93 protein-coding genes and 1 pseudogene (1 of these 94 running past the window's edge) are annotated in these 115343 nt (G+C 34.3%); 64 read left to right on the top strand and 30 right to left on the bottom strand.

Annotation, left to right across the window (positions count from 1 at the left end; all coding sequences use genetic code 11):
- The 16 genes from DMB65_RS13440 to DMB65_RS13365 form a co-directional block, all read left to right on the top strand.
- A protein-coding gene (locus DMB65_RS13440; RefSeq protein ID WP_110307147.1) for a SusC/RagA family TonB-linked outer membrane protein crosses the window boundary here: on the top strand, nucleotides 1–1625 show its 3' portion. The gene continues 1462 nt to the left of window position 1, outside the view; only the last 1625 of its 3087 coding nucleotides appear in the window; its start codon lies off the left edge, out of view; its stop codon occupies nucleotides 1623–1625.
- Nucleotides 1626–1637: 12 nt separating this feature from the next.
- Nucleotides 1638–3233, top strand: a complete 1596-nt coding sequence (locus tag DMB65_RS13435) for a RagB/SusD family nutrient uptake outer membrane protein (RefSeq protein WP_110307191.1) — start codon at nucleotides 1638–1640, stop codon at nucleotides 3231–3233.
- Nucleotides 3234–3251: 18 nt separating this feature from the next.
- Nucleotides 3252–4121, top strand: coding sequence for a hypothetical protein (locus DMB65_RS13430; RefSeq protein ID WP_230470677.1), 870 nt, complete (start codon nucleotides 3252–3254; stop codon nucleotides 4119–4121).
- 133 nt (nucleotides 4122–4254) lie between these two features.
- Complete coding sequence (locus DMB65_RS13425) at nucleotides 4255–6741, top strand: glycoside hydrolase family 2 TIM barrel-domain containing protein (protein WP_110307145.1); 2487 nt, start codon at nucleotides 4255–4257, stop codon at nucleotides 6739–6741.
- Nucleotides 6742–6864: 123 nt separating this feature from the next.
- On the top strand, nucleotides 6865–9264 hold the full coding sequence (locus DMB65_RS13420) for a glycoside hydrolase family 31 protein (protein ID WP_110307144.1): 2400 nt from the start codon (nucleotides 6865–6867) through the stop codon (nucleotides 9262–9264).
- A gap of 77 nt (nucleotides 9265–9341) precedes the next feature.
- A complete protein-coding gene (locus tag DMB65_RS13415) occupies nucleotides 9342–11348 on the top strand; it encodes a glycoside hydrolase family 97 protein (protein ID WP_110307143.1) in 2007 nt (668 codons plus the stop codon).
- A gap of 103 nt (nucleotides 11349–11451) precedes the next feature.
- The gene (locus tag DMB65_RS13410) at nucleotides 11452–13008 is read left to right on the top strand and encodes a GH39 family glycosyl hydrolase (RefSeq protein WP_110307142.1); all 1557 of its coding nucleotides are present in this window, start codon (nucleotides 11452–11454) and stop codon (nucleotides 13006–13008) included.
- A gap of 100 nt (nucleotides 13009–13108) precedes the next feature.
- Nucleotides 13109–15337, top strand: a complete 2229-nt coding sequence (locus DMB65_RS13405) for a glycoside hydrolase family 3 C-terminal domain-containing protein (protein WP_110307141.1) — start codon at nucleotides 13109–13111, stop codon at nucleotides 15335–15337.
- Between the two features lie 87 nt (nucleotides 15338–15424).
- Nucleotides 15425–16927, top strand: a complete 1503-nt coding sequence (locus tag DMB65_RS13400) for a cellulase family glycosylhydrolase (RefSeq protein WP_110307140.1) — start codon at nucleotides 15425–15427, stop codon at nucleotides 16925–16927.
- A gap of 578 nt (nucleotides 16928–17505) precedes the next feature.
- Entirely contained in the window at nucleotides 17506–18765 is a 1260-nt protein-coding gene (locus DMB65_RS13395; RefSeq protein WP_230470676.1) for a glycoside hydrolase family 5 protein, read from the top strand.
- A gap of 33 nt (nucleotides 18766–18798) precedes the next feature.
- Nucleotides 18799–20616, top strand: coding sequence for a glycoside hydrolase family 2 protein (locus tag DMB65_RS13390; RefSeq protein ID WP_230470675.1), 1818 nt, complete (start codon nucleotides 18799–18801; stop codon nucleotides 20614–20616).
- An 11-nt stretch (nucleotides 20617–20627) separates the two neighbouring features.
- Nucleotides 20628–22574: a sialate O-acetylesterase gene (locus DMB65_RS13385; protein WP_110307139.1), complete on the top strand. Its 1947-nt coding sequence runs from the start codon at nucleotides 20628–20630 to the stop codon at nucleotides 22572–22574.
- 7 nt (nucleotides 22575–22581) lie between these two features.
- On the top strand, nucleotides 22582–24084 hold the full coding sequence (locus DMB65_RS13380) for a family 43 glycosylhydrolase (RefSeq protein ID WP_230470674.1): 1503 nt from the start codon (nucleotides 22582–22584) through the stop codon (nucleotides 24082–24084).
- A gap of 366 nt (nucleotides 24085–24450) precedes the next feature.
- Complete coding sequence (locus tag DMB65_RS13375; protein WP_110307138.1) at nucleotides 24451–26847, top strand: glycoside hydrolase family 95 protein; 2397 nt, start codon at nucleotides 24451–24453, stop codon at nucleotides 26845–26847.
- Nucleotides 26848–26976: 129 nt separating this feature from the next.
- A complete protein-coding gene (locus tag DMB65_RS13370) occupies nucleotides 26977–27438 on the top strand; it encodes a Panacea domain-containing protein (RefSeq protein WP_110307137.1) in 462 nt (153 codons plus the stop codon).
- Nucleotide 27439: 1 nt separating this feature from the next.
- Nucleotides 27440–27799: a hypothetical protein gene (locus tag DMB65_RS13365; RefSeq protein ID WP_110307136.1), complete on the top strand. Its 360-nt coding sequence runs from the start codon at nucleotides 27440–27442 to the stop codon at nucleotides 27797–27799.
- A 101-nt stretch (nucleotides 27800–27900) separates the two neighbouring features.
- Here the strand turns inward: DMB65_RS13365 and DMB65_RS13360 are convergent, their stop codons facing one another.
- The gene (locus DMB65_RS13360) at nucleotides 27901–28431 is read right to left on the bottom strand and encodes a CvpA family protein (RefSeq protein WP_110307135.1); all 531 of its coding nucleotides are present in this window, start codon (nucleotides 28429–28431) and stop codon (nucleotides 27901–27903) included.
- 227 nt (nucleotides 28432–28658) lie between these two features.
- Here DMB65_RS13360 and DMB65_RS13355 point away from each other — a divergent pair, with 227 nt between their 5' ends.
- From DMB65_RS13355 to DMB65_RS13340, 4 genes are all read left to right on the top strand, one after another.
- Nucleotides 28659–30281 carry a leucine-rich repeat domain-containing protein gene (locus tag DMB65_RS13355; RefSeq protein WP_110307134.1) on the top strand — a complete coding sequence of 541 codons (1623 nt, stop codon included), beginning with the start codon at nucleotides 28659–28661 and terminating at the stop codon, nucleotides 30279–30281.
- 344 nt (nucleotides 30282–30625) lie between these two features.
- Complete coding sequence (locus DMB65_RS13350) at nucleotides 30626–30982, top strand: hypothetical protein (RefSeq protein WP_110307133.1); 357 nt, start codon at nucleotides 30626–30628, stop codon at nucleotides 30980–30982.
- Nucleotides 30983–31113: 131 nt separating this feature from the next.
- The gene (gene pheS, locus DMB65_RS13345) at nucleotides 31114–32133 is read left to right on the top strand and encodes a phenylalanine--tRNA ligase subunit alpha (protein ID WP_110307187.1); all 1020 of its coding nucleotides are present in this window, start codon (nucleotides 31114–31116) and stop codon (nucleotides 32131–32133) included.
- A gap of 79 nt (nucleotides 32134–32212) precedes the next feature.
- The gene (locus tag DMB65_RS13340) at nucleotides 32213–32620 is read left to right on the top strand and encodes a hypothetical protein (RefSeq protein WP_110307132.1); all 408 of its coding nucleotides are present in this window, start codon (nucleotides 32213–32215) and stop codon (nucleotides 32618–32620) included.
- 156 nt (nucleotides 32621–32776) lie between these two features.
- Here DMB65_RS13340 and DMB65_RS13330 read toward each other — a convergent pair whose 3' ends face one another.
- The 3 genes from DMB65_RS13330 to DMB65_RS13320 are packed head-to-tail and all read right to left on the bottom strand — an operon-like array spanning nucleotide 32777 to nucleotide 35611.
- Nucleotides 32777–34042: a hypothetical protein gene (locus tag DMB65_RS13330; RefSeq protein ID WP_110307131.1), complete on the bottom strand. Its 1266-nt coding sequence runs from the start codon at nucleotides 34040–34042 to the stop codon at nucleotides 32777–32779.
- A gap of 29 nt (nucleotides 34043–34071) precedes the next feature.
- Nucleotides 34072–34644: a 5-formyltetrahydrofolate cyclo-ligase gene (locus DMB65_RS13325; protein ID WP_110307130.1), complete on the bottom strand. Its 573-nt coding sequence runs from the start codon at nucleotides 34642–34644 to the stop codon at nucleotides 34072–34074.
- Nucleotides 34631–35611, bottom strand: coding sequence for a succinylglutamate desuccinylase/aspartoacylase family protein (locus DMB65_RS13320; protein WP_110307186.1), 981 nt, complete (start codon nucleotides 35609–35611; stop codon nucleotides 34631–34633). The genes DMB65_RS13325 and DMB65_RS13320 overlap by 14 nt, the downstream gene beginning before the upstream one ends.
- Nucleotides 35612–35753: 142 nt before the next feature.
- Here DMB65_RS13320 and uvrC point away from each other — a divergent pair, with 142 nt between their 5' ends.
- From uvrC to DMB65_RS13255, 13 genes are all read left to right on the top strand, one after another.
- Nucleotides 35754–37547 carry an excinuclease ABC subunit UvrC gene (uvrC, locus tag DMB65_RS13315; RefSeq protein WP_110307129.1) on the top strand — a complete coding sequence of 598 codons (1794 nt, stop codon included), beginning with the start codon at nucleotides 35754–35756 and terminating at the stop codon, nucleotides 37545–37547.
- An 85-nt stretch (nucleotides 37548–37632) separates the two neighbouring features.
- Nucleotides 37633–39909, top strand: coding sequence for a patatin-like phospholipase family protein (locus DMB65_RS13310; protein WP_230470673.1), 2277 nt, complete (start codon nucleotides 37633–37635; stop codon nucleotides 39907–39909).
- Nucleotides 39910–40122: 213 nt separating this feature from the next.
- The gene (locus DMB65_RS13305) at nucleotides 40123–41280 is read left to right on the top strand and encodes a homogentisate 1,2-dioxygenase (protein WP_110307128.1); all 1158 of its coding nucleotides are present in this window, start codon (nucleotides 40123–40125) and stop codon (nucleotides 41278–41280) included.
- A gap of 195 nt (nucleotides 41281–41475) precedes the next feature.
- Nucleotides 41476–42636: a 4-hydroxyphenylpyruvate dioxygenase gene (gene hppD / locus DMB65_RS13300; RefSeq protein ID WP_110307127.1), complete on the top strand. Its 1161-nt coding sequence runs from the start codon at nucleotides 41476–41478 to the stop codon at nucleotides 42634–42636.
- Between the two features lie 294 nt (nucleotides 42637–42930).
- On the top strand, nucleotides 42931–43701 hold the full coding sequence (locus DMB65_RS13295; protein ID WP_110307126.1) for a DUF3108 domain-containing protein: 771 nt from the start codon (nucleotides 42931–42933) through the stop codon (nucleotides 43699–43701).
- Nucleotides 43701–44642 (top strand): tryptophan 2,3-dioxygenase family protein, encoded by a 942-nt coding sequence (locus DMB65_RS13290; RefSeq protein ID WP_110307125.1) that lies wholly within the window; start codon nucleotides 43701–43703, stop codon nucleotides 44640–44642. Before DMB65_RS13295 ends, DMB65_RS13290 begins: the two co-directional genes overlap by 1 nt.
- Before the next feature lie 22 nt (nucleotides 44643–44664).
- On the top strand, nucleotides 44665–45885 hold the full coding sequence (locus DMB65_RS13285; protein ID WP_110307124.1) for a M23 family metallopeptidase: 1221 nt from the start codon (nucleotides 44665–44667) through the stop codon (nucleotides 45883–45885).
- A gap of 17 nt (nucleotides 45886–45902) precedes the next feature.
- Nucleotides 45903–46523, top strand: a complete 621-nt coding sequence (locus tag DMB65_RS13280) for a hypothetical protein (RefSeq protein WP_110307123.1) — start codon at nucleotides 45903–45905, stop codon at nucleotides 46521–46523.
- Nucleotides 46508–47314: a hypothetical protein gene (locus tag DMB65_RS13275; protein ID WP_123955343.1), complete on the top strand. Its 807-nt coding sequence runs from the start codon at nucleotides 46508–46510 to the stop codon at nucleotides 47312–47314. Before DMB65_RS13280 ends, DMB65_RS13275 begins: the two co-directional genes overlap by 16 nt.
- 110 nt (nucleotides 47315–47424) lie before the next feature.
- On the top strand, nucleotides 47425–49068 hold the full coding sequence (pgi, locus tag DMB65_RS13270; protein ID WP_110307121.1) for a glucose-6-phosphate isomerase: 1644 nt from the start codon (nucleotides 47425–47427) through the stop codon (nucleotides 49066–49068).
- A 310-nt stretch (nucleotides 49069–49378) separates the two neighbouring features.
- Nucleotides 49379–52621, top strand: a complete 3243-nt coding sequence (locus DMB65_RS13265) for a TonB-dependent receptor (protein ID WP_110307120.1) — start codon at nucleotides 49379–49381, stop codon at nucleotides 52619–52621.
- Nucleotides 52622–52716: 95 nt separating this feature from the next.
- Nucleotides 52717–53139, top strand: coding sequence for a hypothetical protein (locus tag DMB65_RS13260; RefSeq protein ID WP_110307119.1), 423 nt, complete (start codon nucleotides 52717–52719; stop codon nucleotides 53137–53139).
- An 87-nt stretch (nucleotides 53140–53226) separates the two neighbouring features.
- Nucleotides 53227–53721, top strand: a complete 495-nt coding sequence (locus DMB65_RS13255; protein ID WP_110307118.1) for a septal ring lytic transglycosylase RlpA family protein — start codon at nucleotides 53227–53229, stop codon at nucleotides 53719–53721.
- A gap of 14 nt (nucleotides 53722–53735) precedes the next feature.
- Here the strand turns inward: DMB65_RS13255 and DMB65_RS13250 are convergent, their stop codons facing one another.
- Nucleotides 53736–54191: a DinB family protein gene (locus tag DMB65_RS13250; RefSeq protein WP_110307117.1), complete on the bottom strand. Its 456-nt coding sequence runs from the start codon at nucleotides 54189–54191 to the stop codon at nucleotides 53736–53738.
- Between the two features lie 75 nt (nucleotides 54192–54266).
- On the opposite strand from DMB65_RS13250, the gene DMB65_RS13245 reads away from it, so the two are divergent.
- The 5 genes from DMB65_RS13245 to nadD all read left to right on the top strand — a co-directional run bounded on the left by DMB65_RS13245 (nucleotide 54267) and on the right by nadD (nucleotide 57406).
- Nucleotides 54267–54623 (top strand): arsenate reductase family protein, encoded by a 357-nt coding sequence (locus DMB65_RS13245; RefSeq protein ID WP_110307116.1) that lies wholly within the window; start codon nucleotides 54267–54269, stop codon nucleotides 54621–54623.
- Between the two features lie 200 nt (nucleotides 54624–54823).
- Nucleotides 54824–55684: a YicC/YloC family endoribonuclease gene (locus DMB65_RS13240; RefSeq protein WP_110307115.1), complete on the top strand. Its 861-nt coding sequence runs from the start codon at nucleotides 54824–54826 to the stop codon at nucleotides 55682–55684.
- A gap of 66 nt (nucleotides 55685–55750) precedes the next feature.
- Nucleotides 55751–56323 carry a guanylate kinase gene (gmk, locus tag DMB65_RS13235; protein ID WP_078229075.1) on the top strand — a complete coding sequence of 191 codons (573 nt, stop codon included), beginning with the start codon at nucleotides 55751–55753 and terminating at the stop codon, nucleotides 56321–56323.
- Nucleotides 56324–56382: 59 nt separating this feature from the next.
- Entirely contained in the window at nucleotides 56383–56748 is a 366-nt protein-coding gene (locus tag DMB65_RS13230; protein WP_110307114.1) for a four helix bundle protein, read from the top strand.
- A gap of 76 nt (nucleotides 56749–56824) precedes the next feature.
- The gene (gene nadD / locus DMB65_RS13225; RefSeq protein ID WP_110307113.1) at nucleotides 56825–57406 is read left to right on the top strand and encodes a nicotinate (nicotinamide) nucleotide adenylyltransferase; all 582 of its coding nucleotides are present in this window, start codon (nucleotides 56825–56827) and stop codon (nucleotides 57404–57406) included.
- 38 nt (nucleotides 57407–57444) lie between these two features.
- Here nadD and DMB65_RS13220 read toward each other — a convergent pair whose 3' ends face one another.
- From DMB65_RS13220 to DMB65_RS13160, 13 genes are all read right to left on the bottom strand, one after another.
- Entirely contained in the window at nucleotides 57445–58914 is a 1470-nt protein-coding gene (locus DMB65_RS13220) for a nicotinate phosphoribosyltransferase (RefSeq protein ID WP_110307112.1), read from the bottom strand.
- A 7-nt stretch (nucleotides 58915–58921) separates the two neighbouring features.
- Nucleotides 58922–59374, bottom strand: a complete 453-nt coding sequence (locus tag DMB65_RS13215; protein WP_110307111.1) for a nucleoside 2-deoxyribosyltransferase domain-containing protein — start codon at nucleotides 59372–59374, stop codon at nucleotides 58922–58924.
- The gene (locus DMB65_RS13210) at nucleotides 59328–59924 is read right to left on the bottom strand and encodes an RNA 2'-phosphotransferase (protein ID WP_110307110.1); all 597 of its coding nucleotides are present in this window, start codon (nucleotides 59922–59924) and stop codon (nucleotides 59328–59330) included. The genes DMB65_RS13215 and DMB65_RS13210 overlap by 47 nt, the downstream gene beginning before the upstream one ends.
- 5 nt (nucleotides 59925–59929) lie before the next feature.
- Nucleotides 59930–60565, bottom strand: a complete 636-nt coding sequence (locus DMB65_RS13205; RefSeq protein WP_110307109.1) for a DUF4291 domain-containing protein — start codon at nucleotides 60563–60565, stop codon at nucleotides 59930–59932.
- A gap of 50 nt (nucleotides 60566–60615) precedes the next feature.
- Nucleotides 60616–61125, bottom strand: coding sequence for an O-acetyl-ADP-ribose deacetylase (locus tag DMB65_RS13200; RefSeq protein ID WP_110307108.1), 510 nt, complete (start codon nucleotides 61123–61125; stop codon nucleotides 60616–60618).
- Entirely contained in the window at nucleotides 61122–61535 is a 414-nt protein-coding gene (locus DMB65_RS13195; protein WP_110307184.1) for an ADP-ribosylation/crystallin J1, read from the bottom strand. The genes DMB65_RS13200 and DMB65_RS13195 overlap by 4 nt, the downstream gene beginning before the upstream one ends.
- Nucleotides 61536–61543: 8 nt before the next feature.
- On the bottom strand, nucleotides 61544–62071 hold the full coding sequence (locus DMB65_RS13190) for an NADAR family protein (RefSeq protein WP_110307107.1): 528 nt from the start codon (nucleotides 62069–62071) through the stop codon (nucleotides 61544–61546).
- A gap of 12 nt (nucleotides 62072–62083) precedes the next feature.
- Nucleotides 62084–63166: an adenylosuccinate synthetase gene (locus DMB65_RS13185; RefSeq protein WP_110307106.1), complete on the bottom strand. Its 1083-nt coding sequence runs from the start codon at nucleotides 63164–63166 to the stop codon at nucleotides 62084–62086.
- Nucleotides 63167–63322: 156 nt separating this feature from the next.
- Nucleotides 63323–64192, bottom strand: a complete 870-nt coding sequence (locus DMB65_RS13180; protein ID WP_110307105.1) for a hypothetical protein — start codon at nucleotides 64190–64192, stop codon at nucleotides 63323–63325.
- A 2-nt stretch (nucleotides 64193–64194) separates the two neighbouring features.
- A complete protein-coding gene (locus tag DMB65_RS13175) occupies nucleotides 64195–64530 on the bottom strand; it encodes a hypothetical protein (RefSeq protein ID WP_031455095.1) in 336 nt (111 codons plus the stop codon).
- Between the two features lie 152 nt (nucleotides 64531–64682).
- Nucleotides 64683–65516 (bottom strand): ribose-phosphate diphosphokinase, encoded by an 834-nt coding sequence (gene prs, locus DMB65_RS13170; RefSeq protein WP_110307104.1) that lies wholly within the window; start codon nucleotides 65514–65516, stop codon nucleotides 64683–64685.
- A gap of 74 nt (nucleotides 65517–65590) precedes the next feature.
- Complete coding sequence (locus DMB65_RS13165) at nucleotides 65591–66283, bottom strand: NUDIX hydrolase (protein ID WP_110307103.1); 693 nt, start codon at nucleotides 66281–66283, stop codon at nucleotides 65591–65593.
- 163 nt (nucleotides 66284–66446) lie between these two features.
- Nucleotides 66447–67346: a LysR family transcriptional regulator gene (locus DMB65_RS13160; RefSeq protein ID WP_110307183.1), complete on the bottom strand. Its 900-nt coding sequence runs from the start codon at nucleotides 67344–67346 to the stop codon at nucleotides 66447–66449.
- An 87-nt stretch (nucleotides 67347–67433) separates the two neighbouring features.
- Here DMB65_RS13160 and DMB65_RS13155 point away from each other — a divergent pair, with 87 nt between their 5' ends.
- The 3 genes from DMB65_RS13155 to DMB65_RS13145 all read left to right on the top strand — a co-directional run bounded on the left by DMB65_RS13155 (nucleotide 67434) and on the right by DMB65_RS13145 (nucleotide 70697).
- Nucleotides 67434–68204: a type 1 glutamine amidotransferase domain-containing protein gene (locus DMB65_RS13155; protein ID WP_165834937.1), complete on the top strand. Its 771-nt coding sequence runs from the start codon at nucleotides 67434–67436 to the stop codon at nucleotides 68202–68204.
- 4 nt (nucleotides 68205–68208) lie between these two features.
- Complete coding sequence (locus tag DMB65_RS13150) at nucleotides 68209–69366, top strand: iron-containing alcohol dehydrogenase (RefSeq protein WP_110307102.1); 1158 nt, start codon at nucleotides 68209–68211, stop codon at nucleotides 69364–69366.
- A 335-nt stretch (nucleotides 69367–69701) separates the two neighbouring features.
- On the top strand, nucleotides 69702–70697 hold the full coding sequence (locus DMB65_RS13145) for an NAD(P)H-dependent glycerol-3-phosphate dehydrogenase (RefSeq protein ID WP_110307101.1): 996 nt from the start codon (nucleotides 69702–69704) through the stop codon (nucleotides 70695–70697).
- Between the two features lie 72 nt (nucleotides 70698–70769).
- Here the strand turns inward: DMB65_RS13145 and DMB65_RS13140 are convergent, their stop codons facing one another.
- From DMB65_RS13140 to DMB65_RS13100, 8 genes are all read right to left on the bottom strand, one after another.
- Nucleotides 70770–71516 carry a tetratricopeptide repeat protein gene (locus DMB65_RS13140; protein ID WP_110307100.1) on the bottom strand — a complete coding sequence of 249 codons (747 nt, stop codon included), beginning with the start codon at nucleotides 71514–71516 and terminating at the stop codon, nucleotides 70770–70772.
- Nucleotides 71517–71613: 97 nt separating this feature from the next.
- Nucleotides 71614–73368, bottom strand: coding sequence for a BatD family protein (locus tag DMB65_RS13135; RefSeq protein WP_110307099.1), 1755 nt, complete (start codon nucleotides 73366–73368; stop codon nucleotides 71614–71616).
- Nucleotides 73368–74141 (bottom strand): tetratricopeptide repeat protein, encoded by a 774-nt coding sequence (locus tag DMB65_RS13130; protein ID WP_110307181.1) that lies wholly within the window; start codon nucleotides 74139–74141, stop codon nucleotides 73368–73370. The genes DMB65_RS13135 and DMB65_RS13130 overlap by 1 nt, the downstream gene beginning before the upstream one ends.
- Before the next feature lie 113 nt (nucleotides 74142–74254).
- Nucleotides 74255–75289: a vWA domain-containing protein gene (locus tag DMB65_RS13125; RefSeq protein WP_110307098.1), complete on the bottom strand. Its 1035-nt coding sequence runs from the start codon at nucleotides 75287–75289 to the stop codon at nucleotides 74255–74257.
- Between the two features lie 74 nt (nucleotides 75290–75363).
- Entirely contained in the window at nucleotides 75364–76365 is a 1002-nt protein-coding gene (locus tag DMB65_RS13120; protein ID WP_110307097.1) for a vWA domain-containing protein, read from the bottom strand.
- On the bottom strand, nucleotides 76365–77999 hold the full coding sequence (locus tag DMB65_RS13115; RefSeq protein ID WP_110307096.1) for a BatD family protein: 1635 nt from the start codon (nucleotides 77997–77999) through the stop codon (nucleotides 76365–76367). Before DMB65_RS13115 ends, DMB65_RS13120 begins: the two co-directional genes overlap by 1 nt.
- A 477-nt stretch (nucleotides 78000–78476) precedes the next feature.
- Nucleotides 78477–79340, bottom strand: a complete 864-nt coding sequence (locus tag DMB65_RS13105; protein WP_110307095.1) for a DUF58 domain-containing protein — start codon at nucleotides 79338–79340, stop codon at nucleotides 78477–78479.
- Between the two features lie 78 nt (nucleotides 79341–79418).
- Nucleotides 79419–80423 carry an AAA family ATPase gene (locus DMB65_RS13100; protein WP_110307094.1) on the bottom strand — a complete coding sequence of 335 codons (1005 nt, stop codon included), beginning with the start codon at nucleotides 80421–80423 and terminating at the stop codon, nucleotides 79419–79421.
- A gap of 221 nt (nucleotides 80424–80644) precedes the next feature.
- On the opposite strand from DMB65_RS13100, the gene DMB65_RS13095 reads away from it, so the two are divergent.
- From DMB65_RS13095 to DMB65_RS13080, 4 genes are all read left to right on the top strand, one after another.
- Nucleotides 80645–81517: an aldo/keto reductase gene (locus tag DMB65_RS13095; protein WP_110307093.1), complete on the top strand. Its 873-nt coding sequence runs from the start codon at nucleotides 80645–80647 to the stop codon at nucleotides 81515–81517.
- Between the two features lie 119 nt (nucleotides 81518–81636).
- Complete coding sequence (locus tag DMB65_RS13090) at nucleotides 81637–82392, top strand: SDR family NAD(P)-dependent oxidoreductase (protein ID WP_110307092.1); 756 nt, start codon at nucleotides 81637–81639, stop codon at nucleotides 82390–82392.
- Nucleotides 82393–82482: 90 nt separating this feature from the next.
- On the top strand, nucleotides 82483–83622 hold the full coding sequence (locus DMB65_RS13085; RefSeq protein WP_110307091.1) for an ATP-binding protein: 1140 nt from the start codon (nucleotides 82483–82485) through the stop codon (nucleotides 83620–83622).
- A gap of 662 nt (nucleotides 83623–84284) precedes the next feature.
- Complete coding sequence (locus DMB65_RS13080) at nucleotides 84285–85427, top strand: cystathionine gamma-synthase (RefSeq protein WP_110307090.1); 1143 nt, start codon at nucleotides 84285–84287, stop codon at nucleotides 85425–85427.
- A gap of 55 nt (nucleotides 85428–85482) precedes the next feature.
- On the opposite strand, the gene DMB65_RS13075 is transcribed toward DMB65_RS13080, so the two are convergent.
- The gene (locus tag DMB65_RS13075) at nucleotides 85483–86268 is read right to left on the bottom strand and encodes a THC0290_0291 family protein (protein ID WP_110307180.1); all 786 of its coding nucleotides are present in this window, start codon (nucleotides 86266–86268) and stop codon (nucleotides 85483–85485) included.
- Nucleotides 86269–86592: 324 nt separating this feature from the next.
- Between DMB65_RS13075 and gdhA the strand changes: the two genes are divergently transcribed.
- The 12 genes and pseudogenes from gdhA to DMB65_RS13005 all read left to right on the top strand — a co-directional run bounded on the left by gdhA (nucleotide 86593) and on the right by DMB65_RS13005 (nucleotide 106608).
- Complete coding sequence (gene gdhA, locus DMB65_RS13070) at nucleotides 86593–87936, top strand: NADP-specific glutamate dehydrogenase (RefSeq protein ID WP_110307089.1); 1344 nt, start codon at nucleotides 86593–86595, stop codon at nucleotides 87934–87936.
- Between the two features lie 162 nt (nucleotides 87937–88098).
- Nucleotides 88099–90369, top strand: a complete 2271-nt coding sequence (porZ, locus tag DMB65_RS13065) for a type IX secretion system anionic LPS delivery protein PorZ (RefSeq protein WP_110307088.1) — start codon at nucleotides 88099–88101, stop codon at nucleotides 90367–90369.
- Nucleotides 90370–90387: 18 nt separating this feature from the next.
- Entirely contained in the window at nucleotides 90388–91422 is a 1035-nt protein-coding gene (locus DMB65_RS13060) for an acyltransferase family protein (protein ID WP_110307087.1), read from the top strand.
- Nucleotides 91412–92125: a DNA repair protein RecO gene (recO, locus tag DMB65_RS13055; RefSeq protein ID WP_110307086.1), complete on the top strand. Its 714-nt coding sequence runs from the start codon at nucleotides 91412–91414 to the stop codon at nucleotides 92123–92125. Before DMB65_RS13060 ends, recO begins: the two co-directional genes overlap by 11 nt.
- Nucleotides 92126–92202: 77 nt before the next feature.
- Nucleotides 92203–95604 (top strand): isoleucine--tRNA ligase, encoded by a 3402-nt coding sequence (ileS, locus tag DMB65_RS13050; RefSeq protein ID WP_110307085.1) that lies wholly within the window; start codon nucleotides 92203–92205, stop codon nucleotides 95602–95604.
- Nucleotides 95605–95614: 10 nt separating this feature from the next.
- Complete coding sequence (locus DMB65_RS13045) at nucleotides 95615–95995, top strand: TraR/DksA family transcriptional regulator (protein WP_110307084.1); 381 nt, start codon at nucleotides 95615–95617, stop codon at nucleotides 95993–95995.
- A gap of 88 nt (nucleotides 95996–96083) precedes the next feature.
- Entirely contained in the window at nucleotides 96084–96683 is a 600-nt protein-coding gene (locus tag DMB65_RS13040) for a lipoprotein signal peptidase (protein WP_110307083.1), read from the top strand.
- 140 nt (nucleotides 96684–96823) lie between these two features.
- Complete coding sequence (locus DMB65_RS13035; protein ID WP_110307082.1) at nucleotides 96824–99982, top strand: UvrD-helicase domain-containing protein; 3159 nt, start codon at nucleotides 96824–96826, stop codon at nucleotides 99980–99982.
- Nucleotides 99983–100050: 68 nt separating this feature from the next.
- The gene (gene kbl / locus DMB65_RS13030) at nucleotides 100051–101244 is read left to right on the top strand and encodes a glycine C-acetyltransferase (protein WP_110307081.1); all 1194 of its coding nucleotides are present in this window, start codon (nucleotides 100051–100053) and stop codon (nucleotides 101242–101244) included.
- 111 nt (nucleotides 101245–101355) lie between these two features.
- On the top strand, nucleotides 101356–102807 hold the full coding sequence (locus DMB65_RS13025; RefSeq protein WP_110307080.1) for an OmpA family protein: 1452 nt from the start codon (nucleotides 101356–101358) through the stop codon (nucleotides 102805–102807).
- A gap of 83 nt (nucleotides 102808–102890) precedes the next feature.
- On the top strand, nucleotides 102891–105656 hold the full coding sequence (locus DMB65_RS13020; protein ID WP_110307079.1) for a PD-(D/E)XK nuclease family protein: 2766 nt from the start codon (nucleotides 102891–102893) through the stop codon (nucleotides 105654–105656).
- Between the two features lie 366 nt (nucleotides 105657–106022).
- Nucleotides 106023–106608: pseudogene (locus DMB65_RS13005) on the top strand (ATP-binding cassette domain-containing protein).
- A 530-nt stretch (nucleotides 106609–107138) separates the two neighbouring features.
- Here DMB65_RS13005 and DMB65_RS13000 read toward each other — a convergent pair.
- The gene (locus DMB65_RS13000; protein WP_110307075.1) at nucleotides 107139–107918 is read right to left on the bottom strand and encodes an alpha/beta fold hydrolase; all 780 of its coding nucleotides are present in this window, start codon (nucleotides 107916–107918) and stop codon (nucleotides 107139–107141) included.
- 181 nt (nucleotides 107919–108099) lie between these two features.
- Complete coding sequence (locus tag DMB65_RS12995) at nucleotides 108100–108903, bottom strand: TIGR00266 family protein (protein ID WP_110307074.1); 804 nt, start codon at nucleotides 108901–108903, stop codon at nucleotides 108100–108102.
- A 207-nt stretch (nucleotides 108904–109110) separates the two neighbouring features.
- On the opposite strand from DMB65_RS12995, the gene DMB65_RS12990 reads away from it, so the two are divergent.
- Both DMB65_RS12990 and DMB65_RS12985 read left to right on the top strand, forming a co-directional pair.
- Complete coding sequence (locus tag DMB65_RS12990) at nucleotides 109111–109467, top strand: hypothetical protein (protein ID WP_110307073.1); 357 nt, start codon at nucleotides 109111–109113, stop codon at nucleotides 109465–109467.
- A gap of 88 nt (nucleotides 109468–109555) precedes the next feature.
- Nucleotides 109556–110077, top strand: a complete 522-nt coding sequence (locus DMB65_RS12985; protein WP_110307072.1) for a ferritin — start codon at nucleotides 109556–109558, stop codon at nucleotides 110075–110077.
- 56 nt (nucleotides 110078–110133) lie between these two features.
- On the opposite strand, the gene DMB65_RS12980 is transcribed toward DMB65_RS12985, so the two are convergent.
- Nucleotides 110134–111426 (bottom strand): aminopeptidase P family protein, encoded by a 1293-nt coding sequence (locus DMB65_RS12980; protein WP_110307071.1) that lies wholly within the window; start codon nucleotides 111424–111426, stop codon nucleotides 110134–110136.
- A 483-nt stretch (nucleotides 111427–111909) separates the two neighbouring features.
- Here DMB65_RS12980 and DMB65_RS12975 point away from each other — a divergent pair, with 483 nt between their 5' ends.
- From DMB65_RS12975 to DMB65_RS22155, 5 genes are all read left to right on the top strand, one after another.
- On the top strand, nucleotides 111910–112515 hold the full coding sequence (locus DMB65_RS12975; protein ID WP_110307070.1) for a hypothetical protein: 606 nt from the start codon (nucleotides 111910–111912) through the stop codon (nucleotides 112513–112515).
- 396 nt (nucleotides 112516–112911) lie between these two features.
- Nucleotides 112912–113472: a hypothetical protein gene (locus DMB65_RS12970; RefSeq protein WP_110307069.1), complete on the top strand. Its 561-nt coding sequence runs from the start codon at nucleotides 112912–112914 to the stop codon at nucleotides 113470–113472.
- Between the two features lie 57 nt (nucleotides 113473–113529).
- Nucleotides 113530–114078 (top strand): hypothetical protein, encoded by a 549-nt coding sequence (locus tag DMB65_RS12965; protein ID WP_110307068.1) that lies wholly within the window; start codon nucleotides 113530–113532, stop codon nucleotides 114076–114078.
- A 103-nt stretch (nucleotides 114079–114181) separates the two neighbouring features.
- Nucleotides 114182–115027, top strand: coding sequence for a tetratricopeptide repeat protein (locus DMB65_RS12960; protein ID WP_110307067.1), 846 nt, complete (start codon nucleotides 114182–114184; stop codon nucleotides 115025–115027).
- A gap of 68 nt (nucleotides 115028–115095) precedes the next feature.
- The gene (locus tag DMB65_RS22155; RefSeq protein WP_165834935.1) at nucleotides 115096–115236 is read left to right on the top strand and encodes a hypothetical protein; all 141 of its coding nucleotides are present in this window, start codon (nucleotides 115096–115098) and stop codon (nucleotides 115234–115236) included.
- The last annotated feature ends 107 nt before the right edge of the window (nucleotides 115237–115343 follow it).

Genomic DNA, 115343 nt, shown 5'->3' with positions numbered 1-115343 from the left:
CAAGTGTTACACAAAATGCGACAAAATCATTAGGCTGGATATTTGAAAATACATTACAATATAAAGCGACATTGAATAATCTGCATAATTTTGATGTATTAGTAGGGACTTCTGCTAAAAAGAATACTTCAGATTATATGGAAGGAACAGGGAAAAATTTGATTTTTGACGATTTTTCACATGCTTACTTAAGCAATGCTACAGATCAGACATCAAATACAGTCAAAGGAAATCGTGCAGATTATGTAATTCAATCTTATTTTGGACGTTTGTTGTATGACTTTAACAACAAGTATTTATTTACGGCAACTTTAAGAAGAGACGGTTCATCAAATTTTGCATCTTCAAACAGATATGGTTATTTCCCAGCTGTTTCTGCAGGTTGGAATGTTGATCGTGACTTTTTTCCGGAGAGTAAAGTGGTAAATAATTTAAAACTAAGAGTAAGCTGGGGCCAAAATGGTAATGATCAGATTCCTGCTTTTTCTTACATGTCAACAATTAGCTCATACAATAAAACTTATCATTTCGGAACAGGAACAGAAACTCTGCAAACAGGTTCAAGCCCTAATCAACTTTCAAATCCTGATTTAAAATGGGAAACATCAGAACAAACAGATTTTGGTTTTGATGCTACAATATTCAATAATTTTACTGTTACGTTTGATTATTACGATAAAAAGACAAAAGACTGGTTGGTTTTGGCTTCAATACCAGTTTATGCAGGAGCTACAGCACCTTATATTAATGGAGGTGATATTAGAAACAGAGGAGTCGAACTTGCTTTAGGATATCATACAAAATTTGGAAAAGACTGGAATTTTTCTATAAATGGCAATATTTCTCATAACGAAAATGAAGTAATAAGAGTAGCAAACAGTGAAGGAATCATTCATGGAGATCCTAACTTATTATTTCAAGGGACAGACGAGTTAAATCGTGTTGAGGTAGGGCAGCCGATTGGTTATTTCTACGGATTAAAAACAGCCGGAATTTTTCAAAACGCTGCTGAAGTTGCTGCAGGGGCACAACCAGCGGCACAGCCTGGAGATGTTCGTTTTGTGGATTTTAATGGTGATGGAAAAATTGATGCAAATGATAAAACCAAAATCGGAGATCCAAACCCTGATTTTACTTATGGTTTAAATTTTGATCTTTCATACAAAGCATTTGACCTGACTGTCAATACTTATGGAGTAGCGGGAAGTCAGAATGTTTTTGGAATTCATGATCCTACACGTGGGTATACTAACTATACTACAGATGTTTTAAACAGATGGACAACAGAAGGCAGCTCTAACAGAGTTCCAAGAGTTACTTACGGAACAGACAGCAATGGAAATTATACTAAATTTTCAGATTTATATGTTCAAAATGCAGATTTCTTCAGAATCAAAAGTGCTACTTTAGGTTGTGATTTAACAAAACTGACATCAAAACTGACTTTCTTTAGCAAATTCAGATTGTATGTTGCGGCTAATAACTTATTCACTTTTACAAAATATAAGGGAATGGATCCTGAGATTGGATTTGGAAACAGCAATCAGACTTGGGCTAAGGGAATCGACGTAGGATATTATCCACAGCCTAGAACATACATGATGGGTCTTAATGTTAATTTTTAAATTATGAAAACGATGAAAAAATATATAAAATTATTTGCTGTGTCAAGCTTATTTGTTTTAGGAGCTTGTTCAGATAATTTTCTGGATACAGAGCCTTCTACAACTATAGTGGAAGAGAATTTTTACAAAACACCGGCTGATGCTTTCGAAGGATTAGTTGCTGTTTACGATGTATTGCAACGCGAAGCTTATGGAGGGCCTTTATTAATTAGCGAACAGGCTTCTGATGATTGTTTTGGAGGATATGGTATTGCTGATGCTCAGTCAGATATCGAATGGGACCGTTTTTTATTTGTTAGTAATAAAGAGATGAACATGGATGTCTGGAAAAACTCGTATTTAGGAATTTACAGAGCTAACATTTTATTAGAAAACCTAAATAAAGTAGATTGGGGAACTGATACAGCACTTAAAACCAGATACGAAGCTGAGGCACGTTTTTTAAGAGCACACTTTCATTTTCAGGCCGCTAAAATGTTCGGGGATATCATTCCTTTAGACCATACTACTTCAGCCAGCGAATTTTTATTACCAAGACAAGGTGCTGAGGTAACTTACGCTTTAATTGCTAATGATTTAAAATTTGCTGCGGATAATTTAAATAATGACAATTATTCTCAATCCGGAAATGCTAATTATGGACGTATTACAAAATGGGCTGCCGAAGCGTATCTAGCAAGAACCTTTTTATTCTATACCGATTATTATAAAAAAGCTGATTTGGCAGGTGTAGTAACCAAATCACAGGCAATTACTTATATAAATGATGTGGTAACTAATAGTGGACACGGTTTGGTTTCTGATTTTGCTAATCTTTGGCTGGCTGCTTCATTCGCAAATTTTGCAGGAGAAGATAATACCGAAATGGTTTGGGCTGTTCGTTTTAATGGTTCAGGAAAAGGAGATTGGAATTTAAATGAAGGAAACCGTTTTCAGGTAAATATTGCACCTCGTGGAGGAGCTATCGGACCTTATGCTTCAGGATGGGGAGGAGCAACTGTTAATCCAAAATTAGTTGGTGAGTATATTACAGGGGATACCCGTAAAAGTGCATCATTTATTGATTATCAGAATGAAACCTATAAAGGGAATCCATTAAATTTTGATCCTATAGCAAGAGAACAACGTCAATATACCGGATATTCATGGAAAAAATATTGCCCGATCACCAATGATGCAGGTGTAAGTATTGTAGAAGCAAATGGAGGAAATTTCCAAATTGATAACTATCAGGATTATGCTATTATTCGTTTTGCAGATGTATTACTGATGGCTGCCGAATTAAATTTAGGAACAAATCAGACATTAGCGCAAGCTGATTTAGACAGAGTTCGTGATCGTGCTTTCAAAAATACGACCAACAGAGTTACTGCTACTATGGATAATATTATGAAAGAACGCAGATTAGAATTAGCTCTTGAAGGATTACGTTATTTTGATTTAATCAGAAAAGGGACTGATGTAGCTAAAGCTGCAATTGATAACACAGCTACTGATTCTCAATTTAATGTAACATTTAGAACAGAAACCTTAGGCTGGTTCCCATTACCACAATCTCAAATTGTTCTTTCGAATGGTACTATCTCACAAAATCCAGGTTGGAACTAACTAAAAAACAAAATGATTATGAAACGTATACTATATATTTTAATAGCTGCCGTAACCATCGGTTCATTAATGTTTTCATGTGAACCTGTTGAAGATCGCGAGAGTTTGCCTGCAATAGGGCTTACACCTGAAACAATTAAGTTTTCTGTAACACAGAATACTTCAAAAACTAATGAAGTAATTTTAAAAAACGAAGACCCTGCTGTAATTCCATATTGGAAATATGTAGACGGAAATGGAAATGAATTAGGGCATTCTAACAAAAACGAGGATAAAATTACTTTTCCTTTTGCAGGTAAATACACTGTTTATTATACTGCTTATACAAGAGGAGGAGCTATAGATGCTGCTCCTGTAACTGTTAATATCGCTCAAAATGACGATACTTATTTTAGTGACGAGAGATGGAATTTACTAACCAACGGAGTTAATGGTAAAACATGGGTTTTATACATGACGGCACCTCTTGAGTTTATTGGAAAACCGGCATCTTACCAAAATATTGCAGTAAGTGGACATGGATGGTGGCCAAATCTTTCTGATATTTCATGGGCAGGTTTAGAGAATAAAGATTGGGGAGAAATTACTTTTGATCTTAATGGAGGTTATAATGTTACAGTAAAACAAACTGATCCAACAGCAGGAAGTACTGTGCAAACAACTAAAATAGGAACTTTTAATTTTAACCTTACAACTGGTTCAACAAACGATAGAATTGCTTTTAACGGAGGGGCAGAAATGCTGCATCCAAGCGGATCAAGCTATTTTAGTTCTTCATTTAGTTTTACTAATGTGCAAATTGTAGAACTTACCGAGACAACTTTGGCTTTTATAGCTATTAGATCAGACGGTGATTATTTGATTTACCATTTAGTAGTAAAACAATAATAGTTTAATTTGAAAAGTCTCAGTTTCAAAACATTTCTAATGTTTTAAAACTGAGACTTTCAATATTTCAGGTTAGAGAAGAAATTGTAAACTTTATCTTTAACTTAGTATTTACAAAAGAAATACAGTACCAATGAATAAAAGAAAATATTTTAGCAGCGGGTTATCATTATTAATGTTAGTCGTAGTCATTTTATTTGATTCCTGCAACAATAAAGAAGAGGCTTTTAGCAATCGAAAAGTTTCTTTTAATTCAGACTGGAAATTTCATTTAAATGATAGCATAATTGACAAAGATACCATTGGAGTTTCAACTAAATGGAAAACATTAAATGTTCCCCATGACTGGAGCATCGAAACAAAATTCAATGAAAAAAGTCCCGCCGGATATGGTGGAGGATCGCTTAATGGAGGCTTAGGCTGGTACAAAAAAACATTTAAAGTAGCTGTGGCAGACAGCGCAAAAACAACTTCGATCACTTTTGACGGTGTTTACAAAAACAGTGAAGTCTGGATAAACGGACACTATTTAGGAAAACGTCCAAACGGATATATTGGTTTTCAATATGATATGTCACCTTACTTAAATTACGGAGACAAAAACAACGAAATAATTGTTAAGGTTGACAATACAAAACAACCTAATTCACGCTGGTATTCTGGTTCAGGAATTTTTAGAAATGTCTGGATCGAAACCACAGACAAATTACATGTTGAACATTGGGGAACTTATGTTATAACCCCAAAAGTTACAGCCGAAAAAGCTTCGGTAGAAGTTGAGACTACGATTCAAAATCAAAATTCAACTTCAAAAAATGCAACAGTAACCACTACTATTTTTAAAGAAGACAATAAAGTAACATCGGTTACCCAAGACATAACGATTGGCGCAAATACCAATCAAACAATTAAACAAAAAGCACAAGTTGAAACGCCAGTTTTATGGTCTGTTGAAAAACCTGAATTGTACACAGCAGTTACAGAAATTTTGGTAGACGATAAAATTGTAGATCAATACAAAACCAATTTCGGAATCAGAGATTTTAAATTCGATTTGAACAAAGGTTTTATTTTAAACGGAAAAAAAGTCAAAATAAAAGGCGTTTGTATGCACCACGATTTGGGGCCATTGGGTTCTGCAATCAACACACGCGCAATCGAACGTCAGTTAGAAATCCTGAAAGAAATGGGTGTAAACGGAATCAGGACTTCTCACAATCCGCCCGCTCCGGAACTTTTGGATCTTTGTGACAAAATGGGTTTCATTGTCATGGATGAAGCATTTGATATGTGGAAACAAAACAAAACCAAATACGATTATGCAAATGACTGGCACGAATGGCACAGACAAGATTTAGCAGATCAATTACGCCGTGACCGCAATCATCCAAGTATTTTTATATGGAGTATCGGAAACGAAATTCCGGAACAATGGAACGAAACAGGTATTGAAATTGCCAAAGAATTAGTCGCAATAGTACGCATCAATGATAAAACACGACCCATTACTGCAGGAATGAATCCGCCTGTAAATATGAATATCGATGCTGTAACTTTACAATTTGAAAAAAAGAATGTTTCGGTTAATCCGCTTGCAGGATCTGGTGTTTTAGATTTAATCGGATACAATTATGCGCATCAGACTTTCGAACATCATTTGAAAAACTTCCCAAATACACCTTTCATCGCAACTGAAACGACTTCAGGTTTACAGACAAGAGGGTATTATGACGCCGTTTCAGATACGATCAAAAAATGGCCGGTACAATGGGATCTTAAATTTAAAGGAGGAAACCCGAACAACACCGTTTCAGCTTACGATCAGGTGCAAACGCCTTGGGGATCTACGCATGAAGCAACCTGGAAAATTATAAAAAAACATGATTTCTTAGCCGGAATGTATGTTTGGACAGGTTTCGATTACATTGGAGAGCCAACTCCGTACGAATGGCCATCGGTAAGTTCGTATTTCGGGATTGTCGATTTAGCCGGTTTCCCAAAAGACGTGTATTATATGTACCAAAGCGAATGGACAAATAAAACGGTTCTTCATGTTTTTCCGCATTGGAACTGGAAATCCGGGCAAACCGTAGATGTTTGGGCATATTACAATAATGCCGATGAGGCAGAACTTTTTTTAAACGGAAAATCAGTTGGAAAGAGAAGCAAAAAAGGAGACGATCTGCACGTTATGTGGAGAATTCCTTTTGAAGCAGGAACTCTGAAAGCAGTTTCCCGCAAAAACGGAAAAGTGGTTTTAGAAAAAGAAATCAAAACTGCAGGAAACCCTTCAAAATTAAAACTGACTGCTGACAGAAGTACGATCAAAGCAGATAAAAATGATCTCTCTTTTGTAACCGTTGATATTTTGGATGCCAACGGAACTCTGGCTCCAAATGCCAATAATGAAATTCATTTTTCATTAAAAGGAAGCGGAAAAATAGTAGGCGTTTGCAGCGGTGATCCGGTAAGTCACGAATCATACAAAGCAACAAAACATACTGCTTTAGCCGGAAAATGTCTGGTCATCGTTCAGTCTGGAGATAAATCAGACAGATTGGAATTAACCGCTAAAGCGAATGGACTAAAACAAGCCACAATTGTAATTACAACTGAATAACGAGTCACCATTCCTGCAAGGTTTTCAAAATTTTGTAGGTATAAATTATAAGTTTCAAATAAATAAAAACCTACGAGGTTTTCAAAACCTCGCAGGAAAACTAACATCTAGAATTATTAACCAATGAAAAACTCACAACTAACCGCATTGTTTTCGGCTTTTATGCTTGGATTTGTTCTGACGCCAAAAGCATCAGCTCAAATTCAGAACGCAGATGTGCTGAATGCACCAATAGATATCAGCAAAGATTTTCAGAATTATCTGAACACTTTTTATTTCGCTGATGAATTGGCTTCTTTTGATCCTGTAACAGGAAAAGGAACTATAAAATATTTGAGATACAATTACAAAACGCGTCAGGCTTTTAACAACATGATGATGAAACCTGATGCGGAAAAACCAAATGAATTCCCGACAACAGAATATGAGGTTTCTCCAGTGTTGCCGTTCGAAATTCAGTTTGTATCAGACAGAACCATCCGTATCAAAACTACTTCAGGGCCGCAATTTAACCCACAAAAAGAATCTCTGATGCTGATTAACGGAGTTGCGCCAAATCACCCGGAGTTATGGAAATATTCTAAAATTGAAGGAGGTCATAAATACACCAGCAGACACGGAGTTGTTGAAATTTTGACAAAACCATGGCATGTAAAAATTTACGATGAAAAAGGAAAATTGCTCACTAGTACGCTTCACGATACCGACTTTAAAAATACGTACACACCAACACTTCCGTTTTCTTATGTTCGCAGAAACAGCGATTATTCCAGAAGTATGGGCGCAGCGTTCAGTTTAGAACCTGATGAAAAAATATTTGGTTGTGGAGAATCTTTCACGCAGTTCAACAAACGCGGTCAAAAAGTAGTTTTATGGACAGATGATGCGAATGGAATCCAAAATGAAACGATGTACAAACCGGTTCCTTTTTATATGAGCAGCCGCGGTTACGGAGTTTTCATGCATCATTCAACACCCATTACAGTTGATTTTGGAAAATACTTTGGAAGTGCCAACGAAATGTACATTGGCGATGATGAAGCCGATTTGTTTTTCTTCATCGGCGAACCAAAAGATATCTTAGACCAATACACTGATTTGACTGGAAAAGCAGCCATGCCTCCACTTTGGTCATTTGGTTTCTGGATGAGCAGGATTACTTATTTCTCAGAAAAAGAAGGCCGAGAAGTAGCAAAAGATCTTCGTAAATATAAAATTCCAACCGATGTTATTCACTTTGATACCGGCTGGTTTGATGTAGACTGGAGAAACAATTACGAGTTTGCAAAATCCCGTTTTCCGGATGCAACCAAAATGATGTCTGATTTAAAAGACGATGGTTTTCATGTATGTCTTTGGCAATTGCCTTATTTCACTCCAAAAAATACATTGTTCAATGAAATCATGGACAAAAATCTGGCAGTAAGGGACAGAAAAGGAAATCTGCCTTATGAAGATGCTGTTTTAGATTTCTCAAATCCTGAAACGATTTCGTGGTACCAGGGAAAATTGAAAAAATTATTTGATGAAGGCGTTTCAGTTTTTAAAGTAGATTTTGGAGAAGCTGCTCCGCCGGACGGAATTTACCATTCAGGAAGAACAGGATTTTATGAACACAATTTATATCCATTAAGATATAATAAGGCTGTTGCCGAAATTACCCAAAAAGAAAAAGGATATACTTTAATCTGGGCAAGAAGTACATGGGCAGGATCACAGCGCTATCCGTTACATTGGGGCGGTGATGCCGAAACGACTAACGGAGCCATGTCAGCTGAATTACGTGGAGGACTTTCATTAGGACTTTCCGGTTTTAGTTTCTGGAGTCATGATGTGGGTGGCTTTGCTACAAAATCTCCTGAAAATTTATACAGAAGATGGGCACCCTTCGGAATGTTTACTTCACACGTAAGAAGCCACGGAGAACCACCCCGCGAACCTTGGTTGTACAGCAAAGATTTCCTTGAAGGATTTAGAAAAGCAGATAATATGCGTTACGAATTAATGCCATACATCTACGCTCAGGCAAAAGAAAGTTCTCAAAAAGGATTGCCAATGATGCGCGCTTTGTTTGTAGAATATCCAAATGATCCGGGAGCATGGTTAGTCGATAATGAATATTTATTTGGATCCAGTATGCTGGTTGCACCGCTTTTTGAAGAAGTTGAAGAGAGAGACGTTTACCTTCCGGCAGGGACATGGATTGATTATCAGACTAAAAAAGTATACGAGGGAGGATGGCATAAAATTAAAGCCGGCGAAGTACCAATTGTAGTTTTGGTCAGAGATGGTTCTGCTATCCCACATATTGCATTGGCACAATCTACCAAAGATATGGACTGGAGCAAATTAACCCTAAAAGTATTTGCAAGTGACAAAACCACTTCGGCGAAAGCCAAAATATTTTTACCGGATGGAGATACTGTTCAGGAAATTACAGTTACTAAAAAAGGAAATACTTTGGATGTAACACCAAATACCTTAAACGGAAAAACCACTTTTAAAACCGAGTGGCTAAAATAGGTTTTGTTAGAGTTAGTTTTATAAATCGGGTGAAATCTGTGTCATCCGATTTATTTATAAAGAATAAATGAAATACCATGAAAAATTACTTTGTACTTCCTGCTGTACTGTTCTCAATTACCTTTGGATACAGCCAGAAAAATAAAAATGCCTACGAACTTGCTTCGCCAAACGGACAAAATAAAATCAAATTTGAACTGGTAAAAAATGCTCCAAAGTATACCGTTTCTCACGGAAAAACAGAAGTGATTACGCCGTCTGATATGGGTTTTTTATTGAAAGGGAATGAAGATCTAAGCACGAATTTTGAAATCAAAGGAGCTAAAACTTCCACTTTCGATGAAACGTGGGAACAGGTTTGGGGAGAAAAGAAAAACATCAGAAATCACTACAATCAGTTAATTGTTGATTTACAGCAAAAAACAGGAAACAAAAGAAAGTTGCAAATTCAGTTTCGTGCTTTTGATGACGGGGTTGCTTTTAGATATGTTTATCCAAAACAAAATGTAAAAGACAGTATTTTCATTACGGATGAAAAAACGACTTTCAACTTAAAAGAAGATGGAAAAGCCTGGTGGATTCCTGCAAACAGAGAAAACCGTGACGAATATTTGTTTGAAGCGGCACCGGTCAGTAAATTAGATACGGTTCTGACACCGCTTACAATCGAAAGTAAAAGCGGATTGTCCTTAAGTTTTCATGAAGCAAACCTGATCGATTTTGCCAGTATGACTTTGGTAAATAATAAAGGAACAGAACTAAAATCAGATTTAGTGCCTTGGCCTGATGGCGTAAAAGTTCGTGTAAAAGATACTTTTACTTCATCCTGGAGAACGATCCAGATTGGAGAAAATCCGGGAGAATTAATTACTTCTTATTTGGTTTTAAATCTGAATGAACCAAACAAATTAAAAAATACAAACAGCTATTTCAAGCCGTATAAATATTTAGGAATCTGGTGGGGAATGCACATCGGAAAATATACGTTCTGGGAAAGCGATAAACAAGGCGCAACTACCAAACACGCTGAAGAATATATTGATTTTACTGCCAAAGAAGGTTTTAATCATTTACTAATCGAAGGATGGAATAAAGGTTGGACACCGGGCTGGTATGAAAACCGTATGCACATGTTTAGCTTCACGAAAAATGCCGACAATTTCGACCTTGAAAAAGTAGTTGAATACGGAAAGAAAAAGAACATCGAATTAATCGGATATCACGAAACGGGTTCGAACTTAATTAACTACTTAAAAGAAGTCGACGAAGGTTTTGCTTTGTACAAAAAATTGGGAATCCATACGGTGAAAATTGGTCACGTAGGTTCTAAATTAAACATGAAACAAATGCACTTCGGACAATTTGGAGTGAACTATTTCAGATATATTTTAGAAAAAGCAGCACAATATGATCTAGCAGTTTTATACCACGAATCAATTAAAGATACAGGAGAACGCAGAACTTTTCCAAACATGGTTTCAAGAGAAGCGGCAAGAGGTCAGGAATACAATGCCTGGAGTGAAGGAAATCCGCCAAATCACTTAAGCATTATTCCGTTTACAAGATTACTTTCCGGACCAATGGATTTTACACCTGGAATTTTCGATGTTGAGGTAAAACAAGGATACCCGGGAAAAAGAATTCAGGGAACGGTGGGGCAGCAATTGGCATTGTATGTAGTACTTTATTCTCCTATTCAAATGCTAGCCGATCTTCCTGAAAATTACGAAGGAAAACCAGCTTTACAATTCCTAAAAGACGTTCCGACAGATTGGGAAGATACCAAAATCATAGAAGGTAAAATTGGTGAATACATCACAACGGCAAGAAAAGACAGAAACAGTGCCGACTGGTATTTAGGAACTTTAACAAATGAAAATCCAAGAAACGTAAATGTTTCATTATCATTTTTAGATCCAAATGCAACTTACGAAGCACAGATTTATGCTGATGCTGAAGGAACAGATCAAAAACACAATCCGGAAGCAGTAGCAATTTCGAAGAAAACAGTAAAATCTACAGACTCGCTGAAATTAAATTTAGGAGGAGCTGGAGGAGGTGTGGTGAGATTTAAGAAATTGTAATTGAGTTAGAAGTTAAATGTTAGATGTAAAAAGTCAAACCTGTATAGATACGGTAGAGACGCACAGCAGTGCGTCTAACATTTAGAATTAAAACCATTTCAAGATGAAAAAACTTTTAATAATAATAGTTTTAATTAGTTCAATCCATTTGTTTGGACAAGACCGAACCATAAAAGTAGATTTCAATAAATCTTCCGGAAAATTAAACACCATGTTCAAAGAATGCATTGGTGCCGGAAGAGCAAATGAAGGTTTACGTGCAGATTGGCAGCAGCAATTGGCAATGGTAAAAAAAGAATGTGATTTTAAATACATCAGAATGCATGGTTTACTGACTGATGATATGGCGGTTTACAGAGAAGATTCTAAAGGAAATCCGGAATACAATTACCAATACGTGGATGTTTTGTTTGATTTTATTGTGAGTCTGAAAATGAAACCATTTGTAGAATTAGGTTTTATGCCCAATGCACTGGCAAGCGGAAGTGAAACGATTTTCTGGTGGAAAGGAAATGTGACACCTCCAAAAGATTATAAAAAATGGGAAGATTTGATTCGGAATCTAACAGCGCATTTTACAGAAAGATACGGAGTAGAAGAAGTCAAAACATGGTATTTTGAAGTCTGGAACGAACCGAATCTAACGCCCGGTTTCTGGACAGGTACACAGGCGGAATATTTTAAATTATATGATTATGCAGCCAGGGGTATCAAAGCTGTAAATAAAGATTATAAAGTAGGCGGTCCGGCAACAGCCGGTGCTGGGTGGGTTCCGGAGACAATTGGATTTGCGGCTAAAAATAATGTTCCGCTGGATTTTATTTCGACACATACTTATGGAGTAAATCAGGGTTATCTGGACGAATTTGGAACCTCCGGAACTGTTTTGAGTCCAGACGTAAACAGCATTAGCGGGGATGTCATCAATTCGCGTAAGCAGATCACCAATTCGGTTAAACCAAATCTGGAATTACATTACACAGAATGGAGTTCATCTTATACACCGTCAGACCCTATTCACGACAGCTACCATTCGGCAGCGTATATTTTACAGAAATTAAAACAGGTTGGCAATGCGGCGAACTCAATGTCGTACTGGGTTTTTACGGATATTTTTGAAGAAGCAGGCCCTAGATTTACGCCTTTTCACGGAGGTTTTGGTTTGCTAAATACACAGGGGATTAAAAAACCGGCCTACTTCTCTTATTTATTATTAAACAAATTAGGAGAAACAGAACTTCAAAATACGGATAAAGCTTCATGGGCAGCTAAAAATGCAAAAGGAGAATTTCAGCTTTTATTTTGGGATTTTACCAATACACATCCGGGTGACAAAGTCTGGAATCAGACTTATTACGTCAAAGATTTGCCTTCAAAAGAAAAAGGAAAAGTAAAAATTGAAATTGAAGGACTGCAAAAAGGGAAATACATTCTGGAAATCTACAAAGTAGGCTATAAATCAAATGATGCTTATGCAGATTATTTGGCTATGAATAAACCAAATCAGCTGACACGTGATCAGGTAAATTCAATCAAAGAAAAAAATAACGGCAGCCCTGTTGCCTCAGAAAAAATAAACATCGATTCCAAAGGAACTTTTAGTAAAGAAATTAAAATCAATGAGAATGATGTCTTCATGATGAATTTTGTAAAACAATAATTTTAAAATAAACATACAGCAAAACATAAAATAAATTTAAACACCACGATTTTAAAATTTTAGTGAGGATGAGATTTTAAATCTAATAATGAAATGATCTATGAAAAACAAAATTTTACAACTGTCGGCATTCATGATATTTCTGGTTTTTACTTCCGGTAAAAACTATGGACAGAATTCAGTCCCTGCTCAAAAAGCATATATTGGTAAGGGAATAGGGACAGGCTTTGATGCAAAAATTGACAAGTTAATTTCTCAAATGACACTCGAGGAAAAAATAGGAATGCTGCACGGCAATAGTATGTTTAGTAACGGAGGTGTAAAACGTCTGGCTATTCCTGAACTCAAAATGGCTGATGGACCGTTAGGGGTTCGTGAAGAAATTTCCCGTGATAATTGGTCTCCGGCAGGGTTAACCAATGATTTTGCAACCTATTATCCGGCCGGAGGCGGTTTGGCTGCAACGTGGAATGTAGAGATGGCGCACAAATTCGGAGCCAGTTTAGGTGAAGAATTGCGTGCCAGGGATAAAGACATGCTGCTTTCTCCAGCCATTAATATTGTAAGAACACCACTTGGCGGAAGGACTTATGAATACATGTCTGAAGATCCATTTTTAAATAAAAAAATTGCTGTGCCTTTAATCGTAGGTTTACAGGAAAAAGATGTTATGGCGTGTGTCAAACACTATGCAGCTAATAATCAGGAAACCAACCGTGATTTTGTAGATGTACAAATCGATGAACGAACACTTCGTGAAATTTATCTTCCGGCTTTTGAAGCTTCTGTAAAAGAAGGAAAAGCCTATAGTATAATGGGGGCTTACAACAAATTCAGAGGAGAATATTTGTGCGAGAATGATTATATGCTCAATAAAATCCTTCGCGATGAATGGGGATTCAAAGGTGTTGTAGTTTCAGATTGGGCTGCGGTACATTCTACCGCAAAAACTTTAAAAAATGGTTTAGATATTGAAATGGGAACACCAAAACCATTCAACGAATTTTTTCTTGCTGATAAATTAATTGCAGCAGTAAAGTCCGGAGAAGTTTCGGAAACAGAAATTAACCTGCATGTAAAACGTATTTTAAGAACCTTATTTCAGGTAAAAGCGATAGATGGGGGAAATCGTGCTAAAGGAAGTATTGCCACTGAGGCACATTATCAGGATGCATACAAAATTGCGGCTGAAGCAATAGTTTTACTTAAAAACGAAAACAATGCACTGCCTTTAAAATTAGACGGACTTAAATCTGTTGCCGTAATTGGAAACAATGCAACCAAGAAAAATGCACTGGGCGGATTTGGCGCAGGTGTAAAAACCAAAAGAGAAGTTACTCCTCTTGAGGGATTGCAAAACCGTCTGCCTTCATCAGTTAAAATTAATTATGCTGAAGGATACTTAGAACGTTACGAAGAAAAAAATAAAGGAAATTTAGGAAATATTACATCTAGTGGTCCGGTAACAATAGATCAATTAGATGAAGCTAAATTACAGGAAGCGGTAGAAGCTGCTAAAAATTCTGATGTGGCTATCATTTTTGCAGGTTCAAATCGTGATTATGAAACCGAAGCTTCAGACCGAAGCGATTTACACTTACCATTCGGACAAGAAGAATTAATCAAAAAAGTATTAGCCGTTAATCCTAAAACCATTGTGGTTATGATTGCCGGAGCTCCCTTTGATATTAATGAAGTAAGCAAAAAAACTTCGGCTTTAGTCTGGAGCTGGTTTAATGGTTCTGAAGGTGGAAATGCTTTGGCTGATGTACTGTTGGGGAAAGTAAATCCATCAGGAAAATTACCATGGACAATGCCCAAAAATCTTATGGACTCTCCTGCGCATGCAACAAACAGTTTTCCGGGTGACAAAGCAGTAAATTACGCTGAAGGAATTCTAGTAGGATATCGTTGGTTTGATACTAAAAATATCACTCCATTATACCCTTTTGGGTTCGGATTGTCCTACACCACATTTGCTTTCGATAATGCAAAAACAGACAAAACCTCCTATGCTGTAACGGAAACAATTACTGTTTCTGTGGACGTTAAAAACACCGGAAAAGTTGACGGAAAAGAAGTGGTACAATTGTATACATCTAAATCTGACTCAAAAATTACACGTGCTGTACAAGAATTAAAAGGGTTCCAAAAAACAGATGTAAAAGCAGGATATTCAAATACAATAAAAATTAAAGTTCCGGTTAAAGAGTTGGCGTATTACGACGTAGCTTCAAAAAAATGGACAGTTGAGCCAGGAAAATATATTTTGAAACTTGGAAATTCTTCAAGAGACATCAAAAAAGAAATTGTTGTAACAATTAAGTAATAAAGTTGTTGCGCTTTATAATGAATTAAAAAAATGAGACTAACTGAAAACCACTAGGTTATTATAAATAATTAAAACTATATAAAAATGAAAAAAAAAATAGAAATTTATCTGATTAATGTGGCTCTTTGTGTCGCTTTTATAGGATTTTTTGCCTGTAGTGCAGACAAAGAGACACCACAAAACCTAACAATAAAAGAATTATCTGTAAATACAAATAAAATTGATTTTCAGAGTGTTGAAAGTAATGTTGACGTTACCATTACAACAGGAGTGACAGCTTGGCTAATGAATAGCTCTGATGCAAGTTGGGTAAAAATTAGTCAGGCAGCAGGAACTTCGGGGACAACAGTTGTTAAAGTAACTGCTTTAGCAAATACAACTACTCAATCCAGAACAGCAATTATAACTTTAAGCTCAAATGAAGCTAAATCTGTTCAAATCACAGTTTCTCAGGTTGGAATTGCAGGATCTACTGGTTTTCCTGATTATAATACAAACCCTATTGCCGCTGATGCTTCTGGTATGAGCAGTACTGCAGCACAATTGACAGCAAAAATGAAAATGGGCTGGAATATTGGAAATACAATGGAAGCAACTGGTGGTGAAACAGCCTGGGGAAATCCAAAGATTACAAAAGCATTGATTGATATGGTCAAAGCAAATGGTTTTAATGCAATTAGAATTCCATGTTCATGGAACCAGTATTTAGAGAATTCTGCAACTGCAAAAATCAAAACCGAATGGTTAGACAGAGTAAAAGAAGTTGTGCAGTACTGCGTGGATAATGATATGTATGTAATCGTAAACATTCACTGGGATGGCGGATGGCTGGAAAATAATGTTACCGAAGCCAAAAAAGATCAAAATAATGCAAAACAAAAAGCATTTTGGCAACAAATAGCGACACATTTACGCGGATTTGATGAGCATTTACTTTTTGCGAGTGCCAACGAACCAAATGTAGATGATGCTGCTCAAATGGCAGTTTTAACTTCATATCACCAAACTTTTATTGACGCTGTTCGTTCTACAGGTGGTAAAAATGCATATCGTAATTTAATCGTACAGGGACCATCTACAGATATCGCTAAAACGAATACACTGATGACTACGCTTCCTACAGATAATATCGCAAACCGCATGATGGTTGAGGTTCACTTTTATCCTTATCAATTTACCTTGATGACTGAAGACGCTAGCTGGGGTAAAATGTTTTATTATTGGGGTGCAGGTAATCATTCAACTACCGATACTGAACACAATGCAACTTCGGGAGAGGAGGCTGATTTAAGCAAACTTTTTCTATCAATGAAAACACAATTTGTAGACAAAGGAATTCCTGTAATTTTAGGAGAATTTGGCGCAATCAGACGTTCGAATTTAACCGGTGATGCATTGGCATTGCATTTAAAATCAAGAGCAGATTTTTACACATTTGTCGTAAAACAATCAAAAGCAAATGGTTTAGTTCCTTTTTATTGGGATGCAGGAGGTTTGGGAGTAAATACGATGTCTTTATTTGACAGAAGCAATAATACTGTTTTTGATTTACAGGCATTAACAGCCTTACAGGATGGTTTGAAATAAAAAGAATTTATGTGACCTGCAATTAGTTCTAACATTGAAATTTCGATACAAAGAGTAATCAATAAACTAATTGCAGATCGCATTTTTGATATCAATTTAGGGAGACTTTTTTTAAATACCAGAAATTTATGAGTAATTAATTTCTTTTTCTTTTAGATTTGAAATAATGACTTTTACTTATTTTGGTATGACCTTTTGTTATTTTAATATAGAATATAGTCTACCGTATTGAGTTAGAATTAAGTTTTTTTCTGATTCTAAAAAGATTAATTAAGGTTTGCTTAAAAATATACTTTGTTGATTTTTATAGATTTAAACGGTTTTTTTAAGATATTTGATGCAAGCTTTTTTTATTTTTAATCAAAATTCTTGCATCACTTTTTTTGAAGACAAATATGCTTTGTTTTTTACTCTTTCAATAATAATTTCAAAGTCAATTACGATACAATTTCTTGGTAATTATAAAAATATTGCCGATAATCAATAAATTCATGTATTAAAAAAAATATTGAGTTTTTCAGCAGACCCTAATTATCAAGATTATACTTTACTAACATTTAACCACAAAAACTAAAATTATGAAAAAAAGGCTTATGATTTACCAAATTGCAGCTTTGCTGTCTTTGGTGTTATTAGGAAACTTATCTTGCAGCAATGATACATTGACTGAAGAAAAAAATGTAGCAGAAAGTAATTCAGAGGTTTATTCAGCATCTACTTCAAAATTACCAAATTATAATACAAACCCATTACCGGCTGACGCTTCAGGCATGGGGAGCGATGCCAAAACAATTGCATCAAAAATTAAAATAGGCTGGAATATAGGTAACACGATGGAAGCTACCGGTGGTGAAACGGCTTGGGGAAACCCGAAAGTGACCAAGGCATTAATAGATTTAGTAAAAGCGAAAGGTTTTAATGCTGTAAGGATTCCATGTTCCTGGAACCAATATTTAGCCAATTCAACTACGGCTCAAATAAAAGCAGATTGGATGAACAGGGTTAAGGAAGTGGTAAAATATTGTAATGATAACGCAATGTATTGTATTGTAAACGTTCACTGGGACGGCGGATGGCTGGAGAACAATATTACAGTAGCAAAACAAGCAGAAAACAATGAAAAGCAAAAAGCATTCTGGGAGCAAATTGCTACCAGTCTTAGAGATTTCAACGGATTATTGCTTTTTGCAAGTGCCAATGAGCCAAATGTAGAAAACGCTGAACAAATGGCAGTACTTAAATCCTATCATCAGACATTTATTGATGCTGTTCGTTCTACTGGCGGAAAAAATGCTTACAGAACTTTGATAATTCAGGGACCGGGAACCGATATTACAAAAACAAATCAATTAATGACCTCTTTGCCTACAGATAAAGTAGCAGGGCGTATGATGGTAGAAGTACATTATTATGCACCATGGCAATTTGCGGGGCTTACTCAGGACGAAAGTTGGGGCAAAATGTTTTATTATTGGGGAAATGGATTTAAATCTACAACCGATACCGGCAGAAATGCAACTTGGGGAGAGGAATCTGCAGTAACAGCCGATTTTAAACTGATGAAAACTCAGTTTGTAGACAAAGGAATTCCGGTAATTTTAGGAGAATTTGGTGCTATCAGACGTTCTTCATTAACAGGTGATAATCTTACAAAACATTTGGCATCACGTGCTTATTATTTAAAATATGTAGTGCAACAGGCAAAAGCAAATGGTTTGGTGCCTTTTTACTGGGATGAGGGAAGTATGACAAATAATGGTTTTGGAATTATTAACAGAACTAATAATACCGTTTTTGATACGCAGGCATTGACCGCTTTGATGAATGGATTGAAGTAAATCCTTTGTAGAAAAAGGATTAATACCAGCAAAATGAAAGGAAGAATTATGAAAATGAAGAAACTTAAAAAAGCACTTTTTTATCCTTTATTTATTTTAGTTCTTTTTTTATTAGGGAATACCATGTTTGCTCAAAGTGCAATGATAAACCTATCTGCCAGAAAATTGACAAGTTTAAATGGTAAGTGGAATACTATAATTGATCCAAACGGAGTGGGGGATTTTCATAAATTTTGGGAAGATAGAAAACCAGAAAAGAAAACTGATTTTGTAGAATATTCTTTTGAAAATGGGGACGTGTTAAATGTTCCGTCAGATTTCAATACACAAATGACGGAACTAACTTACTATGAAGGAATTGTCTGGTATAAAAAAACATTTAAATATGATTTAAAAACCAATAAACGATTGTTCCTTCATTTTGGAGCTGTAAATTATTTGACCGATGTTTATTTTAATGGTAAATTATTAGGGACTCATGAGGGTGGTTTTACTCCTTTTCAATTTGAAATCACCAATCTTATTAGTAATTCCGAAAATTCAATAGTAGTTAAGGTAAATAATAAAAAAGTAAAAGAAGGTATTCCAAGTGAAGGATATGATTGGTTTAATTATGGAGGAATTACCAGAGATGTAAATTTGATTGAAACGCCACAATCCTTCATAGAAGATTACTCTATTCAATTAAAAAAGAACTCAAACAATGAAGTATTAGGCTGGGTAAAAATTGATGGTACTACAATTTCTCAAAAAATTAAATTGAGCATCCCAGAATTAAAATTAAATGTTAAAGTTAAAACAAATGATTCTGGTTATGCACCAATACAATTTAAAGCAAAATTTAACCTTTGGAGTCCAGGTAATCCAAAATTATACAGGATAGAAATCCAAAGTGGATTAGATACAATTAGTGATGAAATTGGCTTTAGGAATATAGAAACCAATGGTACTAAAATTGTACTTAACGGGAAACCAGTTTTTTTGAAAGCAATCAATATTCACGAAGAAATGCCCACTCGTGTAGCAAAAGCATACTCCGAAAAAGATGCCGAAGTTCTTTTAAATTGGGCTAAAGAGTTAGGGTGTAATATGGTACGTTTAGCACATTATCCACATAATGAATATATGGTTAAGTTAGCTGAAAAAAAGGGGTTGATGATTTGGGAAGAACTTCCGGTTTACCAACATATCGAGTTTTCGAATGAAAAAGTCCAACAAAAAATGGATTTGATGCTTAAAGAAATGATCAAAAGAGATAAAAACCGTAGTGCAATAATCATCTGGAGTTTGTCAAATGAAACCTATCATTTTACAAAAAGCAGAGATGAAGCATTAATTAAATTAGTTAAGCAATGTAAAATTTTAGATTCAACCCGGTTAACAACGACCGTTATTTCTACACAAGGTTATACTAATAATACGTTTGATTTGTCAGATCCTCTTTATAATTATTTTGATATAATATCTGTAAACGAGTATATTGGATGGTATACGCCATGGCAAGGTTTACCAAAAGACACAAAATGGAAATTTGTAAATGATACAAAACCAGTAATTATATCTGAATTTGGAGGTGAAGCATTTTATGGTAGTACTAAACAACCAAAAGACGAAGCATCAGGCTGGTCAGAAGAATACCAAGAACAAATTTATAAAGATCAAATTGAAATGTTTGATACTAATCCTAATTTAGCAGGAGTATGTCCTTGGATATTATGTGATTTCCGTTCTCAATCAAGATTGCATCCAATTTATCAACGAGGCTGGAATAGGAAAGGATTACTTTCTGATAAAGGAGAAAAAAAGAAAGCATGGTATGTTATGAAAGAATTTTATAAGAGTAAAAATTAAATATAGTAAAGATGAAAAAATGCATTGCTTTCCTTCTTTTTAGTTGCAGTATAATAGCAAACGCTAATGTCAGAATGCCTTTAGTTTTTTCTGACGGAATGGTTTTGCAGCGTAACAAACCAATTCCGGTTTGGGGTTGGTCTGATCCTGGCGAAAAAGTAGAAATTCAATTTAATAAACAAACCAAAACAATTCAAGCCGACAAAAACGGTAAATGGATGGTGAGTTTAAATGCCGAAAAAGCCGGAGGTCCTTTTGAATTGTTCATTACAGGAAAAAATAAAATTGTCATAAAAGATGTTCTGGTGGGCGAAGTCTGGATTTGCAGCGGACAATCCAACATGGAATTCCAAATGTACAAACTGCCGGATTTTGAAACCCAAAAACAATTGGCTAATAATCCCACGATTCGTCATTTTGGAGTAGCCCAGGATTTAAGCGGTACTCCAAAAGATGATTTGAAAGCAGGAAAGTGGACCACTTGCAACCCCCAAGACATAAAAGATTTTACAGCAGTAGGCTACTTTTTTGCTCAAAAATTATTTGCCGAATTAAAAATCCCAATCGGAATTATCAATACATCATGGGGCGGAACCAATGTAGAAACCTGGACAAGCCACGAAGCATTTCAAAATAGTGATGAATTCAAATCGATAATTGCCGAAGTTCCAACTGTTGATATGGATGCTATTTTCGAAAGTTATAAGAAATCCATTTTGCAAAATCTCAAAAAAGTTCAGGGTTTTGATGTTTCCATGGAAAATGAAAACCAGTTTAAGGAATTCGGTTTTGATGATAAAAATTGGCCCGAAATAAAAGTCCCTTCCCTTTGGGAAAATCAGCAAATAGGCAATATCGACGGAATTGTCTGGATGCGAAAAACGATTGTTTTAACTGCTGAACAAGCCAAAAATGAAGCCGTTTTACATCTGGCAAAAGTCGATGATGAAGATCAGACTTTTGTAAACGGAATCGAGATTGGTACTAACAAGATTTGGGACAAGCAAAGAATTTACAAAATTCCGGCAAATGTCTTAAAAGCAGGAACAAACGTAATCGCAGTCAGAATTACAGATTACAGCGGTGGTGGAGGGATTTACGGAGAACCAATCGATTTGAAAATTCAATTTAAAGAGGGTAATTTACCTTTAGAAGGATTTTGGAAATTCAATGTTGTTCAGGTAAAAATATCCGTTTCGCCAAACAGCTACCCTTCATTATTGTACAATGCTATGGTAAATCCGCTGATTCCTTATGCGATTCAGGGCGTTTTGTGGTATCAGGGAGAGGCGAATGTATGGAGAGCAAATCAATATAAAAAAGCATTTCCGTTAATGATTCAGGATTGGCGAACAAAATGGAATCAGGGTAACTTTCCTTTTTACTTTGTACAATTATCCACTTTCGATGAATTTGGCGGAAACAGTACAAAAGGCAGCCGTTGGGCTGAACTTCGTGAGGCACAATCTGAAACCTTAAAACTTTCCAATACCGGAATGGCCGTTACTACAGATATCGGAAACGCAAAAGACATTCACCCAACCAACAAACAAGATGTGGGATTTCGATTGGCAGCAATTGCACTGAATAATGTTTACGGTAAAAAGCAAGTTTTTAGCGGTCCTACTTATAAATCTCAGGAAATAAAAGAGAATCAGATTATTGTGACTTTCGAAAACATAGGAGGCGGATTATCAAAACCAAATAATTCCGAATTAAAAGGTTTCGAAATCGCCGGTGCCGACAAAGTTTTTTATTCTGCGAAAGCAATAATCAAAGACAACAAAATTATCGTTTCAAGTACTGAGGTTTCAAATCCCCTAGCAGTTCGTTATGGATGGGCGGATGATGATACGAATATCAATCTTTACAATAAAGAAAAATTTCCGGCTTCGCCCTTTAGAACCGACAATTGGGAAATGATTACGGCCAATGAAATTTATAAAGTCAACAAATAATACGACTATGAAAAAAGCAATTTTCTTAATTATAAGTTTCATTTCGCTTACAATTAATGCACAGGAGCAAAAACAAAATGTAAAAGATGGATTTTATCAAAATCCAATATTTGCAGGCGATTATCCTGATCCTTCTATAATTCGTGATGGTGAAGATTATTATATTGTACATTCTTCATTCAATTATTACCCCGGATTGTTAATCTGGACCTCTAAAGATCTAATCAACTGGAAACCCGTTACGCATGCGCTCAAAAAAAGTGTAGGTTCAGTCTGGGCTCCGGATTTGGTAAAACTTAATAACAAATTCTACATCTATTTTCCGGCAAACGAAACCAATTATGTAGTTTGGGCAGATTCGATAAACGGTCCATGGAGTGATCCGATTGATTTAAAAATCGGTAATATCGATCCCGGACATTTTACAGACGAAAAAGGAAACCGTTACCTGTATTTCAGCAACGGAAGTTATGTCCCGCTTTCAAAAGACGGATTGGTAATTTCGGGAGAAAGCAAACATGTTTACGACGGATGGAAAATTCCTTCAGAATGGTCCATTGAATGTTTCTGTATGGAAGGACCAAAAGTTTTTAAAAGAGGCGATTACTATTATTTAACCACTGCCGAAGGAGGAACCGCTGGTCCAGCAACAAGCCACATGGTAATTTCGGCAAGGTCAAAATCGCCTTTAGGACCTTGGGAAAATTCGCCTAACAATCCAATTATAAGAACAAACAGCGCTTCCGAAAAATGGTGGTCAAAAGGACACGCCACATTAATTGACGATGTAAAAGGAAATTGGTGGATGGTTTTTCACGGCTACGAAAACGGTTATTACAATATGGGACGCCAGACATTGCTGCAGCCTGTAGAATGGACAAAAGACGGCTGGTACAAAATGAAAGACGGTATTAAAACCGAAGATAAAATTAAAAAACCTACAGGACAAAATATAAACAGTAATGTCATACTTTCTGATGCTTTTACAGGAGCAAAGCTCAATCCGCAATGGCAATTTTTTGACGAGTACGATACACAACGAGTTACATTTTCTCCAAACGGAATAAAAATCAAAGGAAAAGGAACAGGCATTGGTCAAAGTTCACCATTGTTATGTACTCCTTCGGACCATTCATACACCGCTGGTGTAGAAGTTGAAATAGAAGGAAATGCATCGGCTGGATTGGTTCTTTTTTATGATCCTAAAATATTTACCGGAATCGCTTTCGATAAAGAAAATATCATGGCAATTCTTAGAGTTTGGCAGTTTCCTACTATAAAAGGAGTTAATAAAACACATTTGTTTTTACGTCTGGAAAAAAAAGAACAGACAGTAAATATGTTTTACAGCATTGACGGAAAGAATTGGTTAAAAATTGAAAACTCTGCCGAGGTAAGCTCTTTCAACCATAATGCGTTAAGTGGTTTTATGAGCCTTCGTTTAGGACTTGCATCCATTGGAGAAGGTTCAGTGACGTTCAGGAATTTTGTTTATAGCGTTGTAAAATAAAATGACTAAATTTCAAGGAAAATACCGAATAGAATCTACCAGAGCCAAATGGTGGAATTATAGTAATCCTGGAGATTATTTTATTAACATTTGCACCAAAAAAAAGATCATTTATTTGGACATATAAAGTATGGATAAATGATATTGAATGAATATGGCAAAATTGTATTAGATTGTTGACTGGATTTACCCAATCATTATGGCAATATTGTTTTGAGGGAATTTCAGATAATGCCCAATCGTATTCATTGTATCGTTGGAGTAAATGATTCAAAAATAATGATTCCCGATTCGGATGACGTAGAGACAGGTTTCAAACCCGTCTGTACTGCCTCCGTCTGTACTGAAGATTAAAATCATATTTTTATGAAAAAGTTATATTTAGTTTTTGTCATTGCCATTTTTTGTGGAAAAATTAAGGCCCAGTCGAGCCATGTTTTATGGTACAATCAGCCAGCCGAATTTTTTGAAGAAACACTGGTTTTAGGAAACGGAAAGATGGGGGCTACCGTTTTCGGCGGAGTCAGTTCAGACAAAATTTATCTAAATGACATTTCGCTTTGGTCGGGAGAACCAGTAAATAGGAATATGAATCCCGAGGCCTATAAAAATGTACCGGCTATTAGGACAGCATTGAAGAATGAAGACTATAAGTTGGCGGATGAATTAAATAAAAAATTAGAAGGCTCTTATTCTCAGTCTTTTTCGCCACTTGGCACATTGCATATTTCGCATTTTAAAGAAGATACTAAAGCCACTAATTATTACAGGGAATTAGATATAAATAATGCGGTTTCCAAAATTAGTTATGAAATTGACAATGTAAAATATACTCGTGAGTATTTTGTTTCAGCCCCTGATCAAATCATGGTTATTAAGATAACATCTGGTAAAAAGAACAACCTGAATTTTTTAATAGATTTTGAAAGTTTATTGAAATTTAAAACGGATGCGAGTAAAAATCAATTAAAAATTAATGGTTATGCGCCATATCATGCAGAACCAAGTTATGTTAAAAGTGATAATCCAGTCCTTTTTGATGAAAATAGAGGAACTCGCTTTACAAGTTTGGTTCAGATTAAAAATACGGGTGGCATCATTATTATTACTGATAATAAAATTGGCGTAAAAAATGCAACGGAAGCTTTGATTTTTGTCTCTATAGCTACCAGTTTTAATGGTTTTGACAAAAATCCTAGCACTGAAGGATTAGATGACAAGGCAATTGCAGCGGAAAATATGGCGAAAGCTATTTCTAAATCGTATACGTCATTAAAAGAAGCTCATATTTCAGATTACCAAAAATTATTCAAGCGCGTGAGTTTAGACTTAGGAAAAACATCGGCTCCTAATTTGCCAACAGACGAGCGTTTATTGCGTTATTCAAATGGTGAAGAAGATAAAAATTTAGAGACTCTTTATTTTCAATACGGACGATATTTACTTATAAGTAGTTCAAGGACATTAGGTGTTCCTGCTAATCTGCAAGGTATTTGGAATCCTTACATGCGACCGCCCTGGAGCAGTAATTATACCACAAACATCAATGTTCAGGAGAATTACTGGCTGGTAGAAAATACCAATCTTTCTGAGCTACACCAGCCTCTTTTGAGTTTTATAAAAAACATTTCTGAAACCGGTAAAATAACAGCAAAAACATTTTATGGGGTGAATGGATGGGCGGTGGCTCATAATTCTGATATCTGGGCGATGAGTAATCCTGTTGGAAATTTTGGTGGCGGAGATCCTAACTGGGCTTGCTGGAATATGGGAGGTGCCTGGTTGAGTACACATATTTGGGAACATTATATGTTTTCTCAGGATTTAAATTATCTTAAAAATCAAGGTTATGATTTAATGCGTGGAGCAGCACAATTTTGTTTAGAATGGTTAGTTGAAGATAAAAATGGTTATTTAGTTACTTCTCCGTCTACTTCTCCCGAAAACCTGTACATTACCCCGAGCGGTTATGTGGGTGCTACTTTGTATGGCGGTGCTGCTGATTTAGCCATGATTAGACAGTGTTTCTCTAATGCAATTGAAGCTTCTAAAGTTTTAAAAACAGATGCAGAATTTAGAATAAAACTTGAAAAGGCACTTTCAAAATTATATCCTTACCAAATTGGTAAAGCCGGAAATTTACAAGAATGGTATTTTGACTGGAAAGATCAGGAACCGAAACACCGTCATCAATCTCATTTATTTGGATTGTTTCCGGGGAATCATATTTCGCCTTTAACAACACCTGAGTTAGCCAATGCTGCCAGAACAACTTTAGAAATAAAAGGTGATGAAACCACAGGTTGGTCAAAAGGATGGCGTATTAACCTATGGGCCAGGCTTCTTGACGGAAACAGAGCTTATAAAATGTATCGTGAATTACTTCGTTACGTTGATCCTGATGGGAAGAAAACAGAAAATCCGAGGAGAGGTGGAGGAACATATCCTAATTTGTTTGATGCCCATCCGCCATTTCAGATTGATGGGAATTTTGGAGGTGCCGCAGCAGTAGCCGAAATGCTGGTTCAGTCTGATGAAAACGAAATCCGATTACTTCCTGCTCTTCCAGATGTCTGGGAAACCGGTTCTGTAAAAGGGCTTTGCGCGCGGGGAGGATTCGAAATTGAAATGGAATGGAGTAATAAAACAATAAGTAAAATTTCAGTTTCTTCTAAAAATGGAGGAAAAACAACTTTAATCAGTGGAGATAAAAAACAAAATATCACGTTAAAAAAAGGACAGAAAGTAGAGATAAACTGGTAAGAAAAATAGAGGTAGCTAATTAACTGCCTCTATTTTTTTTAATCACTATTCTGATTAGCAAAACAATAGAACCCATAATTGTAAAGCAATCTAATTTTAGCTAACTTTGATAAATAATATTTTATAATTATGTCTTACAATCCAACAACAGTCGCTAATTATTTTATAGATAAATATTCCAAAACAGGGAATCTTACTCCTATGAAAATAATCAAACTAACGTATATTGCTTATGGCTGGTATTTGGCCCTGACAGATAAAAAAGAAAGACTGATCGATGAAAACCCGATTGCCTGGGATTTTGGACCTGTTTTTCCTTCTTTGTATTACAGTATAAAGCAATATAAGAAAGAAAAAATTACTGAAAAAATTCCAAATGCCACCAAAGACGAAAGAATCACAAGTGAAGATGAAAAGTTTTTAGATAAAATATGGGATGTTTATGGAAGGTTTGACGGAATATATTTAAGTGCCCTAACCCATATTGAAGGCACTCCCTGGCAAAAAGTATATCAAAAGGATTCTAACGCTGTTATTTCTGATGATGATATTTTTGAGCATTACAATAATTTAAAACCAATTGCGAACTAAGATGTCTTTACTCAATTTAAGCAATATTTCTATTGAAAATACTGCCGCAGTCAGGCCAGTTGATATTGATAATGCCCGTATTCAAAACCAAATTCTGGAAGACAGATTAGGGAATGCAAAATTAGGGAGGTTTGTAGAAGATACAATCCTAAGAAGGTATCTTACTTATATTTTTTCGTTCATTATTTTTCTGTGGCTGGCAGCTGTTATCTCCATTTTGTATTTTAACCACAATCTGTTGGAACTGAATCTTTCAGAAAATGTACTGATCACTTTACTTACTACTTCATCAGTGAATGTCATTGGAATGATGCTGATTATTCTGAAAAATTTATTTCCTCAGGTGCCTAATCAGGGTTAATAAAAGTAAGGATTAATGATGTGTCAGGCTGAGCGGAGTCGAAGCTCATTAATATTTAAAAAGCCTTGACTCCGTTCAGGATGATAATGGTATTTATAGCACTATTCTTTTTCTGCAGACTTTTCAGCATTCGCTTTTTTCAATTTTTCATATCCTTTTTCAATCGAAGGATATACAAAAGCCGCTACTTTTTTAATCGGGTTATAAAAAATATAATGATCTAAGGTTTCTTTTTTAGCGAAAGTATGATTGAAGTTTATTTTCTCAAAAAGAGTAATAAAAATACTAACAATCAAAACTGTTTTCAAAATCCTGAAAACACCTCCGCCCAATTTGTTGATCCATCCCAAATAAGCAAAATCAGCAATTCCGGTTAAAATTTTTGCTAAAAAATAAACTCCGATTACCACCAAAATAAAAGTCAGGATAAAAGCGGTTACCTGTACTGTATTTGGATTCCAGGAAACATATTTAATGATAACGTTTTTAACCAGTGAAGAAAATTTTATGGCTAAATAAATTCCCAGTAACAAGGAAACAAAAGATGCTACTTCTACAAAAAGACCATTTTTAATCCCTTTGTATAAACTGAAGGCCAGAAGTGCCCCTAAAATTATATCGAAAAAACTCATGTTTCTGTTTTAGTTTAATGTAAGGTACAAATATAATGGAATTATAAAATTATCAGAAAGAATAAAATCTCAAGGCATTCGCTTTTAAAATTTGCCATTAATAATACACGTTTAAAAGTAAATATTTTGTTAAATGAATTTAAAAACTAAAGATTATCTTTGAATCAAATTTAAGTCAACCCAGCAGTTACAAAGTTTTGTAAATTAACTATATAATAGAATTTATAATGAAAACAAAATTACGTTTTTTGTTGTTATCGCTATTTTTAACAACCCTCAATTACGGACAAAATTTTACCTACAACGGTATAAATTACACCATAACTAATACTCCTAATCATAAAGTAGCAGTTGCTGCTAATTCGGGTTATGCAGGTGTTGCAAATATACCAGCGGTGGTTGTTTTTAACTCTCAAAATTATGATGTTACTTCTATTAGTCTTAGTGCTTTCTATGGATGTTCCGGATTAACTACGTTAACTATTCCAAATTCGATTATTTCTATTGGTCCTGGTGCTTTTTATGGATGTTCCGGATTAACTTCGATAACTATTCCAAATTCGGTTATTTCTATTGGTCCTGGTGCTTTTTCTGAATGTTCCGGATTAGCCTCGATAAGTATTCCAAATTCTGTTACTTCTATTGATTATCAGGCTTTTTATAATTGTTCCAGATTAACTTCGATAACTATTCCAAATTCAGTAACGTCTATTAGTCCTAGTACTTTTTATGGGTGTTCCGGATTAACTTCTGTAACTATTCCAAATTCGGTTACTTCTATAGGTAATTATGCTTTTTATAATTGTTCTGGATTAACTTCGATAAGTATTCCAAATTCGGTTACTTCTATAGGTGATTATGCTTTTTATGATTGTTCAGGATTAACTTCGTTAACTATTCCAAATTCGATTACTTCTATTGGTAGTTATGCTTTTTATGATTGTTCGGGATTAATTTCATTAATTATTCCAAATTCTGTTACTTCTATCGGAGTTGAGGCTTTTAGAAAATGTTCCGGATTAACTTCTGTAACTATTCCAAATTCGGTTACTTCTATTGGTGTTGGAGCTTTTAGAGAATGTTCCGGATTAACTTCTGTAACTATTCCAAATTCAGTTACTTCTATTAGCGTTGAGGCTTTTAGAGAATGTTCAGGATTAACTTCGTTAACTATTCCAAATTCGGTTACTTCTATTGGTGATGGTGCTTTTGGAGAATGTTTAGGATTAATTTCGATAACTATTCCAAATTCGGTTACTTTTATTGGTCGCAGTGCTTTTATTGAATGTTCAGGATTAACTTCGTTAACTATTCCAAATTCGGTAACTTTTATTGGTGTGGGTGCTTTTTATGGATGTAAAGGATTAACTTCGATGACTATTCCAAATTCGGTAACTTTTATTGATGTTGGTGCTTTTTATCTTTGTTCTGGATTAAAAACGGTAAATTGCTATATTACTTCGCCACTTATTATAGACCCACTTGTTTTTGCTGGTGATCATTACCAAAATTCTTGTACTTTAAATGTTCCTGCTGGCACAGAGGCTGCTTATAAAGATGCAGATGTATGGAAAAATTTTAGTTCAATTACAGGTTCTTTACTTTCTACTAATTCTTATGAATTAGATACAAAATTAAGTTTTTATCCAAATCCAACCAAAGACAAAATTTACTTTAATGACCTAAAAGATATTTCAAAAGTAAATGTGTATGATGTACAAGGAAAGCTAGTAAAAACGTCTTTGCATAAAGATAATTTTACAGATTTATCTTCATTCAATAATGGGGTTTATTTTGTAGAGGTTTTTGCAAATGGCAAATTATATAAAATTAAAATTATAAAAGAATAATTTTAATAAAAAAACAAGATATTTTGGCATTAGCTTTTTGGTCAAGTATAGTTGTTGCTAATTTGAAATTGGGTTAGCATTTTCGATGATAGCTTGATTTCATTGGTTTGATATATCGTTTCTTATTATAAAAGGTATTTCATTTTACAGCTATTAATAGTTGTGAGAAGAGAATGAAAATTAACTTTTGAAGTATGACATATTTTCTTGTATTTTGATGTGTTTAATTTTTTAACGTGTTTGTAGTTACTATCTTTGCAAACTAATTAATAGTTAAGAGCATGGATTTTAGGTTCGCACAATCTAAAATCTAAAGCCTGAAATTCTATAGTCATATTATAAAAATGTCAAGAGATACACAACTTAAAGAGCGCTGGGAAAAGCTCGTCGATATACTCTCCAATCAGTTTTCACAAGGAGAAGATCTGGATTTGGATGCCATAATTTACCTGATTGGAGTTCAGGAACTCGGAAAAGTACACCGTGAATTCAAAAAAGATGAAAAACTGAACTTAATGCATATTGCTATTTGCCGATTATTAGAACCTTACGGCTTTTACGAATTCGAATATTTTGATGATGAAGGCTGGCCACATTATAAAGTAAAAGAACAATTACCTGCATTAAAAGCAGGAGAACAGTCCGTTTTAATGAAAGAAGCAATCGTAAATTACTTTTTAGAAAGAGAACTTATTGATTAAAAATTAAATTCGCGAAGAAGATTTTAGATTTTAGTCCGAAAATATAACAGAACTTTTAGAATACTTCTGATTTCTCACATCTAATATCTCACTTTTTTCCTTAAATTTGTACGCTCAATTGAAGAATGGAAATGATAGACAAGATAAAACAACATATAGAGGAAGCAAAAGCCTTTAATGATAAAAATAAAGAATCTTTAGAACAGTTTCGCATTAAATATTTAGGAAGTAAAGGGTTGTTAAAAGAACTTTTTACCGAATTCAGAAATATCCCAAACGACCAGAAAAAAGACTTCGGTCAGGTAATAAATACTTTAAAAGCGGTTGCTGAAGAAAAAGTAAGGGTCATTCAGGAAGAACTAGAAAGCAAAGAAGAAGTAAAAGGCTTTTTTGGAGACTTAACGCGTTCACCTGAGCCTGTAATTATTGGTTCACGACATCCTATTTCGATTGTTAAAAATCAAATTATAGATATTTTTGCCAACATTGGTTTCAACGTTTCTGAAGGTCCGGAAATCGAAGACGACTGGCATAATTTTACTGCACTGAACTTACCTGAATACCATCCGGCACGTGATATGCAGGATACTTTTTTCATTCAGACCAATCCTGATGTGCTGTTGCGTACGCATACATCATCTGTTCAGGTACGTTATATGGAAAATCATAAACCGCCAATCCGTACCATTTCTCCGGGACGTGTTTTTCGTAACGAAGCCATTTCGTCCCGCTCACACTGTATTTTCCATCAGGTAGAAGGATTATATATTGACAAAGATGTATCGTTTGCCGATTTGAAGCAGACACTACTTTATTTTACCAAAGAAATGTTTGGAAAATCTAAGATTCGTCTGCGCCCGTCTTACTTTCCATTTACAGAACCAAGTGCCGAAATTGATATTTACTGGGGTTTAAAAACCGAAACCGATTACCGTATCACAAAAGGAACCGGCTGGCTGGAAATTGGAGGCTGTGGAATGGTTGATCCAAACGTTCTTAAAAATTGCGATATCAATCCGGACGAATTCAACGGTTTTGCTTTCGGAATGGGGGTAGAGCGTATTGCGATGCTTTTATACCAAATTGGAGATATCCGTATGTTTTACGAAAATGATGTTCGTTTCTTAGAGCAATTTAAAGCAAATATTTAAAAAATAAGTTACTAGTAAATAGTGATTAGTGAAGAGCTTTCTTTCTAATCACTATTTACTTTTTACTATTTACTAAACGATGAAAAAAGACATAACAATCCCCGAAGTAGAAAACGTATTCTTAGCCGCTGTTCAGGAATGGAGCGACGATTTTATGGAAAAAGTATGGTATGCTTATCTGGTAAACGACAGCGATTTTAATCTGGAGAGCGTCATGGTCGTTTCAAAAGCATTTGGAACAATCGACGGTGAGATGAAAAAAACATCTGTTTTACGTCATGCCTTTGTTGAGGTTCCGGCTGTTTCGGTTGTAAAAATCGAAATGATCGAAAAGAGTCTTTTGGTTTTGAACAATGAATTTATGGTAACATTCTTTATTGGAAATACTTTATACGATAAAAAGTTTATCTTCAAATCCAACTCAATCAACGAAAGTAATACTGAAGAAGTGCCGATTCTTTTTGTTGAAGGGATTATGGTGAAATAGCATTAAAACCTATAAACCTCCTCCGACGTCACACAATAATCCAGTTTTATATCCGATTCAAAAACATCATCAATCTGGGCTACGGTTTCAAAAAAGGAATGTCTAATTTTGATAGTTTCGGGTTTGTATTCAGATAAGAATTTATTAATGAAATAGTTAGAGTTTGTTTTTATTTGTTTTTAAATAATTTTCTCTATAATTGGAATTAATCAATCTATGTATATTAAAATCATTCCATCTTTCAATAAATGGTAAAGAATTAGGTAATCCCAATCTGCCAGAAGGTTCTTCAAATTCTAAAATTAATTCAGAGATAAAATTGCAAGATTCATTCGGATACATTAATATTTGTTCTTCAGAAAATCTAATAATAATCCAGTTTAACTCTAAAAAGAAAGAGTTTCTATCGTTGTCGTTTAAATGTATTGGTTCTTTATTCTGTATTGTATATGGTTCATCAATTTCAATCAACAATACTAGACCAATTTCATCATTTACATATGCAAAATCAGATACATAAGGTCTGGATGTAGGTTTGTGAGTAAAATATTTATTTAAATATGTTAAGCTTTCTAAAATGCCTTTTGAGTTATTATGCTTACTTCCTAAATGGTGAATTAAATGATTTAAGAAAAATTGATGACTTAATCCTTTAATATAATCCGTGCCAATTGAGTATTTAGTCTTTCGTAATATTGAACTGATTTTTTCTTTATTTTTTAATTTGAGGAAATCTTCTTCATTTAACGTTATTTCATGATAGTATTTTTTTAGTTGAGATTCATAACTCTTTTTATAATTTTCAAAATCATTCTTTTCTTTAAGGTACTTTTTCTTTTCAGGATTAGTAAATATTAGATACATTCCCAAAAAAATAAATAGTAACCCTATAAAAGTTTTTAAGTAATTAAAAATTAAAAAACCAATAATTACAAATAAAATGTAAAATAAAAAACCATTAGTTTTTTCTGGTTCTTTTTCTGTAAACTTTGGCTTTTCTGGTTTTTCAAAATAATCAAAAAATAAGGAATCTTTTATTTCCTCATTCATTAATAGGATTGGATAATATTGCTCATTAAATGCTGAAAGGATTAATAAACTGGTTTTACCTAGTGCATTAATTTTTTTTAGGCTGTAATTGTCAGCTATTTTTTTTAAATTATAATTTTTAACTTTTTTATCTAATAAATATTTTAATTGAAGTTGATTTGAATCAATATATTCAATATTACTTTTCCAAACATGACTATAATCAACGTAAGTAAATTCGACTACTTTTTCTTTGATAGAATAATAGCCATTAATTAATTTTTCATTATTTGGGTATGCAATTTGAAATGTATTATTTTGAGAAAAAACATATTCGATTTCATCGTTAATCCATCGTCCTAGAATTTGTTTATTTAGATTTACGTTAATCATATGTTACAGGTATATGTTTTTAGATAGTTTTATTTAAACTCATAAATATTATTTGGCGTCACACAATAATCCAGTTTTATATCCGATTCAAACACATCATCAATCTGACTTACAGCTTCAAAAAAGGAAAGCCCGATTTTGATGGTTTCCGATTTACATTCGGCTAAAAACTTATCATAAAATCCTTTCCCGTAGCCAATACGGTTGCCAAAAATATCAAAAGCCAAGAGTGGTACAAAAACTACCTCAATAGTTTGAGAAGGAACAGTCAGCCCATTTACAGGTTCCGGAATATTATATTCGTTTTTTTTGATTTTGGTATTGTCGGTCAATAAAAAATGAGTCATAATCCGGGTTTCAAAATCACTTTTAGAAACCACAATTTCTTTATCTTTTCCTGAAAGCAAGTGTAAAATAAACTCAGTATTTACCTCTTTTTGTTCTTCGATAGGAAGAAAAACATGATAATACGTTTTATCCCAAATGGGTAAATGGATTAATTGATTGGTAATATCCAGACTTTTTTGCTCAAGATCTTCTTCAGAAAGTTTTTTTCTCAGTTTTTTATAATGTAGGCGCAGCTCTTTTTTACTCGTTGGCATTTTCGTCAATATTTTTAGAGATGTGGTAAATGGCATCGCCTTCATAAACAATTGGCGAATGATTGGCATTGATAACAAAACCATCATGGGGTGCTTTTACTTTTTGTTCAAATTTTCCAAAGGGATCCGTAATAGTTGCTAAAATAGTTCCTTTGGTTACAAATTTGGTAATCATATTGTAATCGTGTAACAAACCGGATTGCTTTGCCCGTAACCAAACCGAATTTTTTATATAAATGGAAGGAAAGTCGGCTTTTTCAACAATGTGTTTTGGGTCCAGCATATTGAGATAATGAAGCAAACGTTTCACTCCTTTTATACCTTCATTAGCAACAGGATCATTGATGTCTAATGACTTTCCGCCTTCAAAGAGTAACATTTTAACGCTGGCTTTTTCAGAAGTATTTCTAAAAGAACCATTAATGTTCTTCGAATACAGGGTAAATGGGGCATCAAAAACATCAGCCAGAACCTTCAATTCAGGATTGTTTTCGGTAATACGAATTTGCGGAGCATTAAACCGACTGGCACCACCGGCATGAAAATCTACCGCATAGTCAATAAGCGGCAATACCTGATTGGTTATATGAAAAGCAAACCGACTGGCAAGAGAGCCTTTTTTGCTTCCCGGAAAAACACGGTTCAGGTCACGTCCGTCAGGAAATTCCCTTGATTTATTGACAAATCCGTAAATATTAATAATCGGAATACAAATGATAGTTCCCCGTGTAGGACGGTTGATTTTTTTACTGATGATCTGGCGTACGATTTCAACACCATTTATTTCGTCGCCGTGAATTCCGGCAGAAAATAAAACTACAGGCCCGTCAATTTTGGAACGCCGAACAATAATCGGAATATTAAGTTTAGTTGTAGTGTGTAATCTGGCGATTTCTACATTGATCGTTTTGTTTTCTCCGGGCAAAATCGATTCGCCAAAAAGAACCATAGGGGCATTGTTTTTCATGTCGAATTTTAAACAGGCTCTAATATAGAAATTATTCTTTTGATTTCGTAAATTTGAAAAGATTTCAGCGTTAAGCTTTCTAGTACACACCAGAATGTTATTTTGACAATGATATTTTAATATTCTCCAGAAATAAAACAGCATGCCAATACCGTCTTTAGAACTTCAAATTCAAACCCTGCCGGACAATCCCGGAGTCTATCAATATTATGATAAGGAGGGAAAGATATTGTATGTTGGAAAAGCCAAAAATTTAAAAAAAAGAGTTTCTTCTTATTTCAATAAAATTCACGACACCAGAAAAACAAATGTATTGGTTCGAAAAATCGTAACCATCAAACATATTGTTGTTCCTACGGAAACCGATGCACTTTTATTAGAAAATAATTTAATCAAAAGCCTGCAGCCTCGTTATAATGTGCTGCTTCGTGATGATAAAAGTTATCCCTGGATCTGCATCAAAAAAGAACCTTTCTCCAGAATATTCCTGACCAGAAGAATGATAAAAGACGGCTCTGAATATTTTGGCCCATATACTAATTTCAAAATGGTAAATACGATTTTGGATTTAATCAAGGAATTGTACCCGTTGAGGACTTGCAATTATGATTTAAGTCAATCCAATATTAATTCAGGTAAGTTTAAAGTCTGTCTGGAATATCACATCGGTAATTGCAAAGGGCCATGCGAAGGAATAGAGTCATTAGAAGATTACCAGCGACAAGTTGATGCAATCCGCGAAATCCTAAAGGGAAATTTCAAGGAAAGCATGAAAGATTTTAAACGTTTAATGAGTCAATATGCACAGGATTTACGTTTTGAAGAAGCACAAAAAATCAAAGAAAAAATAGAAGTTCTCGAAAATTATCAATCAAGATCAACCATTGTGAATCCTAAGATTACCAATATTGATGTCTTTTCGATTGTGTCTGACGAAAGTGCCGCCTATGTCAATTTTCTCCAAATATCGCACGGATCCATTATTCGTTCACATACTTTAGAGATTAAGAAAAAGCTAGATGAAAGTGATGAAGAATTATTAGAATTAGCTATAATTGAGCTTCGGGAACGTTTTCAGTTATTATCAAAAGAAATTATTGTTCCATTTGAATTGGATTTAGGTGAAAACATTAAAATAACCATTCCACAGCTTGGAGACAAAAAGCAAATTCTGGATTTGTCGATTCGAAATGCTAAATTTTACCGAATAGAACAGCTCAAACAATTACAGATTGTAGATCCCGACAGGCACGTAAACCGGATCATGGCGCAAATGCAAAAAGACCTGCGTTTGCCAACTGAGCCAAGACATATCGAATGTTTTGATAACTCCAATATTCAGGGAACAAATCCAGTAGCAGCCTGTGTAGTTTTTAAAGACGGCAAACCAAGCAAGAAAGATTACCGCCATTTTAACGTAAAAACCGTTGTGGGACCTGATGATTTTGCGTCAATGACTGAAATTGTATATCGTCGTTATAAACGATTGCTCGATGAAAACGAACCCCTTCCGCAGCTGATTATTATTGATGGTGGGAAAGGGCAATTATCCGCCGCCCTAAAAAGTATTGATGAATTGGGATTGCGGGGTAAAATTGCCATAATCGGAATTGCGAAACGCCTTGAAGAACTGTTTTATCCCGGAGATTCGATTCCGTTATATCTGGATAAAAAGTCCGAAACATTAAAGGTTATTCAGCAATTACGAAACGAAGCACACCGTTTCGGAATCACTTTTCACCGCGACAAGCGCAGCAAAGCAGCCCTCAATTCGTCTGTAGAGAATATTCCGGGCATTGGCGAAAAAACAATGCTTACGTTAATACAACATTTTAAGAGTGTTAAAAGATTGAAACTAGCTACAGAAAAAGAAATTTCTGATGTTGTGGGGGCATCAAAAGCCAAAAAAATTGTCGACTTTTACAAAATCAATTAGTACTTTTCTTATGCGCCTAATCCAGCTGTACATTTCAAATACTCGGTCAAAAAGCTTTTTTTCTTCTGCAAAAAAAGGAGCTTCTTTGGTCGCTCTTTTTTTACAGGAAAAAATACCTTTTCGTCTCTCGCAGTTTTCCATTTCCATCTGGGGCGAGGCATTAGTGTTTTTCATTCTTTTAGTCCTTGCTCCGCAAAACCTGTTTTCACAAGAAAATAAAAACGATAGTATCAAAAGACCCAAAATTGGTTTGGTCCTAAGTGGAGGAGGTGCCAAAGGATTTGCCCATATTGGTGTTTTAAAAGTTTTAGAAGAAGCAGGAGTCAAAGTAGATTATATAGGTGGTACGAGCATGGGTGCCATAATCGGAGGGCTTTATGCAACAGGATATAATGCAGCACAAATTGATTCTATATTCAAAAAAACCAATTTTGATGAATTAATTAATGACTACATCCCAAGAGGTTCCAAAAATTTCTATGGGAAGCGAAACGATGAATTATATGCTATTGTGCTTCCTTTTAGCAATATGAAAGTCGGAATCCCCGAAGCACTTTCAAAAGGGATGTACAATTACAATTTATTAAGCAGCCTGACCAGAAATGTACGTCATGTTCGCGATTTCAATCAGCTGCCAATCCCCTTTTTATGTATTGGAACTAATATCGAAACGGGTGAAGAGGTTTTGCTCAATAAAGGCAATCTGGCTCAGGCAATGATTGCGAGTGCTTCTTTTCCGTCATTATTTTCTCCAGTTGAAGTAGACGGCAAATTATTGGTTGACGGAGGTGTTGTGAACAACTACCCTATTAAGGAGGTTCGAAATTTAGGAGCTGATCTTATTATAGGAGTCGATGTTCAGGATGATTTGCAGAACAGAAAAGGACTTAAGGATGCTACAAGGATCCTGGTGCAGATTACAAATCTTCAGTCTATCGAAAAGATGAGGGCCAAAAGACAGAATACGGATATTTACATAAAACCGGACATTCGTGATTTTGGCGTTATTTCATTTGATAGAGGAGGAGAAATTATCAAAAGAGGAGAAGATGCCACATTTGAAGTTTACGAAAAAATTAAAGCTTTGGCAGATCAGCAAAATCTTTATAAAAAACCTAAATTAAAAATAGCCTCCGATACACTTAAAATAAAAAAGATAAACAGTAGTAAACTGAAAGACTATACGAGAGAATATATTACAAGCAAGCTTCGTTTTAAGTCCGGCAGTACCATAACCTATGAAGATCTTCGCGTAGGAATAAACAACATAGATGCCACACATAATTTTAGTGCGATCTCTTATTCACTAGAACCAAACGGCAATCAAGATGATTTGAATCTTGTCCTGAAAGAAAATCCAACGCACACTTATTTGAAATTAGGACTGCATTATGACGGACTTTACAAAAGTGCTGTCTTGTTAAACATAACCCACAGAAGAACATTTCTCAAAAATGATAATACTTCCCTGGATATTATTCTTGGAGATAATTTCAGATATGATTTTAACTATTATGTAGAAAACGGGTTTAATATTAGCTTTGGGTTTAATTCCAGGCTCAATCAGTTTAACCGAAATGTCACAGAGAGTATCAGTAGCCAGATTATAGGGAATCAGGAAAACTTGATTAATGTTGATTTTCTTGACATTTCAAATCAAGCCTATTTTCAAACTATTTTTGTCCAAAAATTCCTAATGGGCGGTGGTCTGGAATATAAATTTTTAAAAATAAAATCCCCAACACTCGAACAGAATGCAACAATTGATCAAAGTAATTATTTCAGTCTTTTCGGATATTTAAAATACGATTCTTTTGATAAAAAAAGTTTTCCAAAAACAGGCTGGTATTTCTCTGGAGATGTTCAGACTTATCTGGCATCTTCTAATTATACAGGACAGTTTAATCCTTTTTCTACTGCAAAGGCTGAAATTGGAATTGCCAGAACAGTTTTTAATAAAGCAACCATAAAATTTGAATCAGATGCGGGATTTACTTTTGGTAATGATAGTGTATCCTTTTTTAATTATATTTTGGGAGGATATGGTTATAATAAAGTAAATAACTTCAAATATTTTTATGGTTATGATTTTCTGAGCATTGCAGGCGATAGTTATATAAAGGCCGCCATAACTTTAGATTATGAGATATTTGGAAAAAACCACCTTAATTTTTCTGCCAATTATGCGAATCTTGGTGATGATCTTTTTAGCACTGTAGACTGGGTCGATATGCCCAAATATTCCGGTTATGCAGTAGGATATGGTTTAGAGACTATCATTGGTCCCATTGAAGTAAAATATTCATGGTCTCCTGAAAACCCTAAAGGATATACTTGGTTTAATATAGGATTTTCATTTTAATTTGTAATTTAACTCGATAAAAAGTACGATATTTGTTGTAATGAAAACAAAATGGACAGGTTTATTAGAGTATCTTCAATTCCTTATCAAGAGAAATCCTGAGTAAACGGCTGAATTGAGATGGTTAGTCATTCTTAGAAATGAGCTGATTATCTGTTCACACAATTCACATTTTCGAATTATCTAATTTACAAATTATCTAATTGAAAAGCCATGCCATTATATCACAAACTCGGAAACTTTCCGCAAAAACGACACACCCAGTTCGAAAAACCTGAGGGAGGTTTTTATTACGAACAATTGTTTGGTACCGAAGGTTTTCACGGACATTCATCATTGTCATATCATGTTCACAGACCCACTCAGGTCAAAGAAATTTTAAAGTCATATTCCGTTGAACCCAAAATTGCAATCGGAAAAAATATAAAATCATTACTTTTTAAAGGTTTTGAATTAAAACCTGAAACAGACTTTTTAGATAGCCGTAAACCCATGCTGGTCAATAAAGACTGTATTATTGGATTGGCAGCTCCAAAAGAATCGCTTCGTAATTATTTTTACAAAAATGCAGATGCTGACGAAATGCTGTTCATCCACAAAGGAAAAGGAAAATTAAGAACCATGTTAGGAAATATTCCTTTCGAATATGGCGATTATCTTATCATTCCAAGAGGCATAATTTACCAAATTGAATTTGAGACTACAGAAAACAGACTATTTTACGTAGAATCGTATTCTCCTTTTTATACACCAAAACGCTATAAAAACCAATCGGGCCAGCATTTAGAACATTCGCCATTTTGCGAACGTGATTTTATTCTGCCAAACGAATTGGAAACGCATGATGAAAAAGGCGATTTTTTAATTAAAATCAAAAAAGAAGGAATGATACACGAAGTCGTTTACGCCACACATCCTTTTGATGTTGTGGGTTGGGACGGCTACAATTTTCCGTACGGATTCTCCATTCATAATTTTGAACCTATAACCGGGCGCGTACATCAACCGCCTCCGGTACATCAAACTTTCGAAACGGCAACTTTTGTTGTTTGTTCATTCTGCCCAAGACTTTACGATTATCACCCAAAAGCAATTCCGGCACCCTACAATCACAGTAATATAGACAGCGATGAAGTTCTGTACTATGTTGATGGTGATTTTATGAGCCGAAACAATATCAAGCAGGGACATATCACTTTACACCCAAAAGGAATTCCGCATGGTCCTGCACCTGGTGCTATGGAGCGTAGTATTGGTCACAAAGAAACTCAGGAATTAGCCGTTATGGTTGATACCTTCAGGCCGCTTATGGTAACAGAAGAAGCAATGGGGCTGGATGATGGACAGTATTATAAGTCCTGGACCGAGTAGTCACTGCGAGGAGCGAAGCAATCTCATTTGCAAAATAACATAAAGTTTTAGGAGCTATTTCCTGCTATTCGCTGCAATCTTTTTTATTGCAGAAAAAGCAATAAAAAAGGATTTCCACTTCTATCAGGGCTAAAAAATCAAAAACTCAAAACAACATTTCGGTTCATCACATAACCGATTAAACAAATAAACATTATGTCAAAAGAAGTAAAATCAGTAGAATACGGATTAGAAAAAATATTTGAAGGAGCACAGGATTTTCTTCCGTTATTAGGAACAGATTATGTAGAATTCTACGTAGGAAACGCAAAACAATCAGCACATTATTACAAAACAGCTTTCGGATATCAGTCATTGGCCTATGCCGGGTTAGAAACCGGAGTAAAAGACAAGGCATCTTATGTTTTAAAGCAGGACAAAATCAGGATTGTTCTGACAACGCCATTAACACAGGATTCTCCAATAAATGAACACCTGAAAAAACATGGAGATGGTGTAAAAGTTGCAGCACTTTGGGTTGAAGATTCCAGAAGCGCTTATGAAGAAACCATGAAACGTGGTGCCCGTTCGTTTATGGAACCAACGGTAGAAAGCGATGAGTTTGGAGAAGTAGTCCGTTCCGGAATTTACACTTATGGAGAAACGGTTCATATTTTTGTAGAAAGAAAAAACTATAATGGAGTCTTTCTGCCTGGTTATAAAGAATGGAAATCAGATTACAATCCGGAAACGACCGGATTAAAATATATTGATCATATGGTTGGAAATGTGGGTTGGAACGAAATGAATACCTGGGTGAAATTTTACGAAGATGTTATGGGATTCGTAAATTTTTTATCATTTGATGACAAACAAATCAATACCGAATATTCAGCTTTGATGAGTAAAGTAATGTCCAACGGAAACGGTAGGATTAAATTCCCGATTAATGAACCGGCTGAAGGAAAGAAAAAATCTCAGATTGAAGAATATTTGGACTTTTATGGCGGACCCGGAATTCAGCATATCGCCATTGCGACAGATGATATAATTAAAACGGTATCACAGTTGAAAGCCCGCGGTGTAGAATTTTTATCTGCTCCTCCGCATACTTATTACGAAGCGATTCCGGAAAGACTGGGTGTTCATATGGAAATGATGAAAGAAGATTTAAGCGAAATTGAAAAATTAGCCATTATGGTCGATGCAGACGAAGACGGGTATTTATTACAGATATTTACAAAGCCTGTTCAGGACAGACCAACACTTTTCTTCGAAATTATACAACGAATGGGGGCAAAAGGATTTGGTGCAGGTAACTTTAAAGCCCTTTTTGAATCAATAGAAAGAGAGCAGGAATTGAGAGGGACATTGTAAAACTCAAAATTTTTAGATATTGTAAAAAAAACCACTATAAATTAATCGTTTTTATGCAAATGTTTTGTTAAACTAGTATTTTGCTGTTTATTATCTAATCTTTGTGTCTATCTTTGCACTCGCAAATCAGGAAGGGGTGGTTTCCTTCCTGATTGATATAAATTTTCATAATTTATAGTTTTTTGGTTAGTTAATAGCATAAAAACTCAGTCATTCGTTGACTGAGTTTTTTTGTTTTGGTATATTTGGAATAAAATTTGCCTTTGTTACTGCTAAACGGTCAAATATCTTATTATGAAAAAACTAGCTCTATTCATCTTAATGCTCTCCACATTAAGTTTTGATACCTATAAAGAAGATGCTTTTGATGTGGGGGAATATTTCAAATTCAGGATTCATTACGGAATTGTAAATGCAGGTTATGCTACTTTAGAAGTTAAGGAGGCTGTTATAAATAATAAAAAAGTATTTCATGCAGTAGGTAAAGGTTACACAACCGGCATGTCTAAATTTTTCTTTAAGGTAGAAGACTTATACGAAAGCTATTTTGATAAAGTTAGCGGTGATCCTTATCGCTACATCCGAAAAATAAATGAAGGTGGCTATACAAAAAATCAGGAGGGTTTTTTTATTCAGTCACAAAATCGGGTTTTGGTAAAGGATTATAAACGTAAAACTGAAAAAACAATTATTGTTACTGATCAGGCACAGGACATTATTTCGGCTTTTTATTATTTGCGTAATCATCCGGACATCGATAAATTAAAATCGGGTGAATCCATTACAATCGATATGTTTTTTGATGAGGAGATCACAAAATTTAAGTTAAAATATATAGGTCGTCAGGATATTACAACTAAATTTGGCACCGTTTCCTGTATGGTTTTTAAGCCTTTGGTACAAACAGGCCGTGTTTTTAAAGAAAAAGAGAGTGTAACGCTTTGGATAACAGATGATAATAATAAAGTTCCTGTTAGAATTAAAGCCGATTTGGCAGTAGGTTCACTTAAAGCCGATATAGACGAATACAAAGGATTAAAATATCCATTTAAAGTAAAAAAATAATGAATACCACAGATAATTCTGAATCAATCCTCAATGAAATTGATCTTAAATTTAAAGCTATAAATCAAAAAACAGATGTTCAGCTCGAAGGATTGCTTTGGTCTAAACCAATAACATATTGGGACTACATACAAACAGATGCACTTTTAAACCTTCAGATACAACGTACTACGCTTCCCGATGAAATGGTTTTTATTATGTATCATCAGGTTAACGAATTGATTTTTAAAATGATCCTGTGGGAAATTGATCAAATTGCAGATACTGAAAATATTCAGGCAGTTTTTTTTAGCGAAAGACTTTCCAGAATTACCCGTTATTTTGATATGCTGGCCAATTCTTTCAGCATTATGGAAAACGGAATGGAGGTGGATCAATACATGAAATTTAGAAATACTTTGACACCTGCAAGCGGTTTTCAGAGTGCCCAATACAGAATGATCGAATTTGGTTCAACAGATGTTCTCAATTTAACCGATCGAAGATATAGGGCAGGCTTTGATGATAATACCGATGTAGAAACTTCTTTCGAACATTTATATTGGCAGGCAGCAGGGAAAGATTATCATACAGGTGAAAAATCTTATTTACTACAGGAATTCGAAAAGAAATACAAAGGTCAGTTCCTGCGCCAAATGTCAGCATTTAAGACTAAGAATATCTGGCAGAAATTTATCCAGTTACCAATCGAAGACCAGCAAAATAGTCAATTGATAAAAGCGATGCGCCATTATGATTATACAGTAAATGTTACATGGGTAATGCAGCATTTAAATACAGCTGTAAAGTATATTCTGGAAAGCGGAAAAGGTAATGGAGAAGCTACTGGAGGAAGCGACTGGCAAAAATATATGCATCCAAAATTTCAAAGACGCATCTTTTTTCCTAAATTGTGGACCGAAGAAGAATTGTCTAATTGGGGAAACGAGACATCAGTTTAATTTCCTGAAAAAAAATAAAAGTTTGAAAAAAGTATTCGTAATTATAATCATCTTATTTTCAATAATTTCATGTGATAAAAAAGCGGAGATAGTTGAAATTAAAATTACTAAACCAAAATCTAAAAAAGTTGAATTTGGATTTAATTACGGAGATTTCAATGTTATTCATGATACAATAAAAAAAGGTGATTCTTTTGGAACCATAATTCAAGGTCAGAATATCGGCAATAAAAGAGTTTATGATATTGTTAGTCAGGTAAAGGATTCATTTAATGTTCGGGCCATTCGATACAATAAACCTTATACACTTCTTAGATCAAAGAATAAAACCAATAAGCTGCAGGTTTTTATATATCAGCCTGACGCACTTACTTATTATGTGATCGATTTCAGGGATAGTCTTGCAAAAGCTTATAAAAAAGTAAAACCGGTTACGTTCAAACGTAAAATAATTGGCGGAGTTTTAAAAAGCTCTTTATCTGAAACCTTAGGAAATAACAGTGTAGAAGCCGCGCTTGCCAGCCGAATTACCAAAGTGTTTTCTTGGTCTATTGATTTTTTTAAGCTTAAAAAAGGAGACCGTTACGGTTTAATTTTCACAGAACGTTTCATCAATGGTAAAACCTACGACGGTGTAGAAGATTTGCAGGCAGCATTTTTTGAATATAAAGGTAAAATTATTTATGCTTTTCCGTTTGAAAAAGACACTCTTTCCGGAAAAATTGAATACTATGATGATGAAGGAAAAACACTTAAAAATTTCTTCTTAAAAACCCCAATTAAATTTAGCCGGATTACCTCAAGATTTACCATGAACAGGTTTCATCCTGTACAGCACAGGTGGAAAGCCCATAAAGGTACTGATTATGCAGCTCCAAGAGGAACTCCGATTTCTACAACAGCTTCGGGAGTAGTTGAGCAAACAGGCTATACGGCGGGGAACGGAAATTTTGTAAAAGTGAAGCATAACGGGACTTATTCGACCCAGTATTTACACATGTCTAAAATTTTAGTTCGTCGTGGGCAGCGTGTGACACAAGGCCAAACGATAGGACTTGTTGGTAGTACAGGATTAGCTTCTGGACCTCATGTTTGTTACCGCTTCTGGAAAAATGGCGTTCAGGTAGATGCACTCCGACTTAATTTGCCGACCGGGGAATCATTAACCGGAAATGATAAACAGCGTTTTGCTAAACAGATTGAACCTCTAAAAAGAGAATTGGATAGTATTGGAAACCTGTAATTTTACAGAAGTGAAACATGAAAAATAAGCGCATTAGAGAACTTCTTGATGAAACTTTTTCAGATTTAAAGCTATTTTACAGAGATGCTAATTTGTCTGACAGCTTAATTGAAAAATACAAAGTTGGACAAATTATAAAGGAAAAAGGTTTTACTGATATGACTTCTATTGGTGCAGGACTTTCAGGAAATTTCAGGTATTTAATAGCAAGTGCCAACGCAAAAGATTTGGCGAAATTTAATCCTGAATCGGCAAAAACAGGACATTTTCTTTTGGATGAAATATCCTTTTTCAAGATTTTGGATATTCAGAAAATCGAAAACAAAACTCAGGTTTTTCTACTTCACATTCCGGATAATTCTATTTCACTCTTTAAAAATTCAACTTCTAATATTGAAGAGGAGATAACTGAAAAAGCCAGACAAAAATTTATTTCAAAAGTCAATTCGCCTTCAATTCCCGGATTACAAACAGAAAGTTGGAAAGAAAGAACCAAATCACCAATTGGAATGAGTGAAAACGGTGAACTATTTTTTGATGATTCAACTATAAAAACTGAAGAACTAAAAAGGATTGAAATCAACAAGGATAAAAAAACAATTGAAATTAATAAAAAGCCGTGGTGGAAGATTTGGTAGTTATAATGATGAACTTTATTAAAAGACTTTTCGTTTTTATTATTTGTCTCGTAATAGTGTCTTGTGAAAGAAAAATAGAAGAAAAACACATAGAAGAAAGAACCGGATCAAAAAAGTTATTTTTAGAACCTATAAATCAACTTTCTTATGAGTGGCAATTAGTTTTCATAAAAAATGGCACGTCTAAAGATTCTGTCTTATCAAATGATATTCAGTTCATCAATGATTCAATTCTTAAAGGAAAATTTAAACTGGATATTTCAAAGTATGAAATTGAAAGTAGAAAGAAAGAATGTTATCCTATTTGGCTTCGAAAGAAATTGTTCGATGAATTTTACAATGAAGGTTATAATAATTTAGGAGATTTAAATGGAGATAATAAAGCTGATTCAGTATTCGTTTTACATGCACTGAATTATTGTGAAGAAGGTGATTCGTATTATTTTACAGATAACTCAATTCCACGTATATTAACTGATTCAAATTGTTGTCATCCCTCTAGCATTATAAATATTGGAGATATTGATGAAGACGGAAAAAGTGAAATAGCGGAGTATTATTCTTCATGCGCTAGCAGATATAAAGCCATTACCATATATAGTTTAAAAAAATCCAAATGGAAAGAAATCAAATCATTCTCCTTTGTTTTGAATGATAAATATTTTATTGACAAGGACTTCAAAAAACTATTTAGAAAAACATCTAAAAATCACCTTGAATATTATGAGATATCAGATATAAATATGGAAGGAGATTTAGTTGCCGCCTGGGAAAAAATAAAAATAGAATAGTTTAAACTTTTATCACTCTTATAAATCGTTTTCGTAACTAATTGTCATGTTAAGAAGTATTAAATAGGAATTTCAGTATTTTTGTGTTTCTAAAAAAAACTTTAAAACAAATGGCTTTAAACACAACAAATCCAACCGGAACTGATGCGTGGAAAAATCTTCAAAACCACTTCAACGCAATTCAGGCGACTACGATACAGGAATTATTTCAGCAAGATGCTAATCGTGTAGAAAAATTCAACTTGCAATGGAATGACTTTTTGGTTGATTATTCTAAAAACAATATTAGTAAAGAAACTGTTTCACTTTTGTTAGAACTGGCGAATTCAATTGGTTTGAAAAATGCTATTGCGGATTATTTTGGGGGAGAAATCATCAATCAGACAGAAAACAGAGCGGTTTTGCATACAGCTTTGCGTGCATCAGAATCAGCAGTAATAAAAGTTGACGGAGATAATGTAATTCCGGAAGTTTATGAAGTAAAGAACAAAATCAAAAGCTTTACAAATGAAGTTATTTCAGGTAACAGAAAAGGTTTTACAGGAAAAGCTTTTACGGATATAGTAAACATAGGCATCGGAGGTTCAGATCTTGGTCCGGTAATGGCTGTTGAAGCTTTGCAATTTTACAAAAATCACTTAAATGTTCATTTCGTTTCAAATGTAGATGGTGACCACGTTAATGAAGTAATCAAAAAATTAAATCCAGAAACCACATTGTTTTTGATTGTTTCTAAAACTTTTACAACTCAGGAAACCTTATCAAACTCAGAAACTATTAAAGAATGGTTTTTGAAATCGGCTTCTCAGGATGATATTGCCAAACATTTTGTGGCAGTTTCAACCAATATCCAAAAAGTAACCGAATTTGGAATTAATCCAGACAACGTTTTCCCTATGTGGGACTGGGTTGGTGGAAGGTTCTCTTTGTGGAGTGCAGTTGGTTTGAGCATTGCTTTAGCGATTGGTTTTGATCATTATAATGATTTATTGAAAGGCGCCAACGAAATGGACGAACATTTCAAATCGGCAGAATTTGATCAAAACATTCCGGTAATTTTGGCTTTATTAAGTGTTTGGTACAATAATTTTTACGGTGCCGAAAGTGAGGCTTTGATTCCATACACACAATATCTGCAAAAATTGGCTCCTTATTTACAGCAGGCAACCATGGAAAGCAATGGAAAAAGTGTTGGTCGTGACGGAAAACCGGTGAACTATCAAACCGGAACCATCATTTGGGGAGAACCGGGAACCAATTCACAGCATGCTTTTTTTCAATTAATTCATCAGGGAACAAAATTAATTCCAACTGATTTTATCGGTTTCATAAAACCATTATACGGAAATGAAGATCATCACAATAAACTGATGTCTAACTTTTTTGCACAAACAGAAGCCTTGATGAACGGAAAAACAGTTGCGCAGGTTCAGACAGAGTTTGACAAACAAGGTCTTTCTGCAGAGAAAGCAGCTTATTTATTACCGTTTAAAGTTTTTACAGGAAACAAACCAACGAATACGATCCTGATTGATAAGCTCACTCCAAAAAGTTTGGGTTCTTTGATTGCTTTATACGAGCATAAGATTTTTGTGCAGGGAGTTATCTGGAACATCTTTAGTTTTGACCAATGGGGAGTTGAATTAGGAAAACAATTGGCGAATTCTATTTTAGAGGAAATTGATTCTAAAATGGTAAAAGCGCATGATAGTTCGACTTCATTTTTGCTTAATCATTTCTTAGGCAAGAAATAATACAGTCAAATTTATTTGAAAGTGTAAACGCCATAATTTAAAAAATTACGGCGTTTTTTCTTATATAATTTTAAAAATCCCTACAAAATAGAATGATTATGACATTTGTGCGGGCTTAGTTCGGAGTTATTATTATGATTTTAATAAAAAAAATAAACATTAAATTGAAAAATTAAATTTTACTTATCATTTAAAGATAAAATCGTTTTAATGTTTAGTAGAATGCATAAAACTTGTTTTTCTTAACATTTTGATAACACTATCTGGTTAATTTGTTATAATTTTGCCAAAAACAAATAACGAAAAACAGATGAAAAAATTGTCAAAGTTTCTCTTAATGCTTTTAGCATTTATTTATGCAGGAGATATTTATGCGCAAGGTAACACTACTTCTTCTATTGGAGGTAATGTTTACGATAAAGGTTCTCAATCTTTACCAGGAGCATCTATCCTTGCAGTGCATACCCCATCGGGTACTCGCTACACTGCATCAACAGATTATACAGGTAACTTCAGAATCTCAAACATGAGAGTTGGTGGGCCTTACAAGATTGTTATTACTTTTATAGGATTCAAACCTTTTGAAGATAATGATGTATATCTTCAATTAGGAGATTCAAAAGATTTTAATGTAATTCTACAAGAAGAATCAAATGAATTACAGGAAGTTGTAGTAAAAGCAACAAAAGACAATACTTTTAATTCACAAAGAACAGGAGCTCAGACTGTTATTAATTCGGATAAAATTAAGGCATTGCCATCTTTGTCAAGAAATATTTCAGACTTTGCAAGATTGACTCCATCAGCTCAATTAAGAGGGGATGATGTATTGTCAATTGGAGGTCAAAATAACAGATTCAATGCAATTTATATTGATGGAGCTGTAAGTAATGATGTGTTTGGATTGGCTTCAAATGGAACAAATGGAGGGCAAACAGGAGTTAGCCCTATTTCTATTGATGCAATTGAGCAATTTCAAGTGAGTGTTGCTCCATATGATGTAAAACTTTCTGGGTTTGCTGGAGGGGCAATAAGTGCAATTACCCGTTCAGGGACTAATAATTTTGAAGGGTCTGCTTATTTCTTTAACAGAAATGAATCATTAGCAGGGAAAACACCTCCTTCATTAGCAGGAACAGGTGGAAGACAAAAATTAGCTGATTTTTCGGCACAAACTTATGGTGTTCGTGCCGGAGGTGCCATAATTCAGGATAAATTATTTTATTTTATTAATTACGAACGTCAGGATAACGAAACTCCACAGCCTTTCGATTTGTCAACTTATACAGGTTTGTCAGGTAACAGAATAGGAGAGTTGTTGACTAAATTGGATGGCTACGGTTATAATCCTGGTTCTTTTAACAACAACGTAAGAACTCTTGTAAGTGATAAATTGATTGCTAAGATAGACTGGAATATAAATGATAATCATAAATTATCTTTGAAACACAGTTATGTTAAAGCGGAGAATTTTTCGCCAAACAGATCTTCTGCTACTGCGATAAATTTTATCAACGGAAGTCAGTTGTTTAATTCTACCACAAATTCTACTGCGCTAGAATTAAACTCAAGATTTGGAAATAAATTTTCTAATAATTTAGTAGTAGCATATACAGATGTTCTTGATGACAGGGATGCATCAGGAGATCCGTTTCCAACGGTTCAGATTTTTGATGGTGCTACCCAAAGTATTTTTTTTGGTGCTGAAGGCTTTTCAACAGCAAATTTCTTAAGTCAAAAAACATTGACAATTTCTGATAATTTGGAAATCAATTCAGGTATTAATAAAATAACAATTGGTACACATAATGAATTTTCACAATCGAGAAATGTTTTCTTTGGAAATAATTTTGGATCTTACAGATATGCTAACCTTGATGATTTTCTATTAGATAGAAAACCAAACAGGTTTCAGATGAATTATTCTTTAATAGGTGGTGAAGGTGATGATTCACAAGGAGCTGCTGAATTTGGAACGAAACAATTTGGATTTTATATTCAAAATGAGATGAAAATAACTAACGATTTCAAACTTTCTTATGGAATTAGAGTTGATATTCCAGTATGGGAAGACGGACCTGCAAATGACGATTTTAATGATCGAACAATAGCAATTTTAGAAGCCGGAGGTAAAAACTTACAAGGTGCAAAAGTAGGAGAAGCTATTAAAAGTACACCACATGTAGCTCCACGTTTAGGGTTTAATTACGATTTAAATGGAAAAAAATCTACTCAATTTAGAGGAGGAGTAGGTATCTTTACTTCAAGATTACCATTAGTATGGCCAGGAGGAGTTTATAATAACAATGGTCTTTCTAATGGCGCTGTTTCGATAACTAGTGCTACTGGTATGCCTACTTTTAATCCAAATCCAAGTGTTGGCAGTCAAATCGATCAGTTACCTGCATCTTATCCGAGACCTGGCTCAGGTGGAAAAGGTGGAAATATTGACTTATTCTCAAAAAATTTCAAACTTCCTCAGGTATTTAAAGCAAGTTTTGCTGTAGATCAAAAATTACCATTCGGTTTAGTTTTGTCATCTGAAATTACTTATAATGATAATATCAGTGCAGTTAAATATGAAAATCTAAATATCAGATCTGCTTCAGGTAATTTGACAGGTACTCCAGATACAAGACCTCGTTATAATGGAAACAGTAGATTAGACCCTACTTATTTAGGAGTTTATTTAGGTTCAAATACAAGTGAAGGTAAAGCATATAATCTTGCTTTTACATTAACTAAAAACTTTAAATCTGATTTCATTGATGGAAACATTTCCGGAACTTATTCTTATGGTAAATCAACTACTATAATGGATGCAACATCTTCACAAAACAGTTCGCAATGGAATAATACTGAATCAGTGAATGGTGCCAACTATTTAGGTCTTTCAAGATCTGATTTTGACCCAGGACAAAGAATTGTAGCAAATGGTAATGCAACTTTCAAATGGAATAAATTTACTAAATCCAGACTTGGGGTGTTTTATGAAGGAGCACAAGGAACACCATTTAGTTATGTTTATAATGATAGCGGTCGTTTATTGCAGGATACTTTTTCAAATTCAGCATTAATTTACGTTCCGGCTAATCAAAGTGAAATTAATTTGGTTTCTACTACAGCCAACCCAATGACACCTCAGGCACAATGGGAAGCACTGAGCGCTTTTATTGAAGGAAATGAATACTTAAGAGGCAGAAAAGGTAATTATGCAGAACGTAACGGTGATCGTTTGAAAACTTCTCATATTGTCGATTTAAAATTCGCTCAGGAATTTACGATTACTGTTGGTAAAAAGAAACATACGATTGAATTAACGGCAGATATTTTTAACTTCACAAATCTTTTAAATAAAGATTGGGGTAAAAGATATTTTACGAATGTTGATCAGGTTCAGTTACTTACACAAGTTGGATTCTTGCCTAATTCAAATACACCGACTTTTAATTATAACCCGGCTACTGCTAAAACGATTGATCAGGCAGACGATGTAGGTCTTAATTCATCAAGATGGCAAATGCAGACTGGTATTCGTTATACATTTAACTAGTTATTTAGACCGCATAAAAAAAACCTGATTTCAATTGAAGTCAGGTTTTTTTATGCCCTTTTTTGTTATATTTGTTTTAAACAAAATATTAATCTATGTATCATTTTATTCAAAAACTCCACTCCGGCTGGGCTTATTTGGCATTATTACTTTTATTAATTGCAGTTGTAAATGCCATTCTTGGATTTACTTCAAAAAAAGATTTTACTGCTAAAGATCGCAAAATCGCACTGTTTGCTTTAATAGGAACGCATACCCAACTTTTAATTGGTTTGATACTTTATTTTGTATCTCCGTTAGGGCTATCAGTTTTAGGACAGATGTCAAATGCTGATTATAGATTAACATCATTAGAACATCCATTAATTAATTTAATTGCAATTGCTTTAATTACAATAGGCTGGTCAAAACATAAAAAATTAATTAATAGTGAAGCAAAATTTAAAACTTTTGCCATATTTTATGGATTAGGTTTAGTGCTTATTTTAAGCAGGATTCCATGGAAACTATGGTTTTAACAAAACCAAAATAAGCCCTCCTACAGGGCTTTTTTTATCTCGGCATATTATTTGTACAAACTCCCCAAGTCTGAAAAAAAATAAATTATGAAGAATAAAAAATACATTATATTCTCTCTACCTGCAATGTTGTTTTTAACCGGTTTTACTTATCTGATGAGCCAAAATAAGCCGGCTGAAAACAAAGCAACTCAGGACACTTTAAAAACTGACAATTCCAAAGTTCTAAAGCTTTCCCCACCAACAGATTCTATTTTTAGTGTGCAAGGCCTAAAACTGAAACTCTACAAAAAATCGGCTCATGCATCCTATTATCATGATCGTTTTAACGGAAAAAGAACAGCAAGCGGTGCACGCTTCAATAATAATAAATACACAGCTGCCCATAAAAAATTACCTTTCGGAACTAAAGTAAAAGTCACAAATGAAGCCAATGGGAAGTTTGTAATTGTTGAAATTACTGATAGAGGACCATTTGTGAGAACAAGAGATATTGACTTGTCAAAAAGAGCTTTTATGGAAATTACCAAAAGTAAAGGAGCAGGAGCAATGACCGTTACAATAGAAAGAATAATGAATTAAAATATCCGAAAGTTTTAAACAAACTTTCGGATACTCATTATAATTCCGGTATGTGTGGCTTCATGATAATTATTAAAAGATAAGGCATCTTCTATATTTCGAAGTGTAAAACCCATACTGGTAGTGTATTCCGTATATTTTAGAAATATTTTAGCAGCATAATCTTTTTCTGCCTGTTGTAGTGTGTCTGAAAGCAATCTTCTGATTTCATCTACTTCTTCTTGTGAAACATCACCTTCGGGTTTAGTATCTTTTCTGTATCTGGCAATAAATTCATCCGGGACAATAGAAGGAAGTCCTGATAATTTATACACTAAAGCCTGTTGTGCCGCAATACAATGGGCAATATTCCAGATTAGGTTATTATTAAATCCTTGTGGGATTTTGTTTAATTGTTCTAATGAATGACTATCTAAAATTTTTAGCAGAATTTCCCTGCTTGTTTTTTGTACTTCGAAAACTGGATTCATAAATTTATTTTTTTATAAAATTAGATAATTTTTAAGTTTCAATGATTTTCTTTGTATCGAAATAAAATTAAAATTATGAACAAAATATACTATTTGGCATCCTGCGATACATGTCGAAAAATTATCAAAAACCTGCCTAAAGACAACGATTTAATTTTTCATGACATTAAACAAAATCCAATTTCTGAAGCCGAGCTCGAAGAAATGTACCAACTTTCCGGAAGTTATGAAGCGTTATTCAGTAAAAAAGCACAATTATACAAGTCAATGGATTTAAAAAACAAAGCCTTGACCGAAGCTGATTTTAAAAAATACATTATGGAGCATTATACTTTTTTAAGTCGTCCGGTTTTTATCATTGACGGTAAAATTTACATTGGAAACAGTCAGCAGAATATTTTGCAGGTGATGAAAGTTTTAGAAGAAAAATAAATCAGGAATTTTCTCAGGATTAGGGTTTGCGTTAGGGATAGAAGTGTAAATCCTTTTTTGAGCTTTTTTGCTCTAAAAAGATTGAAGCGAATAGCCAGGCCTTTAGGCAACGCACAAATAATTTATAATTTAGACCTTGTGTAACTAGAAATTAACCCTGTAAAGTTTTTTAGTATCTTTGCGCCTTTATACTCCAATATATGATACAATCGATGACGGGTTTTGGTAAAGCTTCTGTGCAATTGCCAACAAAAAAAATTACGGTAGAAGTAAAATCTTTAAATAGTAAAGGTTTAGACCTGAACGTCAGGATGCCTTCGGTCTACCGCGAAATGGAGTTGGGCTTGCGTACCCTGATTTCGACCCGACTGGAAAGAGGTAAAGTTGATTTTGCCATTTATGTTGAAAGTACTTCTGAGCAGACCTCTACAAAAGTAAATGTTCCGGTTGTAAAAAACTATATTGCCCAATTACGGGAAGTGTATCCGGCTGCCGATGAAACAGAACTAATGAAAATGGCGGTACGTATGCCAGATATTCTGAAAACAGAACGTGAGGAGATTGACGAAAACGACTGGGAGCAGATTCAGATAATCATTGACGAGGCTTTGCAAAATATTTTAAGTTTCAGAAGAGACGAAGGGGAGTCGCTTGAAAAAGAATTCAACCTCCGGATTGGCAATATCCGTCAATATATGGAAGATGCGCTGGCATTAGATCCTGAACGTGTGCAGGCTATAAAAGACCGTTTACAGACTGCAATTTCTGAACTACAGGTAAATGTTGATGAAAACCGTTTTGAACAGGAACTGATTTATTATCTTGAGAAATTAGATATCACAGAAGAGAAAGTTCGTTTGACGAATCATTTGGATTATTTTCTTCAAACGATTGACGGTTCCGAAGCCAATGGCAGAAAACTTGGTTTTATCACCCAGGAAATGGGTCGGGAAATCAATACTATGGGTTCAAAATCAAATCATGCCCAAATGCAGAAACTGGTTGTGATGATGAAAGATGAACTGGAAAAGATTAAGGAACAGGTATTAAACGTATTATAAAGTAATGAGTAAAAGTGAATGGTAATTAGCTATTCACTTTTTACTAATTACTAATTACTAATTAAAATGAATAAAGGAAAATTAATTGTTTTCTCAGCACCTTCGGGATCTGGAAAAACAACCATAGTCAAGCATTTACTGAAACAGGAAGATTTAAATTTAGAATTTTCAATCTCAGCTGCTTCACGTGATCCGCGTGGTGAAGAGGTCAACGGAAAGGATTATTATTTTATTTCGCTGGAAGAATTCAAAAAACACATCAAAGCCGAAGATTTCCTGGAGTGGGAAGAAGTGTACCGTGATAACTTTTACGGTACTTTAAAATCGGAAATCGAAAGAATCTGGGCTTTGGGAAAAAATGTAATCTTTGACATTGATGTTGCCGGAGGATTGCGCATCAAGCACAAATTCCCGGAACAGACTCTGGCCGTTTTCGTTAAACCGCCAAGTGTAGACGAATTAAAACGCCGTTTAAAAGAACGCTCTACCGAAAGTGAAGACAAAATCAATATGCGAATTGCAAAAGCTTCTGTTGAACTGGCTACTGCTCCACAATTTGATGTTATTATTAAAAATTATGATCTGGCTGTTGCTTTAGAAGAAGCACATCAGCTGGTTAAGGATTTTGTTTCGAAGTAGTGATTTAGTCCTTAGTTTTTTAGTCCTTAGGCTGAGAAATAAAAATTAACTTAGAATTTATGGGGGGAATTAAATCATATAAAGAATTACTTATTTGGCAGAAAGGAATTAAAATTGTTGTTTTGATTTATAAACTCACAAATAATTTTCCGAAAGAAGAAATATATGCACTAACAAGCCAGTTAAAAAGAGCGAGCGTATCCATCCCTTCAAATATTGCTGAAGGATTTGGACGCCAAACGGATAAATCATTCAATCATTTTTTGAATATTTCCAGAGGTTCTTTAAATGAAATCGAAACACAACTGATTATTGCAAAAGAATTGCATTTTATTTCTGATGATATTTTATTCAATGAAATCATGTTTTTAATTGAAGAAGAAAGCAAAATGATAAATGCTTTTTCAAAAAATTTAAAAGACTAATTAGCGTTTTTAACTTAGAATAAAGACTAAGTGCTAAAAAAACTAAGGACTAACCACTAAAAAACTAAGGACTAAAATGAAAATAGGTCTTTACTTCGGGACGTACAATCCCATTCACGTTGGTCATTTAATTATCGCCAATCATATGGCTGAATATACCGATTTGGATCAGATCTGGATGGTGGTCACACCTCATAATCCGTTAAAAAAGAAAGCTACTTTACTTGATGATCATCATCGTTTGCAGATGGTGTATCTGGCAACGGAGGATTTTTCAAAAATAAAACCTTCCGATATTGAGTTTAAGTTGAAACAGCCCAATTATACGGTAAATACGCTGGCACATTTGCATGATAAATATCCCAATTACGAGTTTTCATTAATAATGGGCGAGGATAATTTGAAAACACTTCATAAGTGGAAAAATTATGAGGTACTTTTGGATAATCATGATATTTACGTTTACCCGCGCATTTCAGAAGAACCGGAAAATGTAGTGCTAAAATCACATCCGAGAATCCATATTATTGATGCGCCGGTTGTAGAAATTTCGTCTACTTTTATTCGGAACAATATTAAGAAAGGTAAAAATATCCAGCCACTTTTACCATCTAAAGTCTGGGAATATATTGATCATAACAATTTTTATAAGAAATAAAAAAAGCCTGAATTTATAATGATTCAGGCTTTTAAGTTTTATAGCGAAACGCTTATTTGACTTTTTACTCTTGTTCTAATTTCACTCAGCGACTGATCAACCAAAAGTTTCCCGTCTCTGAAGACTTCCTTCAGTTCGCCTTGTTTTTCTTCTTCCCATGAAACATTATCAGTTAAATGATATACGCCATCAATTAAATCAATTTTCATTAAACCTTTAGCCGATTTTTTAGTTCCGTCATCCGTAATCGGATCTTTGAAGATGGCTCTTCCTTCGCCATCAACTTCGCCATAAGTTGCTTTCATCGCAAATCCAAAAGTATCTCTGGTGTTGTATTGGTAGGTAAAAGAACCGATTCCCAAAACGACATTGGTAGAAGCAAACCCTTTTGCTTTTAAACGCTCACAAATTTGAATGGCTCTTGCTACCGTAATACTATCACCGTAAATAGCACCAATTTGCGGTACTAATTCTTTAAAGCCCTTATCATTTACACTTCCGTCAAAAACATCCCATAAAAGTTCGATTACGCCTTTCTTTTCCTGTTCTGTTTTTCCATTCGGGTTTCCGCAGATAATATCAACCGGATCACCACTGTCAGGACGGATTACGACTTTTCCTTCACGGGCTACAATATCTTCTTTAAGGCGTGGCAGATAATCGGTCAAAACTTTCCATAAATCCCAGGTGTCAGAAACGATAGAGACAATTCCTTTTGGATATACTTCTGTGATTAACCTTTTGAAAGTTTCACATTCGCCTTCGGTAGTTCCCATACACATTACAGAATGCTCGGTAGCGGCAACAGAACCCGCAATTAATTCGGTATCGGAATTGGCGTTGTAATATTCTTCGAAGAAATCAATTGCCGGAATGGTATCAGATCCTGTAAAGCTCAATAAATGTCCGGCTGCAGAGGTTATGGCTGCTTCGATTCCGCCCATTCCCCGCATAGAGAAATCATGTCCCTGCCAGTTGACAAAATCAGGAACTGATGATGTTTCATCAGCATATTTGTCCAGTACTTTTCTATATTCTCTGGCAATTGTAGCCGAATTACAAGGCAGCCAAATTACTGCAGAAAGCAAGGTTTCAAAATAATTGGTCAGCCAGAAAAACTCCGGAATCGTATTGTACATCGTAAACATGGGTACTCTTAATGGCACACTCGCACCTTCCGGCAACGCTTTAAAAACCATTGGAATGTATCCTAAATCATGTAAATCCTCAATATGTTTGGTGCCGACCTGGTTTTCGCCCAAATAATTATTGATTCTTCGGGCATATTTTTTTACGACTTCTTCTTTTGGCTGTTTGAAGAAATACGTATCGAAATCATGAATGATGTATTTTTTGATGAAATACTGCAGTCCAAAAAATACGACTTCCTCAAGGCCTTCAATTCTTGATTTTCTTGGTGTCCAGTTAGAATATACTAAAGTGGTTTTGTCCGGGTATTGCCTTCTGTGGTCAACTTTGTAACCGTCGGTTAATAATAATGGGTTCATGTACTTGTTATTTTAGTAAATTAAGGATTAACTCTTCTAATGTTTTAAATTGTTCTACTGCATATCTTTTACATACAATATCGATGTTGCCTTTACGCCAAAAATCTTCTTCTACAACCACTTTTATTTTCTTCGATTGTGCATAAAGACCAAATTCAAGTAAGGATATTGGTGACATTGTATTTCCTGCAAAATACATAATTATAATGTCTGCTTTTTCTAATGCATTCAGTTCCCAGGTTACTTGTTCATTGAAATTATCATTTTCTATGGTTTGTGACCAGCTGGAATCCCACTCATTTCTTCTGGGATTAAAAAGGATAAATTTATTTTCTAATAATTCCTCACACTTTTTTTGCCAATTTATCGCTTTGTCCATCTCAATAGATCCAGCTAAAAATATGGTTTTTATATCATCCTGCAGTGGAATTTCTTCTGGAGATCTGTAAATTCTTTTCATGATTAAACTCAATATATTTTGGAGGAACTTCATCAGTCAGCCAGACATTGTTTTCAGATAAATAAAATCGAAATCCATCTTTAAACATTTCACCGCTTTTAATTTTAAGAATTTGAGCAATTCCTCTTCGGCTTCCTACTTTTATTGCCGTTTCTTTATCTTTTGAAAGATGTACGTGTTGCCGGCTCATTTTTTTCAAACCTTCTTTGCGGATACTTTCCATAAACTTTCCAACTGTTCCATGATACAAATATTCAGAAGGTTCAGTTTCGGCCAGATTTAATTCAACCGAAATCGAATGTCCCTGACTTGCACGGATTTTGGTTTTATCTTCATTAAAAGCAAAACGCTTTTTATCGTTATTTTCTACAACATAATCCAAAAGTTCGGCCGTCATCTGATTCTGGCTTCCTTTTTTATTACATTTTAGAATTAATTCTTCTACATCTGCCCATCCGTTTTCGTCTAATTTTAATCCGATAGTTTCAGGCGAATGTCGCAGCACCAGACTTAAAAACTTGCTGACGCTTTTTGCTATTTTTTCATTCATCTTTTCTATGTAATTTTTAATTTCTTATTCAATTCTTGATTTTTAAAAAGAAAAGGTCTCTCTGCCGGAATGTTCAGGTTTTGTAATTCCTTTTTCTGAACAAATTCGTATTGTTCTGCTACAAAGCCCGAAATATCTTCGATTAATAAAATATCTTCTTTGGAGTAAGATCTTGTAAATTCTTCACGTAAACCAATTTGAATCGCTCTTCTTTCTAATTTCCCGCCATACGGATCATGATCGGGGTCCCATTGCAGTCTTACAGAAGAAGATTTTACTTCTGTCTGCCATTCTTCATTGCTAATTCCTAAATCAGCGCTATAAGAAGAATAAACTGCGTTGTGAAGATATTTTTCAAACGCATCTCTTTTCAGATGGATTGCCAGAACGACTTCCTGACCTTCTTTTGTTCCCCATCCGTTTCTGTACATCATCCACAGAAAATTGGGTTTGATCCAGGTCATTCTGTCGAGACTGAAAGCACCTCCAAAAAACTGATTTTTTACGGCAAATTCGCCTATTTCTTTTCGGTATGACTGGTATACTATTATTTTTTCATCGTCATACTGAGCCATTATGTGATGACCTGTTTGAGGCCATTCTTGTAATTGCTCGCTGTATTTTTTTAATTCTATTTTCATTTTATAAGAACACAATAACTTCGATTGTGTTTGTTTAATATTTATTTTTTCTATTCCAGAATCTCTTTATAAATCTGATAATTTTCATCATCAAAACAGACAAATAGTATTTTTTCAATTTCTGAGATTCTTTGAAACTCTTTTACTGCTTTTACGGCAATCTGAGCCGCTTTCTCTTTTGGGAAATGATAAATTCCAGTACTGATATTTGGGAAAGCAATGGTTTTGATTCCGTTTTTAACAGCAAGATTCAAACTGTTCTGATAACAATCTTCCAATAGTTTTGACTTTTCGTCTTTATCACCATTCCAAACCGGACCGACAGTATGAATCACATATTTAGAAGGAAGATTTCCAGCTGTTGTAATGACAGCTTCTCCGGTTTTACAGCCTCCCTGCTTATTACGAATTTTAATACATTCTTCTAAGATTGCTTTGCCTCCTTTACGATGAATCGCTCCATCAACACCGCCGCCGCCAAGCAAGGAAGTATTGGCTGCATTTACTATTGCGTCGACCTGAATTTCTGTTATGTCCGCTTTTAATAATTCTAAAATCATTTTCTAAAACTCTCTAGTTTTTCATTAAGTTTTTTGTCTTCACTTAACACTGAACGATCCGAAAAATGAACATTAACTATTTCAATTCCGTTTACTATGTTAGCATTAAAATCAATTAATTCTTCTGATGGTATCCAAAGTTCGTTATGATTTTTATCGCCAACATTTTGAACTTCATACTTTTCCAGAAAGGATGAGTTGACATCAAAGGCAGTTACAATTCCAATAAATCCCGAAAACTCGTCAACGGTATTCCATTCAAAAGCAATCTGATCTGCATATTGCTGATTCGTTACCGGATAAAAAATAGGCTGCCATTCTAATCTTGACGGAAATACTTTGTAGCCCGAATCTGCAATTAATTCCATCTCTTTCAATCCAACCGGACGATATAATCTTGTTGTTTTCATAATCATTTTTATCTCAATTCATCCCTAACTTCCATCAAAGCAAAACCTAAAAGATTTAATCCTCTCCATTTTTCAGGGTTTAATACATCCTTATGATCATTCGCCATTCCGATTCCCCAAATTGGGTCAACCGGACTTGCTTCTACTAAAACTCTTTCTTTTGTATTTAATAAAAAGGTTTTCAAATCGGCATTTTGACTGAACTTGTGAAAGTTTCCTTCTTTTACAATTTTATATCGGTTTTCTAACCAGATTTTGTCATCGTAGTTTCTAACTTCTCTTCCTAATTTTTTGGCTTCTGCAGGAGAATCAGCATTGAGGATTTTTTCTAAAATTTCCTGATCCTCGAATAATTCAGCTTTCTTGGCCATCATCCAATGCTCGGCAGTTTTATAAGTTATTTTATCTACTTTAAAAGAACTTAACCACCATTGACTGAAACAGGTTTTTGTAATTTTTCCGTCTTTCTTGGGCTGATGTCCCCAGAAAAATAAAAACTTACTTTCCGGAGCTATGGTATCTATAGTGTATTTCATTTTTTTCTCTTTTTATTGAAACAAAGAAGTAATGTTTTTAAAATCTTTCGAATCAGGTGAAAATGATCCGTAGATTTCATTGAATTCCGTTGTGAGGCTTTCAAACTCATAATCCTGCTCCAGCTGATCCATACAGGTTACAACCAAATTTCGTTTTGCCATTGGGCTGTAAGCTGCATCGAGTTTTAGAGCATAATTTAAAAGTTCATAATTCAGACTTCCAAATCGTAAATGTTTTTGGTATTCGTTAAAAACACAGGTTTCTTCTTCGTTGTTTTTTAATTTAATTTCTCCTTCATTTGCCATCCAGCCGTGTCCGTGTCGGGTTGCATAACTTCGGGTTACATAATACACTGCTACATCTTCAATCTTTAGTATATTACAAATTTCAATCGCATTTTTTGAAGTGGTATTGGCATACGTTACATTCGGAAAAACACCGTGATCCATGTCGAGCAAAATTCCCTGGCTGCCTTCAAAAATGAGATTTTCGTATTTTGAAAGGAACGTATAATCGACAATATTCCATTGTATTTTATCAATTGCTTCCAGGTATTGACTGACTTCTTCATCCATTTCGCTTTCATTCAAAAAACCATAATAATAGGCGATTTGGTTTAGTTTTTCTAAAAGCATTTCGCGTGGCGCAATCAAATCGATGGCAAACAATTTGTACGGACCTTCGTTTCGTTTCATGGTTGCCCCAATTCCTTTTCCGCAGGTTCCATGATCGAGATTCCGGACATTATTTCTGTTTTGCCAGACATCAAAAGGCGTAGTCACTTTTGCCAAAGGATGAATATGAAGTTCGCTATTACCTCCGTTTTTTTCTAATGTTGCTTTTTCATTAAATAAAAAAAGAGGATGAACGGTACAGTGTTCACTAAAATAGGAGGGTAGACCCCGAAGTGCGCCGCTTGCAAAACTCGAATGCACATGTTTTTTATCACCAATCATTACGGTATGCGCTGCCTGTTGTCCGCCAGAAAACCGAATAACTATAGATTCAGGATTTTGCTTCGCCAGAAAATCTGTTGTTATGCCTTTTCCTTCATCACCAAATCCTAAACCTATAACTATTTTTGCTGTTTTCATTTTGTTGTTATTTTAATCTCGCAAAGACGCTAAATCGCAAAGTTTTTTTTAAACTTAACTTTTAGGTAAAATCTTAGCGCCTCTGCGACTTTGCGAGCAAATTTCTCATTGCTAATAAAAAACTTTACATTTTAATCTCGCAAAGTCGCAAAACTTTTAAAGCATTTCTATATTATCTAGACCTGTACTCGTTGTATCAGAAACCGGTATTGTTCCTAAGCCAGAACTTTTATGTTTATCACAAATTATCTTTGTAATGATATTTGGAATTTCCCTGTGATCTTCGATAGACAAACAGTTTTGTCCCAATAATTCTTTCCACGCTACATTTGCTCTTACTGCCTGATCAGAATGTAAAACACTAATATGATATACTTCGTATCGTTTTTGTGCTTCCTGTAATAATTCAAGATGCGTATAGGTTTGCTGTCCGGCTCCCATAATTTCTTTTATGGCTGATGCGGGAAGTGTCGGCAAATTTGGCTCATCACCCACAGTAAACAACAATCCTTTTTGGCCTCTTTTTTCGAAAGCATCGGTTTTAGTATGAAAAGCCGCAAAATACCAGGCAAGAAGATAACTTTCTCCAGCGTTTCCACCACCGCCTGATTCAATATACGTTCGGGTTAACCACATATCCAGCTCTTCGTCTCCAGATTCAAACTGTCCAACCTGAAGCGGATATCTGTCGCATTCGTGATCGCCAATTCCTAAAAATAAAAGTGCGGGATCCGGAACACCGCCCTGAATAATTCCGCCCATCAATTTTGGCAACCCTTCTTTAATCAATTCGTGCGGAATATGTCCCATACTTCCCGTAACGTCCAGTCCTAAAATGATTGGAACTGTATTAGGATGAACCTCTGAATCTCTTGCTTCTCTAAAAACTACTCCATTTGGATTCATAGATTCATGCGCCATTCGTAAAGAATTCTGTGTGAAAATTTCGCTGGCTGATTTGCTGGCATAACCAGCCTCTTTTGCTCTGCTTAAACGAGCACCTATATCGTATCTTGTACCTCCCATGACTAAAATGTTTTACCAAATAAATATTCGAATCGTTTTTTTGTTACTTCAAACTGAATATTTAGATTTCTGATTGTTAATGATAATTCCATGTCTTTCTGAACAAAAGCTTCCGGCTGAAAATCGGCAAATGTCAGACTGTTTTTATCCAGTGGACTAATGTCAATTAATCCTTCTTGTTCTCTTTCGAGTCTTTTGATTTTTAATTCAATATCTTCGACTCTTCTTCTGTAAATTAATTCAGAATCCTCACCAATTGTTTTGGCTCTGTCTTCTCTAATCTGATCATTGTTTCTTTTTAAGGATTCAATAAATCTTGGTTTTAAATCGTCGCTCATAATTTTTGTGGTTTTGTTTCAGGTTTTCTTTGTTTCAGGATTCAGGTTCCAATAAACTTGAAACTGAAATGCTAAACATGAAACGGTTAATAGAATTTTATTTTAGGTTTCACCTTAAGCAGATAACTTGAAACCTGAAACTTGAAACTTTTTTAAATTAACGTTTCAAGCCCAATTACCTGAACACTTTCGCCTTCAAAATCTTTAAAAGAATTGGTTGTGAAAATGCTGTCGAAGCAATCTAAAACTTCAAATCCTTTATTGAAAATTCCGTGGCTTACGGCTAGGTATAATTTACCTGCATTTTTCTTTTTAAGTTCTTCGGCTAATCCTACGAAAGTTCCTCCTCCGTCGCAGATATCGTCTACAATCAAACAATCTATTCCGTTTAAATCGTCTTCATATACTTTAAAACCAGACAATTTTCCGGTTTTTACATCGCGGCTTTTACTGCATTCAACCACATCTACTCCGCCTAAAAATTCAGAAACTTTATAGATTTTTTTAAGAGCGCCACCATCGGGAGAAATCAGTTTTACGTTTTCGCCAATTACTTTTAAAACTTCCTTGATAAAAGTATGATTTGGAATGACTTCACAGTTGTTTACCAATGCCGGAGTAACTTCAGAGTGGGCATCAAAAACATAAACTTTATTTAATTGAAGTGTATTGATAATATCCGCATACACTTTTACTGATAAAGATTCTCCTTTAATCATGACACGATCTTGTCTTGCTGCCGGGAAATACGGAATAAAAAGATCAATGATTTTAACGCCCATTCTGCGTAAAGCATCAACAGTAATACACAACAAACCTAAATCGTTGAATGAATTTAACCGGTGAGTAATGGTTACTTTTTGATTATGATCAAAATCAGGATTGATTTTAATATGTGGTTCACCGCCAGAAAAGGTAAAACTTTGAAACTGGATTTCTTCCTGGTTAAGGATAGGAGCGAATTTTGGGTCTAAATTTAGTATCATAGTGTTGCAGTTTGCGTTAATTATACGCAAATATAGAATTATATTTTTGATTGACAATTTATTTTGTGTAAAAATTACGCAAACTTTATTTCGAAGTGAAAGCCTTTCTTGATTAATTCATTGTATTTTAGTTTGTTAAACTTGAAAAGTTTTGCCGGACGTCCGCTTTTTGAGGATCCAAATTGTTCTGTTTCTTCAATAATTTCAAAGCTTAATATTTTTTTTCTGAAATTTCTTCTGTCAATTTCTTTCTCTAAAATGGTACAGTATAAGTTTTCAAGTTCAGAAAAAAGGAATTCTTTTGGCAGTAAGTCAAAGCCAACCGGTTCATAAGTAAGTTTTGCTTTTAGTCGGCCGATTGCTTTTTTCAGAATACTACTATGGTCAAAGGCTAAGGCAGGAATTTCATTGATCTTGAACCATTGTGCTTTTTCAGCATCTGTATCAGCCTTAAGTATTAATTTTGATGAATCGACAAGCGCAAAATACGCAATTGAAATAACACGGTTTCTGGGATCCCGATTTACATCATCTCCAAACGTATACAGTTGTTCAAAATAATTGACGGATACGTTTGTTTCTTCCTTGAGTTCCCTTTTTACAGCCTCCTGAAGGGATTCGTTATTTTTGACCAAACCTCCAGGCAAAGCCCAATAAGATTCCTGTGTGCCAAATTTTTGTTGTATTAAAAGGACGTAAAGTTGATTGTTTTGGTAACCAAAAACAATGGCGTCAACAGCTACCCTGATATTTTGTAGATCAGTCATATTTTAATGCGTAAGATTTACACAAATATAAAGTTTTATAGTTCTTGCATTAAGCGATTTAAGGTTTAACTTAAAATCGTTACCTAAAAAAAATAAACAACATCTTGAGACAAATGTAATGAGTCGTACTTTATCGAAACTCATTATTTATGATGATTTTGTTTTAAGATGACAATGCTTTTCTAACTTCGGTGGCAATGATGTCAAAAAAAGATTTTAAATTATTGTTTTTAGCTGCCAGTAAATAAACATATTCTTCAGGAACGTGGAAACTGTTCCATACCAATTGTAATTTGTTTTGCTGAATAAATTTTCGGGCATTACAATTCCACGTTATAGCAACGCCTGAATTTTTTGAAAGCATTTCCAGCATTTCATATTCTGACGGAATGATATAATTGGGTACCATTGAAGGTCTTTTTTTATGGAATGCATGAAGCCAGAACAGCTTTATGTATGGAATTCTGGCATCATGCGAATACCATTTTTGTTCGTTTAGCCATTGTTCTGCTTCAGCAAAATGATCTGATTTTAATTTTTGACGAAATTCGGTAATGTCTAAACTAATTGGTCCAACCATCACCAGTTTAATCTTAGCAATGGTTTCCTGAATGGTATCAAAAGTATCGTATTTTTTGGAGACAATTGCAAAGTCCAGTTTTTTAGCATCGACTAATGAAAAAAGCGTATCATCATCGGCAAAAGTAAAATCGATTAAATCAAATTTTTCAATTAAAGCATTGCCAACACTATTGAAAAGATGTTTTGAAATTCCTATAGAAATTAATCGGGTCGCATCTTCGGCTTTAGCCCGAAAAGTATTTTCAACATTTTCAAGGCGGTCGAGTGCATCTATTATCAGGTTATTCAGTAACTTAGCGTACTCTGTTGGTTCTACGCCTTTTGACTTTCGAATAAAAAGTTTATTTCCCACATGAGCTTCCAGCATTGAGATTTGCTGGCTTACCGCAGGCTGGCTCATAAAAAGCTCTTTTGCGGCAATTGAAAAATTCCCGTTTTTATAAACCGCTTTAAATGTTCTGTACCATTCTAAATTCACCATAACTATAAATTTATTTATAACAAACATAGTTTATTTTATTTTTACTGATATCACTTTAGCCGTAAATTTGTTTTAAATTTTAAACTTATGAAGAAAATAGGAGTACTTGCAATAATTGCATTCTCTGTTGTCGGTATTTCGGCGACAGCTCAAAAATTAAATAAAAAAGGAATGAAAAAAGTATTATTTGTTGTAACCAGTAACGATAAACTGGGTAATACAGGAGAAAAAACCGGATTCTGGTCAGAAGAATTTGCTGCACCGTATTATGAATTATTAGATCAGGGTGTTGAAATTACAATTGCATCACCATTGGGTGGGCAGCCGCCAATTGATCCAAAAAGTGCTGACCCTTCTGCAGCGACGGAAGACACCAAACGTTTTGATGCCGATAAAGTTTTACAGGAAAAATTAAAAAACACTCATAAACTTTCAACCATTAATCAAAAAGAGTATGATGCTGTTTTTTATCCGGGAGGTCATGGTCCGCTTTGGGATTTGGTAGAAGATAAAAGCTCCATTGCTTTAATTGAATCTTTTTATACCAATAATAAGCCTGTTGCTTTTGTTTGTCATGCTCCGGCTGTTTTGAAAAACGTAAAAGTAAAAGGTGAATTTTTAGTGAAAGATAAAAAAGTAACAGGTTTTACAAATGAAGAGGAAGACGCGGTTGGATTAACAAAAGTGGTTCCGTTTTTATTGGAAGATGCATTGACACAAAATGGGGCAAAATTTTCAAAAATAGATAACTGGCAGCCATACGCAGTTGAAGACGGACTTTTAATTACAGGTCAAAATCCGGCTTCGTCGAAATTAGTGGCGGGAAAATTATTAAAACTGTTAAATGCTAAAAAATAAGTAAATGTTAAACTTTGAATTATACAATCCGACGAATTTAATCTTCGGAAAAGGACAAATTGAAAAACTGGCTACATTAGTTCCAAAAGAGGCTAAGATTCTTTTAGCCTACGGTGGAGGTAGTATTTTTAAAAACGGAATTTATGATCAGGTAATCCAAAATCTGAAAGGTTTTGATATTGTGGAATTTGGCGGAATCGAACCAAATCCGCATTTTGAAACTTTGATGAAAGCGGTTGAAGTGATTAAAGCTGAAAAGGTAAATTTTATTCTGGCTGTTGGTGGCGGGTCTGTTATTGACGGTGTCAAATTTATTTCGGCAGCGGTTCATTTCGAAGGAAACCCAATTGATATTTTGCAAAAGCGTCTGTTGATTAAAGAAAATGCCATGCCCTTTGGAACTGTTTTGACATTGCCGGCTACTGGAAGCGAAATGAATTCTGGATCAGTTGTAACAATACAGGCAACTCAGGAAAAACTAGCTTTTGGGGGCAGTGCCATGTTTCCAAAATTCTCTATCTGTGACCCAACTGTTATAGCTTCTTTACCAAAAAGACAAATTCAGAATGGGGTTGTGGATGCCTACACACACGTAATGGAACAATACTTAACCTATCCGCATGAAGGTTTTTTACAAGACCGTATTGCTGAAGGTATTCTGCAGACCTTAATTGAAATAGGTCCCGATGTTGTAGAAAACCCAACCGATTATGCTTTGGCATCCAATTTTATGTGGAGCTGTACCATGGCTTTAAACGGGTTAATCCAAAAAGGAGTTCCTTCTGATTGGGCAACACACATGATTGGTCACGAATTAACAGCTTTATACGGAATTGATCACGCAAGAACTTTGGCGATTATTGCCCCAAGTTTGTATAATGTGATGTTTGAAACCAAGAAAGAAAAACTGGCCCAATACGGAAGACGGATTTTCAACTTAACAGGTTCTGATGGCGAAGTGGCAAAAGAAGCGATAAATAAAACGGTAGAATTTTTCCATACAATGGGAATGGATACTAAATTATCACAATATACAAATGACTACGATAAAACCGCTGATTTTATTGTAAACCGTTTTGATGAAAGAGGCTGGAAAGGTCTGGGTGAAAAACAATTGATTACTTTAGAAAAAGTAAAGTCGATTGTTGAGATGAGTTACTAGTCGCAGTTGCCGCATTCAGTCGCAGAGCAAATTGGGAAACTTTGACCGTAAACTAAAAACTACAAAAAAGGCGTTCTTAAAAACTATTTAGGAACGCCTTTTTAAAATACTAAAGTAAAACTAACTAATTCAATTCGTACTAAATTCATTTAAAAATCTAATTTATAATACGTTACAACGTATCGATTTGTTTTTTATTGTAAAAGAATAAAAATATTTTAATTTTTATTTAATCACAGAAAACCTTTGAAAACAAAGGTCTTTTTTAAATTCTTAAACTACCTTTTGTGATATTACTGCATTATTAAGTACTTTTGCTTTAAATTAATAAAATAATGAGTGAAAATTTAAAATTTGCAGTAATAGGAGGAGGGAGCTGGGCAACTGCTATTGCAAAAATGCTTTGCACTAACCTTTCTGAAATTTCGTGGTATATGCGAAATGATGCAGCGATAGAACACATTCTCAAATATAAACATAATCCAAATTATTTAAGTTCAGTTGAATTTGATACTGGAAAACTTAAGTTGACCAATAATATAAACGAAGCAGTTGAATATGCAGATTACTTGATTTTTGCTATTCCTTCGGCTTTTTTAAATGCAGAATTAGAGCAGTTAACCGTTACCCTTGAAAATAAAATTATCTTTTCGGCAATTAAAGGAATTGTTCCGGAAACGAGCCTGATCGTTGGGGAGCATTTTCATATCCAATACGATATTCCGTACTATAACATAGGCGTAATTACCGGGCCATGTCATGCTGAAGAAGTAGCCTTAGAAAGACTTTCTTATTTAACTATTGCCTGCGGAGATCCTGATAAAGCCTGTACAGTTGCCAAAGTATTATCGAGCAATTATATCAAAGCAAAAATTTCTGATGATATTATCGGAACTGAATATGCGGCAATGCTAAAAAATATTTATGCTATAGCTGCCGGAATTGCCCATGGTTTGGGGTATGGTGATAATTTTCAGTCGGTAATGATGAGTAACGGAATCCGGGAAATGCGAAAATTCATCAAGAAAGTACATAAAATGAAACGGGATATCAATGATTCTGCTTATTTAGGCGATTTATTGGTTACAGGATATTCGGTATTTTCAAGAAACAGAATGTTCGGTAATATGATCGGGAAAGGCTATACCGTAAAAAGTGCCATGATGGAAATGAGTATGGTTGCTGAGGGGTATTATGCCACTAAAAGTGCTTATAAATTAAACCAGGGTTATGGAGCCAAAACCCCTATTATTGATGCGGTTTATGCCATATTATATGAAGGTAAAAATGCCAAAACTGTTTTCAAAAAACTGACTGAATCTTTAGATTAAATAAAGAATTAAATCCATAAAAAAGGGGCTGTCTAAAAAACATAGACAGCCCCTTTTTGATTATAGCCATTTTTATTTTACTTCCTTAATGGCAGAGGCATCAATCCAGCCTTCTGTACCATCTGTTAATTCTATTTTTCTCCAGTTTTCCAGGGTTTCTTTTACATAAACTTTGGCACCTTCATGTAATAAGAAAATGCTGGATCCTGCTTTTTGAGGTTCGCTTCGTACCTCTGTCATTTCTGCAAAAACGATTGCTGGGCGATCATTATTATAATGGTCTTTTTCAGTTATTCCTGCCGATAAACTTAATACTAGGGCAAATAATAAAACAAACATTCCTATAAAATAGATTCTTTTCGAAATTGTAAGCTGTGAAAAATAATAACCTATAAAACTCAGTAAAAAAGCAAATGCAATTCCCACCGAAATCCAGCCCCAAATATTATAATTGAAAATACCCGTAAAATTCTGAATGAGTTTTGCAAAACCAACTTTTGGGACTTCTTTAATTTCGTCAATAGTTAGTTTTTTGGCAAATTTCAGGTTGTTTAAAGTTTCGGCATCATGTGGTTTTAAAACAAGTGCTTTTTCATAATTATAAATGGATAGTGCCACTTTGTTGAGCTTGTAATAACAATTTCCTAAGTTAAAATACAACTCAGCCGAATGTTGTTTGTCTTCCTTAATGATGCTTTCATAAGTTTGGGCTGCCTGCTGATATTGTCCCTTTTGATATAAGGCATTCCCTTTTTCAAAGCTGCTTTGAGCAAAGAAAACCTGAGAGATGAATAGAAAGAGATATAATATGTTTTTCATTTGTTTACGTTTTTCATTTTGTCAAGTTGAGCGGAGTCGAAACTCAAATGTTAATCTCGATTCAGCTCGATTTGACAAATGATTATAATTTATTCAATTAAACAATCTGTTTTTCCAATTCAGAAATAATCAAAACAGCTTTGTCATAATCCTGCTGAATGGATGCGCTTGATGCCGGGGCATAACGTGCAAATTCGCAGTTTTCGGTTAAATTAATAAAACTTTGAACAGTTTCCGGATTGGTATTTCTGGACAATAACAATTCACGGATATTGTCCTTGCTCATTTCTGAAGTTTCAATATGTAATTTGGCTTTCAGGAAATTATGCATTGCTTTTTCCAGTGCAATATAAAATGGCTCTTTATTGTTAAGTTGTTTTTTGGCTTCAGATAAATATTTTTTGGCCAGTTTATTATTCATTTTAATTCGGTTACCCGTTACATCGCTGTCAATTGCTTCTTTTTTCTTCTTGGCAATCACAATAATCGGTAAAATCACGAAAGGCAATAGTAATAAGCTATAATACAAATCAGATCCGAAAAAATCATCTTTTACAGTCGAAACCAAGACAGTTTTTGGTTTGATATATTTAAATTGTTCCGATTTCGTAATAACATTTTTTGATGTATTTGATGTAAGAGCCTGAGACTGCATTGGACCGTCTAAAACGTCAATCATAATTTCAGGTGAAGTTATAGTTTTATAACTTCCTGAATTCAAATCAAAATAGGAGAATTCCATTGGTTTAATAGCATATTTTCCTTTGTATTGCGGAATAATGGTATATTTGTCCGAAACTTTTCCTGACATTCCCGAAAGCGATGTATTCACTTTTTCGTCATGAACAGGATCGTACATTTCTAATGCATTTGGTACGACAGGTTTTGGCAGCGTAAATAACTTCATATTTCCTGTACCAGCAGCACTCACAATTAAATCCAGACTTTCCCCATTTTTTAAGGTAGTTTTCGAAGGAGTTACCTTAAAATCAAATTTACCAACTGCTCCTGTAAACCCAACAGGTTTATTTGTTTCCGGTAGTGCCCTTACATTGATTGTTTTGGCACCGGCAGAAACTGTTTTATTTCCATCTTCGGTCATCATTTGACCAAACATATTACGATGTGTTGGTATCTCAATGCCTATATCCAGAGAGAGGGGTTCAATAGTAAGTTTTCCTGATTTTTGAGGGTATAAAATCGTTTTTTTAAGAACAACATAGTAGCATCTTTCGCCTTTGTATGTTCCTTCTTCAAGAACGAGTTGCTTGATGTCGATATTCTGATTCCAAAAGTCTTTGTATTTTGGTTTAGCCAGTTCTTTAAATCCGGTTACACCAATACCATAGAAATATAATTTATAAACTACCGTAATAGGTTCGTTTATATATGGATTTGTTTTTGAAATTTCTGCTACCAGATTCAGCACCTCATTTCTGTTTTCGCCTCCTTGTTGCTGTTGTTGTGCACCAGGTTCTCTTTCCTGAGCAACGGCATTGGTAACAGTGATTTTGATGGGAGATGTTTTGTAAACCTGACCATTGTATTCAATTGCAGCCTGTTTGATTGTAAATATACCTTTTTGATTAGGCAATAAATAATAAGAATAAATTTTCTGAAACGAACTTCTTCCATTTATCCAAGACTGGCTTATTTGCTGACTTGGGCCGCCAACTATTCTAAATCCATCAAAAGAAGGCTGAACAAAATTATCCCCGTCAACATTCATCATAAAGTCAACCCGAAGTCTTTCATTAACTCCAAGTGTGTTTTTGCTTACTCTGGCTTCAAACTGAACTTGAGCCATAAGCCCTTGAAAACTTAATAGTAATAGAATTAAATATCTTTTCATTACCAGTCTTTTTCTGTTTTTTTAGGCGCTCCTTTTACTTTTTGAGCGTTTACTTTATCCTGTATTTTCTTTTCTTCGTTATTCACGGCATCCAGTAAATTCTGGACACGATCTTTTGAAATTCCTCCGGGCATTGGTTTTGGCTCTCCTTTATTGTTTGATTTGTCCTCTTTTTTTGGATCGTTTTTACCGTCTTTTTTATCCTTGTCCTTATCGCCTTTGTCGTCTTTCTTTTGATCGTCTTTGCCGTCTTTTTTATCTTTATTGTCTCCGTCTTTTTTCTGATCGTCTTTTTTGTCGTTCTTTTTATCCTTGTCCTTGTCTTTGTTTTTATCGTTTTTAGGAGGGTTTTCTTTTAATTTTTGTTTGGCCAAAGCATAATTGTATCGTGTTTCGTCGTCAGTAGGATCATTGCGCAAAGCATTTTTATAAGCTTCAACGGCTTGTGAATAATCTTTCTCTTTCATAAGAACGTTACCTAAATTATGATAAGCCTTGTGTTTTTGAGGTCTTGTTTTCGAATTTTTGATCGCTTTTGCATAAGCAAATTTTGCCTCAGATACCTGATTTTGTTTGTAAATTGTATTTCCTAAATTATAAGAAGACGCAGCTTTGTCAGGAAATTTTGATTGTGAAATCCTGTAATTTGCCTCGGCATCAACAAATTTATTCTGCTTATATTCTTCATTGGCTTCTGGCAATGTTTTGTCTTTTTCCTGAGCAGCAACTGCCAAAGAAAAGGTAAGTAAAATATAAAGAAGTAAATTTTTCATTCTAGTTTTTTGTTTTGTATTTGCCACGAATTTCAGCAATATCACGAATTTATTTTTTGCAAAGCAGTATGATTTAAATCGCTTCTATTCGTCAAAATCCAAAGGATTAGTGGCTATTTTTTTTCGTTAAATAAATTCAACTCGTTTATCCAGTTTGTTTTTCTTTCCAATAGAAAAATATCTAAGAATAACAGAAAGAATGCAAAACCCAAAAACCACTGAAATTGTGATTGAAAGTTGGCCATTTGAGTGGCTTCAAATTCTGTTTTCTGAATATTGTTCAGTGCATTTTTTACGTATTCCAAAACCTCTTTTGTACTTCCGCCGTAAACATAACCGCCTTTCGTAGCTTTGGCAATTGCTTTTAAGCTTTCTTGGTTTAGTTTTGTAATTACCGTTTCCCCGTTATTATCTTTTTGATAGCTTCTGACAACGCCGTTCTCTTTTAGCGGAATAGTCCCGCCCTGTTCAGTTCCAAGACCAATGGTGATGATCTTCATTCCAAATTTATTGGCTTCTTCTGCCGCAGTTTCGGCACCTTCAGAGTGATCTTCTCCATCAGAAATTAAAATCAGCAGTTTACTGGTCTTGCTTTTTTCATCAAAATAAGTTGATGATAATCTAATGGCTTCGTCTAATGAAGTTCCCTGTGAAGAAACCATTCCCGGATTCATGCTTTGCAGGAACATTTTGGCTACACTATAATCTGTTGTAATGGGCAGAACCGGGAAAGCACTTCCTGCGTAGGCCACAATTCCTATTCTGTCACTTCCTAAATTGTTGATAATTTGCGAAACCAATTGTTTACTTTTTTCTAAACGGCTTGGTGCTACGTCTTCAGCGAGCATACTTTTCGAAACGTCTACAGCAAAAACAATATCAATTCCTTCCCGTTTAACGGTTTCCATTTTGGTTCCGATTTTCGGATTTACCAAACCTATAATTAAACAGGCCAGTGCCAAAAGAAACACTACTAATTTTAAAACAGGTTTAAAAACTGAACGTTCAGGGCTTAGTTTTTTTACCATTTCTAAATCACCAAATTCGCGTTGTTTTTTTCTTTTCCAATACATATTAAAAAGAAAAACACACACCAAAACAGGGATGAGAAACAATAGATACAAATATTTTTTTTCGTCTAATTCCATTTTTAAATTCTAGTTTTCAGTTTTCAGTGGCAGTTTTCAGTTGGTACCTGAGAACTGAGACTGAGACTAAAATATTAAATAAAGCTTCTGTAAACCGTATTTCTTAAACCAACTTCCAATAACAACAAAATTCCTGCGAGTAATACAAAAAACCGGTATTTTTCATCGTAATCGTAGAATTTTAATTCCTGGATTTCTGTAGTTTCTAATTTGTTGATCGAATTGTATATCTCAGCCAGTTTATCGTTACTGGTTGCCCTAAAATAAGTTCCATCGGTTTTTCTGGCGATGCTTTTCAGCAATTTTTCATCAATTTCTACTTTTTGCATCTTGAATAAAAATCCGCCATTTGGAGCATATGCATAAGGGAATTCAGCCATTCCGTTGGTTCCAATTCCAATAGTATATACTTTTATTCCATATTGTTTTGCAATATCAGAAGCTGTTTCCGGTTCGATGAATCCGGCATTATTAACACCATCCGTCAACAGGATAATGACCCTGCTTTTTGCTTTACTGTCTTTAAGTCGGTTTACGGCAGTTGCAAGACCCATTCCAATTCCGGTTCCGTCTTGCAATACGTTATCGTACTTTATTTCTTTTATAGCTTCTAAAATAATTGCTTTGTCGCTTGTCACAGGAGTTTTGGTATAAGCCTCAGATGCGTATAAAACCAATCCGATTCTGTCGTTCGGTCTCTCTTCAACAAAATCTGCGGCGACTCTTTTTAAAGCTTCCATACGGTTTGGCTTTAAATCTTTGGCCAGCATACTCCCGGAAACGTCTATTGCCATTACAATATCAATTCCTTTAGTAGTTTTGGTTTCATTGCTTATATCTACTGTTCTTGGTCTTGCCAGCGCAACAATTAAAGAACACAATGCAATAATTCTGAAAACATATAAACAGGGCTTTAATTTAGTCAAAAGAGATTCAGCGTTTTTAAAACCCTGAGTTGAACTCATTTTTAAGGTAGCCGATTGCTGGTTACGTTTCCAGAAAAACCATCCAATTGCAAATGGGATGAGTAAAAAAAGCCAAAAAAATTCCGGATTTAAAAAAGTGATCTTTTCCATTAGTTGCTTGCTTTTTTAAGTTCAACAGAATTTAAAATCCTGTCCGAAATAGCATTAGCATACGTGTCTCCTTCTTCATGAAATATACCAATTTGCTGTAATCCGCCATCTTGTTTAAACATCAGGACTTCATAATAAATTTTAGTGCTCGAATTCAGGTTGTCATTGATAAGCGTAAAAGTTCCGTAACCTTTGATCCCTGTAATACCTTCTTTGGTTTCAAAATCTTCCTGTTTTACAATCATATTTCGGGCACCCTGAGCTTCGATTATTTTTAAATTACCTTCCAGGGCTTTTGTTAAATCAATTTCTGTAGGGTTTTTAAATTTAGCTGTAGAAACCGTAATATAAAAGTTGTCCAGTAAACTTCCGTACCCAAAAAGCTGCATTTCTTTAATAAGAGCCATTGCTTCTTTTGGTAATACTTTTTGAGTATCAAGTCTTTTTAAAACCTTTGGTGTTTCAACTAAAATACCCGGATTTCCATACTCGCTTTTTACCCATTCTCCTTCGAGTAATTCTTTGGTCGGGTGCCCGATTAAATTGTCTTTTACATAATTGAAACCTTTAGTAACAATAAAATAAGTTGTGGTGGCTGTCAATAGAAATACCACTGAAGCAACAGCAATTGTAATACGTTTGTTTCTTTTTTTCTTTAACTGAAGCTGAATCTGCTTTTGTTTTTGTGCTTCATTTAATAATTGATCTTCCTGCTCAACAGGTACTTCGGCCGGGATTGCGTTGTCAAGGGTTAAAATCGCTTTCTGGATTTTATTTCTGTCCTCGGTAATTTCAAATTCTAATGGTTTTGATTTTGCAAATTTCACCAAATCCGCCTGTCTTAAAACACGTTCCAGATTTTCTACGGTTTCAGAAGTCAGGCTCATTTTTTTCTTGGCAGAAGCCGTTTTAAGTCCCTGGATCAACTCAGAAGTGGTACTTTCCATTGCCGGAATCTGAATTGCTTCCTCGATATAATTACGGGCAATATCGGTTAGTTCACTATAATATTCTTTTATTTCTCCTTTTTGCCAAAGTTCTTTTTTCTCCAGATTATTCAGTAAACTTGTTGCTTTTTCAATAGGTGTTTTATAAACTTCTTCTTCAATTTTTTTCTTTTGATGTTTTTTTATGTACCAATAGACAAAAGCACCAATCCCCAGGATTAACAAAAATCCTAATAGGTATTTCCACCAGTCTCCCGTTTCGTTTTCAACTGTAGAAATGTCTTTGATATCGTACATTTTTTTTTGTAAAGTATCGACCTGAATGTTGGCAACTTCAACACGAATAGAATCTGTTAAATATGGTTTTTTATCAATCAAAATTTTGATAGCCGGAATCGTGTATCTTCCGGAATCAAATTGAGTCAAGCCATATTTTTTGATCAATTCATAAGTGTCATTTTTCTTAACAGTATCAATTGGGTACGATTGAATAACTTCTAAAGCACCAATGTTTTTCAGGTTAGGAAAAACCACTTTAGATTTTGAATTCACCACTGTTTTGAACGTTAGTTTAAACTCAGCACCAATTTTATTTTTTGTAGTATCGATACTTGTTTCAATCTGCTTGCTTTGTGCAAAAACAGCTGAAGAAAGTAAAAATAAAAATATGTAAAATTTTAATTTCATTTGATTTGTGATTGTATATTTTAGATTAATGATTTTTGATTTAATCCAAAACACCTGTATTTTATTTATGAATTATTTTTTGATGTTTTATACTGTAAACAAAGATTGAAATCAGTTCATTAACTTCAGTTTTTGCTCTTGATAAATTTTCTAATTCTGATGATAAATTTGCTTTTTTAATTATTTTCAAACAAACAAAAGTTTTTCTCCACTCTTTTAAACAAATCCCATTTTATGAATAAAATCTCTTTTACTTTCGGCACTTTGTGCTTCTCCATAATTTAATACTGGCGAAGTTTCCTGAACGAATTATTTGACCTGATAAATGATTTCTACATTTTTTTTCAAACTTACTTGCTACTATGATGCTGGTAGCTGCAAAATCAATCAATCTATTTTCTAATTCGTGTTTATTCATGTATTTTTTAATCTTATAAGATCTGAAATCAAAATTCGTTAAACAAAATTAAAAAATCATTATCTCGACTTAAAATACCCCAATAATTTAGTAACGTAATTTTCGTCTACTCTGGTGTTTACCACACCGGCTCCGGATTTACTAAAGATTTCTTTGAAATAATTGACACGTTCCTGATAATGTTTTTCGTAATTCATTCGAACCTTTTTAGAACCGGTATCAACAAGCTGAATTTTTCCGGTTTCAGCATCCAGCATTGTTACCATTCCTAAATTTGGTATTTTTTCTTCGCGTATATCATACACACGAACACCGGTAATATCATGTTTTTTAGAAGCAATTTTCAAGGTCTGCTCGTAATTTTCGGACATAAAATCGGAAATCATAAAAACAATGGCTTTCTTTTTTTGAGTTCCTGATAAGAATTTTAGGGCTTGTGCGATATCGGTTTTTTGACTTTTTGGTTCAAATTCGATCAGTTCCCGAATGATTCTCAATACATGTGAACGACCTTTTTTGGGCGGAATGTATAATTCGACATTGTCAGAAAACAATATTAGTCCAATCTTGTCATTATTTTGTGTAGCCGAAAAAGCCATCGTTGCCGCTATTTCTGTTACGATGTCTTTTTTAAACTGACTTTTTGAGCCAAAACCTTCTGAACCTGAAATATCGACCATTAAAACCATGGTCAGTTCGCGTTCTTCTTCAAAAACTTTTACATGAGCTTCGTTATAACGTGCCGTTACATTCCAGTCGATATTACGAATATCATCGCCATACTGGTATTGTCGTACCTCGCTAAAAGTCATCCCGCGCCCTTTAAATGAAGAATGGTACTCTCCCGAAAAGATATGATTGCTCAGTCTTTTGGTTTTGATTTCTATTTTCCGTACTTTTTTTAAAAGCTCTTTTGTATCCATTTTTTTAGTTTTCAGTCGCAGTTTTCAGTCGCAGTTTTTTGTAATGTGTTCACTGTGACTGAAAACTGAAAACTATTTTTAAGGTACTTCAATCTCGTTTACGATTTTGTTGATAATGTCTACAGAACTAATGTTTTCGGCTTCAGCTTCATAGGTAATCCCCACTCTGTGACGTAAAACATCATGTACAACTGCTCTGACATCTTCTGGAATTACATACCCACGACGTTTGATAAAAGCATAACATTTTGCCGCATTGGCTAAATTGATACTTCCACGTGGTGATGCTCCAAAACTAATAAGAGGTTTTAAGTCGGCTAGTTTGTACTTCTCCGGATAACGGGTAGCAAAGATGATATCTAAGATGTATTTTTCGATTTTTTCGTCCATGTAAACTTCGCGAACCGCTTCCTGCGCGCGCAGAATTTGTTCTACAGAAACTACAGGGTTTACTTTTTCGTAAGATCCTTTTAGGTTTTGGCGAATTACATAACGCTCTTCGTCAATTTTTGGATAATCAATTACGGTTTTCAGCATAAAACGGTCAACCTGCGCTTCAGGAAGCTGATATGTTCCTTCCTGCTCAACAGGGTTTTGTGTGGCTAATACTAAAAACGGACGATCCAATTTGAAAGTCGTATCGCCAATAGTAACTTGTTTTTCCTGCATCGCCTCAAGTAAAGCTGACTGAACCTTTGCCGGGGCACGGTTAATCTCATCAGCAAGTACGAAATTGGCAAAAATTGGTCCTTTTTTAATAGAAAATTCGTTTGCCTTGATGTTATAAATCATCGTTCCGATCACATCGGCAGGTAATAAGTCCGGTGTAAACTGGATTCGGCTGAAAGAACCTTGTACGGCCTGGGACAATGTATTTATAGCAAGGGTTTTGGCAAGCCCCGGAACACCTTCCAGTAAAATATGCCCTTGTCCTAAAAGCCCGATTAATAAACGTTCGACCATGTGTTTCTGGCCCACAATAACTTTGTTCATTTCCATTGTAAGAAGGTCTATAAAAGCACTTTCTCTCTCAATTTTTTCATTTATCGCTCTAATGTCTAAAGTCGTTGTATTTTCTTCCATATAAATGTTTTTAAACCTTTTTAAAACGTTAATTTTTATGCCTAAGTTTTGAGAGTGCAAATTGAATATTTTTTGAGAAGTAAGATGTTAAAAAATGGTTAAAACTTCTACCAAACCACTAATTTTAAGGACGAATTGTGATTCTATTTTTATATTTTTAAGAACTTTGGTGATTATGTTTTATAAACACATAATAATCATTGAAATTAATATAATAAACCATGAGCAAAACTTTATTATCACCTGTAATTTCAGGCATTAAGAATTGGGGAGTGTGGGATAAGAATCTTTCGTCAAAAGAAATGGAAAACATGATACAGCTCTGTGTCGAAAACAAAATTACCACTTTTGACCATGCTGATATTTACGGAGATTATACAACCGAAGAAGATTTTGGAAAGGCACTTTTTAACAGTAAAATTTCGCGCGAAAAACTGCAGTTAATTACTAAATGTGGTATTCAGATGGTTACCCAAAACCGCAACAACAAAATCAGGCATTATGAGCATTCTAAAGAATATATTATCTGGTCTGCTGAAGAATCCCTGAAGAAATTAAAAACAGACTATATTGATGTTTTTTTACTGCAAAGACCAAGTCCGCTGATGCAGGCTGATGAAATTGCCGAAGCAGTTGAAAAACTAAAATCGGAAGGAAAGATTATTGATTTTGGAGTTGGAAATTTTAGTAATTCACAAGTGGAATTAATTCGCCAGAAAACAGAAGTCAGTTATCATTCAGTGCAGTTTTCGGCTACGAATTTTGAACCGATGACTGACGGGACTTTTGATTACGCACAAATACATGCAATCCGCCCATTGGCATGGAATCCGCTTGGAACTGTTTTTAGGGAAGATTCTAAACAAACCCGCCGTTTGAAAAAATTACTGTCGACATTAGTTGAAAAATATCATTTAGGTTCTGATACTTTGTTATTAGCATGGATTTTAAAACATCCGGCAAAAGTAATTCCGGTTGCAGGAACTGTAAATGTTGCCAGAATACAATCGTTGATGAAGGCTGTCGAGCTGCAAATGGATAAGGAAGACTGGTTTGCAATCTGGACAGAAAGCAGGGGAGAAGAATTGCTTTAAAATGATTGGTTTCCGATTATAAATTTTAAATCCGCTTTAAGCAAAAAAATAGCTGCTACAGATTCTGTGGATTTTCAGTTGATGAAATCTTTTAATTTTTGGCAAACATAATAAACAGAATGAAAAAAACAGTTTTAATTACCGGCGCTACAAGCGGAATTGGTAAAGCAACCGCTCAAATATTTGCACGAAATCACTATAAAATTATTATTTGCGGAAGACGAAAAGACCGTCTGGCTGAACTCGAAAAAGAACTTTCAGAATATACAGAAGTACATTCTTTGTCTTTTGATGTCAGGGATAAAAATGCCGTTTTCGAAAGTATAAATTCATTACCGGAATATTTTTCGGAAATTGACGTTTTAATTAATAATGCCGGGAATGCACATGGTCTGGATCCAATTCAGAATGGTGATATTGATGATTGGGATGCCATGATTGATATCAATGTAAAAGGACTTTTATATGTTTCGAAAGCTGTTATTCCGCAAATGACTGAAAGAAAATCGGGCCATATTATCAACATTGGTTCAACTGCGGGGAAAGAGGTTTATCCTAACGGAAACGTTTATTGTGGATCAAAACATGCAGTTGACGCTATCACTCAGGGAATGCGAATCGATTTGAATCCATTTGGTATAAAAGTAAGCGGAATTCATCCGGGTCTGGTTGAAACAGAATTTAGCGAGGTACGTTTTAAAGGTGATACAGAAAGAGCTTCAAATGTTTATAAAGGTTTTGACCCTCTTAAAGCAGAAGATATAGCCGATATTATTCATTTTGTAGTTTCAAGGCCGTATCATGTTAATATTGCTGATTTGATTGTCATGTCTACAGCACAGGCTTCGTCGACAATAGTTAAAAAGACATTATAGATCTTAGGAAATTAGACTTCTTAGATGATATTAGTCTAAGAAGTCTTAGTCTAAGAAGTCTAAAATCAAAAAATCTAAGAAGTCTAAAACATGATCAATAAACGCCTTTTAATAAAAAACCTGCTCGCTCATAATGACGAGAGCAGCTTTTATGACAAAAAAAGGCAGCTGAATTTGCACTCACGCGAAGGAAAAGCAAAGTTTTTGAAGCACATTTGTGCATTGTCAAATTCAAATCCAGCCAATAATTCTTATATAGTTGTTGGTGTGGAAGATCATGATAACGAAATTGTTGGCGATGATTTTTTTGATGACAGCCGGATTCAGAATCTGGTGAATGCTTTCTTAGAAAATCCGCCTAAAATTCAGTACGAAAATGTGCCATTCCCCAATCTACCTAAAGATAAAGTAATTGGTTTGGTAACAATTAAACCCAAAAGTCAGTTTTCATTTTTTAAAAAAGGAATTCATACTATTCCGGCCAATAGCTTTTTTGTCAGGCGCGGAAGCAATTCGATTCCTGTTGAAGGTGAAATCGAAAAAAATTACCAGAATACAGAAACTGTAATCGGCATCGAAAACAGTTCCCGAAACAGCATTCAGTATACACTTGATGGCGTATTCGATTTTATGAATTTCAGGCATAAAGATATGTCGCCAAAATATCGTGTTTTTAAAGAATTGTTTGTGATTTGCTGGGCCGGAGTACCAAAGAGATCAAGAGAAAAAACTTTTCTTTCGAGAGTAGATATTGAATTAATTAACGAACAAATTAAACTTTTCTATTCGGCTCAGGATGTTGTTACGATTGTTTTTGATGATGATACTTTTACCATCACCGAATATGTTCCTTTGGGATTAAATGATAAAACAAGCTATTATCCTTTAGAAAAACAGACCATACATTTTTTTGATAACGGCTATTACAAAATTGACCGTCAAATGCTTTTTCAGCCTCCGGAATTCAATAAGAGAATGCTGTTTCATATTTATAATTCGAATATTGCCTTACTTCAAAAACTACAAAAAGGCATCTTTTTATCTGAACGTGAATTAAAAGATTTAGAAAACCTGCCATCTACTTTTATGATTTGTTATTTGAATGGTTTTGATGATGCCAAACAAAAACTGATTGATGCCAAATTACTTTTAAAACCTTTTGGTCAGGCATATTTGTCTTTTAAAGAAGCTTTGAGAATTTTACGGAAAATGAAATATGACTTGCAGTAGAGACATAGTAGATTCAATTATTTACTTACTTTTTTGATACGGAAATAAAATTTCTTTAGCATCATCTTCATGCGAAGCAGACTCATAAGAGTTATAATATAAAGAAAACCTTCCGGTGTATAAAATGCATTCTGAGACAACTGAAAACTGTCATTTTCAAACATTCAAACCTGTTGTATTTATATTGGCTTTGGCTGGAATATTATATTTGTTTCTGAACTATTTTTTTGCAAAAGCTTTAATTTTTTTTCATTTCAAATAAATCCTCATTAAAAATGGGTTTTCCTTTATCAGTATTAAATAGTAGGAAACAAAAACCCTGATAGCCATAAATCGCGTCTGTAGAGTTATAATGATCCAGTTTAATATTCAAAATCTGATCCAATTGATATTCAGTATTTTCTTTAACTTTTGCTTCCCATGCAAATGTTTCGCTTGTGAATTATTTTGAAGGGAATTTTTGATTCTTTTTCAAAAACCTCTTTTTCAATTGATAAACTTTTGGTACGGGAAGAAAACAATATAATAAGCACGAGAGCAAGAGTGAAATGACTCATCTTAAAAAGTGTTAATTATACATAAAGGTAAGGACTTGTATCAGGATAAGAATAAATTAAACGGTAAATTTGTATAAAATTTAAGAATTTAAAACCGATAACTATATGAAATTCAATACTAAAGTAATACATGGAGGTCAGCATCATGATCCGGGAACAGGAGCGGTTATGCCTCCTGTATATCAAACCTCAACTTTCATTCAAACCAGTCCAGGGAAACCATTAGGTGATTATGAATACAGTCGTGCATCGAATCCAACCAGAACTGCTTTAGAAAATGCATTGGCAAGTATCGAAAACGGTACCCGGGGATTAGCTTTTTCATCAGGGTTAGCTGCTACAGATTGTATTTTGAGATCTTTTAAGGCAGGAGATGAAGTAATTGCCATGGATGATTTGTATGGAGGTACTTATAGAATGTTTTCAAGAATTTATAAAGATTCAGGTATTAAATTCCATTTTGTTAATATGACTGATATTACAAAACTGAAATCTTTGATTAATGAAAACACAAAATTGGTATGGGTAGAAACACCCACAAATCCGTTAATGAAATTAGCCGATATTGATGAAATTGCCAAAATCACAAAAGAAAACAAAATCTGGCTGGCAGTAGATAATACTTTTGCAACACCTTATTTGCAAAAACCGCTAGATCTGGGCGCTGATATTGTAATGCATTCAGCAACCAAGTATCTGGGAGGTCATTCAGATGTTATTGCAGGGGCTTTAATTGTAAAAGATAAAGCTCTGGGAGAACAATTGCATTTTCAACAGTTTGCAACTGGGGCGACTTTGGGGCCAATGGATAGTTTTCTGGTTTTAAGAGGAATAAAAACACTTTCACTAAGAGTTCAGAGACATTGTGAGAACGGAGAAAAAGTGGTGCATTTTTTAAGTAATCATCCCAAGATTAAGACCGTTTATTATCCAGGTCTGGAAAGTCATCCGTTTCATGAAATTGCTAAAAAACAAATGAAGGCATATGGCGGAATGGTATCTTTTACATTTGTTTCAGGTAAAAAACAAGATTCGGTTTCTTTTTTAGAGAAACTCAAAGTATTTACATTGGCAGAATCTTTAGGAGGAGTAGAATCATTGGCAAATCATCCGGCTTTAATGACCCACGCTTCAATTCCTGCGGATAAAAGGGCTGAGGTTGGAATTACAGATGATCTGGTACGTTTGAGTGTTGGTATTGAAGACGCCGAAGATTTAATAGCCGATTTAGAACAGGCTTTATCATAAAAAAAACAAACCCCCAATTCGAAATAATTGGGGGTTTGTTTATACTATTTATTTGTTAGAATTCTAAATAATGAGAATATCCAAAATTGAACCATACTTGTGAATCTTTAGCTTTGTTTTCTTTGTAAAGATCCCTATTTGGGTTCAAACCGTCAATCCAGTCTGAGTTAAATCCCTGATAACGTATTTCAAAAAGTAAATCGTTCATCTCGTTTAATTTGTATTGGACACCAACACCCAAAAGAGCCGAAATTGTTAAGCCACTTTCTGTTGAGAAACCATATTGATTTCCTTCTGAAGGAATAAGGTATTTATCAGGAGTTGTAGCTGGAGTTCCTAAACGACCAAGAGATGAATTAGCTTGGGTGTCGTAATAACTTGCCATAATCCCTAAGCTTAAATAAGGATAGAAACTGCCAACGTATTTTTCGAACTCGTGAATTGTTGTAAACGGAGAGTAATTTAGCTGAGTACCTACATTAAATAAAAATGTTTTTCCACTCATGGCTTTAAGTTTTTCTTTAGTTACAGAAGGTTTTCCTTCTACCCAACGTCCAAAATGCTGAAAATCTGTTTTACTAAATGAAATCTCAGAGCGAATTTTAAAATGTTCATTGAAATATTCATTTCCATTTGCAGCAGAAGAAAAATTTAGCCAATGAACTGCACCAATACCAAAGCCGGTATTCCCGATATTGGTTGATTGATCATTCCTCTGTCCATAATCAGACTGAAAAGCTACAGGACCAAATATAAGTCCTATTTCGTGGGCTAATTGTGCATTTGATACCGTGGTAATACCAAATATCGCAAAGAAAGTTAAGGCTATTTGCTTGAGCATGAGTTTTTCGTCTTTCAAATCAGAGGCAAATATATAAAAAAACATAACTGAGTATGAAATAATTATTAGACAATTGTAAAATAAGTAATCAAACACTTAAAATGCTAGTCATAATTTCGGGTTTAGACTGGAATATAAACGTAGTAAATATGAATCTTGAGTTTGTTTGAAAAATATGCAATTGTTATAAAATTGTTGTAAAAATTAATTTTGAATTATGATTTTACTTTATCTTTGTTAAAGATAACGAAAACGTTTTCTTAATGATGTTTTCTTATTTATTATACCCAATAATTGATTTATTAGCGTAACTTATTTCAAATGATGAAACAAAAAATAAATGAGTTTATGGCTCTTGTAGAGTCAAAAAACCCAAATGAACCTGAATTTCTTCAGGCGGTCAGAGAGTTTGCAGAAACGGTAATTCCGTTTATTGCCGAACAAAAAAAATACGATGGAAAAAACTTATTACTCAGGATAGCTGAGCCGGAAAGGTCAATAATTTTTAGGGTCCCATGGGTAGATGATAAAGGTGAAATCATCGTTAACAGAGGTTTTAGAATTCAGATGAATTCTGCAATCGGACCTTATAAAGGAGGAATTAGATTTCATCATACAGTAAATCTTTCTGTTTTGAAATTTCTTGCTTTCGAGCAAGTCTTTAAAAACAGTCTGACAACACTTCCGATGGGGGGTGGAAAAGGAGGGTCTGATTTTGATCCGGAAGGTAAATCAGATGCGGAGGTAATGCGTTTTTGTCAATCATTTATGACCGAATTATGCCGCCATATAGGTCCGGATCTGGATGTTCCAGCCGGGGATATTGGTGTAGGTGCCAGAGAAATAGGGTATTTATTTGGTCAGTATAAAAGAATCAGAAATGAATTTACAGGTGTTTTAACCGGAAAAGGAATTGCTTATGGAGGCTCATTAATAAGACCTGAGGCTACAGGATACGGTGTTGTTTATTTTACAGAGCAAATGTTACGTACGATTGGACATGAAATAAAAGGTAAAACAGTTGCAGTTTCCGGATTCGGAAACGTCGCCTGGGGTGTCGCTCTAAAAATAAATGAATTAGGAGGAAAAGTATTGACTATTTCTGGTCCGGATGGCTATATTTACGATGAAGAAGGAATTTCGGGAGACAAAATTGAACACATGCTTGAAATGAGAGCCAGTGGAGATAACAGAGCCGAGCTTTATCTTAAAAAATATCCAAAAGCGGTATTCCATAAAGGCAAAAGCCCGTGGGAAGTAAAAGTTGATATTGCAATTCCATGTGCTACGCAAAATGAATTAAACGGTGAAGATGCCCAAAAGCTTATTGATAATGGTGTTTTATGTGTAACCGAGGCTGCAAATATGCCTTCGACATTAGATGCAATTAAATTGTTCTTAGATAATAAAGTTTTATTTGCACCCGGTAAAGCGGCAAATGCGGGAGGTGTAGCAGCATCCGGTTTAGAAATGACACAAAATTCAATTCGATTAAATTGGACTAGTGAAGAGGTAGATTTAAAATTAAAAGAAATCATGGTTGGAATTCATAACCAGTGTAAAAAATACGGTTTGGGCAAAGACGGTTATGTTAACTATGTAAAAGGAGCTAATATTGCCGGATTTGTAAAGGTCGCTGATGCTATGCTTGCTCAGGGAGTAGTATAGTTTTATTTAAAATTCAAAAAATGCCTTCATTCGTCTTTTTAATAAAGGATAGAATTGAAGGCATTTTTGGTTCTTTTTATATTAGAAAATAATAATTTGAAACAGAACAAAAATCTAATACTTTCGTTTGTATTATATTTGTAAATCTGAATCTTCCTAATAATGAATAAAAGGTATTTATATATATTATTTTTAATAATTCTCCAGAACAGCTTTTCACAGAGTAATCTATCATGGGAAGGGCATTTTTCATACAATGAAATTAAAGACATTACTGTGGCCGGTACAACAGTTATTGCCGCTTCAGAAAATGCGCTTTTTTCTAAAAACTCAGCTACAAACATCGTTAATACAACTACTACCATCGATGGTCTTTCTGGGGAAACAATATCATCGATATACCATAGTGAAACATCTAAAAAAACACTAGTGGGTTACGAAAACGGTTTGATGATTGTTATAAATGAAAATGATGGCAGTATGTTGAAAGTGGTGGATATCATCAATAAACAACTACCTTCGGGAATAAAGAGAATCAATCATTTTATGGAACACAACGGATTGATTTATGTTTCATGTGATTTTGGAATTGTACAGTTTAATTTAACTACTTCCAAATTTGGAGATACTTATTTTATTGGCGATGCCGGAGCCGAAATTGCTGTAAGACAAACAGCTTTTTTTAATGGTTTTATTTATGCCGCTACTTCAAGCGGTATAAGACGCGCAAATAGCGGTAATGCAAACCTGATAGATTACAATCAGTGGTTAGTTATAAATCCGGGAAACTGGTCCAGTATAGAAACTTTGGATTCAGAACTTATTGCAATTAACACTTCGGGTCATATTCATCGTTATAATTCAGTTGTTTTTGCTGGATTTCTGCAGCTACCACAAACTTCTGTAGATATGAGGGCTGTTGATCATAAATTATTTATTACCACATCAAATACGGTATATGTTTATAACAATCAAATGATTCTGAGCCGTCAGATTTCAAATACTGAAGTTTTAGACGCTAGTTTAGGGTTTACATGTTCAACATCGGTAGGAGATTTTATTAATATTGGAACTAAAGAAAACGGATTGTTTAGATCTTCGCTTTCAGTTGCTGCGTCTTTTGAAAATAATACACCACAAGGTCCTTTAAGAAATAATATTTTTGCACTTCAAACAACCGCAAATCTGCTATGGGCTGTTTATGGCGATTATGCAGGGAATTACAATCCTTACCCAAAAGATAGTTATGGGATTAGTAAATTTACTCAAAATGAATGGCTAAATATACCGTATGAAAAAGTTTTAGGTGTCAAATCCCTAATAAGGGTGGCTATTGATCCTAATGATGAAAATAAAGTTTATATAGGATCATTTGATGCGGGGCTTTTGAAAGTAGAAAATGATGTACCAACGTATTTATATGGTAAAGGAAATAGTTCCTTGGAAGCCATTCCTAATACATCAGATGTTTGGGTAAATGGGCCTGTATTTGATAAATCAGGAAATCTTTGGATGAACAATAGCCAGGTTGATAACGGAATAAAAGTTCTTAAAGCAAATGGCAGTTGGGAGATTTTTTCAACAAAATCAATAATACCAGATATATCGAGTTGTACTTTCGGCAGAATGTCGATTGATAAAAACGGAACAAAATGGATGGCGACTGTTAATAATGGAATTATAGGTTTTAATGAAAAAGGGAATGTTTTCAAAAAAATAACATCCGGTACCGATGCCGGGAATTTACCTACATTTGATGCCAGGGTTGCCGTTCCGGATAATAATAGCCAATTATGGATAGGTACTACAAAAGGATTAAGAGTTTTATCAAATGTAAATAGCTTTCAAACCGAAAATCAATTAACTACAAAACCGATTATTATTGTTGAAGATGGTTTAGCTCAGGAATTACTATACGAACAGTTTATTACAGATATAGTTGTAGATGGGGCTAATGATAAATGGATTGCTACTGCTGACTCCGGAGTCTTTTTAGTTTCTTCAAATGGTCAGGAAACAAAATATCATTTTACAATAAATAATTCACCATTACCCAGCAATACCATAAACGATATAGAAATTAAAGGTGCTACGGGCGAGGTATTCATTGCTACTGATAAAGGGATGATTTCTTTTAAGGGAACGGCCACTAATGCAAAAGAAAATCTGAATAATGTATATATATATCCTAATCCTGTACGACCAGGGTTTCAAGGAACTGTAAAGATTGCAGGTTTGTTAAATAAAGCAAATGTAAAAATTACGGATATTGAAGGTAATTTAGTTTATGAAACTATTTCAGAAGGAGGTACAATAGAATGGGATACAACCGCATTTGGAAGTTATAAAGTCGCTTCAGGTGTTTATATGGTTTTTGTTTCGGCTCAGGATGGTAGTGAAACTAAGGTCAAAAAAGTAATGATTGTTCGATAATTTTAGATAAAGTTGACCATGTATAATAAGAATTGCTTTGACTTTTTACGGTTTTTCTTCGCTATAAATATTTTATTAGCACATCTTTCCGAACTTTCTCAAAATAAAAACCTGTTTTTTTTGTCTTATTTTTCTAATGCACTTATTGGTGTAAAAGGGTTTTTTATAATAAGCGGTTTTTTAGTTACTAAAAGCTATGTAAATACACCTTCCCTAAAACTGTACTTTATTAAAAGAATAAAAAGAATTTTGCCTGCATATTTTGTTTTGATTGTTATTTCTACTCTAGTTTTTTCGATTTTTAGTAGTTATGAATTTTCTGCTTATTTTTTAGATACAGGTACTTATAAATATTTAGGGTGGAACTTGTTTTTTTTGAATTTTATGCATCCTTGTCTGCCTGGGCTTTTTGATAACAATCTTTTGTGTTCTGTTAATGGGTCATTATGGACTTTAAAAATTGAAGAAGGATTTTACATTGTTTTGCCATTGATTTTTTACGGAATAAAAAAAACACAAAAACCACTTTTAATACTCGCAAGTCTTTATCTTTTTTCATTAGGATATTGGTTCCTGCTCAATCATTTAGATGAGCCTTTGCTGGCAAAACAATTGCCGGGTTATCTGTCTTATTTCGTAACAGGAATTTATCTTTTTTTGACTTTTGATTATGTGATGAAGAATAAAAAAGTACTTTTGGGGTTGTCTGTCGCGATTCTAATTAGCTATTATGTGCTAAGTTTCCATGTCGGTTTTTTATACCCTGCTACTTTTGGTTTGTTAGTTATAATTATAGCATATAATTTTCCTTTTTTTAATAATTTCGGAAAGTATGGAGATTTTACTTATGGACTTTATATTTATCATTTTCCAATAATTCAGCTTTTTAGACAATATAATTTGTTTAATAAATACAATGCTGTTTTAATGGGAATTACGGTGATTTTAATTACCTTAATTTTAGCCGTTTTTTCATGGCTATTTATTGAAAAAAGATTTTTAGACAGATTCAAAAGTAGTAATAGACAGATTATCTCAAGTTATGTTGGTTAAAACCAAAGCAATAGTAATCTCATCACTGAAATTTCAGGAAAAAAGTCTGATCGTAAAATGTTTTACTCTTTCTCATGGATTGAAATCTTATTTTGTGCGTGATGCTTTTTCGAGTAAGAAAGCAAGTCATAAAATTGCTTATTTTCAGCCTTTTTCTATTCTTGAAATAGAAGCGGTTCATAAAAACAAAGGTACTTTAGAAAACTTTAAAGAAATCAAAACAGCAGTTCCCTTTCAAAGTATCCATACTGATTTTGTAAAAAGTACGATGGTCATGTTTCTGTCTGAAATTTTGCATTATTCGATTCAGGAAGAAGAAAAAAACGAATCGCTATTTGTATTTTTAGAAACGGCACTTACCTGGCTTGACCATCATGATGAAATTGCTAATTTCCATTTAATTTTAATGTTGGAAACAACAAAATATCTGGGTTTCTATCCGGAGGTTTCAGAAATTGATTTGCCTTATTTTGAAATGAATGGTGGTGTTTTTACTCTTTTTCAGGGAATAAATGCTTTGACGGAGCATGAAACAAATCTTTTCAAAAAACTAATTGATCTGAAATTTGACAACGATCAAAAAGTTTTTCATGTAATAGAAAGACAAATACTGCTAAAAATCCTGATTGATTACTACAGCTTCCACTTAGATGGATTCAAAAAACCTAAATCTTTGGATGTCCTAAAAGAAGTTTTTTCTTAAACTGTAACTTTTGACTTTCGACTTTCGACTTTGACATAAATTTAGTACTTTCGCACCTCGATTAAGAAAAGGATAAAATGAGCACAAAATTTACTGAATACAAAGGACTTGACCTGCCAACAGTAGCGTCAGAAGTACTTGATTTTTGGAAGAAAGAAAATATATTTGAAAAGAGTGTAACGACTCGCGAAGGTGCAGAGCCTTATGTGTTTTTTGAAGGGCCGCCTTCAGCAAACGGATTGCCGGGAATTCACCACGTGATGGCACGTGCGATTAAAGATATTTTTTGCAGATATAAAACTCAAAAAGGTTTTCAGGTAAAAAGAAAAGCCGGTTGGGATACACACGGATTGCCTGTAGAATTAGGTACCGAAAAAGAACTTGGAATTACAAAAGAAGATATTGGTAAAACGATTTCCATCGAAGAATATAACGAAGCGTGTAAAAAAACCGTAATGCGTTATACCGACGTATGGAATGATTTGACTGAAAAAATGGGTTATTGGGTTGATATGGAAGATCCATACGTGACCTATAAACCAAAATACATGGAATCGGTTTGGTGGCTTTTAAAACAAATATACGATAAAGGTTTGTTGTACAAAGGTTATACTATTCAGCCGTATTCTCCAAAAGCAGGAACGGGATTATCTTCTCACGAAGTGAATCAGCCAGGAGCTTATAGAGATGTTACAGATACTACGATTGTAGCACAATTTAAAACATTGCCGGAAACATTGCCAAGCTTTTTACAAGGTTTTGGAGATATTCACATCTTGGCATGGACGACAACACCCTGGACATTGCCATCAAATACGGCTTTGACAGTTGGTCCAAAAATCGACTACGTTTTAGTGAAAACTTTCAATCAATATACTTTTGAGCCAATCAATGTGATTTTGGCTAAAAACTTAGTTGGAAAACAATTCGGGAAAGGATTTTTTGCAAGCGAAGACGATGCTGATTTCGAAAAAGTAAAAAACGGCGATAAACAACTTCCATATAAAATTTTAACTGAAGTAAAAGGTGCTGATTTAGTAGAAATCCGTTACGAGCAATTATTGCCTTACGCTTTACCATATCAAAATCCAGAAAACGCTTTCCGAGTAATTTCAGGAGATTTTGTTACTACAGAAGACGGAACAGGAATCGTGCACACGGCTCCGACTTTTGGTGCTGATGATGCGAAAGTTGCCAAAGAAGCAACGCCAGAAGTGCCGCCAATGTTGGTTTTAGACGAAAACGGAACAGCAGTTCCATTAGTAGATTTGCAGGGAAAATTTACTTCTCATTTGGGTGATTTGGCTGGGAAATATGTCAAAAACGAATATTACGATGCAGGTCAGGCACCAGAGCGTTCTGTTGATGTTGAAATTGCTATTCGATTAAAAGAAGAAAATAAAGCCTTTAAGGTTGAAAAATACGTCCACAGTTATCCACATAGTTGGAGAACAGATGAGCCGTTATTATATTATCCACTAGACTCCTGGTTCATTAAAGTAACCGATGTAAAAGATAGAATGTTCGACCTGAACGAAACTATCAACTGGAAGCCTAAGTCTACTGGTGAAGGACGTTTTGGGAATTGGCTTAAAAATGCCAACGACTGGAACTTATCTCGTTCTAGATATTGGGGAATTCCGTTGCCAATTTGGAGAACTGAAGACAAAAAAGAAGAAGTTCTTATTGGCTCTGTTGAAGAATTGTACAATGCCATCGAAAAATCTATCGAAGCAGGATTTCAAAAAGAAAATCCGTTCAAAGGTTTTGAAATCGGAAATATGTCTGAATCCAATTATGATTTAATCGATTTACATAAAAATGTAGTCGACGAAATTACTTTGGTTTCGGCTTCTGGCCAACCCATGAAACGCGAAAGTGATTTGATCGATGTTTGGTTTGATTCTGGAGCAATGCCTTATGCGCAATGGCATTATCCTTTTGAAAACAAAGATAAAATTGATGAGAATAAAGATTTTCCGGCTAATTTTATTGCCGAAGGAGTAGATCAGACTCGTGGATGGTTTTATACCTTACACGCTATCGGAACTTTGGTTTTTGATAAAGTTGCTTATAAAAACGTAGTTTCAAATGGTCTTGTTTTAGATAAAAACGGACAAAAAATGTCGAAACGTTTAGGAAACGCAACAGATCCTTTTGAAACCATTGCAGAATACGGTCCGGATGCAACCCGTTGGTACATGATCTCAAATGCAAATCCTTGGGATAACCTGAAATTTGATATTGAAGGAATTGCTGAGGTACGCCGTAAGTTCTTTGGAACACTTTACAATACGTATTCATTCTTTTCGTTATATGCTAATATTGATGGATTTAAATATGCAGAAGCAGAAATTCCGCTAAACGAAAGACCGGAAATCGATCAGTGGATTATCTCTGAATTACATTCTTTAATCAAATTTGTTGATGAATGTTATGAGGATTATGAGCCTACAAAAGCAACAAGAGCTATTTCTGACTTCGTTCAGGAAAATTTAAGTAACTGGTATGTTCGTTTATGCCGTCGCCGTTTCTGGAAAGGTGAATACGCTCAGGATAAGATTGCGGCTTACCAGACACTTTATACCTGTTTGCTTACAATCAGCAAATTGAGTGCTCCGGTAGCTCCTTTTTTCATGGATAAATTGTACCGCGATTTGACAATTTCTACAGGATCTGAGAATTATGCCAGTGTTCACTTGGCTGAGTTTCCAAAATTTGTCGAAAACTTTGTTAATAAAACGTTAGAAAGCAAAATGCAGAAAGCACAAACCATCTCATCTTTGGTTTTATCACTCCGTAAAAAAGAGATGATTAAAGTGCGTCAGCCTCTCCAAAAGGTAATGATTCCGGTACTTGACGATAATCAGCGTACCGAAATTGAAGCTATTTCGGACTTGATAAAAGCTGAGGTAAATGTGAAAGAAATAGAGCTTTTAGATGATGCTTCGGGTATATTAGTAAAACAGATCAAGCCTAATTTTAAGGCTTTGGGTCCCCGTTTCGGGAAAGATATGGGGTTGATTTCTAAAGAGATACAGTCTTTTTCTGCAGATCAGATTAATCAGCTAGACAAGCAGGGAACGCTGGATATTGTTATTGGCGGAAATAGTGTAACTTTATCCTTAGAAGATGTCGAAATAACATCGCAGGATATCGAAGGATGGCTGGTTGCAAATTCAAACGGAATAACAGTTGCGCTTGATATTACAATCTCCGAAGAATTAAAAAACGAAGGTATTGCGAGAGAATTAGTAAACAGAATCCAAAACATCCGTAAAGATTCAGGATTTGAGGTTACGGATAAAATTAAAATACAAATTAAAAGAAATGGTCTTTTAGAAGAGGCGGTTTCAAAAAATGAAGGCTATATTAAGTCTGAAACATTAACAGATAGCTTGACTTTTGCTGACAATTTAGAAAACGGCACAGAAATTGAGTTTGATGACATTAAAACAGTGATATTAATTTCAAAATAATATAAATACGATGATAGATGAAATTACAAGATACTCAGACGCTGATCTAGCAGAGTTCAAAGAAATAATTCAGGCAAAAATTAAAAAAGCACAAGAAGATCTTGATCTGATCAAAAGTGCTTATATGAACGATTTGAATAACGGAACAGACGATACATCCCCAACATTCAAAGCCTTTGAAGAAGGAAGTGAGACAATGTCTAAAGAAGCAAACTCGCAGTTGGCTATCAGACAGGAAAAATTCATTCGTGATTTAAAAAATGCCTTATTCCGTGTTGAAAATAAAACATACGGTATCTGTAAAGTAACAGGTAAATTAATTGGTAAAGAAAGGCTGAAAATTGTTCCTCATGCTACAATGAGTATCGAAGCTAAAAACCTGCAACGCTAATCACCTTAAATTACAAAAGATTTAACGCTCCATTTGGGGCGTTTTTTTTGATTAAATTGTTACTTTTGCCAACATTAAAAATCACTATATGTCATTAAGAAAAGCGTATCTCCTTATATTTATAATATTATTGATTGATCAGATTTCTAAAATCTACGTAAAAACAAACTTTGTTTTAGGTGAAGAGTTTCCTGTTTTTAGCTGGTTTAAAATACATTTTATTGAAAATGAAGGAATGGCATGGGGCACCAAAATTCCCGGTGAATATGGGAAATTGATTCTGACTGTGTTTAGGATTTTTGCTGTTTTCGGAATTGGATATTGGTTATACGATTCAGTAAAAAAGAAGGCTTCTGCTTATTTGGTGGTGGCTATTGCACTTATTTTTGCCGGAGCGGCAGGAAATATTCTGGATTCCGTTTTTTACGGAGTAATTTTTGATGACAGTTATCATAATTTGGCAATTCCTTTCTCTCCGGAACCTTATGGAACATGGTTTCATGGTTTAGTTGTTGATATGTTTTATTTTCCAATCTGGAAAGGCGATTTGCCCGCCTGGATACCTTTTTTTGGAGGAAAACGATTTGAATTTTTTAATGCTATTTTTAATGTGGCTGATGTAGCCATCTCTACTGGAGTTGGAATTTTGTTGGTTTTTAATAAAAGAGCTTTTCTAAAAACGACCTAATGTAACGGATTAAAAAAATCCAAATAGAAAATTCCAAATTCCAATGTTTGATGCGTTTATCGTATTCAGATATTGGAATTTGGAATTTTTGCGATATTGGTGTTTTATGTACTACTTTTACAATACAAATACCCAAACTTATGCAAAGTCCGTCTTTTTCTATTTATGATGCGTCTGCTGGTTCCGGAAAAACCTATACTTTGGTTAAGGAATATCTCAAGATTATTCTTTCTTCGCCTAAAAATGACGCTTATCGAAATATCCTTGCCATAACTTTTACAAACAAAGCGGTTCATGAAATGAAAAGCCGTATTGTTGGAAGCTTATCAGAATTTACGAAAGACGAGCCTTCGGCAAAAGCCATCGATTTGATGGAAGATTTATCCAGAGAAACAGGACTTTCTGTAATTAAAATCAAAACAAAATCCCAAAATATTATTAAGCATCTAATTCATAATTATGCTGCTTTTGATATTTCTACCATCGATAAATTTACACATAAAGTAATTCGGGCTTTTGCCCATGACCTCAATTTGCCTATGACTTTTGAGGTAACTCTGGACACCGAAAATTTGTTGATAGAAGCCGTAGATGCAATTATTGCACAAGCGGGTCAGGATGAAACGCTGACGAAGCTGTTGATTGATTTTACGATGGAAAAGACAGACGATGATAAAAGTTGGGATGTCTCGCGTGAAATTCTGGAAACAGGAAGATTGGTTCTGAACGAAAATAACCGGAATGAAATTTTGCATTTTCATGATAAATCTATTGAAGAATTTGTTGTCATTAAAAAGAAAATGTCGGTTTTGTGTGCAGATTTAGAAAGTGAAAATAATGTTTTTGCTTTGAATCTTCTTCGATTGATTGATGAAAACGGAATTGATGTAAAATCATTTTCCAGAGGAACTTTTCCGCATCACTTAGAAAGTATCCGGGATGGAAAATTTAATCCGAGAAATAAGACCTTCCATGAATTTGAAGATATTGCCATCAATAAAGCGGCAAAAGATAAAGCTTTAATAGAAAATCTTATTCCTGAATTTCTCGTTGTGCTAAGTAAAATATATAAAAATTTTGAGAAAAGAGATTTTTACAAGGCCTTCCTTAAAAACATCACTCCCCTTTCTTTACTGAATACGGTTAGTAATGAGTTGGCTAAAATCCAGTCAGAACAAAATGTTTTGTCAATTTCAGAATTCAATGCGATTATTCATCGCGAAATTCAAAATCAGCCAGCGCCATTTATTTATGAACGTCTGGGTGAACGATACCGTCACTTTTTTATAGATGAATTTCAGGATACTTCAGAGATGCAATGGCAAAATTTAATACCGCTAATTGATAATGCACTTTCTGGACAGGATGATTTTGGTAATAAAGGAACCCTTATGATTGTTGGTGATCCAAAACAATCTATTTATCGTTGGCGGGGTGGAAAAGCAGAACAGTTTATTGAGCTAAGTAAAGATGTAAATCCGTTTAATAACCCGGATAAACTAATTAAGCATTTAGATACTAATTACAGAAGTTACAGTGAAGTAATCGATTTTAATAATGCTTTTTTTAAACTAATTTCGACTGAATTCTCAAATGAAGATTATAAAAATTTATACGAAAATCATAGTTTTCAGAATACAAATTCTAAAAAAGGAGGTTATGTCAATATTTCTTTTCTCCCTCTAATTGAAAAAAGTGATTTTGACGAAGAAGAAGAATTAGAGAAGTCAGATTTATATGTCCAGTCGACTTTAAGTACGATTCAGAAAGTTATTTTTGAAGGTTTTGAATATAAAGACATTGTGGTTTTGACCCGCAAAAGAGGTCAGGGAATTACAATAGCAAATTATTTGACAGAACAAAATATCCCGCTTTTATCATCAGAAACATTAATGATTCAAAATGCTACCGAAGTGAGGCTGATTGTTCATCTGCTAAAGTATCTGAACAATAGTGTCGATCTGGAAGCAAAAGCAAATTTCCTGCATTTTCTGGCAAATACAAAAGAAATTGAAATGCCAATTCATGATTTTATTGCCGAAGGGATGAATCAAAAAAGTGAAAATGATTTTGAAAAATGGCTTTTGGCTTTTGATGTTTCGCTTTCTTTTGAAAATATTCGAAAAAAATCACTTTATGAAGCTGTTGAAATTATCATATCTAAATTTCTTCTTCCTTCTGAAGGAAATGCATATGTACAATATTTTCTGGACATTGTTCTGGAACGGGATATTCGTAATCAGGCAGGAATAGCTGATTTTTTGAATTATTGGGATAAAAACTCAGAGAAATTCAGTATTCCGTCTCCGGAAGGAAATAATGCAGTACGGATTATGACAATTCATAAATCGAAAGGTCTGGAATTTCCAGTCGTAATTATGCCTTTTGCAGAAGAAGATTATAACAGAAAACCAAAAGATAAGCTATGGTTAGATACAGAAGATGAAAATTTGGGTGTTCCAAAAGCTTTAATTGATAATAGCAGTACTGTTGAAAGTTTTGGAGAAAGTGCATCGGTTGTTTTTAATTTGAAAAAGCAAGAGGAGTTATTGGATAATATTAATGTTTTGTATGTAGCATTGACAAGGGCTGAAGAGCAATTGTATATTATTTCTCAGTCATTAAAAGAAAGAAAAGATGGTGAATTACCAAATAATATGGCCTCTTTTTTTATTAAATATTTGATGCATAGAGGGGTTTATGATTCGGAAAAACCAGCGTATGAATTTGGAAACCCAAAGAAACTTTCTCTTTCAGTAAAAACAATAGATTCTGTAAAAACAATTCCAGTAGTTTCTGAAATTTTAAATCCGAAAAATATTAAAATTGCTCAGCGGGAAGCTTTAATGTGGGGTACACATCAGCAGGAGGCAATTTCATACGGAAATATTGTACACGAGATTTTGGCTTTTGTAAAAGATAAATCGGATATAGATTTGGCTATTACAAAAGCAATTGAGAACGGATTAATAACAGATAATCAAAAAGAAATTGTTTCTAAAACGCTTCAGGAAATTGTAAATCATCCTGGAATCAGTGTTTGCTTTGATGGTAAAAATGTTGTTTTAAATGAGCAGAATATTGTTCAGAAACATGGGAAAACTTTAAAGCCTGACAGAATTGTTTTGACTAAAAACAAAGAAGCTTATTTGTTGGATTATAAAACCGGAGCCAAAAATCCTAAATATGTGAATCAAATTCAGGAATATCAAAAAGCGGTTGAAGATTTAGGATACAAAGTGTTAAAAAGGGTATTGGTATACATAGGAACCGAGATCGATGTGGTAAATTTGGGATAAAATTAATCAGCGTTAAATGTTAAATAAGTTTATAAATTGTTGATTTTTAAAATATTAAAGTCATTAAAATGTACGGAAAAATTAAGGAGTATCTGCAAAGCGAGTTGGAGAATATCGAAGAAAACGGGATTTTTAAAAAAGAACGTATTATAACTTCAGCACAGGATGCTGAAATTACTATTTCAACAGGAGAAAAGGTTTTAAATTTTTGTGCTAATAATTATTTAGGGCTTTCTTCACACCCTGAAGTTATTCAGGCAGCAAAAGATACAATGGACACATATGGTTTCGGGATGTCATCGGTTCGTTTTATTTGTGGGACACAGGATATTCATAAAACATTGGAAAAAAAAATAGCGGACTTTTATGGTACAGAAGAGACGATTCTTTATGCAGCCGCATTTGACGCCAATGGTGGAGTCTTTGAACCGCTGTTAGGCGAAAATGACGCTATAATTTCAGATAGTTTAAATCATGCGTCTATTATTGATGGCGTTCGTTTGTGCAAAGCGGCTCGTTATCGCTATGAAAATAGCAATATGGCAGATTTGGAACAGCAATTAATTAAGGCGAATGAAGCTGGAGCACGTTTTAAACTAATTGTTACGGACGGGGTTTTTTCTATGGACGGGCTAGTAGCTCCGCTGGACAAAATCTGTGATTTAGCAGATAAATATGATGCACTGGTAATGGTCGATGAATGTCATGCTGCAGGATTTATTGGTGCAACCGGAAAAGGAACTCTTGAAGCAAAAGATGTCATGGGGAGGGTTGATATCATAACCGGTACACTTGGTAAAGCTCTTGGTGGTGCTATGGGAGGATATACAACTGCCAAAAAAGAAATTATTGAATTATTGCGCCAGCGTTCTCGCCCTTATTTGTTTTCAAATTCTTTAGCACCTGCCATTGTTGGTGCATCAATTAAGGTTTTCGAACTTTTAGAAAAAGATACTTCTTTAAGGGATAGATTAGAATGGAATACCAATTATTTTAAGGAAGGAATGAAAAAAGCAGGCTTTGATATTATAGATGGCGATTCTGCAATTGTTCCTGTTATGCTATATGATGCAAAGTTATCTCAAACCATGGCTAATGAACTTCTTAAACAAGGAATTTATGTCATAGGATTCTTTTTTCCCGTAGTACCGAAGGAAAAAGCACGCATTAGAGTACAATTGTCTGCAGCCCATTCTAAAGAACATTTAGACAGAGCAATCAATGCTTTCGTGTTAGTTGGAAAAATGTTAAAAGTTATATAATTATCATTTTATAATATTTTTGTAGGTTTTTTTTAACATAACATTTTGTATTTAAAAAATTAGGTGTTACTTTTGTCTGTAATTAACTAAATTGTAATTAAATAAAATAGTATGAAACATCTTAACAAACTTTTTGTTGCTGTGTTAATGGCGATGGGCTTAAATGCTCACGCACAGGACAGTAACAATCCATGGGCTATATCTTTTGGGGTTAATGCCGTTGATACCAGAACAAGTTCTGGGTCAGGAAGTGGTTTCTTTGAACAACACTTTTCTCAGCCATTTGCTGTAAAAGATAACTGGAATATTCTTCCTTCTTTATCTTACATTGGTGTAAATAGATATGTAGGTAGCGGTTTTTCTGTTGGTTTGCAAGGTTCTGTAAACAAAATTGAAAAATATGTTATTTTTGATCCATTAAATGCAACTGCAGATTCAAGAGGGAATTATGTTGACAATCCAGGGGATTTAATGTATTATGGCATTGATGCTACTATCAAATATAGCTTCCAGGAATTGATTAAATCTAAAGTAATTGATCCTTCGTTGTCTGTTGGTGGAGGTTATACTTTCTTTGGTGATAGCAGTTTTGGGACTTTTAATCCTGGTCTTGGTTTAACTTTCTGGTTTACAGATGCTATTGGTCTTGAACTTGCTTCAAGATATAAATGGTCATTTGGTGATAGAGAAGAAGCTAATGGAGTTACTCCAGATGCTCCGTCTCACTTTCAGCATACTGCTGGTTTAGTTTTCAAATTTGGTGGTAAAGATACTGATGGAGACGGAATTTATGATAAAGATGATGCTTGTCCGGAGGTTGCTGGTTTGAAACAATTCAACGGATGTCCTGATACTGATGGAGACGGAATTGTTGATGGTAGTGATGCTTGTCCAGATGTGTTTGGTTTAGCTGCTTTAAACGGATGTCCTGATACAGACGGAGACGGAATCGCTGATAAAGATGATGCTTGTCCGGATGTTGCAGGTTTAGCTTCTTTAAAAGGTTGTCCAGATGCAGACGGAGACGGAATCGCTGATAAAGACGATAAATGTCCTACAGAAGCTGGGCCAAGAGAAAATGGTGGTTGTCCTTTCTTAGATGCTGACAAAGATGGCGTTTTAGATAAAGATGATGATTGTCCTACAGTTGCTGGTCCTGCTAGTAACAGAGGTTGTCCTGAAATCACTACAGAAGCTTTAGAAGAACTTAAAGTTCAGGCAAGAGCGGTTTACTTTAATTCAGGAAAAGCTACTTTCAAAACAGGAGACAAAGAAACTCCAGCTAGGTTGGATGCCATCAAAGAAATTCTTAAAAACTATCCAAATGCGAAATTCAGTATTGAAGGGCACACAGATAGCGATGGTTCAGCTAAAGTTAATCAAAAACTTTCTGAAGACAGAGCTGCTGCTGTTAAAAATGCCTTAATCGAAAGAGGTGTTAATGCAGAAAACTTAGAGTCTAAAGGATTTGGATCTACTCAACCAGTTGCAAGTAATAAAACTGCTGCAGGTAAAGCACAAAACAGAAGAACTGAAATCAAACATATTGGTTCTAAGTTCTAATTATAAAGGTAAACTGTAGTTTATTTTTCTAAATAATTTTAAAAAGCCATTCTTAATTGAATGGCTTTTTTTATTTTTATCATATGATAAATACTTCTTTTTTAGAAAAAATTGCAGCTACTATAATTCAGGATTACTCTGATAGGTTATTTGAAATTACTATTGTACTTCCTAACAAAAGAGCGAAGGTTTTTTTAATCGAAGCGTTAAGGAAACAAATTCATCAAACTATTTTTTCTCCGTATATTCTTTCAATTGAAGATTTTGTACAGGAAATAGCCTCTATTCGTTCTGTTGATTCAATCGAGCTATTGTTTGAATTTTATGAAGTTTATCTTTCAGTTACAGAAAAGCAACAACAACAATCATTTGAATTATTTGCCAATTGGGCAAAAACACTTCTTCAGGATTTTAATGAAATTGATCGTTATCTTTTAGAGCCATCACATGTTTTGTCTTACTTAAAAGATATTGAAGATATTAAAAAGTGGGGGATTGAAGTTGAAAATAAAACCAGACTCCTTGAGAATTATATTGATTTTTGGAAATTGCTGCCAATTTACTATGAAGCTTTATACAGTCATTTGCTAAATAAAGGTTTCGGTTATCAGGGATTGATCTATCGTGAGGCAGTAAAGAACCTAAATCATTTTTCAAATACAATTTCGGGTAAAACCTTTGTTTTTGCGGGCTTTAATGCTTTAAATGCAGCTGAAGAAAAAATAGTACAGCACCTTTTAACCCTTGATCAGGCAAAAATTTACTGGGACATAGATCAGACTTTTTTAAATGACCCTTATCACGATGCAGGTCTTTTCGTTCGACGATTTAAAGAAAGCTGGAAACATTATAAATCGAATCCATTTGAGTGGATTACGGATGATTTTTCTCAGTCAAAGAATATTCAGGTAATAGGAACTCCAAAAACGATTGGTCAGGCAAAACTTTCGGGAAGTATTATTGAAAATATATTAAGGTATAATCCGGACTCTTCCCTTGATAAGGTGGCTATTGTCCTTGGTGAAGAGAATTTATTGCTGCCTGTTTTATATGCTCTTCCAAATTCTGTTGGGGCGCTAAATATTACTATGGGTTATTCCGGTAAAAATAATCCGTCACAAATTTTAATTGCAAAATTGTTCAAAATGCATACAAATGCACTTTCCAGAAATGGGGCGAGTTATGTTTTTTATTACAAAGATGTACTTGATATCCTGACTCATCCGCTGATTGAACCTTTTGCTAAAACAAGTCAATTGGTTAAAATTATAAAAGAAAATAATTATACTTTTATTACCTATTCCAGATTAAATGAACTCAATTTAAATCCTTCCGGATTATTTAGTCTGCTGTTTCAAAAATGGGAGAATGGATCTTTAGCAGTGCTCGAAAGTATTTCGTCACTTTTACTTTTGATAAAAGAAAATTTCAGTAATGACAATGAGGAAGAAAAAATAGCAAAAACCTTTGTATTCTCCATTTTTAAAGTTATCAATAAGCTGATCAATTATTATTCCCGGCATATTCATATAGATAATATCCAGACTTTATATGCAATTTATAAACAGGTAATAGATGTTGCCGAAGTTTCGTTTGAGGGAGAACCTTTAAATGGCTTACAAATTATGGGGGTTTTGGAAAGCCGTGTCCTTGATTTTGATACAGTAATTGTAACTTCTATGAATGAAGGGAAATTCCCGGCTGGAAAATCTCAAAATTCTTTTATTCCATATGATGTAAAAAAGGAGCTTGGTTTGCCAACCTTCAAAGAAAAGGATGCAATATATACCTATCATTTTTATCACCTGTTGCAAAGAGCCAAAAATATTTTCCTAATTTATAATACGGAAAATGATGGATTGGACGCTGGGGAACGCAGTCGTTTTGTAACACAGTTAGAAGTAGAAAAACAACCTAAGCATAATTTAACTTTTGATATTTACAATCCGGTTTTACCTGCAACGGCTTATAAACCAATATCGGTTCCAAAGTCAGATGCGGTCATGCAGCGTTTGAAAGAGATAGCTGCGACAGGATTTTCTCCTTCAGCTTTGACTAGTTATATCCGGAATCCGATCGATTTTTATTTTCAAAAAATACTTCGTATCCGTGAAGTCGAAGAGGTCGAAGAAAATATTGCATTAAATACATTAGGAACCATTATTCACGGGACGCTGGAGGCTTTATATACGCCTTTTATTGGCAAATTTATTTCTGAGGAAGATATTTCCAATTGTTTTAAGTTATTAGACGATGAAGTTTTAAGACAGTTTAAATTAGTTTATAAAGAAGGGGAAATTAAGAAAGGTCGTAATCTTCTGGCTTTTGAAGTTGCAAAACGAAATGTTTCTAATTTTTTAAAAATGGAATTAGAAGGAATTAAAAATGGCGATGCAATTAAAATTATTGCTTTAGAAAAAACTTTTGAGCGAGAACTGAAAAATCCAAAGCTGCCATTTCCTGTTTTGATAAAAGGGAATGTAGACAGAATTGAATTACGCAACGGAAAGATAAGGATCGTCGATTATAAGACAGGAAAAGTTGAAAAAGCTAATGTTGTTCTAAAATCATGGAACGGATTGGCTAAGGAGCTTAAAAACGACAAAATTATTCAGGTGCTGGCATATTCTTTTATGTTTGAAAAAGAAGCAGGCGAATTTCCTGTTGAAGTAGGGATTATTTCTTTTAAAAATTTGAAGTCTGGTTTTTTACCATTCGGTTTTAAAGAAGATAAAGACTTAAACAGTACCGTTACCAGAGAAACTTTAAAAAACTATTTGAATGAAATGATATTGTTATTAAATGAGATTTTTGATCCAAATATTCCTTTCGAAGAAAAAATAAATTAATATCAGAAAGCTGTTAAACATATTCGAGTTTTTTAAGACCACATTAGGTATTAATTCGGTGGTATGTTCTATTGCTGTTTTGTTAGGTGGCTTTGATTATTTTTTTATAATGTTTTTGAGTTTTGGTTTTTTAATGAGTATTGGTTTCAAAGAATTTTACAGGAAAAGTGATTACATATTTTATTCAAATAACAGAGTTCCTAAAATTCAGCTTTGGGTATTCAGTTATGTTTTTACCTTTCTCACAACAATTTTAGTTGGGTTCATGATTTTTTTAATAAGGAAATTATTTTGAAAAAACATATTTTAGAAGTCGATGGTATTCAGAAGAGGTTTGATGAAAAAGTAATACTTTCAGATGTCTACATGAAATGTGAAACATCTGAAGTTGTCGGTTTATTAGGAAGAAACGGTTCGGGTAAATCTACTTTGTTCAAATATGGAAGCTCCCAATAAATGTATCCGTATTAATGGAATTTCAAAAAATAAAGCAATTGATTTGTTTAATGAAATTAGTTATTTGCATCAGAATCAATTTATTCCGAATTATTTATCTGTTAAAAAAGCCATTTCTCTATCGATTGACGCTAAGAGAATTAAAGATTTTTGTGAGGATGAATTTATCAGATCTATTTTAAATAAAAAAATAAATTACCTGTCAGGTGGTGAACTCCGCTATTTGGAAATCAAAATAGTGTTGTGTAATTCCTCAGAATTTGTTTTGTTAGATGAGCCTTATAATGGATTGTCGCCAATTATGACTGATGCTGTCAACGAATTGATAAAAGCAAGTAAACACAGGAAAGGAATAATCATTACCGATCATGATTATCAAAATGTAATCAAAATTTCTACCCGGTTAGTTTTGATTAAAGATGGTACAGTACACAATGTAAATAAGAAAGAAGATCTTATTGCGAAAGGTTATTTGTCTGCAGTAGCCATTTTGTAATTCCATTTGCTTCTAGAATATCTTGACTCTATAAATAGAAATTAAGTTTTGTTGTTATATCTGATTGTTTTTTAATGAGATATGAATTTTTATTTGAATTTTTTACATAGTTCATTTTAAAAAAGAAAAATAAATATATTATAAATAAAAGCTCATGTTTTGTGTTTTTTTTAATAGTAATTCATTTAATAGTTAAATTTATTCAAATATCTTTGTCGCATAAAAAAAACTATTTTTATAAATATGACACAAGATGTCAATTAAATGACTAAGATTTTGCCCCCGATAATGAAAAAAGGCTGCTTCATTCTTGTATGAACAGCCTTTTTTAAATTTATAAATACCAGTTAAAGTGCTATTCGATTCAATTTCCTTATATCGATTCTTCAACAGGATTTATGTTGTAGTATTGGTATCACTCAAAAGTGAACCGAAATTAAATTTCAACAAAAAAACAAGGTATATAACGGTATTGTTTTTCAGAGACAAAAAAATACTTTTGTCAAATAATGATAAGAGGTTCTGAAGTTTTAGGTTGTGAAAAAATCAAGCAAAACAGTTTTCAATTCCTCCTTGTTCTCAATCTGGCTCATATGGCCATCTTCAAAAGAAACTAATTTTGCCGTCGTATTCTCAATTTGAGATATACTTTCTTCATAATTTAGAACAGGGTCTTTTTTTCCCAATATCAGTAAAACAGGAAAAAGATTCCTTTGTAAAAGAGTTTCTCTATTCTTTCTGATTTTCATTCCTTCTAGTGAAGCGACAATTCCCTGTAAAGACGTTTTCAATGCTTCTGTTTTTACTTTTTCAATTTCTATTGCCAGACGTGCACGGTTATTTTCACTGAATAAATTTGCAATTGCCAGGCTAACAAAATTCACATAATTTTGTTTTACTGCTTTAATAGCGCGTGTTCTGTTTAGTTTTTTCTCGGTACTGTCTTCTTTGGAAGTAGAATTCAGTAAAACCAGTTTTTGTACTTTTTCCGGATACAATTCGGCGAAAGCCAAAGCAATATAGCCACCCATTGAATGTCCGACAATAATAGTTTTTGGAATATTTAAATGATTGAGAACCTCATGAACCACATTTGCATTTTCTTCCATTGAATGTACATAGCCTAAACATTCTGACTCGCCATGACCTAATAAATCAATGGTAATCACACGGTAATTTGCTGAAAAATGAGCGACATAATCCTGCCACATTTTTTTGTTTTCCAGAAAACCGTGAAGTAAAACAATTGTTGATTCTTCGCCTGAATCAGTATAAGATATTTTGGTGTTTTTGTATAAAAGAGTTTTCAAAATAGAATTTTAAAATATAATGCAAAGATATGAAAACCATATTTTAGGTAAGAAATTAAGTTCAATGAATGCAATACGGGATACTCTGTGTTATAATTATATTTATAGTATTTTATATTTTGATATAAATAAAATGACCTCCATTTCTGAAAGCCATTTTAAAGTGTTTTATTACAGAGATTTAAAATCGGTTATCTCCATCCAAAAGATTTCCTAATCCGCCAAGCAGACTTCCTTCATCACGGCTATTTCCGCCAGATCTTGGTGCTGATGCAATGATGCGGTCGGCTAATCTGGAGAAGGGTAATGATTGTATGTAAACCGTTCCGGGACCTTTTAAAGTAGCATAAAATAAACCTTCGCCACCAAAAATTGAATTCTTGATGCCGCCAATAAACTCAATATCGTAATCGATGTCTTTTGTAAAACCAATAATACATCCCGTATCTACTTTCAATACTTCACCATGACCTAATTCTTTTTTTGCCATTGTACCGCCCGAATGTACAAAAGCCATTCCGTCGCCTTCTATTTTCTGCATAATAAAACCTTCACCGCCAAATAAACCTCGGCCTAGTTTCTGAGAGAATTCTATCCCAACAGAAACACCCTTGGCAGCACATAAAAACGAACTTTTTTGACAGATAAATTTACCCTGAAATTCGGTTAAATCAATCGGAAGGATTTTGCCGGGATATGGAGATGCAAACGAAACTTTGCTTTTAGTGTTGCCCTGATTTAAAAATGCCGTCATAAACAAGCTTTCGCCTGTAAGGACTCTTTTTCCGGCATTCAGCAGTTTGCCAAACAAACCTGATCCCTGCTGCTGGGAACCATCGCCAAATATGGTTTCCATTTGAATGTTGTTTTCCATCATCATAAAACTGCCCGCTTCGGCAATGACAATTTCCTGTGGGTCTAGTTCGATTTCCACATATTGCATTTCTTCTCCAAAAATTTGGTAATCTATTTCGTGTGCCTGCATGATTTTAATAAATTTAGTTTCAAAATAAGTCTAATGATCCTCAGAAATGTTACAGTATTATCATAATGAGTTGTTTTTTAGGATATAAATTCAGCAAATAATATTATTTTTAAAAATAAAAATAATATTTGTTATTTTAAATTAGTCTTAATTATGTGTTTATTTCGTTTAAATTCTATATTTTTGTACCATATTAATTTTATCAGAATGGCATTAGTTAGCGATTTGACCACCAAAGTATTATTTGAAACCGAAAAAGGATACAGTTATCAATGTGATTTGACCAACAGCATCATTATTAATTTTGTTGATACCGTGTCAAGTTATAAGATTCATGATTTTTTGATTTTTCAAAAAAAGGTTAACAACGTTGATATCCTCAATATGCTTTATGATTTATCTGATCAGTCGGATGCCCAGCTCATCGAAACTACAAAAAGAAATTTTTCAAGAAACCTTACCATTTGCGAAATAGTGCAGCTTCGGGAATTACTAAACGGAACGAAATTTACCCTGAATCTGCATTCTATGCTTTGTAATATCCTGAATGCCGATTTGGTTTGATGTTTACTTAGAATAAATCCAAATTTTCAAGTCCATACGGCTGCCTTTTTTAATTTTTGTAACTTTACACATATAAAAATTAAAGATTATGAAAGATTTACTTAGAACAAGCACTTCTTTAGTTGAAGGAGTACAAAATATACTAAACTTACAGGCAAAGATAGAAAGTGACGCTTCTAACAAATATTTAGCTATGGCGGCATGGCTCGATAGAAACGGTTTTGAAAATACAGCATCCTATCTATACAAACAGGCAGAGGAAGAAAGAGAACATTTTCTAAAAATTTTCAGATACATTACGGATATGGGCGGGATTGCAGTAACGCCATCTGTTCCGGAAGTGCAGCAGGAATTTGCTTCTTTCAGAGAAGTATTTGAAATCGCTTTGCAAAATGAAATTGCGGTTACACACGCTATCAATAAAGTGATTGCAAAATGCAGGGCAGAAAATGATTATGCTACAGAAGATTTTATGATGTGGTATGTGGCCGAGCAAAGAGAAGAGGAGAAAAATGCCAGAAGAGCTTTAGAGCTTTTTGAACTGATCAACGAAAACGAAGCTACAGGCAAATTTGAATTAGATGTGCAAATAGCAAAAATCGGAGAATAACCGATTTATAAAAATAAAAAAGCCCTTAATATGTAAAGTATTAAGGGCTTTTTTATTTATGCATTCATCAAAGTTTCAATTTCATCGACTTCAACCGGAATATTGCGCATCAAATTAAAAGGTTCTCCTTTTTCCTGAATCACGACATTGTCTTCCAGACGGATTCCGAATTTCTCTGCCGGAATGTAGATTCCCGGTTCAACCGTAAAAACCATATTGGCTTTCATAGGTTCGTGAAGCAATCCATAATCGTGCGTGTCCAATCCCATGTGATGAGAAGTTCCGTGCATGAAATATTTTTTATAGGCTGGCCAGTCCGGATTTTCGTTTTGAACATCGGCTTTGTCAATCAAACCCAAACCTAATAATTCAGAAGTCATGATTTTACCCACTTCAACATGGTATTGTTTCCAAAGCGTTCCTGGCGTCAGCATTTTTGTCGCTTCATTTTTTACTCTCAAAACCGCATTGTAAACTGCTTTTTGTCTTTCTGAGAATTTTCCCGAAACCGGAATCGTTCTCGTCATATCGCTGGAATAATTCGCATATTCAGCAGCAACATCCAGTAAAATCAAATCTCCGGCTTTACATTGCTGATTGTTTTCGATATAATGCAAAACGTTGGCATTGTTTCCCGAAGCAATAATGGGCGTATAAGCAAAACCTTTCGAGCGGTTACGGATGAATTCATGAATCAGTTCAGCTTCAATTTCATATTCCGTAACATTAGGTTTCACGAACGAAAGCAATCTGCGGAAACCTTTCTCGGTAATATCACAGGCATGCTGAATCAAATCGATTTCTTCACTTTCTTTTACAGAACGAATGCGTTGCAAAATTGGATTGCTTTTGGCCACATTATGTGCTGGGTATTTATCTTTCCACCATTTTACAAAACGGGCTTCGCGAGTTTCAGTTTCAACAGCTGCTCGGTAATGCTCGTTGGTGTTGATGTACATCGTATCGGCATACGTCATCATTTCGTTCAAAATTTTATGAAAATCCTGCAGCCAGTAAACCGTTCTGATTCCCGAAACCTGAAAAGCACGTTCTTTAGTCAGTTTTTCACCTTCCCAAATGGCGATATGCTCGCTGGTTTCTTTCAGGAAAAGCATTTCTTTCTGGTTTTCATAAGGAGCATCCGGAAACAAAAGCAAAATACTTTCTTCCTGATCCACACCACTCAGGTAAAAAATATCCCTGTGCTGTGCAAAAGGCATCGTGCTGTCGGCACTAATTGGGTAAATGTCATTCGAGTTGAAAACAGCAACGCTGTTCGGTTTCATTGCTTCCGTAAATTTTCTGCGGTTTTTTACAAAAAGAGCACTGTTTATTTGATGATATTTCATAATTGTTTCATTTTGGAACTTATAATTTCAAAATTACATATTTTAAGTAATCAACGTAAAATTGATTTCTTAAAGTTTTATTATTTGTTTGAGGTTTTTTTATTCGTTCTAATTTTAACCGCAGAGTTCGCTAAGGTTTACGCAAAGCACGCAAGTTTTTTTTGCTCGCAAAGTCGCAAAGTCGCAAAGTTTTTCTCAATCTTGTCATCTGAGGAACCAAGAATCTCCACAATCAAAATCGCCAATTCTTAATTAGTAAATTAATTGGAATTTGGAATTTTTAAAATTGGAATTTAGAAATATTTGGGCATGTCCCAAAGACCGGGCTTTCGGCTATATCTTTTATTTCACAGTCGCTTCATAAAAGGATACCGCCTCAATCCCTCACGCGAATTTTGGTTTAATGAGAAATTTATTGTTCATAATTGAAAATGTATTTAACAGTGTGATTTTGTATATTGTCATGATTTTGATTTTATAAAAATGAAAGAACTGCTAATTGAAAGTAAAGGAATACGAACCGATCAATATTTTATACCGCCTTTTGAGTTAAGAGAAGGTGATTTGGTCTTAATTCATTTGGATTGCCATGTTGCTTCTTCATATATCGAAGAAAAATTAATTGCTATTTTGGCGGGAAAAGAAAAACATAAAAATGTTAGGATTAACAAACCTCATACTTTTGTAAAACATTTTAGAGAATCAAGATTTAAAGACAGGCTTTTACCCGCTACAGTAGGCGAATATTTATCTAAAAAAGCTAATCCCAAAAGTGAATTTGCTAATAAGATCTATGAAATCGATTGGATTAATAAAGGCATAAAAATAAAGAAACTTGCAGGAAATACTAGAAAATTAATTTCGTTGTATTCCGTATTATCAAAAACAAATAATATTATTTTTGATCTGGCGGCACAGGATTTTGAAGGTATGGAACATGCTGCTAAAATTGTAAAAGACGAAATAGGGAACAATGGATCAGCAATATTGATTGAGCAGAATGATTATTTGAAAAAGTACAGCACAAAATATATAAAAATTGAATGGTTTATAGATTTAGATGAATATGAAAAGAAATTTAAATTTTAAATCCAAAATCCGATAGTGCAGATTTGTTATTCGTGTCCGAAACTATAATCAAACCAGAATATGATATAATTCTATGACAAAACGTTTAGTCATTATTTTTTTTATAACAACAGTATTGTTAGTTCTGCTTCATGGAATTTTTAGAATATATGAAGTTTTTTATCCATCCTACTTTAATCAAACAGAATATACTCAAACTGTATTTATTGGAAATGGGAAGATACTTGAAAAACATGAATTATTGTTTTACGGATTTACTAGTTTTAAAGTTTTAACTGTTAGTATAATTCTGAGCGTGATTATTTGCAGTTTTAAATTAATAAAAAAGTAGAAACTAAAATTTCAATATCTATAACAAATCCCAAACCCACAAGTCTTTAAAACAAACCGAAATTTATGAAACCAAAAACCATTTGCTTAATCGGACTTTTCTTTTTTGTTCTGAGTTACGTGATGTTTTCAAACAGTGCTGCTTTTGAGTATTTCAAAAAACCTGTTGATTTTGCACATTGGTTTAATTTAATCGGGGCTTGTTTGTTATTGTCATTCAATCATGTGTTTCCAAAAAACAGATTAAATGCGGTTGCTTCTGTTATTACAACTTTAGGAGTTGTGGCTCACATTGGGCTTTGTACCATCGATTTTATCATGTGGAGTTATGGTGACAACGACGCTGCAAAAGCTGCGTTGAGCGAACATTTAAGCAATACGCCATCCATTTTGTTTCCGTTTGTTGTTGTGGGACCCTCGCTTCTTTTTGTTGGTTTGGCAACTCATGCTGGAAACTTTATCAAAACCAATACGGTAAGTGCTTTAATGGTTATAATTGGAGCGCCATTGGTTGGGTTTTCATTTTTTGTGTTGAAAAACGGAATTTTAATGTTTTTGAGTTGTCTTGTTTTTGTTACAGGATTGAGTTTCTTACTTTTTAAAAATGAAACAAAAAGTATTTTATAAATGAAATTATTTCGAAAGAGTTGTACCAATTAAATCAACCTAATTAAGTGCTGCATAATGGAATATTACATACTTGATGAAGTGGCTGGAAATCAAGATATACCCTATATTGGAGAATTGCCGGAAGAATTAGATATGATAAACGTGATTATGGGAAAACCGCTTTCATTGAATCTTCCGATTCGGCTCCCTGTAAAAATAGACGATGAATCTGTAGTGGTATACCCTGATATGATGACTGCAGATATTCCTTTGTTTTCGAAAAAATTAAAAAACCTGCTCGATGGTTTAGGAATCAATAATATTAATTATTTCCCGGTGGAGCTTTTCGATGAAGCTTCTGGAAAAGTGGTAGCCCATTATTATCTGGGAATAATAAATGGATTGATCAAATGTCTTAAAAGTGGTGTTGAAACCAGTCCCGCAGGAAGACGTATAATAAAAAATCCGATTATCGATCCAACCCTCACAGATGGGCAGATGCTTTTTCGATTGTATGAGCGCCCATTACTGATAATAATAGATTCTTATGTAAAAGAAGGAATTGAACGAGCAGGTCTGCAGTGGGTTTCGGTCATAAAAACAGAGGATTACATTAGTTTGTAAGTTTTTTTACAGTTTAGGATTCTGTTTTGTTATTTGTAAGAATGAATGTATAAAATAGAAACGAATTCTATATATTTGGAATCAGATTTTAACCCTCTCAAATATGAAACAGGTTTTTACTTTTCTAATTTTAATTTTAGTATCTGGTCTTTCTGCACAAAACAGTCTTCAGTTTGATAAAAAGTATGTAGAATGCGAAGATAAATGGGTAGCCTTTCCTGCAGACAGTACTGGAGCATATAATTTCGGATTCATATACATTGATGCTCAGGCAGGATTAACATTAGAATATGAAGGTTTTTTTAAAATTGATAAAACGGGCAAATTTATCACAGATAAAAAGGAGAAGACAAGTTCGATGAAATATCGATTACAGCCAAATAATAACTTAGTGGCAGTTATTCCCGAATCAAAATTTACAGAGTTATATATTCAAAAAACACCGGACTGGCTCAAAATTTATAAAGAAGGAGAGGATTCAATAGAACGGCTTTACAGGTGGGGCTTTATGTACAACGGCTGGAATGAATGCGAAAAAGCACTTGAATATCTGGAAAAAGCAAATAAAATTGATCCCGGACACAAAGGGCTTCGTGTTGAGCTGGCTTATTCGTATAATTGTTTAAAACAGTACCAAAAAGCGGTTGATGTTTTAAAACTGGCGTTAAAAACCGCTCCTCTGGATGCGTACACCAATAAAGAATTAATTTATGCTCAAACCAAAATTGATAAATTGGAAGATGCTAAAATTGTTTGTCGAAAAGTTATTAATCAATGCAGGGATAAGACCTATAATTCTGAAAATGCATACAATATTTTACAAGCTTATTATATCAAAAAAGATATTGAAAATTTTAATAGTTGGTTCGCAGAAGTAAATTTAGATTTAATGAGCAATGAAAAAATTAAGTCTTTAGCCGAACAAATGAAGACGGAATTGAAACAATAAAGACATGAGTTTTTTTAGTCATTATTAGATATTTGTATATTTAAATTTCTAAATATCAATCAAGTTAAATGAAAAAGAAATCTACACTAAAAAAGATTTTAGAAACCATTTGGATAACGGCAGGAATATTATTTACCGTTTGGTTATTCTATTCTTATAATGCAAAAAATGTAGATGAAACATATTTTCAAAACATTGTTGTCCGATAAAAAAGAAGCCAAATTAATGGCTTCTTAAAAAACATCGTAATTTAGAGTTGCAAAATTCAAATAACGATGGGTAAAAATAAGTATTTTTCGACTAAATCTGTTTTCGG

The organism is Flavobacterium cheongpyeongense (genome assembly GCF_003202435.1).
In the GTDB taxonomy this organism is placed as follows: domain Bacteria; phylum Bacteroidota; class Bacteroidia; order Flavobacteriales; family Flavobacteriaceae; genus Flavobacterium; species Flavobacterium cheongpyeongense.
This window is presented reverse-complemented; position numbering and strand designations above follow the sequence as displayed.

What these genes read in the sequence shown, in the direction of transcription:
- DMB65_RS13115 (WP_110307096.1), bottom strand. Translation starts at nt 77,999, where the DNA reads ATGAAATTAAAATTTTACATATTTTTATTTTTACTTTCTTCAGCTGTT.
- DMB65_RS13410 (WP_110307142.1), top strand. Translation starts at nt 11,452, where the DNA reads ATGAAAAAACTTTTAATAATAATAGTTTTAATTAGTTCAATCCATTTG.
- DMB65_RS13240 (WP_110307115.1), top strand. Translation starts at nt 54,824, where the DNA reads ATGATACAATCGATGACGGGTTTTGGTAAAGCTTCTGTGCAATTGCCA.
- DMB65_RS13340 (WP_110307132.1), top strand. Translation starts at nt 32,213, where the DNA reads ATGAAAAAAGACATAACAATCCCCGAAGTAGAAAACGTATTCTTAGCC.
- DMB65_RS13385 (WP_110307139.1), top strand. Translation starts at nt 20,628, where the DNA reads ATGAAAAAATGCATTGCTTTCCTTCTTTTTAGTTGCAGTATAATAGCA.
- DMB65_RS13230 (WP_110307114.1), top strand. Translation starts at nt 56,383, where the DNA reads ATGGGGGGAATTAAATCATATAAAGAATTACTTATTTGGCAGAAAGGA.
- DMB65_RS13400 (WP_110307140.1), top strand. Translation starts at nt 15,425, where the DNA reads ATGAAAAAAAAAATAGAAATTTATCTGATTAATGTGGCTCTTTGTGTC.
- DMB65_RS13390 (WP_230470675.1), top strand. Translation starts at nt 18,799, where the DNA reads ATGAAAGGAAGAATTATGAAAATGAAGAAACTTAAAAAAGCACTTTTT.
- DMB65_RS13210 (WP_110307110.1), bottom strand. Translation starts at nt 59,924, where the DNA reads ATGAATGAAAAAATAGCAAAAAGCGTCAGCAAGTTTTTAAGTCTGGTG.
- DMB65_RS13185 (WP_110307106.1), bottom strand. Translation starts at nt 63,166, where the DNA reads ATGAAAACAGCAAAAATAGTTATAGGTTTAGGATTTGGTGATGAAGGA.
- pgi (WP_110307121.1), top strand. Translation starts at nt 47,425, where the DNA reads ATGGCTTTAAACACAACAAATCCAACCGGAACTGATGCGTGGAAAAAT.
- DMB65_RS13380 (WP_230470674.1), top strand. Translation starts at nt 22,582, where the DNA reads ATGAAAAAAGCAATTTTCTTAATTATAAGTTTCATTTCGCTTACAATT.
- DMB65_RS13215 (WP_110307111.1), bottom strand. Translation starts at nt 59,374, where the DNA reads ATGAAAAGAATTTACAGATCTCCAGAAGAAATTCCACTGCAGGATGAT.
- DMB65_RS13255 (WP_110307118.1), top strand. Translation starts at nt 53,227, where the DNA reads ATGAAGAATAAAAAATACATTATATTCTCTCTACCTGCAATGTTGTTT.
- DMB65_RS13405 (WP_110307141.1), top strand. Translation starts at nt 13,109, where the DNA reads ATGAAAAACAAAATTTTACAACTGTCGGCATTCATGATATTTCTGGTT.
- DMB65_RS13045 (WP_110307084.1), top strand. Translation starts at nt 95,615, where the DNA reads ATGATAGATGAAATTACAAGATACTCAGACGCTGATCTAGCAGAGTTC.
- DMB65_RS13290 (WP_110307125.1), top strand. Translation starts at nt 43,701, where the DNA reads ATGAATACCACAGATAATTCTGAATCAATCCTCAATGAAATTGATCTT.
- DMB65_RS13080 (WP_110307090.1), top strand. Translation starts at nt 84,285, where the DNA reads ATGAAATTCAATACTAAAGTAATACATGGAGGTCAGCATCATGATCCG.
- DMB65_RS13220 (WP_110307112.1), bottom strand. Translation starts at nt 58,914, where the DNA reads ATGAACCCATTATTATTAACCGACGGTTACAAAGTTGACCACAGAAGG.
- DMB65_RS12960 (WP_110307067.1), top strand. Translation starts at nt 114,182, where the DNA reads ATGAAACAGGTTTTTACTTTTCTAATTTTAATTTTAGTATCTGGTCTT.
- recO (WP_110307086.1), top strand. Translation starts at nt 91,412, where the DNA reads ATGTTGGTTAAAACCAAAGCAATAGTAATCTCATCACTGAAATTTCAG.
- DMB65_RS12990 (WP_110307073.1), top strand. Translation starts at nt 109,111, where the DNA reads ATGGCATTAGTTAGCGATTTGACCACCAAAGTATTATTTGAAACCGAA.
- DMB65_RS13195 (WP_110307184.1), bottom strand. Translation starts at nt 61,535, where the DNA reads ATGAAAACAACAAGATTATATCGTCCGGTTGGATTGAAAGAGATGGAA.
- DMB65_RS13415 (WP_110307143.1), top strand. Translation starts at nt 9,342, where the DNA reads ATGAAAAATTACTTTGTACTTCCTGCTGTACTGTTCTCAATTACCTTT.
- DMB65_RS12985 (WP_110307072.1), top strand. Translation starts at nt 109,556, where the DNA reads ATGAAAGATTTACTTAGAACAAGCACTTCTTTAGTTGAAGGAGTACAA.
- DMB65_RS13085 (WP_110307091.1), top strand. Translation starts at nt 82,483, where the DNA reads ATGATCAATAAACGCCTTTTAATAAAAAACCTGCTCGCTCATAATGAC.
- DMB65_RS13025 (WP_110307080.1), top strand. Translation starts at nt 101,356, where the DNA reads ATGAAACATCTTAACAAACTTTTTGTTGCTGTGTTAATGGCGATGGGC.
- DMB65_RS13435 (WP_110307191.1), top strand. Translation starts at nt 1,638, where the DNA reads ATGAAAAAATATATAAAATTATTTGCTGTGTCAAGCTTATTTGTTTTA.
- DMB65_RS13430 (WP_230470677.1), top strand. Translation starts at nt 3,252, where the DNA reads ATGAAACGTATACTATATATTTTAATAGCTGCCGTAACCATCGGTTCA.
- DMB65_RS13395 (WP_230470676.1), top strand. Translation starts at nt 17,506, where the DNA reads ATGAAAAAAAGGCTTATGATTTACCAAATTGCAGCTTTGCTGTCTTTG.
- DMB65_RS13090 (WP_110307092.1), top strand. Translation starts at nt 81,637, where the DNA reads ATGAAAAAAACAGTTTTAATTACCGGCGCTACAAGCGGAATTGGTAAA.
- DMB65_RS13305 (WP_110307128.1), top strand. Translation starts at nt 40,123, where the DNA reads ATGCCATTATATCACAAACTCGGAAACTTTCCGCAAAAACGACACACC.
- DMB65_RS13100 (WP_110307094.1), bottom strand. Translation starts at nt 80,423, where the DNA reads ATGGAAGAAAATACAACGACTTTAGACATTAGAGCGATAAATGAAAAA.
- DMB65_RS13095 (WP_110307093.1), top strand. Translation starts at nt 80,645, where the DNA reads ATGAGCAAAACTTTATTATCACCTGTAATTTCAGGCATTAAGAATTGG.
- porZ (WP_110307088.1), top strand. Translation starts at nt 88,099, where the DNA reads ATGAATAAAAGGTATTTATATATATTATTTTTAATAATTCTCCAGAAC.
- DMB65_RS13140 (WP_110307100.1), bottom strand. Translation starts at nt 71,516, where the DNA reads ATGAAAAACATATTATATCTCTTTCTATTCATCTCTCAGGTTTTCTTT.
- DMB65_RS13370 (WP_110307137.1), top strand. Translation starts at nt 26,977, where the DNA reads ATGTCTTACAATCCAACAACAGTCGCTAATTATTTTATAGATAAATAT.
- uvrC (WP_110307129.1), top strand. Translation starts at nt 35,754, where the DNA reads ATGCCAATACCGTCTTTAGAACTTCAAATTCAAACCCTGCCGGACAAT.
- DMB65_RS13135 (WP_110307099.1), bottom strand. Translation starts at nt 73,368, where the DNA reads ATGAAAAGATATTTAATTCTATTACTATTAAGTTTTCAAGGGCTTATG.
- DMB65_RS13125 (WP_110307098.1), bottom strand. Translation starts at nt 75,289, where the DNA reads ATGGAATTAGACGAAAAAAAATATTTGTATCTATTGTTTCTCATCCCT.
- DMB65_RS13330 (WP_110307131.1), bottom strand. Translation starts at nt 34,042, where the DNA reads ATGATTAACGTAAATCTAAATAAACAAATTCTAGGACGATGGATTAAC.
- DMB65_RS13060 (WP_110307087.1), top strand. Translation starts at nt 90,388, where the DNA reads ATGTATAATAAGAATTGCTTTGACTTTTTACGGTTTTTCTTCGCTATA.
- DMB65_RS12975 (WP_110307070.1), top strand. Translation starts at nt 111,910, where the DNA reads ATGAAAGAACTGCTAATTGAAAGTAAAGGAATACGAACCGATCAATAT.
- DMB65_RS13190 (WP_110307107.1), bottom strand. Translation starts at nt 62,071, where the DNA reads ATGAAATACACTATAGATACCATAGCTCCGGAAAGTAAGTTTTTATTT.
- DMB65_RS13180 (WP_110307105.1), bottom strand. Translation starts at nt 64,192, where the DNA reads ATGGGAGGTACAAGATACGATATAGGTGCTCGTTTAAGCAGAGCAAAA.
- DMB65_RS13325 (WP_110307130.1), bottom strand. Translation starts at nt 34,644, where the DNA reads ATGCCAACGAGTAAAAAAGAGCTGCGCCTACATTATAAAAAACTGAGA.
- DMB65_RS13205 (WP_110307109.1), bottom strand. Translation starts at nt 60,565, where the DNA reads ATGAAAATAGAATTAAAAAAATACAGCGAGCAATTACAAGAATGGCCT.
- DMB65_RS13200 (WP_110307108.1), bottom strand. Translation starts at nt 61,125, where the DNA reads ATGATTTTAGAATTATTAAAAGCGGACATAACAGAAATTCAGGTCGAC.
- DMB65_RS13105 (WP_110307095.1), bottom strand. Translation starts at nt 79,340, where the DNA reads ATGGATACAAAAGAGCTTTTAAAAAAAGTACGGAAAATAGAAATCAAA.
- pheS (WP_110307187.1), top strand. Translation starts at nt 31,114, where the DNA reads ATGATAGACAAGATAAAACAACATATAGAGGAAGCAAAAGCCTTTAAT.
- ileS (WP_110307085.1), top strand. Translation starts at nt 92,203, where the DNA reads ATGAGCACAAAATTTACTGAATACAAAGGACTTGACCTGCCAACAGTA.
- DMB65_RS13165 (WP_110307103.1), bottom strand. Translation starts at nt 66,283, where the DNA reads ATGACTGATCTACAAAATATCAGGGTAGCTGTTGACGCCATTGTTTTT.
- DMB65_RS13360 (WP_110307135.1), bottom strand. Translation starts at nt 28,431, where the DNA reads ATGAGTTTTTTCGATATAATTTTAGGGGCACTTCTGGCCTTCAGTTTA.
- DMB65_RS13425 (WP_110307145.1), top strand. Translation starts at nt 4,255, where the DNA reads ATGAATAAAAGAAAATATTTTAGCAGCGGGTTATCATTATTAATGTTA.
- DMB65_RS13355 (WP_110307134.1), top strand. Translation starts at nt 28,659, where the DNA reads ATGAAAACAAAATTACGTTTTTTGTTGTTATCGCTATTTTTAACAACC.
- kbl (WP_110307081.1), top strand. Translation starts at nt 100,051, where the DNA reads ATGTACGGAAAAATTAAGGAGTATCTGCAAAGCGAGTTGGAGAATATC.
- DMB65_RS13420 (WP_110307144.1), top strand. Translation starts at nt 6,865, where the DNA reads ATGAAAAACTCACAACTAACCGCATTGTTTTCGGCTTTTATGCTTGGA.
- DMB65_RS13120 (WP_110307097.1), bottom strand. Translation starts at nt 76,365, where the DNA reads ATGGAAAAGATCACTTTTTTAAATCCGGAATTTTTTTGGCTTTTTTTA.
- DMB65_RS12995 (WP_110307074.1), bottom strand. Translation starts at nt 108,903, where the DNA reads ATGCAGGCACACGAAATAGATTACCAAATTTTTGGAGAAGAAATGCAA.
- gmk (WP_078229075.1), top strand. Translation starts at nt 55,751, where the DNA reads ATGAATAAAGGAAAATTAATTGTTTTCTCAGCACCTTCGGGATCTGGA.
- DMB65_RS13175 (WP_031455095.1), bottom strand. Translation starts at nt 64,530, where the DNA reads ATGAGCGACGATTTAAAACCAAGATTTATTGAATCCTTAAAAAGAAAC.
- DMB65_RS13365 (WP_110307136.1), top strand. Translation starts at nt 27,440, where the DNA reads ATGTCTTTACTCAATTTAAGCAATATTTCTATTGAAAATACTGCCGCA.
- DMB65_RS13035 (WP_110307082.1), top strand. Translation starts at nt 96,824, where the DNA reads ATGCAAAGTCCGTCTTTTTCTATTTATGATGCGTCTGCTGGTTCCGGA.
- DMB65_RS13150 (WP_110307102.1), top strand. Translation starts at nt 68,209, where the DNA reads ATGTTAAACTTTGAATTATACAATCCGACGAATTTAATCTTCGGAAAA.
- DMB65_RS13020 (WP_110307079.1), top strand. Translation starts at nt 102,891, where the DNA reads ATGATAAATACTTCTTTTTTAGAAAAAATTGCAGCTACTATAATTCAG.
- DMB65_RS13265 (WP_110307120.1), top strand. Translation starts at nt 49,379, where the DNA reads ATGAAAAAATTGTCAAAGTTTCTCTTAATGCTTTTAGCATTTATTTAT.
- DMB65_RS13295 (WP_110307126.1), top strand. Translation starts at nt 42,931, where the DNA reads ATGAAAAAACTAGCTCTATTCATCTTAATGCTCTCCACATTAAGTTTT.
- DMB65_RS12965 (WP_110307068.1), top strand. Translation starts at nt 113,530, where the DNA reads ATGGAATATTACATACTTGATGAAGTGGCTGGAAATCAAGATATACCC.
- DMB65_RS12970 (WP_110307069.1), top strand. Translation starts at nt 112,912, where the DNA reads ATGAAACCAAAAACCATTTGCTTAATCGGACTTTTCTTTTTTGTTCTG.
- DMB65_RS13375 (WP_110307138.1), top strand. Translation starts at nt 24,451, where the DNA reads ATGAAAAAGTTATATTTAGTTTTTGTCATTGCCATTTTTTGTGGAAAA.
- DMB65_RS13260 (WP_110307119.1), top strand. Translation starts at nt 52,717, where the DNA reads ATGTATCATTTTATTCAAAAACTCCACTCCGGCTGGGCTTATTTGGCA.
- DMB65_RS13155 (WP_165834937.1), top strand. Translation starts at nt 67,434, where the DNA reads ATGAAGAAAATAGGAGTACTTGCAATAATTGCATTCTCTGTTGTCGGT.
- prs (WP_110307104.1), bottom strand. Translation starts at nt 65,516, where the DNA reads ATGATACTAAATTTAGACCCAAAATTCGCTCCTATCCTTAACCAGGAA.
- DMB65_RS13320 (WP_110307186.1), bottom strand. Translation starts at nt 35,611, where the DNA reads ATGAAAAACAATGCCCCTATGGTTCTTTTTGGCGAATCGATTTTGCCC.
- DMB65_RS13350 (WP_110307133.1), top strand. Translation starts at nt 30,626, where the DNA reads ATGTCAAGAGATACACAACTTAAAGAGCGCTGGGAAAAGCTCGTCGAT.
- DMB65_RS13145 (WP_110307101.1), top strand. Translation starts at nt 69,702, where the DNA reads ATGAGTGAAAATTTAAAATTTGCAGTAATAGGAGGAGGGAGCTGGGCA.
- gdhA (WP_110307089.1), top strand. Translation starts at nt 86,593, where the DNA reads ATGAAACAAAAAATAAATGAGTTTATGGCTCTTGTAGAGTCAAAAAAC.
- DMB65_RS12980 (WP_110307071.1), bottom strand. Translation starts at nt 111,426, where the DNA reads ATGAAATATCATCAAATAAACAGTGCTCTTTTTGTAAAAAACCGCAGA.
- DMB65_RS22155 (WP_165834935.1), top strand. Translation starts at nt 115,096, where the DNA reads ATGAAAAAGAAATCTACACTAAAAAAGATTTTAGAAACCATTTGGATA.
- DMB65_RS13075 (WP_110307180.1), bottom strand. Translation starts at nt 86,268, where the DNA reads ATGCTCAAGCAAATAGCCTTAACTTTCTTTGCGATATTTGGTATTACC.
- DMB65_RS13280 (WP_110307123.1), top strand. Translation starts at nt 45,903, where the DNA reads ATGAAAAATAAGCGCATTAGAGAACTTCTTGATGAAACTTTTTCAGAT.
- DMB65_RS13160 (WP_110307183.1), bottom strand. Translation starts at nt 67,346, where the DNA reads ATGGTGAATTTAGAATGGTACAGAACATTTAAAGCGGTTTATAAAAAC.
- hppD (WP_110307127.1), top strand. Translation starts at nt 41,476, where the DNA reads ATGTCAAAAGAAGTAAAATCAGTAGAATACGGATTAGAAAAAATATTT.
- DMB65_RS13040 (WP_110307083.1), top strand. Translation starts at nt 96,084, where the DNA reads ATGTCATTAAGAAAAGCGTATCTCCTTATATTTATAATATTATTGATT.
- DMB65_RS13250 (WP_110307117.1), bottom strand. Translation starts at nt 54,191, where the DNA reads ATGAATCCAGTTTTCGAAGTACAAAAAACAAGCAGGGAAATTCTGCTA.
- DMB65_RS13245 (WP_110307116.1), top strand. Translation starts at nt 54,267, where the DNA reads ATGAACAAAATATACTATTTGGCATCCTGCGATACATGTCGAAAAATT.
- nadD (WP_110307113.1), top strand. Translation starts at nt 56,825, where the DNA reads ATGAAAATAGGTCTTTACTTCGGGACGTACAATCCCATTCACGTTGGT.
- DMB65_RS13130 (WP_110307181.1), bottom strand. Translation starts at nt 74,141, where the DNA reads ATGAAAAATTTACTTCTTTATATTTTACTTACCTTTTCTTTGGCAGTT.